General features: G+C 64.7%; 116 protein-coding genes, 2 tRNA genes and 1 riboswitch (1 of these 119 running past the window's edge). Of the genes, 69 read left to right on the plus strand and 49 right to left on the minus strand.

What is annotated here, in order from left to right; translation table 11 throughout:
* From hisS to JQ627_RS11100, 3 genes are all read left to right on the plus strand, one after another.
* Window positions 1-1,371, plus strand: partial view of a histidine--tRNA ligase gene (hisS, locus tag JQ627_RS11090; RefSeq protein ID WP_212484257.1) — the 3' portion only. The gene continues 150 nt to the left of window position 1, outside the view; the window shows 1,371 of its 1,521 coding nt (coding positions 151-1,521); its start codon lies off the left edge, out of view; it ends in the stop codon at window positions 1,369-1,371.
* Between the two features lie 55 nt (window positions 1,372-1,426).
* A complete protein-coding gene (locus JQ627_RS11095) occupies window positions 1,427-1,675 on the plus strand; it encodes a tautomerase family protein (protein ID WP_212484258.1) in 249 nt (82 codons plus the stop codon).
* Between the two features lie 185 nt (window positions 1,676-1,860).
* Window positions 1,861-2,253: a thioesterase family protein gene (locus JQ627_RS11100; RefSeq protein ID WP_063985570.1), complete on the plus strand. Its 393-nt coding sequence runs from the start codon at window positions 1,861-1,863 to the stop codon at window positions 2,251-2,253.
* Between the two features lie 150 nt (window positions 2,254-2,403).
* On the opposite strand, the gene proC is transcribed toward JQ627_RS11100, so the two are convergent.
* Together proC and JQ627_RS11110 are read right to left on the minus strand one after the other, a co-directional pair.
* On the minus strand, window positions 2,404-3,228 hold the full coding sequence (gene proC / locus JQ627_RS11105) for a pyrroline-5-carboxylate reductase (protein WP_212484259.1): 825 nt from the start codon (window positions 3,226-3,228) through the stop codon (window positions 2,404-2,406).
* A 201-nt stretch (window positions 3,229-3,429) separates the two neighbouring features.
* The gene (locus JQ627_RS11110; RefSeq protein WP_028169834.1) at window positions 3,430-3,930 is read right to left on the minus strand and encodes a YbjN domain-containing protein; all 501 of its coding nucleotides are present in this window, start codon (window positions 3,928-3,930) and stop codon (window positions 3,430-3,432) included.
* Window positions 3,931-4,317: 387 nt separating this feature from the next.
* Window positions 4,318-4,476: riboswitch (FMN riboswitch) on the plus strand.
* A 74-nt stretch (window positions 4,477-4,550) separates the two neighbouring features.
* Here JQ627_RS11110 and JQ627_RS11115 point away from each other — a divergent pair.
* The 9 genes from JQ627_RS11115 to JQ627_RS11155 all read left to right on the plus strand — a co-directional run bounded on the left by JQ627_RS11115 (window position 4,551) and on the right by JQ627_RS11155 (window position 13,928).
* Window positions 4,551-5,108 (plus strand): 6,7-dimethyl-8-ribityllumazine synthase, encoded by a 558-nt coding sequence (locus JQ627_RS11115; RefSeq protein WP_014491991.1) that lies wholly within the window; start codon window positions 4,551-4,553, stop codon window positions 5,106-5,108.
* A 100-nt stretch (window positions 5,109-5,208) separates the two neighbouring features.
* Window positions 5,209-6,411, plus strand: coding sequence for an MHYT domain-containing protein (locus JQ627_RS11120; RefSeq protein ID WP_212484471.1), 1,203 nt, complete (start codon window positions 5,209-5,211; stop codon window positions 6,409-6,411).
* 224 nt (window positions 6,412-6,635) lie between these two features.
* Entirely contained in the window at window positions 6,636-7,499 is an 864-nt protein-coding gene (locus JQ627_RS11125; RefSeq protein WP_212484260.1) for a xanthine dehydrogenase family protein subunit M, read from the plus strand.
* A 13-nt stretch (window positions 7,500-7,512) separates the two neighbouring features.
* Window positions 7,513-8,013, plus strand: a complete 501-nt coding sequence (locus JQ627_RS11130) for a (2Fe-2S)-binding protein (RefSeq protein ID WP_212484261.1) — start codon at window positions 7,513-7,515, stop codon at window positions 8,011-8,013.
* Entirely contained in the window at window positions 8,010-10,430 is a 2,421-nt protein-coding gene (locus JQ627_RS11135) for an aerobic carbon-monoxide dehydrogenase large subunit (protein WP_212484262.1), read from the plus strand. The genes JQ627_RS11130 and JQ627_RS11135 overlap by 4 nt, the downstream gene beginning before the upstream one ends.
* A 106-nt stretch (window positions 10,431-10,536) precedes the next feature.
* A complete protein-coding gene (locus tag JQ627_RS11140) occupies window positions 10,537-11,403 on the plus strand; it encodes a MoxR family ATPase (RefSeq protein ID WP_212484263.1) in 867 nt (288 codons plus the stop codon).
* Window positions 11,400-12,608 carry a VWA domain-containing protein gene (locus JQ627_RS11145; protein WP_212484264.1) on the plus strand — a complete coding sequence of 403 codons (1,209 nt, stop codon included), beginning with the start codon at window positions 11,400-11,402 and terminating at the stop codon, window positions 12,606-12,608. The genes JQ627_RS11140 and JQ627_RS11145 overlap by 4 nt, the downstream gene beginning before the upstream one ends.
* An 11-nt stretch (window positions 12,609-12,619) precedes the next feature.
* On the plus strand, window positions 12,620-13,459 hold the full coding sequence (locus JQ627_RS11150) for an XdhC family protein (protein ID WP_212484265.1): 840 nt from the start codon (window positions 12,620-12,622) through the stop codon (window positions 13,457-13,459).
* Between the two features lie 10 nt (window positions 13,460-13,469).
* Window positions 13,470-13,928: a carbon monoxide dehydrogenase subunit G gene (locus JQ627_RS11155; RefSeq protein WP_212484266.1), complete on the plus strand. Its 459-nt coding sequence runs from the start codon at window positions 13,470-13,472 to the stop codon at window positions 13,926-13,928.
* A 105-nt stretch (window positions 13,929-14,033) separates the two neighbouring features.
* On the opposite strand, the gene JQ627_RS11160 is transcribed toward JQ627_RS11155, so the two are convergent.
* The 4 genes from JQ627_RS11160 to JQ627_RS11175 form a co-directional block, all read right to left on the minus strand.
* Window positions 14,034-15,068, minus strand: coding sequence for an ATP-grasp domain-containing protein (locus JQ627_RS11160; protein ID WP_212484267.1), 1,035 nt, complete (start codon window positions 15,066-15,068; stop codon window positions 14,034-14,036).
* Window positions 15,065-16,093, minus strand: coding sequence for a putative zinc-binding metallopeptidase (locus JQ627_RS11165; RefSeq protein ID WP_212484268.1), 1,029 nt, complete (start codon window positions 16,091-16,093; stop codon window positions 15,065-15,067). Before JQ627_RS11165 ends, JQ627_RS11160 begins: the two co-directional genes overlap by 4 nt.
* 216 nt (window positions 16,094-16,309) lie before the next feature.
* Window positions 16,310-17,263 (minus strand): ribose-phosphate pyrophosphokinase, encoded by a 954-nt coding sequence (locus JQ627_RS11170; protein WP_014492003.1) that lies wholly within the window; start codon window positions 17,261-17,263, stop codon window positions 16,310-16,312.
* Between the two features lie 194 nt (window positions 17,264-17,457).
* A complete protein-coding gene (locus JQ627_RS11175) occupies window positions 17,458-18,075 on the minus strand; it encodes a hypothetical protein (RefSeq protein ID WP_212484269.1) in 618 nt (205 codons plus the stop codon).
* Between the two features lie 87 nt (window positions 18,076-18,162).
* Here JQ627_RS11175 and JQ627_RS11180 point away from each other — a divergent pair, with 87 nt between their 5' ends.
* Window positions 18,163-18,735, plus strand: coding sequence for a hypothetical protein (locus tag JQ627_RS11180; protein WP_212484270.1), 573 nt, complete (start codon window positions 18,163-18,165; stop codon window positions 18,733-18,735).
* A 33-nt stretch (window positions 18,736-18,768) separates the two neighbouring features.
* On the opposite strand, the gene pgeF is transcribed toward JQ627_RS11180, so the two are convergent.
* The 4 genes from pgeF to JQ627_RS11200 are packed head-to-tail and all read right to left on the minus strand — an operon-like array spanning window position 18,769 to window position 22,261.
* Entirely contained in the window at window positions 18,769-19,536 is a 768-nt protein-coding gene (gene pgeF, locus JQ627_RS11185; RefSeq protein ID WP_212484271.1) for a peptidoglycan editing factor PgeF, read from the minus strand.
* Window positions 19,533-20,651 (minus strand): SAM-dependent methyltransferase, encoded by a 1,119-nt coding sequence (locus tag JQ627_RS11190; protein WP_212484272.1) that lies wholly within the window; start codon window positions 20,649-20,651, stop codon window positions 19,533-19,535. Before JQ627_RS11190 ends, pgeF begins: the two co-directional genes overlap by 4 nt.
* Window positions 20,652-20,672: 21 nt before the next feature.
* The gene (gene lgt / locus JQ627_RS11195) at window positions 20,673-21,515 is read right to left on the minus strand and encodes a prolipoprotein diacylglyceryl transferase (RefSeq protein WP_212484273.1); all 843 of its coding nucleotides are present in this window, start codon (window positions 21,513-21,515) and stop codon (window positions 20,673-20,675) included.
* Between the two features lie 8 nt (window positions 21,516-21,523).
* Window positions 21,524-22,261 carry a dienelactone hydrolase family protein gene (locus JQ627_RS11200; protein WP_212484274.1) on the minus strand — a complete coding sequence of 246 codons (738 nt, stop codon included), beginning with the start codon at window positions 22,259-22,261 and terminating at the stop codon, window positions 21,524-21,526.
* Window positions 22,262-22,428: 167 nt separating this feature from the next.
* Here JQ627_RS11200 and JQ627_RS11205 point away from each other — a divergent pair, with 167 nt between their 5' ends.
* From JQ627_RS11205 to ychF, 4 genes are all read left to right on the plus strand, one after another.
* Window positions 22,429-22,680 carry an accessory factor UbiK family protein gene (locus JQ627_RS11205; protein WP_212484275.1) on the plus strand — a complete coding sequence of 84 codons (252 nt, stop codon included), beginning with the start codon at window positions 22,429-22,431 and terminating at the stop codon, window positions 22,678-22,680.
* 212 nt (window positions 22,681-22,892) lie between these two features.
* Entirely contained in the window at window positions 22,893-23,609 is a 717-nt protein-coding gene (locus JQ627_RS11210) for a 50S ribosomal protein L25/general stress protein Ctc (protein ID WP_212484276.1), read from the plus strand.
* 58 nt (window positions 23,610-23,667) lie between these two features.
* Window positions 23,668-24,273, plus strand: a complete 606-nt coding sequence (gene pth, locus JQ627_RS11215) for an aminoacyl-tRNA hydrolase (protein WP_212484277.1) — start codon at window positions 23,668-23,670, stop codon at window positions 24,271-24,273.
* Between the two features lie 5 nt (window positions 24,274-24,278).
* Window positions 24,279-25,376, plus strand: coding sequence for a redox-regulated ATPase YchF (gene ychF / locus JQ627_RS11220; protein ID WP_028151572.1), 1,098 nt, complete (start codon window positions 24,279-24,281; stop codon window positions 25,374-25,376).
* Between the two features lie 115 nt (window positions 25,377-25,491).
* Here the strand turns inward: ychF and JQ627_RS11225 are convergent, their stop codons facing one another.
* The gene (locus JQ627_RS11225; RefSeq protein WP_212484278.1) at window positions 25,492-25,788 is read right to left on the minus strand and encodes a DUF4282 domain-containing protein; all 297 of its coding nucleotides are present in this window, start codon (window positions 25,786-25,788) and stop codon (window positions 25,492-25,494) included.
* A gap of 181 nt (window positions 25,789-25,969) precedes the next feature.
* Between JQ627_RS11225 and JQ627_RS11230 the strand changes: the two genes are divergently transcribed.
* The 3 genes from JQ627_RS11230 (at window position 25,970) to JQ627_RS11240 (ending at window position 27,249) form a co-directional block, all read left to right on the plus strand.
* Window positions 25,970-26,422 (plus strand): MaoC family dehydratase, encoded by a 453-nt coding sequence (locus JQ627_RS11230; protein WP_212484279.1) that lies wholly within the window; start codon window positions 25,970-25,972, stop codon window positions 26,420-26,422.
* Window positions 26,422-26,904: a MaoC family dehydratase gene (locus JQ627_RS11235; protein WP_212484280.1), complete on the plus strand. Its 483-nt coding sequence runs from the start codon at window positions 26,422-26,424 to the stop codon at window positions 26,902-26,904. The genes JQ627_RS11230 and JQ627_RS11235 overlap by 1 nt, the downstream gene beginning before the upstream one ends.
* 198 nt (window positions 26,905-27,102) lie before the next feature.
* The gene (locus JQ627_RS11240; protein ID WP_164936510.1) at window positions 27,103-27,249 is read left to right on the plus strand and encodes a hypothetical protein; all 147 of its coding nucleotides are present in this window, start codon (window positions 27,103-27,105) and stop codon (window positions 27,247-27,249) included.
* 42 nt (window positions 27,250-27,291) lie between these two features.
* Here the strand turns inward: JQ627_RS11240 and JQ627_RS11245 are convergent, their stop codons facing one another.
* The 5 genes from JQ627_RS11245 to JQ627_RS11265 all read right to left on the minus strand — a co-directional run bounded on the left by JQ627_RS11245 (window position 27,292) and on the right by JQ627_RS11265 (window position 30,756).
* Window positions 27,292-27,429 carry a hypothetical protein gene (locus tag JQ627_RS11245; RefSeq protein ID WP_212484281.1) on the minus strand — a complete coding sequence of 46 codons (138 nt, stop codon included), beginning with the start codon at window positions 27,427-27,429 and terminating at the stop codon, window positions 27,292-27,294.
* Between the two features lie 354 nt (window positions 27,430-27,783).
* Entirely contained in the window at window positions 27,784-28,206 is a 423-nt protein-coding gene (locus JQ627_RS11250; protein ID WP_212484282.1) for a hypothetical protein, read from the minus strand.
* Between the two features lie 228 nt (window positions 28,207-28,434).
* Window positions 28,435-29,358, minus strand: coding sequence for a hypothetical protein (locus JQ627_RS11255; protein ID WP_212484283.1), 924 nt, complete (start codon window positions 29,356-29,358; stop codon window positions 28,435-28,437).
* A gap of 268 nt (window positions 29,359-29,626) precedes the next feature.
* A complete protein-coding gene (locus JQ627_RS11260; protein WP_212484284.1) occupies window positions 29,627-30,067 on the minus strand; it encodes a nuclear transport factor 2 family protein in 441 nt (146 codons plus the stop codon).
* Window positions 30,068-30,303: 236 nt separating this feature from the next.
* Window positions 30,304-30,756: a nuclear transport factor 2 family protein gene (locus JQ627_RS11265; RefSeq protein ID WP_212484285.1), complete on the minus strand. Its 453-nt coding sequence runs from the start codon at window positions 30,754-30,756 to the stop codon at window positions 30,304-30,306.
* Between the two features lie 490 nt (window positions 30,757-31,246).
* Between JQ627_RS11265 and JQ627_RS11270 the strand changes: the two genes are divergently transcribed.
* Together JQ627_RS11270 and JQ627_RS11275 are read left to right on the plus strand one after the other, a co-directional pair.
* Window positions 31,247-31,633: a hypothetical protein gene (locus JQ627_RS11270; protein WP_212484286.1), complete on the plus strand. Its 387-nt coding sequence runs from the start codon at window positions 31,247-31,249 to the stop codon at window positions 31,631-31,633.
* A 7-nt stretch (window positions 31,634-31,640) separates the two neighbouring features.
* A complete protein-coding gene (locus tag JQ627_RS11275; RefSeq protein WP_212484287.1) occupies window positions 31,641-32,006 on the plus strand; it encodes a hypothetical protein in 366 nt (121 codons plus the stop codon).
* A 103-nt stretch (window positions 32,007-32,109) separates the two neighbouring features.
* Here the strand turns inward: JQ627_RS11275 and uvrB are convergent, their stop codons facing one another.
* The 4 genes from uvrB to JQ627_RS11295 all read right to left on the minus strand — a co-directional run bounded on the left by uvrB (window position 32,110) and on the right by JQ627_RS11295 (window position 36,731).
* A complete protein-coding gene (gene uvrB, locus JQ627_RS11280) occupies window positions 32,110-35,079 on the minus strand; it encodes an excinuclease ABC subunit UvrB (protein ID WP_212484288.1) in 2,970 nt (989 codons plus the stop codon).
* Window positions 35,080-35,184: 105 nt separating this feature from the next.
* Window positions 35,185-35,412, minus strand: coding sequence for a hypothetical protein (locus tag JQ627_RS11285; protein WP_212484289.1), 228 nt, complete (start codon window positions 35,410-35,412; stop codon window positions 35,185-35,187).
* Window positions 35,413-35,464: 52 nt separating this feature from the next.
* A complete protein-coding gene (locus tag JQ627_RS11290; RefSeq protein ID WP_212484290.1) occupies window positions 35,465-35,692 on the minus strand; it encodes a hypothetical protein in 228 nt (75 codons plus the stop codon).
* Window positions 35,693-35,816: 124 nt separating this feature from the next.
* Window positions 35,817-36,731, minus strand: a complete 915-nt coding sequence (locus tag JQ627_RS11295) for a LysR substrate-binding domain-containing protein (protein WP_212484291.1) — start codon at window positions 36,729-36,731, stop codon at window positions 35,817-35,819.
* A gap of 160 nt (window positions 36,732-36,891) precedes the next feature.
* Here JQ627_RS11295 and JQ627_RS11300 point away from each other — a divergent pair, with 160 nt between their 5' ends.
* The 3 genes from JQ627_RS11300 (at window position 36,892) to JQ627_RS11310 (ending at window position 38,725) form a co-directional block, all read left to right on the plus strand.
* Entirely contained in the window at window positions 36,892-37,671 is a 780-nt protein-coding gene (locus JQ627_RS11300) for a sulfite exporter TauE/SafE family protein (RefSeq protein WP_212484292.1), read from the plus strand.
* A complete protein-coding gene (locus JQ627_RS11305; RefSeq protein WP_212484293.1) occupies window positions 37,668-37,898 on the plus strand; it encodes a hypothetical protein in 231 nt (76 codons plus the stop codon). The genes JQ627_RS11300 and JQ627_RS11305 overlap by 4 nt, the downstream gene beginning before the upstream one ends.
* A gap of 128 nt (window positions 37,899-38,026) precedes the next feature.
* The gene (locus tag JQ627_RS11310; protein WP_212484294.1) at window positions 38,027-38,725 is read left to right on the plus strand and encodes a glutathione S-transferase family protein; all 699 of its coding nucleotides are present in this window, start codon (window positions 38,027-38,029) and stop codon (window positions 38,723-38,725) included.
* 72 nt (window positions 38,726-38,797) lie between these two features.
* On the opposite strand, the gene JQ627_RS11315 is transcribed toward JQ627_RS11310, so the two are convergent.
* A complete protein-coding gene (locus JQ627_RS11315) occupies window positions 38,798-39,007 on the minus strand; it encodes a cysteine-rich CWC family protein (protein ID WP_212484295.1) in 210 nt (69 codons plus the stop codon).
* A gap of 114 nt (window positions 39,008-39,121) precedes the next feature.
* Here JQ627_RS11315 and JQ627_RS11320 point away from each other — a divergent pair, with 114 nt between their 5' ends.
* From JQ627_RS11320 to JQ627_RS11330, 3 genes are all read left to right on the plus strand, one after another.
* Window positions 39,122-40,678: a DUF1800 domain-containing protein gene (locus tag JQ627_RS11320; protein WP_212484296.1), complete on the plus strand. Its 1,557-nt coding sequence runs from the start codon at window positions 39,122-39,124 to the stop codon at window positions 40,676-40,678.
* A gap of 2 nt (window positions 40,679-40,680) precedes the next feature.
* Window positions 40,681-41,898 carry a DUF1501 domain-containing protein gene (locus JQ627_RS11325; RefSeq protein WP_212484297.1) on the plus strand — a complete coding sequence of 406 codons (1,218 nt, stop codon included), beginning with the start codon at window positions 40,681-40,683 and terminating at the stop codon, window positions 41,896-41,898.
* A gap of 151 nt (window positions 41,899-42,049) precedes the next feature.
* On the plus strand, window positions 42,050-42,373 hold the full coding sequence (locus JQ627_RS11330; RefSeq protein WP_085399303.1) for an antibiotic biosynthesis monooxygenase: 324 nt from the start codon (window positions 42,050-42,052) through the stop codon (window positions 42,371-42,373).
* Window positions 42,374-42,391: 18 nt separating this feature from the next.
* Here JQ627_RS11330 and JQ627_RS11335 read toward each other — a convergent pair whose 3' ends face one another.
* The 6 genes from JQ627_RS11335 to JQ627_RS11360 form a co-directional block, all read right to left on the minus strand.
* Window positions 42,392-43,333, minus strand: a complete 942-nt coding sequence (locus JQ627_RS11335) for an aldo/keto reductase (RefSeq protein WP_212484298.1) — start codon at window positions 43,331-43,333, stop codon at window positions 42,392-42,394.
* 261 nt (window positions 43,334-43,594) lie between these two features.
* Window positions 43,595-44,050, minus strand: a complete 456-nt coding sequence (locus JQ627_RS11340) for a GNAT family N-acetyltransferase (RefSeq protein ID WP_212484299.1) — start codon at window positions 44,048-44,050, stop codon at window positions 43,595-43,597.
* A 90-nt stretch (window positions 44,051-44,140) separates the two neighbouring features.
* Window positions 44,141-44,953: a PAS-domain containing protein gene (locus JQ627_RS11345; protein WP_212484300.1), complete on the minus strand. Its 813-nt coding sequence runs from the start codon at window positions 44,951-44,953 to the stop codon at window positions 44,141-44,143.
* A gap of 128 nt (window positions 44,954-45,081) precedes the next feature.
* Window positions 45,082-45,240: a hypothetical protein gene (locus JQ627_RS11350; RefSeq protein ID WP_212484301.1), complete on the minus strand. Its 159-nt coding sequence runs from the start codon at window positions 45,238-45,240 to the stop codon at window positions 45,082-45,084.
* Between the two features lie 73 nt (window positions 45,241-45,313).
* Entirely contained in the window at window positions 45,314-45,490 is a 177-nt protein-coding gene (locus tag JQ627_RS11355; RefSeq protein ID WP_212484302.1) for a hypothetical protein, read from the minus strand.
* A gap of 151 nt (window positions 45,491-45,641) precedes the next feature.
* The gene (locus JQ627_RS11360; protein WP_212484303.1) at window positions 45,642-46,292 is read right to left on the minus strand and encodes a glutathione S-transferase family protein; all 651 of its coding nucleotides are present in this window, start codon (window positions 46,290-46,292) and stop codon (window positions 45,642-45,644) included.
* 587 nt (window positions 46,293-46,879) lie between these two features.
* On the opposite strand from JQ627_RS11360, the gene JQ627_RS11365 reads away from it, so the two are divergent.
* From JQ627_RS11365 to JQ627_RS11405, 9 genes are all read left to right on the plus strand, one after another.
* Window positions 46,880-48,082 (plus strand): pyridoxal phosphate-dependent aminotransferase, encoded by a 1,203-nt coding sequence (locus tag JQ627_RS11365; RefSeq protein ID WP_129267775.1) that lies wholly within the window; start codon window positions 46,880-46,882, stop codon window positions 48,080-48,082.
* A gap of 159 nt (window positions 48,083-48,241) precedes the next feature.
* Window positions 48,242-48,724 carry a DUF992 domain-containing protein gene (locus JQ627_RS11370; protein WP_212484304.1) on the plus strand — a complete coding sequence of 161 codons (483 nt, stop codon included), beginning with the start codon at window positions 48,242-48,244 and terminating at the stop codon, window positions 48,722-48,724.
* Window positions 48,725-48,877: 153 nt separating this feature from the next.
* Window positions 48,878-50,926, plus strand: a complete 2,049-nt coding sequence (locus JQ627_RS11375; RefSeq protein WP_212484305.1) for an elongation factor G — start codon at window positions 48,878-48,880, stop codon at window positions 50,924-50,926.
* Window positions 50,927-51,230: 304 nt separating this feature from the next.
* Window positions 51,231-51,503: a helix-turn-helix domain-containing protein gene (locus JQ627_RS11380; protein ID WP_008566993.1), complete on the plus strand. Its 273-nt coding sequence runs from the start codon at window positions 51,231-51,233 to the stop codon at window positions 51,501-51,503.
* A 105-nt stretch (window positions 51,504-51,608) separates the two neighbouring features.
* Window positions 51,609-53,363 (plus strand): SulP family inorganic anion transporter, encoded by a 1,755-nt coding sequence (locus JQ627_RS11385; protein WP_212484306.1) that lies wholly within the window; start codon window positions 51,609-51,611, stop codon window positions 53,361-53,363.
* 66 nt (window positions 53,364-53,429) lie between these two features.
* Entirely contained in the window at window positions 53,430-54,065 is a 636-nt protein-coding gene (locus JQ627_RS11390) for a YoaK family protein (RefSeq protein WP_212484307.1), read from the plus strand.
* A 52-nt stretch (window positions 54,066-54,117) separates the two neighbouring features.
* A complete protein-coding gene (locus JQ627_RS11395) occupies window positions 54,118-54,957 on the plus strand; it encodes a shikimate dehydrogenase (protein ID WP_212484308.1) in 840 nt (279 codons plus the stop codon).
* A 67-nt stretch (window positions 54,958-55,024) separates the two neighbouring features.
* Window positions 55,025-55,651 (plus strand): hypothetical protein, encoded by a 627-nt coding sequence (locus JQ627_RS11400; protein WP_212484309.1) that lies wholly within the window; start codon window positions 55,025-55,027, stop codon window positions 55,649-55,651.
* A 14-nt stretch (window positions 55,652-55,665) separates the two neighbouring features.
* Window positions 55,666-56,286, plus strand: a complete 621-nt coding sequence (locus JQ627_RS11405) for a hypothetical protein (protein WP_212484310.1) — start codon at window positions 55,666-55,668, stop codon at window positions 56,284-56,286.
* A gap of 124 nt (window positions 56,287-56,410) precedes the next feature.
* Here the strand turns inward: JQ627_RS11405 and JQ627_RS11410 are convergent, their stop codons facing one another.
* Entirely contained in the window at window positions 56,411-57,547 is a 1,137-nt protein-coding gene (locus tag JQ627_RS11410; RefSeq protein ID WP_212484311.1) for an alpha-hydroxy acid oxidase, read from the minus strand.
* Window positions 57,548-57,653: 106 nt separating this feature from the next.
* Between JQ627_RS11410 and JQ627_RS11415 the strand changes: the two genes are divergently transcribed.
* The 11 genes from JQ627_RS11415 (at window position 57,654) to JQ627_RS11465 (ending at window position 68,832) form a co-directional block, all read left to right on the plus strand.
* Complete coding sequence (locus tag JQ627_RS11415) at window positions 57,654-57,821, plus strand: hypothetical protein (RefSeq protein WP_212484312.1); 168 nt, start codon at window positions 57,654-57,656, stop codon at window positions 57,819-57,821.
* Between the two features lie 218 nt (window positions 57,822-58,039).
* Window positions 58,040-59,383 carry a phosphoglucosamine mutase gene (gene glmM / locus JQ627_RS11420; protein WP_212484313.1) on the plus strand — a complete coding sequence of 448 codons (1,344 nt, stop codon included), beginning with the start codon at window positions 58,040-58,042 and terminating at the stop codon, window positions 59,381-59,383.
* A gap of 235 nt (window positions 59,384-59,618) precedes the next feature.
* Window positions 59,619-60,869 (plus strand): MFS transporter, encoded by a 1,251-nt coding sequence (locus tag JQ627_RS11425; RefSeq protein ID WP_212484314.1) that lies wholly within the window; start codon window positions 59,619-59,621, stop codon window positions 60,867-60,869.
* A gap of 227 nt (window positions 60,870-61,096) precedes the next feature.
* Window positions 61,097-61,930, plus strand: coding sequence for an outer membrane protein (locus JQ627_RS11430; RefSeq protein ID WP_212484315.1), 834 nt, complete (start codon window positions 61,097-61,099; stop codon window positions 61,928-61,930).
* Between the two features lie 168 nt (window positions 61,931-62,098).
* On the plus strand, window positions 62,099-62,926 hold the full coding sequence (locus JQ627_RS11435; protein WP_212484316.1) for an outer membrane protein: 828 nt from the start codon (window positions 62,099-62,101) through the stop codon (window positions 62,924-62,926).
* 74 nt (window positions 62,927-63,000) lie between these two features.
* Window positions 63,001-63,591: a glutathione S-transferase family protein gene (locus tag JQ627_RS11440; RefSeq protein ID WP_212484317.1), complete on the plus strand. Its 591-nt coding sequence runs from the start codon at window positions 63,001-63,003 to the stop codon at window positions 63,589-63,591.
* 30 nt (window positions 63,592-63,621) lie between these two features.
* Window positions 63,622-64,086 carry a GNAT family N-acetyltransferase gene (locus JQ627_RS11445; protein ID WP_212484318.1) on the plus strand — a complete coding sequence of 155 codons (465 nt, stop codon included), beginning with the start codon at window positions 63,622-63,624 and terminating at the stop codon, window positions 64,084-64,086.
* A 173-nt stretch (window positions 64,087-64,259) separates the two neighbouring features.
* Window positions 64,260-64,451, plus strand: coding sequence for a hypothetical protein (locus tag JQ627_RS11450; protein ID WP_249143034.1), 192 nt, complete (start codon window positions 64,260-64,262; stop codon window positions 64,449-64,451).
* A gap of 79 nt (window positions 64,452-64,530) precedes the next feature.
* Window positions 64,531-65,703: a phosphoserine transaminase gene (locus JQ627_RS11455; protein ID WP_212484319.1), complete on the plus strand. Its 1,173-nt coding sequence runs from the start codon at window positions 64,531-64,533 to the stop codon at window positions 65,701-65,703.
* Window positions 65,704-65,926: 223 nt separating this feature from the next.
* Window positions 65,927-67,516, plus strand: coding sequence for a phosphoglycerate dehydrogenase (gene serA / locus JQ627_RS11460; protein ID WP_212484320.1), 1,590 nt, complete (start codon window positions 65,927-65,929; stop codon window positions 67,514-67,516).
* A 143-nt stretch (window positions 67,517-67,659) separates the two neighbouring features.
* Window positions 67,660-68,832, plus strand: a complete 1,173-nt coding sequence (locus tag JQ627_RS11465; RefSeq protein WP_212484321.1) for an acetyl-CoA C-acyltransferase — start codon at window positions 67,660-67,662, stop codon at window positions 68,830-68,832.
* A gap of 216 nt (window positions 68,833-69,048) precedes the next feature.
* Here the strand turns inward: JQ627_RS11465 and JQ627_RS11470 are convergent, their stop codons facing one another.
* The gene (locus JQ627_RS11470) at window positions 69,049-72,483 is read right to left on the minus strand and encodes a PAS domain S-box protein (protein WP_212484322.1); all 3,435 of its coding nucleotides are present in this window, start codon (window positions 72,481-72,483) and stop codon (window positions 69,049-69,051) included.
* 739 nt (window positions 72,484-73,222) lie between these two features.
* On the opposite strand from JQ627_RS11470, the gene JQ627_RS11475 reads away from it, so the two are divergent.
* The 3 genes from JQ627_RS11475 to JQ627_RS11485 all read left to right on the plus strand — a co-directional run bounded on the left by JQ627_RS11475 (window position 73,223) and on the right by JQ627_RS11485 (window position 74,628).
* Window positions 73,223-73,657 carry a phasin gene (locus JQ627_RS11475; RefSeq protein ID WP_212484323.1) on the plus strand — a complete coding sequence of 145 codons (435 nt, stop codon included), beginning with the start codon at window positions 73,223-73,225 and terminating at the stop codon, window positions 73,655-73,657.
* Between the two features lie 192 nt (window positions 73,658-73,849).
* Window positions 73,850-73,926, plus strand: a tRNA-His gene (locus JQ627_RS11480).
* 246 nt (window positions 73,927-74,172) lie between these two features.
* Window positions 74,173-74,628, plus strand: a complete 456-nt coding sequence (locus JQ627_RS11485; RefSeq protein ID WP_212484324.1) for a hypothetical protein — start codon at window positions 74,173-74,175, stop codon at window positions 74,626-74,628.
* Between the two features lie 290 nt (window positions 74,629-74,918).
* Here the strand turns inward: JQ627_RS11485 and JQ627_RS11490 are convergent, their stop codons facing one another.
* Window positions 74,919-75,806 carry a hypothetical protein gene (locus JQ627_RS11490; RefSeq protein WP_212484325.1) on the minus strand — a complete coding sequence of 296 codons (888 nt, stop codon included), beginning with the start codon at window positions 75,804-75,806 and terminating at the stop codon, window positions 74,919-74,921.
* Window positions 75,807-76,210: 404 nt separating this feature from the next.
* Between JQ627_RS11490 and JQ627_RS11495 the strand changes: the two genes are divergently transcribed.
* The gene (locus JQ627_RS11495) at window positions 76,211-76,798 is read left to right on the plus strand and encodes a DUF4126 domain-containing protein (RefSeq protein WP_212484326.1); all 588 of its coding nucleotides are present in this window, start codon (window positions 76,211-76,213) and stop codon (window positions 76,796-76,798) included.
* 26 nt (window positions 76,799-76,824) lie between these two features.
* Here the strand turns inward: JQ627_RS11495 and JQ627_RS11500 are convergent, their stop codons facing one another.
* Complete coding sequence (locus JQ627_RS11500) at window positions 76,825-77,769, minus strand: AEC family transporter (protein WP_212484327.1); 945 nt, start codon at window positions 77,767-77,769, stop codon at window positions 76,825-76,827.
* A 511-nt stretch (window positions 77,770-78,280) separates the two neighbouring features.
* Between JQ627_RS11500 and JQ627_RS11505 the strand changes: the two genes are divergently transcribed.
* Window positions 78,281-78,601 (plus strand): hypothetical protein, encoded by a 321-nt coding sequence (locus JQ627_RS11505; protein ID WP_212484328.1) that lies wholly within the window; start codon window positions 78,281-78,283, stop codon window positions 78,599-78,601.
* Window positions 78,602-79,035: 434 nt separating this feature from the next.
* Entirely contained in the window at window positions 79,036-79,713 is a 678-nt protein-coding gene (locus tag JQ627_RS11510) for a ParA family protein (protein ID WP_014492079.1), read from the plus strand.
* Window positions 79,714-79,788: 75 nt separating this feature from the next.
* Here JQ627_RS11510 and JQ627_RS11515 read toward each other — a convergent pair whose 3' ends face one another.
* The 6 genes from JQ627_RS11515 to trxB form a co-directional block, all read right to left on the minus strand.
* Entirely contained in the window at window positions 79,789-79,935 is a 147-nt protein-coding gene (locus JQ627_RS11515; RefSeq protein ID WP_212484329.1) for a hypothetical protein, read from the minus strand.
* 134 nt (window positions 79,936-80,069) lie between these two features.
* Window positions 80,070-80,219, minus strand: coding sequence for a hypothetical protein (locus tag JQ627_RS11520; protein WP_212484330.1), 150 nt, complete (start codon window positions 80,217-80,219; stop codon window positions 80,070-80,072).
* A 165-nt stretch (window positions 80,220-80,384) separates the two neighbouring features.
* Window positions 80,385-80,555, minus strand: coding sequence for a hypothetical protein (locus tag JQ627_RS11525; protein ID WP_212484331.1), 171 nt, complete (start codon window positions 80,553-80,555; stop codon window positions 80,385-80,387).
* Between the two features lie 114 nt (window positions 80,556-80,669).
* The gene (locus tag JQ627_RS11530; RefSeq protein ID WP_212484332.1) at window positions 80,670-81,578 is read right to left on the minus strand and encodes a 4-hydroxy-tetrahydrodipicolinate synthase; all 909 of its coding nucleotides are present in this window, start codon (window positions 81,576-81,578) and stop codon (window positions 80,670-80,672) included.
* Window positions 81,579-82,026: 448 nt separating this feature from the next.
* Window positions 82,027-82,950 (minus strand): LysR family transcriptional regulator, encoded by a 924-nt coding sequence (locus JQ627_RS11535; RefSeq protein WP_027534296.1) that lies wholly within the window; start codon window positions 82,948-82,950, stop codon window positions 82,027-82,029.
* 5 nt (window positions 82,951-82,955) lie between these two features.
* Window positions 82,956-83,921 carry a thioredoxin-disulfide reductase gene (gene trxB / locus JQ627_RS11540; protein ID WP_212484333.1) on the minus strand — a complete coding sequence of 322 codons (966 nt, stop codon included), beginning with the start codon at window positions 83,919-83,921 and terminating at the stop codon, window positions 82,956-82,958.
* Between the two features lie 265 nt (window positions 83,922-84,186).
* On the opposite strand from trxB, the gene JQ627_RS11545 reads away from it, so the two are divergent.
* Entirely contained in the window at window positions 84,187-84,666 is a 480-nt protein-coding gene (locus JQ627_RS11545) for an Lrp/AsnC family transcriptional regulator (RefSeq protein ID WP_027547667.1), read from the plus strand.
* Between the two features lie 184 nt (window positions 84,667-84,850).
* Here JQ627_RS11545 and greA read toward each other — a convergent pair whose 3' ends face one another.
* The 3 genes from greA to JQ627_RS11560 all read right to left on the minus strand — a co-directional run bounded on the left by greA (window position 84,851) and on the right by JQ627_RS11560 (window position 90,314).
* Window positions 84,851-85,324: a transcription elongation factor GreA gene (gene greA, locus JQ627_RS11550; protein ID WP_027547666.1), complete on the minus strand. Its 474-nt coding sequence runs from the start codon at window positions 85,322-85,324 to the stop codon at window positions 84,851-84,853.
* Between the two features lie 213 nt (window positions 85,325-85,537).
* Window positions 85,538-89,002: a carbamoyl-phosphate synthase large subunit gene (carB, locus tag JQ627_RS11555; RefSeq protein WP_212484334.1), complete on the minus strand. Its 3,465-nt coding sequence runs from the start codon at window positions 89,000-89,002 to the stop codon at window positions 85,538-85,540.
* A gap of 142 nt (window positions 89,003-89,144) precedes the next feature.
* The gene (locus JQ627_RS11560; protein WP_212484335.1) at window positions 89,145-90,314 is read right to left on the minus strand and encodes an MFS transporter; all 1,170 of its coding nucleotides are present in this window, start codon (window positions 90,312-90,314) and stop codon (window positions 89,145-89,147) included.
* A gap of 115 nt (window positions 90,315-90,429) precedes the next feature.
* Here JQ627_RS11560 and JQ627_RS11565 point away from each other — a divergent pair, with 115 nt between their 5' ends.
* On the plus strand, window positions 90,430-90,801 hold the full coding sequence (locus JQ627_RS11565) for a helix-turn-helix transcriptional regulator (RefSeq protein ID WP_212484473.1): 372 nt from the start codon (window positions 90,430-90,432) through the stop codon (window positions 90,799-90,801).
* Between the two features lie 107 nt (window positions 90,802-90,908).
* On the opposite strand, the gene JQ627_RS11570 is transcribed toward JQ627_RS11565, so the two are convergent.
* Both JQ627_RS11570 and JQ627_RS11575 read right to left on the minus strand, forming a co-directional pair.
* Window positions 90,909-90,984, minus strand: a tRNA-OTHER gene (locus tag JQ627_RS11570).
* A 54-nt stretch (window positions 90,985-91,038) separates the two neighbouring features.
* Window positions 91,039-91,740: a class I SAM-dependent methyltransferase gene (locus JQ627_RS11575; protein ID WP_212484336.1), complete on the minus strand. Its 702-nt coding sequence runs from the start codon at window positions 91,738-91,740 to the stop codon at window positions 91,039-91,041.
* Between the two features lie 114 nt (window positions 91,741-91,854).
* On the opposite strand from JQ627_RS11575, the gene JQ627_RS11580 reads away from it, so the two are divergent.
* On the plus strand, window positions 91,855-92,379 hold the full coding sequence (locus JQ627_RS11580) for a Dps family protein (RefSeq protein ID WP_212484337.1): 525 nt from the start codon (window positions 91,855-91,857) through the stop codon (window positions 92,377-92,379).
* A gap of 117 nt (window positions 92,380-92,496) precedes the next feature.
* Here the strand turns inward: JQ627_RS11580 and JQ627_RS11585 are convergent, their stop codons facing one another.
* Together JQ627_RS11585 and carA are read right to left on the minus strand one after the other, a co-directional pair.
* Window positions 92,497-93,018: a hypothetical protein gene (locus JQ627_RS11585; protein ID WP_212484338.1), complete on the minus strand. Its 522-nt coding sequence runs from the start codon at window positions 93,016-93,018 to the stop codon at window positions 92,497-92,499.
* Between the two features lie 155 nt (window positions 93,019-93,173).
* Window positions 93,174-94,364 (minus strand): glutamine-hydrolyzing carbamoyl-phosphate synthase small subunit, encoded by a 1,191-nt coding sequence (gene carA, locus JQ627_RS11590; RefSeq protein WP_212484339.1) that lies wholly within the window; start codon window positions 94,362-94,364, stop codon window positions 93,174-93,176.
* A 146-nt stretch (window positions 94,365-94,510) separates the two neighbouring features.
* Between carA and JQ627_RS11595 the strand changes: the two genes are divergently transcribed.
* The 7 genes from JQ627_RS11595 to JQ627_RS11625 all read left to right on the plus strand — a co-directional run bounded on the left by JQ627_RS11595 (window position 94,511) and on the right by JQ627_RS11625 (window position 100,247).
* The gene (locus JQ627_RS11595) at window positions 94,511-95,239 is read left to right on the plus strand and encodes an alpha/beta fold hydrolase (protein WP_212484340.1); all 729 of its coding nucleotides are present in this window, start codon (window positions 94,511-94,513) and stop codon (window positions 95,237-95,239) included.
* 33 nt (window positions 95,240-95,272) lie between these two features.
* Window positions 95,273-95,728, plus strand: coding sequence for a GatB/YqeY domain-containing protein (locus JQ627_RS11600; protein WP_212484341.1), 456 nt, complete (start codon window positions 95,273-95,275; stop codon window positions 95,726-95,728).
* A 238-nt stretch (window positions 95,729-95,966) separates the two neighbouring features.
* Window positions 95,967-97,109 carry an epoxide hydrolase family protein gene (locus JQ627_RS11605; RefSeq protein ID WP_212484342.1) on the plus strand — a complete coding sequence of 381 codons (1,143 nt, stop codon included), beginning with the start codon at window positions 95,967-95,969 and terminating at the stop codon, window positions 97,107-97,109.
* 136 nt (window positions 97,110-97,245) lie between these two features.
* A complete protein-coding gene (locus tag JQ627_RS11610) occupies window positions 97,246-98,856 on the plus strand; it encodes an acyl-CoA synthetase (protein ID WP_212484343.1) in 1,611 nt (536 codons plus the stop codon).
* Window positions 98,857-98,883: 27 nt separating this feature from the next.
* Complete coding sequence (locus JQ627_RS11615) at window positions 98,884-99,351, plus strand: MarR family transcriptional regulator (protein ID WP_212484344.1); 468 nt, start codon at window positions 98,884-98,886, stop codon at window positions 99,349-99,351.
* A gap of 81 nt (window positions 99,352-99,432) precedes the next feature.
* Entirely contained in the window at window positions 99,433-99,801 is a 369-nt protein-coding gene (locus tag JQ627_RS11620) for a nuclear transport factor 2 family protein (protein WP_212484345.1), read from the plus strand.
* 2 nt (window positions 99,802-99,803) lie between these two features.
* A complete protein-coding gene (locus JQ627_RS11625) occupies window positions 99,804-100,247 on the plus strand; it encodes a hypothetical protein (protein WP_212484346.1) in 444 nt (147 codons plus the stop codon).
* 24 nt (window positions 100,248-100,271) lie between these two features.
* Here the strand turns inward: JQ627_RS11625 and JQ627_RS11630 are convergent, their stop codons facing one another.
* Window positions 100,272-102,500: an ATP-binding protein gene (locus tag JQ627_RS11630; protein ID WP_212484347.1), complete on the minus strand. Its 2,229-nt coding sequence runs from the start codon at window positions 102,498-102,500 to the stop codon at window positions 100,272-100,274.
* A gap of 298 nt (window positions 102,501-102,798) precedes the next feature.
* Between JQ627_RS11630 and JQ627_RS11635 the strand changes: the two genes are divergently transcribed.
* Window positions 102,799-103,569, plus strand: a complete 771-nt coding sequence (locus JQ627_RS11635; protein WP_212484348.1) for a DUF2189 domain-containing protein — start codon at window positions 102,799-102,801, stop codon at window positions 103,567-103,569.
* 154 nt (window positions 103,570-103,723) lie between these two features.
* Here the strand turns inward: JQ627_RS11635 and JQ627_RS11640 are convergent, their stop codons facing one another.
* From JQ627_RS11640 to JQ627_RS11650, 3 genes are read right to left on the minus strand one after another with little or no spacing between them, the layout of a single operon-like run.
* Window positions 103,724-104,236: an SRPBCC family protein gene (locus tag JQ627_RS11640; RefSeq protein ID WP_212484349.1), complete on the minus strand. Its 513-nt coding sequence runs from the start codon at window positions 104,234-104,236 to the stop codon at window positions 103,724-103,726.
* Window positions 104,233-104,703 carry an SRPBCC family protein gene (locus tag JQ627_RS11645; RefSeq protein WP_212484350.1) on the minus strand — a complete coding sequence of 157 codons (471 nt, stop codon included), beginning with the start codon at window positions 104,701-104,703 and terminating at the stop codon, window positions 104,233-104,235. The genes JQ627_RS11640 and JQ627_RS11645 overlap by 4 nt, the downstream gene beginning before the upstream one ends.
* Window positions 104,696-105,010: a helix-turn-helix transcriptional regulator gene (locus tag JQ627_RS11650; RefSeq protein ID WP_212484351.1), complete on the minus strand. Its 315-nt coding sequence runs from the start codon at window positions 105,008-105,010 to the stop codon at window positions 104,696-104,698. The genes JQ627_RS11645 and JQ627_RS11650 overlap by 8 nt, the downstream gene beginning before the upstream one ends.
* A 116-nt stretch (window positions 105,011-105,126) precedes the next feature.
* Here JQ627_RS11650 and JQ627_RS11655 point away from each other — a divergent pair, with 116 nt between their 5' ends.
* From JQ627_RS11655 to JQ627_RS11670, 4 genes are all read left to right on the plus strand, one after another.
* A complete protein-coding gene (locus JQ627_RS11655; protein WP_212484352.1) occupies window positions 105,127-106,572 on the plus strand; it encodes an LVIVD repeat-containing protein in 1,446 nt (481 codons plus the stop codon).
* A gap of 23 nt (window positions 106,573-106,595) precedes the next feature.
* On the plus strand, window positions 106,596-107,111 hold the full coding sequence (locus JQ627_RS11660) for a hypothetical protein (protein WP_312015756.1): 516 nt from the start codon (window positions 106,596-106,598) through the stop codon (window positions 107,109-107,111).
* Window positions 107,112-107,159: 48 nt separating this feature from the next.
* The gene (locus JQ627_RS11665; RefSeq protein WP_028159437.1) at window positions 107,160-107,777 is read left to right on the plus strand and encodes a LysE family translocator; all 618 of its coding nucleotides are present in this window, start codon (window positions 107,160-107,162) and stop codon (window positions 107,775-107,777) included.
* A gap of 85 nt (window positions 107,778-107,862) precedes the next feature.
* On the plus strand, window positions 107,863-108,846 hold the full coding sequence (locus tag JQ627_RS11670; protein WP_212484354.1) for a DUF3592 domain-containing protein: 984 nt from the start codon (window positions 107,863-107,865) through the stop codon (window positions 108,844-108,846).
* Here JQ627_RS11670 and JQ627_RS11675 read toward each other — a convergent pair.
* Window positions 108,843-109,649, minus strand: coding sequence for an N-formylglutamate amidohydrolase (locus JQ627_RS11675; protein ID WP_212484355.1), 807 nt, complete (start codon window positions 109,647-109,649; stop codon window positions 108,843-108,845). The genes JQ627_RS11670 and JQ627_RS11675 overlap by 4 nt on opposite strands.
* Window positions 109,650-109,820 lie beyond the last annotated feature (171 nt).

The following is a 109,820-nucleotide window of genomic DNA, read 5'->3' on the forward strand; positions in this document are numbered from 1 at the left end:
ACGCCGGCGATGGAATACACCGACGCGCTCGGCAAGTTCCTGCCCGACCAGGATCGCCCGAACGAGGGCGTGTTCTCGTTCCAGGACGACGACGAGCAGTGGATCAGCTTGCGCTACGATCTGACCGCGCCGCTCGCGCGCTATGTCGGCGAGCGCTACGGCACCGACGGTCTGGTCCTGCCCTATCGCAGCTACCGCGTCGGCTACGTCTTCCGCAACGAGAAGCCCGGCCCGGGCCGCTTCCGCCAATTCATGCAGTTCGATGCCGACACGGTAGGCTCGGCGACGCCGGCGGCGGATGCCGAGATCTGCATGATGGCGGCGGACACGATGGAGGCGCTCGGCATCGCGCGCGGCTCCTATGTCGTGAAGGTCAACAACCGCAAGGTGCTCGACGGCGTCCTCGAAGCCATCGGGCTCGGCGGTGACGAGAACGCAGGCCGCAGGCTGACCGTGCTGCGCGCAATCGACAAGCTCGACAAGTTCTCCGCCGACGAAGTGCGCAAGCTGCTCGGTCCCGGACGATGGGATGGCGGCGAAGAAGGCAAGGGCGACTTCACGAAGGGCGCCAACCTGAGCCCGGCGGAGGCTGATGTTGTTCTCGCCATCACCAAACCGCGCGACGATTGGAAAGACGCGATCGCCGCGGCGGAAACTTACCTCGCCAAGAGCGAGATTGGTCAGGCCGGCGTGAGCGAGCTGGAAGAGATCGCCAAGCTGGTGACGGCGTCCGGCTATCGTGCGGACCGCATCAAGATCGATCCGTCCGTCGTGCGCGGCCTCGAATATTATACCGGCCCCGTCTACGAGGTCGAACTCCTGCTCGAGACCAAGGACGAGAAGGGCCGTCCCGTGCGGTTCGGCTCGGTCGGTGGCGGCGGGCGTTACGACGGCCTCGTCTCGCGCTTCCGCGGTGAGCCGGTGCCGGCGACCGGGTTCTCGATCGGTGTGTCGCGCCTGCAGGCTGCGCTGACGCTGCTCGGCAAGCTCGACACCCGGCCCGAGTTCGGGCCCGTCGTCGTCACCGTGTTCGATCGCGACCGCGTCGCCGACTACCAGAAGATGGTCGCATCCCTGCGCACCGCCGGCATCCGCGCCGAGCTCTATCTCGGCAATCCCAAGAACATGGGCAACCAGCTCAAATATGCCGACCGCCGCAACAGCCCCTGCGTGATCATCCAGGGCTCCGATGAGAAGGCGCGCGGCGAGCTGCAGATCAAGGATCTGATCGAAGGCGCCAAGGCCGCCGCCGCGATTGCCTCCAACCAGGAGTGGCGCGAGAGCCGCCCGGCGCAGTTCTCGTGCAGCGAAGCCGACCTCGTCGCAAAGGTGCGCGAAGTCCTGGGCCGCCATGACGTAAAGTGGGGATAGCCATTCCGGAAGGCAGTCACGCCCGGGCTTGTCCCAGGCATCCACGTCTTGTTTGATGGTGACCGTCAACGGCCGGTGTTCGGCTGCAAGGGAGAGAACTATGCCTGAGATTACCGTCAGCATGGCCGAAGGCCGCACCGACGAGCAGAAGGCCGGCATGATGCGCGACATCACCCAGGCCCTGGTGAAGAATCTCGGCGTCGATGCCGATGCGGTCGTCATCCAGATCAACGAAGCCCCGCTTCGCCACAAGATGAAGGGCGGCAAGACCTTTGTGGAGCGCGCGGCGGCGGCGAAGAAATAGCCAGCGCTATATCGGCAGTCTCCACTGTCGTCCCCGCGAAAGCGGGGACCCATAACCACAGGGAGTGGTTATCTGGCGAGCTGGTAACTCCGAGTCTTCGTCAAACTCAATCCTGTGGTTATGGGTCCCGGATCAGCGCTCGCTACGCTCGCTTGTCCGGGACGACAGCGGAGTTTGAGGCTCCCATGGACGCACGCGACTTCATCAAGGTCGGCATGAGTGCCGAGCGCACGCTGGTTGTGCCGGCGGAGCGCACGGTCGGGCATTTCGTGCCCGGCATGCCCATGGTCTACGCGACCCCGATGATGATCCTGGAGATGGAGATGACCTCGGGCGATGCGATCCGCGCCGCGCTGCAGCCGGGCTGGGTCACCGTCGGCACCGAAGTCGATATCCGCCACCTCGCAGCCGCTCTCGTCGGCGCGACGGTGCGGACCACCGCGAAGGTGGTTGCAGTCGAGCGCCGCGTCATCCGCTTCGAGGTCGAGGCGTTCGAGGGCACGCGCAGGCTCGGCGAGGGCCGCCATGCGCGCGGGCTCGTCAATGTCGAGATGTTCAACAAGCGGCTGGGGGCGTAGCGGCGAGCGCGATGCCGTAGGGTGGGCAAAGGCGCGAAGCGCCGTGCCCACCATCTTTTCGGGATCGCGAACGAAGTTGGTGGGCACGCTTCCGCCTTCGCTCGTCGAGCTTCGGCGGACAAGTCGCTTTGCCCACCCTACGGCACCGTCTTACTTCGCCAGTTCCTTCGATCGTTTCGTCGCCGCCGCGATCGCGCGGATCATCAGGTCGCGCAGGCCAGGCTCGCCCATCAGCACGCCGAGTGCTGCGGCGGTGGTGCCGCCCGGCGAGGTGACGTTCTGGCGCAACGTGCTGGAGGGAAGCTCCGACTGATGCAGAAGCTCACCGGAGCCGGCGACGGTTTCGCGTGCAAGCTTCGTCGCCAGCGCTTCGGGCAGTCCGGCCTCGACGCCGGCGCGCGCGAGCTCTTCGGCGAGCAGGAACACATAGGCCGGGCCTGAGCCGGATACCGCGGTGACCGCATCCATCAGGCCTTCATCCTCGACCCATTCGACCGAGCCGGTGGCGCGCAGCAGCGCATCGGCCACCGCGCGCTGCGTGGCGCTGACGTTCTTCGCCGCGACGGCGACCGTGATGCCGCGACCGATCGCGGCCGGCGTGTTCGGCATCGCGCGCACCACGGCGCCACCGCAGACCTCTTCGAGCGATGCGATCGTGGTGCCCGCCATGATCGAGACCACCGAGGTTTTTTCCGAGACGAATGACTTCAGCTTGGGACCGGCCTCGCGGAATATCTGCGGCTTCACCGCGACGACCAGCGTCTCGACGTGGCCAGCCGCCTTCACGTCGGGATTGAGCGCGACGCCCTTGGCGGCCAGCGCCGTAAACTCGGGCGAGATGTGCGGATCGATCACCGCGACACGGTGCGGGTCGAGCCCGCCCGAAAGCCATCCGGTCAGCATCGCGCCGCCCATCTTGCCGGCGCCGGCGAGAAGGATGGTCCCGGTGATATTCTTGAGGGTGCTGTTTGCCATCGCTGTTACCACAAACTCGCTGTCGTCCCTGCGAACGCAGGGACCCATAACCACAGGAGGTTCTAGTGGACGGAAGGCAGAGCAACAAGCGTCGCGCGATACCGAGAAATCACGCGGTAGGGGTCCCGGATCTGCGCGTCGCTTGTCCGGGACGACGCTGAGGAGGGAGCGGCTGCCCCCTCACTCTCTTGGAGAGAGACCTTACGCCTCTCCCACCGTGTCGAACATCGCCGCGTCCATCGCCTGCGCGGTGGTCTTGCCGGCCCACACCACGAACTGGAACGCGGGAAAGTAGCGCTCGCAGGCATGGATGGCGCCGGCGAGCATGGCTTCGCATTGCGCGGTCGAGGCAGTCAGGCCGCCGGGCAGCACCAGCGCCTGGCGGTGCATGATCATGCCGGTGTTGGTCCACAGGTCGAAATGGCCGACCCACAATTGCTCGTTGACCGCAGCGACCAGCCGTTGCACTTCGCTCCGCCGCGCAACCGGGATCTTCATGTCGAAGGCGCAGGCCAGATGCAGCGCCTCGATCTCGCCCATCCAGGTGAAGGAGATCTGATAGTCGGTCCATTGTCCCTTGGAGACAATCGTGAGCTCGTCTTCGCCGGAGCGTTCGAACGGCCAGTTGTTGCTGGCAGCGATGTCCTCGACCACCGCGAGCGGGTGATTTCTGGAATCGATAGTGCCTTCGAGCAGGGACATTCCGTCTCGACCTCTTGCCTTCTTGTTGTCTTTGATACGCACGCGGTCGGCCCGGCGCGCTCCCTCAACGTCGCTGTCGCGATCCCCTCGGATCAGCGCGAGCCTGTCGCGGATCAAGTGATGTGATTTGCGGAATCTGCGCAACTGGCTGCCGAGTCCGTCCACAAGCCAGGACTCGTTCGTCCACAGCTCATCTCCGCCACAATTCTTAACGAATGAGAACAAATCGGAATCGGATTCGCCGATGGCGCGCCAATCGTTAATTCCGCCGGGCGAGGCCACACCCGTCATGGCGGCATGGGACCATGCGGTTTTTGATGCGGAACGCGCTTGCTGCGGCCGCCGGGCGGCGTCATATTTCCGGTCAGGCCGTTCATCCCGGGCGGCCGATGTTCTCAGGGCGGGGTGAAAGTCCCCACCGGCGGTAAGGGTCGCAAGGCCTAAGCCCGCGAGCGCCTTCCCGAAGGATTTTTCTGACGGGAAGGGTCAGCAGATTCGGTGCAACTCCGAAGCCGACGGTTAAAGTCCGGATGAAAGAGAACGGTCGGTGGCAGACGCATCGCAAGGTGCGGCTGTTTGTCGTTCCGTGTGCCCTGATTCTGGTCCTTTGAAGGAAAGCCATGAATCAGATGTTGCAAGACCCCCAAACCGAAACTTCCGAAGTCACCCAACCGCCGGTTCCGCAGGATCCGGCACCCGAGCATCCGCGCTTCGCGAAACCGCAGCGGGTGGCCTTCGTGCAGGCCTGCTGGCACCGCGACGTGGTCGAGGAGGCCCGCATCGCCTTCGTGAAGGAGGCAGCTGCGCGTCACCTCAATCATGTCGACGTGTTCGAGGTGCCGGGCTCGTTCGAGATCCCGCTGCATGCGCAGATCCTCGCCAAGACGCGGCGCTACACCGCGATCGTCGCGGCGGGCCTCGTCGTCGATGGCGGCATCTACCGACACGAGTTCGTCGCCGACACCGTGATCAAGGCGCTGATGGACGTGCAGCTGCGCACTGAGGTGCCGGTGTTCTCCGCGGTGCTGACGCCGCAGCAATTCCACGAGACCGAGGTGCATTACGATTTCTTCCGCAGGCACTTTGCGATCAAGGGCGTCGAGGTTGCGGAAGCGTGCGCCAACACGCTGCTCGGGCTTGAGCGCTTGCGCGGCCAGGTCGCGGCGGGAATTGTGTAGCGCGCCCTTCACACGGCGCTGATTGTCAATCCCGCCGCCGTCCCTATAAAGTCGGCGGCGGGAGGAGGCCGTGCCGTGGAGACGGGCGGCCGTCAAGGTCATGTTCGAAGGACACGATCCCTATCTCGTCGCGCTCTCGGTGGCGATCGCGAGTCTGGGTGGCTACACCGGCTTTGCGCTTGCTGCTCGCATCCGCAACACGCCTGGCGTCAGTAACCGCGTTCTGCTCGCGGGTGCGGCCGCGTTTCTGGCGGTCGGCATCTGGACCATGCATTTCGTCGGCATGCTGGCCGCGCCGCTGCCGCCCGATACGGTCTATCTGGTTCTCCCCACCATCATCTCGTTCCTGATCTGCGCGCTGGTGGTCGGCATCTCGCTGTTCTTCGTCTCGATTGGCGAGCCAACGCTGAAGCGGGTGGCCTCGTCGGCCGTGCTGCTCGGCGTCGGCATCGCCAGCATGCATTATGTGGGGATCCATGGCCTCGCCGGCCATTTCGGTATCGTCCACGACCGGACTATGGTGCTGCTCTCGGTCGTGGTCGCGATCGTCACCGCCTATGGCGGCCTTCGCGCCTTCCTGGCGCAGCAGGAAGGCGTCCGGCTGATCGTCAGCTCGATTGTTTTCGGCATTGCCGTCTCCGGCATGCACTACACCGCGATGCTCGGCATGCATTTCGAGCCGCTGACGGGCGCTGCGCATCACCATGTCGGCGGCGGCCTCGCCGCATCGCAGCAAATTCTGTCGATCATCGTTGCCGTGCTGTGCTTCGTCATCGCGGCCGGCTTCTTGCTGTCGCTCGTCCCCGATCAACGGCGTCAGACTTCGAACTCTGCTGCCGCCGAACCGGTTACTTCGCCGGTCGCGGCGGCCGCCATTGAACTGATTGCTGCGCCGGCTGCAGCTCCGCGTCCTGTGGCCCCGCTCGGCGGTCTCGGTCAGCCGCCGCGCACGCCGGTTCCACGGTTGCCGGTCGAGAGCGCCGACGGGACACATTTCATCGAGACGGCCAACGTCCGCAGCGTTCGGGCGGACGCGCATTACACCCGCGTCCATGACGGCACCCGCGAGCGGATGTGCCCGTGGTCGATCTCCGAAGCCGAGGCGCAGCTCGATCCCTCGCTATTCCTGCGGGTGCACCGCAGCCATATCGTCGCGATCCCGCATGTCGCGCTGGTCCGGAAAGAAGGCGATGGCGCCGTGCTCGAGCTCGACGGCCCGTCGCCGCACCGGGTGCCGGTGAGCCGGGCCAAGATAGCCGAGGTGAAGGCGCGGCTGGGGCTGGCGAACCGGCGGCAGGCGTAGGACTCAGACCACACGGGAAGTGCTCGCCCTTCTCCTACCCTCCAGGGGAGAGTGGGCATCCTGCGCCATAGGTCGTTCTTTCTGTCGCAGTTCGTGCTCTTCCAGCCGCATCTCGTGCGAAAAACCTCGATTTGTGCCCGAATAGTTGCGGCGGCCCCAACGCAAGAGTGAGCCTCCCCCCAACGTCCGCGCCGTCGCGCGCAAAGGACGACGAGGAGGAGATGATGATCCCAGGCTCATTCAGCTATCACCGGCCGGCGAGTGTCGCCGATGCCGTCAAGCTATTGTCAGACCTCGGCGAGGATGCCCGGCCCCTGGCCGGCGGGCACAGCCTAGTGCCGATGATGAAGCTTCGGCTCGCCACCCCCGCCCACCTGATCGATCTTCACGGCATCGCCGCCCTGAAGGGCATCCGCCGCGACGGCCAAAATCTCGTCATCGGCGCGATGACCACCCAGCACGAACTGCTGGCCTCGGACGACGTCGCCAGGTCGATGCCGATCCTGCACGAGGCGGCGCTGCTGATCGCCGACCCGCAGGTGCGCTACCGCGGCACGATCGGCGGCAATGTCGCCAATGGCGATCCCGGCAATGACATGCCGGCGCTGATGATGACCTTGGGGGCAACCTATCGCCTCGAAGGCCCGGGTGGCTCCCGCGACGTCGCGGCGACCGATTTCTACCAGGGCGCCTATTTCACTGCGCTCGAGCCTGGCGAAATTCTCACCTCGGTGTCGGTTCCGGTACCGGCGGCCGGCCACGGCTACGCCTACGAAAAGCTCAAGCGCAAGGTCGGTGATTACGCGACTGCCGCTGCCGCCGTCGTTCTCACCATGGCCGGCGGCAAGGTCGCGACCTGCTCGATCGGGCTGACCAACGTACACGAGACGCCGCTGCTCGCCGCTGACGCCGCCAAGGCCGTGATCGGGACCAGCCTTGATGCAGCCACACTAAAGAAGGTCGCCGCTGCCGCCGAAGCGATCATGGCGCCGGCCGCGGACGCGCGCGGACCGGTCGAATACCGAAAGCATGTCGGCGGCGTCATGGTGACGCGGGCGCTGCAGCGTGCCGCTTCCGTCGCAAAATAAGGGGAGGGGATCGATGGCCAAAACACACGTAACTATGAAGGTGAACGGCGCCGAGGTCGAAGGCCTCGTCGAGCCGCGCACGTTGCTGGTGCATTTCATCCGCGAGAATCTGCAGATGACCGGCACCCATATCGGCTGCGAGACCACGCATTGCGGCGCCTGCACCGTCGATATCGACGGCATGTCGGTGAAGTCCTGCACCATGTTCGCGGTGCAAGCCCAGGGCAGCGACATTACCACGGTCGAAGGCATGGCCAATGCAGACGGCACGCTCTCGGCGCTGCAGGAAGGTTTCCGCATGATGCACGGCCTGCAATGCGGCTTCTGCACGCCCGGCATGATTGTCCGCGCGCATCGGCTCTTGAAGGAGAATCCCTCGCCGAGCGAGCAGGAAATCCGGATGGGCATCTCCGGCAACATCTGCCGCTGCACCGGCTACCAGAACATCGTCAAAGCCATTCAATACGCCGCCGCGAAGATCAACGGCGTGGAATTCCGGGAGGCCGCAGAATGAATGACCTTACTCCCACGCGGGAACAACGCACCGCTGCGCTCGAAGGCATGGGCTGCAAGCGCAAGCGCGTCGAGGACATCCGCTTCACCCAGGGCAAGGGCAATTATGTCGACGACGTCAAGCTGCCCGGCATGCTGCATGGCGATTTCGTCCGCTCGCCGCATCCGCACGCGCGCGTCAAGAAGATCGACGACAGCGCGGCGCTGAAGGTGCCGGGCGTGCTCGCGGTCATCACCGCCGAGACGCTGAAGACCGTCAACCTCGCCTGGATGCCGACGCTCGCCGGCGACGTGCAGATGGTGTTGGCCGACGGCAAGGTGCTGTTCCAGAACCAGGAGGTCGCCTTCGTGGTCGCGACCGACCGCTATGCGGCCGATGACGGCATCAACGCGGTCATCGTCGAGTACGAGCCGCTGCCGCCGCTGGTCGATCCCTTCAAGTCGATGGACAAGGATGCGCCGGTGCTGCGCGAGGACCTCGTTGGCAAGACCACCGGCGCGCATGGTCCGCGCAAGCACGACAACCACATCTTCGAGTGGACCGTCGGCGACAAGGAGCTGACCGACGCCGCCTTCAACAAGGCCGAGGTCAAGATCAAGGAGATGATCTCCTATCACCGCACCCATCCGTCGCCGCTCGAGACCTGCCAGTGCGTCTGTTCGTTCGACAAGATCAAGGGCGAGCTGACGATCTACGGCACGTTCCAGGCCCCGCACGTGATCCGCACGGTGGTTGCGCTGATCGCAAAGCTGCCGGAGCAGAAGATCCACGTGATCGCGCCCGATATCGGCGGCGGCTTCGGCAACAAGGTCGGCGCCTATCCCGGCTATATCTGCGCGGCCGTCGCCTCCATCGTCACCGGCAAGCCGGTGAAATGGGTCGAGGACCGGATCGAGAACCTGACCGCGACTTCGTTTGCGCGCGACTATCACATGACGACCGAGATCGCCGCGACGAAGGATGGCAAGGTGACGGGTCTTCGTGTCCACGTGCTCGCCGATCACGGCGCGTTCGATGCCTGCGCCGACCCGTCGAAATGGCCGGCCGGCTTCTTCAACATCGTTACCGGCTCTTATGACTTCCCGACCGCGCACCTGGCGGTCGACGGCGTCTACACCAACAAGGCGCCCGGCGGCGTCGCCTACCGCTGCTCGTTCCGCGTCACGGAGGCCGCCTACTGCATCGAGCGCGCCATGGATATCCTGGCGCAGAAGCTCAACATGGACCCGGCGGAGTTGCGGCTGAAGAACTTCATCAAGCCGGAGCAGTTCCCGTATCACTCGGCGCTGGGCTGGGAGTACGATTCCGGCGACTACCACACCGCCATGCGCAAGATGATGGAGACGACCGGCTACGCCGCACTCCGGAAGGAGCAGGCGGAGAAGCGCGCCGCGTTCGCGCGCGGCGAGACCCGCGAGATCATGGGTCTCGGCGTCTCCTTCTTCACCGAGATCGTCGGCGCCGGCCCGTCGAAGAATTGCGACATCCTCGGCATCGCGATGTTCGACTCCTGCGAGATCCGCATGCATCCGACCGGTGCAGGCATCGCGCGGATGGGCACCAAGAGCCAGGGCCAGGGCCACGAGACGACCTGGGCCCAGATCATCGCAACCGAGATCGGCATTCCCGCCGACAACATCATGGTCGAGGAGGGCAACACCGACACCGCGCCTTACGGGCTCGGCACCTACGGCTCGCGCTCGACGCCGGTGGCGGGCGCCGCGATCGCGATGGCCGCGCGAAAGATCAAGGCCAAGGCGCAGATGATCGCGGCCTACAAGCTCGAGGTCCACGAGGACGATCTCGAATTCGACATCGACGGCTTCCGAGTGAAAGGTCTGCCGGAAAAATTCATGTCGATGAAGGATATCTGCTGGGCGGCCTACAACTCGGTGCCCCCTGGCATGGAGCCCGGGCTGGAGGCGGTCAGCTATTACGACCCGCCCAACATGACCTATCCGTTCGGCGCCTATCTCTGCGTGATGGACATCGATGTCGATACCGGCGTGTACAAGGTCCGGCGCTTCTACGCGCTCGACGATTGCGGCACCCGCATCAACCCGATGATCATCGAGGGTCAGGTGCATGGCGGCCTCACCGAGGCCTTCGCCATCGCGATGGGCCAGGAGATCCGCTACGACGACGTTGGCAACGTCGTCACCGGCTCGTTCATGGATTTCTTCATGCCGACCGCGGTGGAGACGCCGCATTGGGAGACCGACTTCACCGTCACCCCGTCGCCGCATCACCCGATCGGCGCCAAGGGCGTTGGCGAGAGCCCGAATGTCGGCGGCGTGCCTGCCTTCTCCAATGCCGTCAACGACGCGTTCTCGTTCCTGGGCTCAACGCATATCCAGATGCCGCACGATTTCTGGCGCAACTGGAAAGCGGCGAAGGATCTGGGGGCGGTGGCGTAGTGTTGTCGTCATTGCGAGAAGCGAAGCGACGAAGCAATCCAGACTTTCTTTGCTGTGGCATTCCTGGATTGCTTCGCTTCGCTCGCAATGACGGAGGAATAGGGAGATGAAAAACCGTGACGAAATCGCGCAAGCACTGGCCGCGTCGGGCTATATCGCCGATGCGGATCTTGCGACCGCGATCTCGCTGATGCAATTGTTGCGGCGTCCGCTGCTGCTCGAAGGCGAAGCGGGCGTCGGCAAGACGGAAGTGGCGAAAGCACTTGCAAAAGTGCACGCGACCGAGCTGATCCGCCTGCAATGCTACGAAGGCCTCGATCAGTCCTCCGCTCTCTACGAGTGGAACTACCAGCGGCAGTTGCTGGCGATCCAGGCCCATCGCGGCATGGACAGCATCGAGGATCAGGTCTTCTCGGAAAAATACCTGCTGGAGCGTCCGCTGCTTGCCGCGATCCGCCGCGCACAGGCGCCGGTGCTGCTGATCGATGAGATCGACCGCGCCGACGACGAGTTCGAGGCCTTCCTGCTGGAGCTGCTGTCGGACTTCCAGGTCTCGATCCCCGAGCTCGGCACGATCGCGGCCGTCACGATCCCGCATGTCGTGCTGACCTCGAACGGCACGCGCGAGCTCTCCGACGCGCTGCGCCGGCGCTGCCTCTATCACTATGTCGATTATCCCGACGTGGATCGCGAGACCCGCATCATTCTGGCGCGCGTCGCTGGCGCCAGCCCGTCGCTGTCACTCCAGATCGCGCGCATGGTCGAGAACGTGCGCAAGGAGGAGCTGCGCAAGGTCCCCGGCGTCGCCGAGACGCTGGACTGGGCGGCGGCCCTGGTCGGCCTCGAGATCAGCGATCTCCACGACGCGCCCGAGACCGTGTATGAGACGCTGGTCTGTCTGTTGAAGACCCATGAGGACCGCGCCCGCGTCACGCCCGAGGTGACGCAGCGTCTGTTGGGGAGGGTCGCATGAGCTGTTGCGGCTCCAGCCCCGGATATGACGACCTCAATGAGGTCTCTCGTCTCGTGTCCGCGCGTCTCGCCGCCTTCCTGCGCACGCTTCGCGATGCCGGTTTTCGCGTCGGGCTCGCCGAAGGGCAGGATGCCGCGTCCCTGATGACCGCGGGCTACGCCGCCAGGCCAGGCCTGCTGCGCGCGGCGTTCAAGCATCTGTTCTCGGCACGCAAATCCGACTGGGACAAGTTCGACGGTCTGTTCGACGCGTTCTGGTTGGGCAAGCGCGTGCGCTCGCGCTCCCGCACGATTGGGTCGACGTCCGGCGCCAACAATCCTTCGCTGAAGAGCCTGCGGGACGCGGCGGCAGAGCAGGGCGGCAACCAGACCGTTACCGACCAGCTTTCGTCGTCCGATGATGCGCCGGAAGGCGGCTCCGGCGAGGGCCGCATGGAAGGCGCCTCGCGAGCGGACAATCTTGCGGAAGTCGATTTCAGGAAGCTGAGCGATCCCGATCAGGTCGCGCAGGCCCATGAGGCCGCAGCCCAACTCGCCAGGGCGATGCGCACACGGCTGACGCGGCGCGATCTGGCGCGCCGGCGCGGCTACCGGCTCGATCTCCGCCGCACCATTCATCGCAACATCAGCCATGGTGGTGTGCCGATCAGCCTCGTCAAGCGCCAGCGCAAGGACAAGCCACTGCGGCTAGTCGTGCTGCTCGATGCCTCTGGCTCGATGAACATGTACACCGCGGTGTTCCTGCGCTTCATCCACGGCGTCCTCGACCAGTTCCGTGAGGCCGAGGCGTTCCTGTTCCACACGCGTCTGGCCTATGTCTCCGATGCGATGAAGGAGAAGGACGCCAGCCGCGCGCTCGACCGGCTCTCGATCATGGCGCAAGGCGCGGGTGGCGGCACCAGGATCGGCGAGAGCCTGCAGACCTTCAACCGCTGGCACGCCGCACGCGTGATCCATTCGCGCAGTTGCGTGATGATCGTGTCGGATGGTTACGAGACCGGCGATGCCGCGCTGCTCGGGCGGGAGATGGCCGCACTGTCGCGTCGTTGCCGCCGCATCGTCTGGCTCAATCCGATGATGGCGTGGGAGGGCTATGCGCCCGAGGCCAGAGGCATCAAGGCGGCACTGCCGCATGTCGATCTCTACGCGCCCGCCAATTCGCTGCAAAGCCTGCGCGCGCTCGAACCCTATCTGGCGAAGCTTTGAGGAGGCTTCCGATGACCGCTCATGTCGAAGTGCTTGACGTAGTCGCACAGATGAAGGCCGCCGAGCGTGCCTTCGTGCTCGCGACGGTGGTGCGTACGGTGTCGGTGACCGCGGCGAAGGCTGGCGCCAAGGCGATCATCGCGGCCGACGGCACCATCGTCGCGGGCTGGATCGGCGGGGGCTGCGCCAAGGGCGCGGTGCTGAAGGCGGCGCGCGAGGCGCTCGCCGATGGCGAGCCGCGCATGGTGTCGGTGCAGCCGGAGAACCTGCTGGCCGAGCTCGGCGTCAGCGCGGGCGAGAGCCGCGACGGCATTCGCTTCGCCAGCAACATGTGCCCGAGCAAGGGCACGATGGACATCTTCGTTGAGCCGGTGCTGCCGCATCCCTCGCTCGTCATTCTCGGTGCGAGCCCGGTGGCGCTGTCGCTTGCGGCGCAGGCGCGCGTGCTCGGTTATCACGTCACGCTCGCCGCGCCGGTTGCCGATCGCACGGCGCAGCCGGATGCCGATGCGGTCATCGATGGTTATCACCTCGGCGAGCTCAACGACGCAAAGCGCTTCGTCGTGGTCTCGACGCAAGGCAAGGGCGATGAAGCCGCCTTGCGTGCCGCGGTCGCGACCAAAGCCGACTACCACGCCTTCGTCGGCAGCCGCCGCAAGATGGCTTCGTTGCGCGCCAAGCTCCTCGCAGAAGGCACCAATGCCGCCGCGATCGACGATGTCAAGGCACCGGCCGGGCTCGATCTCGGCGCCATCACCCCGGAGGAGATCGCGATGTCGATCCTCGCCGAGATCACCCGGGACCGAAGGCGCGGGCAGCGCGCCGCCAATCAGGCAGCCAGCAGAGAGTGAGACACCGATTATGCAGATGAACGACAGCCAGCGTATCCCAGCCTCGCGCGAACAGGTGTGGGCGGCGCTGAACGATCCCGCCGTGCTGAAGCAGTGCATCCCCGGCTGCCAGTCGCTCGATGTGACCGCGCCGAACGAGATGACGGCGACCGTGGTCTTCAAGGTCGGCCCGGTGAAGGCGACATTCAGCGGCAAGGTGACGCTGACCGATCTCGATCCGCCCAACTCCTATCGCATCTCGGGCGAAGGCTCCGGCGGCGTCGCCGGCTTCGCCAGGGGTGGCGCGGTGGTGCGGCTGGAATCCGAGAGTACCGACGTGACGGTGTTGCTTTACGAAGTCGATGCGCAGATCGGCGGCAAGCTCGCGCAGCTGGGAGCGCGGCTGATCAATTCGACCGCGACGAAGCTTGCGGGGGAGTTCTTTAAGTCGTTTGCGGAGGTCGTGAGCGCGAAGGCCGAGGCAGGTTAGCTGCCGTAGGGTGGGCAAAGCGAAGCGTGCCCACCGCCTTCATCGCACAGAAAAGGTGGGCACGGCGCGTTGCGCCTTTGCCCACCCTACGATAGCTGCGCAAGCTCACCCCAGCGACACCCCCGCCTTCGCCCGGCTGATCCCCAGCGTCAGGATGCGCTGCAGGAGATCCGGATATTTGAGTCCGGCATGTTGAGCCGCCGTGGCGAACTCCTGGCTCTTGGCGATCTCGGGGTTGGGATTGGCTTCGATGAAATACGGGGTGCCGTCGGCGGCGAGACGAAAATCGATGCGCGCGTAGCCGTCGAGGCCAAGCGCTCGGTAGATGCGCTTCGCGGCGCGCTGGATGCGCGCGGTGACTTCGGGCGCGAGGTCCTTCGCCGGCCCGTCGACGATGCCGACCTTCTCCTGATAGTCGGTGTCGTGCTTGGCTTTCTCCGTGGCGATGTGCCGTGATCTGCGCCCGCCCATGCTACCGAATTTCAGTTCCCAAACCGGCAGGACGCGCAGGCGGTTGTTGCCGAGCACGCCGACATAAAGCTCGCGCCCCTCGATGAACTGCTCGGCGATCGCAGCGGATTCGACCCGCTCGTGGATGAAGGCGACGCGCTCCGCGAGCTTCTCGTCGGTATCGACGATCGAAGCCTGCGAGATGCCGAAGGACCCGTCCATGTTCAGGCTCTTGACGATCAGCGGCAGCGCAAGGCGCGTCGGGCGTTTCACCTTGCGGCGCATCGGGAAGACGGCGAAGGCGGGCGCCGCGATCCGGCGGTGATGCACCAGCGTCTTGGACAAATCCTTGCCGCGCGCCAGGATCAGGCCGCGAGGATTGCACCCGGTATAAGGGACCTTCATCAGCTCGAGGTAGCTGGCGATGTGCTGGTCGTAGGCGACGTTGTTGTGGAATTCCTCCAGCAACGTGAAGACCACGTGCGGCTTGAACTCCTCGATCGCCTCGCGCACCGGCTTGATTTCGTCCTGCGCGCCGAGGGCGCGAACCTCGTGGCCGGCCGCGCGCAAGGTGCTCACCACGTCGTATTCCGTTTTCCACGCGTTGATTTCCTGCGCGGTGTATCCGTCGGTTGAGTCCGGAGGCATGAAGTCCGGATGCATCAGCACCAGAATGCGCGAGCTTCTCATAGCGCGATCCATTTGCGCCGAGACGGGCCAAACAGCGCGTGCATCGTCTTGGCGGTCACGAGGACGGTGAAATCGAGAACGAGCTTCTGTTCGGGGCCGACGGCGCGCAGGTCGAGCTCACGGCAGCGGGAGATCATGTCATCGAGCACGGCATCGAGCGTGAGCTGGTTCTCGCCCGTCCATCGCGCGACCAGCTGCCTGATCTGTGCGCGGTGGCGCCTGATCAGGGCCGAAGCCGGCTTTGAGCGGTGATGCCGTGGATCGGCTGAAAACAGCCTGGAGAGGTCGCGGTCGTAGGTCTTCGGCGGCGTGAAGGCGTAGAACGCCTGCTTCTTCTCGTAGTGGTCTTCGAGCGTCTGGCTGAGCCGGCCCAGCGTATCGACACGCTCTCGCGTCGTGATCAGCGGCCGCTTTCCCGCGATCTCGCTCATCAGCTCGTCGACATATTCGAGCTTCTTCAGTGCGGGCCAGCCGGCATATCGCGTCCGCCAGTTCGAGCGCGGCCGCAGCCACACCGCAAAGGTCTCGGCGAAATCTTCATCCGGATGGCTCTGGGCGTACCACAGCCGGAGATGCTGGACGTAGCGCCTGCTGGCAGGATTGGGCCGGTAGTAGCGCGGGTAGTGTTTCGACGACGGGCCGAACAGCTGCTGCCAGCGCCGGCGGCGCTGCAGCTGATAGCCGTGCTGCATGGCATGGCCGGCCTCGTGACGGAGGATGGCCATGCACTCGCGCCAGGTCCCGCCCTCGACGTCGAACATCATCTTCTTCTCGAGCTTCATCAGGCGCGGATGGGCGAGATAGAACGGAATGGCGATGCCCGGCACATCGCCCGGACTGAACCATTCGCTCGAGATCCATGTGTGCGGTCGCAGCCGGATGCCACGCTCTTCGAGCTCCTCATGGAGCGTGCGGACGCAGTCCTCGAGCCAGGTGCCTTTGACCGTAACCCTCAGGCTGGAGAGCCGCTGCTTGAGCAACTCGTCATCCGACAGCTTCTCCCAGGCAAATTTCCGGTGCGGCATCAGGAATCCAGAGGGCAGGGATGACTCGGTATCCGGATGATGTCATGGGCGGCAGCCGGCAACAACCCGCGGGGTCTGTGAGGCGTGCTGCGGCGCGTCAGCGCTCAACGCCGTAGGGTGGGCAAAGCGAAGCGTGCCCGCCTTCTTCGCGGCAACAAAAAAGGTGGGCACGGCGCTTTGCGCCTTTGCCCACCCTACGGCATCGCGAAACTTAACTTAGTCGAACAGGCTCGACACCGACTCTTCCGCCGCGGTGCGCGCGATGGCGTCCGAGATCAGGCTGGCGATCGGAAGCGTGCGGATGTTCGGCGCCTTGGTCACCGCATCCGTCGGCAGGATCGAATCGGTGATCACGAGCTCTTTCAGCTTCGAGCCCGCGATGCGGGCGGCCGCGCCGCCGGAGAGCACGCCGTGGGTGATGTAGGCGTAGACGTCCTTGGCACCCTTGGCGATCAGTGCGTCGGCCGCGTTCACCAGCGTGCCGCCGGAGTCCACGATGTCGTCGATCAGGATGCAGGTGTAGCCGGCGACGTCGCCGATCACGTTCATGACCTCGGATTCGCCGGCCCTCTCGCGGCGCTTGTCGACGATCGCGAGCGGAGTGTTGATGCGCTTGGCCAGGCCACGTGCGCGCGCCACGCCGCCGACGTCAGGCGAGATCACCATCGTCTTGGAGAGGTCGAACTTGTCCTTGATGTCGCGCACCATCAGCGGCGCCGCGTAGAGATTGTCGGTCGGGATGTCGAAGAAGCCCTGGATCTGGCCGGCATGCAGGTCGAGCGTCATGACGCGGTCGACGCCGGCCTGCGTGATCAGATTGGCGACGAGCTTGGCCGAGATCGGCGTGCGCGAACCTGATTTGCGGTCCTGCCGGGCGTAGCCGAAATAGGGCAGCACCGCAGTGATGCGGCGTGCCGAGGAGCGGCGCAGCGCATCGGTGATGATCAGCAATTCCATCAGATGGTCGTTGGCGGGGAACGAGGTCGACTGGATGACGAAGGCATCCGAGCCGCGGACGTTCTCCTGGATCTCGACGAAGATCTCCATGTCGGCGAAGCGCCGTACCACTGCCTTGGTCAGCGGCAGGTCCAGGCCTTGCGCGATGGCCTGCGCGAGAGCCGGATTTGAGTTGCCGGCGACAAGCTTGATGGAGCCGTTCTTGGCCGACATGGACGCTTCCTCCCGCGCTTTGCTGGATACGACGTGCAACATCAAAGAATACCCACTGGAAGCACGGTTACGACGGGCGAGGAAATATCAGGCCGGGGGCTGCAATGGCAACCCGGGATGCTACGTTTTCCCTGCGAAAATCCTGAGTCGGGCCAACGGTTTGGCCGCAACTTGGGGCCGTGGTTTAGCGGGGGTTATTGCTCGGCGTAACCGAGCGCCGAGGCCGGCATCCCGGCCGCCGGAGCCTCCGGGATCACGCCGGCCACCGCCGGTCCCCGCAAGCCCGGAACAGGGCTCGGCGTGTCCGGCGTCCCGTTGATCATGTTGGAAAGTCCGCTGAATCCGGCCTGGGCGATCTTCCGCAGCACGAGGTCGTCGGCGGCGCCCCAAGGATCGCGGCCGCCCTTGGCGGCGGTCAGTTCCTCGCCGGAGAGGCGCAACGCCCGCTGCTGGTTGGCGTCGTAGACGTCCCAGACCCAGGCGATCACGGTCTTGCCGCGCACGATCTGGGCGGAGAGGTAACTGCGCACGTGGTAGGCGGCGGTCCCCTCGCGGGAGACGACGGACAGGCTGCGGAGCTTGGATTCGCTGTCGAGCACGCCGACCATGCGGTCGAACACCTGCGGGGGTGGCCCGTCGATCGATTCGAAGGCCACCGTCGCCCCGGAGCCGGCGCTCGGCGCCATCGCATAGGAGTTGGCGGCACCGCCGCCGCCGCCGGCGCAGCCCCCAAGCGCGGTCGCCACCGCCAGCAGCATGACCGCCAGCACGCGCGAACCCGCGCGGCCCAGGATGAATGACGCGTCCCTCATTATGGAGGGCAGCGATATCGTTAAAATCGATTAAGGTCTAGGGCAGGAAGGACACATCATTGGGCCGATGGAGCCGGGAAATTACCGATGAAGCGAGTGACTTTGGGCGTGATTGTTGCCTGTCTCATCGCGGGACGGGCTGCGGCCGCAGAAAGTGCGGCCGAAGCAATCCGGGCTTTCGGATTGATCGGTACCTGGTCGGCGGATTGCAAACGGGACCCCTACCAGGCTTGTGAGAACAACCGCTGCGGCGCGCGATTGACGTACATCGTGCCCACTTCTGGAGCGCCCACCATCAGGAATGTGATCGGAACGTTTTCGCCCGGGCAGGTGCGGACATTTGTCAGCACGATCCATTCAGCAACCCGCGTAGCGGGCGACAAACTCAAGATTGTGTCCGTCCAGGATCCTCCGCCTAGCACGACATTGGTGTGGTGGCGTCAGCCCGGCGAGATATGGGAGATCGTCCTGCTCAAGGTCGGCGACAAATATCGGACATTCTCCGCGCATCGCGACGACTGGAAGAAGATCGAAGTCGATGAAGGATTCGAGGTCCGACCTCCGCCACCGCCTCCGCCAGCGCAAGTGTACGTGGATTTGCCAACCAAATGGCTTCGCGGAAAGAATGAAATGCCATTGTTCGAACGATGCAGCGACTAGTGGGCTGCAGCGAGGGTTGGGCGAAATCCGCCTTTACCTCTCCAGCGCGATCGCGTGAATGTGGCGGCCGTAATCCGGCTCCTTGCGATGGACGGAGCGGCGATAGCTGAAGAAGCGCTCGTCGGCATAGGTGTCCAGACCGAGATCGTCGATCATCAGGATGCCGGCGGCTTCGAGCCGCTTCCGGATGAAGCCGGCGAGGTCGAACATCGCGTGTCCGGCGCGCACCGACGGGATGAAGAACATCGCGTTGTCCGCGTCCGCCTCGATGAAGCGCGCCACGAATTCGTTGCCGACCTCGTAGCTGTCCTGCCGGATCAAGGGGCCGATCGCGGCGATGATGCCGCTGCGCGTGGCGCCGAGCTTCTCCATCGCCGAGATCGTTGACTCCAGCACGCCTGATAGCGCGCCTTTCCAGCCGGCATGGGCGCCGCCGATCACGCGCGCGCTGGGATCGACGAACAGCACCGGTCCGCAATCGGCGGTGGAGACGCCGAGCGCAATGCCGGGTGTTTTCGTGACCAGAGCATCGCCCTTCGGCCGCGGTCCGCTCGGCCACGGCGCTTCGGCCACGAGGACATCGGGCGAATGGATCTGGTGCAGGCTGATGAAGCGCTCCGGGGCGACGCCGACATGCTCGGCCATGCGGCGGCGGTTCTCCGCGACATGCGCCGGATCGTCGTTGGAGCCGAGCCCGCCGTTGAGCGCCGAATAAATCCCGCCTGAGACACCGCCCTCGCGGGTGAAGAAGGCATGGCGCAGGCCGGGCACGGCCGACAGCAGCGACGAAGCAAGCGTCATGAGGCGCCTCCGGCCCGTTCGAGATCGCTGAGGCCGGCGATGCCGGTCAGCCGCGGCTCGGAGATGCCGAGCACCTTGAACATTGAGCCCATGCCGCTGCGGCCCGTATCGGTCAGGCGTTTGAGCGCGACCGAAATGTCGGTGGCGACGTCAGGCGCCGCCTTCTGCATCAGCGCGGCCGCACGGGTATCGATGCCGACGCGCTTGAGGAAATCGCCCTGCGTCACCGGGCCGTGCACGCGTGCGCCGACATCCTCGGCTGCACGCGCGAGTGCCTGGAAGTCGACGTGGGCGGTGACGTCGGCCTGGCCCGGCGCCTTCAGGGGATCGGTGAAGGTGTGGCGCGCGATCGCCTGGAAGGTGTCGCCGGCATCGCTGCGCAGATGGCCGTAGTCGATGATCAGCGCCGCGCCGTCCTGGTCGCGCACGCGCGTGGCGAGCTTCATGATCTCGCCGTCGGGCCGCCATTCGAACACGGCGCCGACGGGCGCGGCGCGCACCAGAGGCGGCAGCAGCACGTCGAAGCGCGGCGTCGGGTCGGCGGCGGCGCCGAATTGAAGCTTGCCGTTGGGGTCGATCTCGATCACGCGCTCGTGCCAGCCGTCCTCGCGCTTCACCATCTGGTGGATCGGCAGCACGTCGAAATATTCGTTGGCGAGGATGATGCTCGGGCCCTCGGGCACGTCGTCGATGCTGTCGTGCCAGGCGATGTTGCGCACGCCCGCCAGTGTCGCGCTCTGCCGCTCGCGCAGCACGGGATTGACCTCGACCATGTGGACGTGAAGCGCCTGGTAGAGCGGCGGCAGCACGCGCAGTGCGCGCAGCGCATCCGCCATCATGGTGCCGCGGCCGGGGCCGAGCTCGATCAGCCGCAGGAATTGCGGCGAGCCCATCTGCTTCCATACCGAGGCGGTCCACAGGCCCAAGAGCTCGCCGAACATCTGGCTGACCTCGGGCGCGGTGGTGAAGTCGCCCTCGCGCCCGAGCGGATCGCGCGAGACGTAATAGCCATAGCGCGGATGCATCAGGCACAGTTCCATGTACCGCCAGACCGGCATGGGGCCTGAGGATTTGATCAGCGCCTTGATCTCGTTGAGTAGAGGCTGTTCGGTCACGGTCTGTCTTCTCGAAAGGAATTAACGAACGGCCTCGATGGGCTTCGGCGCACCGCGCCTCACAGCCAATACAATAAGTATGAGGCCGACGATAAGCATCGGGATCGACAACAGCATGCCCATGGTTAATCCGCCCCAGAGATAGCCGAGCTGGACGTCCGGCTCGCGGAAATGTTCGCCGATGATCCGGGTCAGGCCGTAGATCAGGATGAAGCTGCCGAGGATGAGTCCCGGCCGCTTCAAGGCGCCGAGGCGGATCATCACTGCGAGCACGGCGAACAGCAGGAGGCCCTCCATTCCCGCTTCATAGAGCTGGCTCGGATGGCGCGGTACGTTACCGCCGGTCGGAAACACCATGGCCCAGGGCAGGCTCGGGTCGGCGGCGCGGCCCCATAGTTCGCCGTTGATGAAGTTGGTCAGCCGCACCAGGAAAATCCCGATCGGGGCAACGCCGCAGGTGATGTCGCCGAGCGACAGGATCGAGATGCCGTTCTTCCGGGCGAACCACATCACCGCCACGACGCAGCCGAGGAAGCCGCCGTGGAACGACATGCCGCCTTCCCACAATCTGAAGATGGCAGCCGGATGCTCGATGAAGAAGGGCAAATTGTAGAACAGGACGTACCCGGTGCGGCCACCGACGATGATGCCGAGCGTCACCCACAATATGAAATCGTCGATCTGCGGCAGGCTGATCGGCGACGAGCCGGCCCACAGCCTGTCGTTCTTGATCAGGGTGCGCGCGTAGAACCAGCCGAACGTGATTCCGCAGATATAGCCGAGTGCGTACCAGCGGATCGCGAACGGGCCGATCTCGATCGCGATCGGACTGAACGACGGAAAGTCGATGAGCAGATAGGGCATCGCGCCTTCTATTGCTGGACGAGATTGCGGCGATAGAGCGCCAGCAGACGCTCCCAATGCCGTTCGGCGGCGTCGCGGTCGTAGACCGGGCGCTTGGGGAAGGCGAAGCCGTGATGCGTGCCGGGATAGATCTCGACCTCGGCTTTAGCGCCGCTCATGCCCTGCTTGACCTTCTCGATGACCTCGGGGGGCGCGTAGATGTCGGTCTCGGCGCAGGCGAAATAGAGCTCGGCCTTGGTCTTGCCGGCGGCGAGATGCGGGCTGTTGTCTTCGTCGGTCGCCAGATGCGTTCCGTAGATCGAGGCGGCGGCCTTGACGCGGTCGGCAAAGTGCGCCGCCGCGTTGACGGCGTAACGGCCGCTCATGCAATAGCCGACGGTGCCGACGATTTTCGTATTGGCAGCCGCCTGGCCCTCGGCATAGGTGAGCAGGGCCCTGGTGTCCTCCATGATCATGGGAATGTTGAGCGAGGCCATGAGCCGGAACATGCGCTTGCGCTCGGGCGCATTCGGGTCGGCCGGCAGCGCGCCGAGCTCCATCACGCCGGAGCGGTAATAGAGGTTCGGCAGCATCACGTAATAGCCCGAGGTCGCGAGCCGGCGCGCCATGTCGCGCAGCTCCTCGCGGATCGCCGGAGCATCCATGTAGAACAGGATGACCGGAAACGGCCCGCCGCGCTCGGGATGGGTGATGAAGGTTGCGGTGTGGCCGTCCTTGGTGGGAATCGCGATCTGCTGATCGATCATCTCGTGCGCCTTCTGATTCTTGTTATGCAGGGACGTTGAATACGATTGCAAGGAAACCGGGGCATGACAAGGATACCGCCGATCGGCTCTTGAACCGTTCCGCTCGGATTGCCATTGTCTTTCCGACAGTTCGCGCAAAGTTTATCTGAGGCCGCCAGGAGACCGAAATGACCCAGACCAACAGCCGGTTTTTCGACGAGATCGGCCGCCTGATGAACGATGCCGCCGGTGCGGCCCAGGGCGTCAAGCGCGAGTTCGACACCGTGATGCGCACCCAGGCCGAGAAATTCCTGCGCGACATGGACCTCGTCAAGCGCGAGGAGTTCGAGGCGGTCAAGGACATGGCCCGCCTCGCCCGCGAGGAGAACGAGGCCTTGAAGGCGCGGATTACAGCGCTGGAGGCGAAGCTGGGCGGGTAGGGCCGGCGGTAAGGCAGGCGCTCTCTTCCCCTCCCCCTCCAGGGGAGGGTGGGGAACCGCCTTTCGGCGGCCCATTCTCCTTGTCATTTCCGCGTCTTCCGGGTAAAAGCCCGCCACGTCCGCGGCCCCCGCACCCCTGGAGGCTTGCTGCGGCGTACACCATGGGCCGCCTTGCGGCCCATTAACTTTTGCAAAAACAAGGACTTAACGACATGGCGACGACCGTCAAGGAATTGAAGGCGACCGCACGTCCGAAGAGCGGCAAGGGGGCCGCCCGGGCTGAGCGTCGCGCCGGCAGAGTGCCCGGAGTGATCTATGGTAACAACCAGCCCCCGGTGACGATCTCGATCGAAGATCGCGAACTGCGCCAGCGCATCCTCGCCGGCCGGTTCCTGACCACGCTGGTCGACATCGACCTCGAGGGCAAGAAGCACCGCGTGATTCCGCGCGACTACCACCTCGATCCGGTCAAGGACTTCCCGATCCACGTCGATTTCATGCGTCTCGGTGAAGGCGCCACCATCCGCATCAGCGTTCCCTTGCATGTGGTGAAGGCCGAAGGTTCGCCCGGCGTGAAGCGCGGCGGCACGGTCAACATCGTCGCCCACGCAATCGAGCTCGAATGCGGTGTCGAGAGCATCCCGCAATACATCGAAGCCGATGTCGGCGCGCTCGAAATCGGTCACTCGCTGCATCTGTCGGACGTCAAGCTGCCGGCCGGCGTGAAGGCGCTGACCCGCGAGGATGCGACCCTCGTCACCATCGTGCCGCCGTCCGGCTACGCCGAAGAGCAGAAGGCCGCGGCTGCGGCTGCAGCTCCGGGCGCTGCTGCGGCTGCTCCGGCGGCTGGCGCTGCGGCTCCGGCTGCGGGTGCTGCTGCTCCGGCCGCGGCTGCCAAGGCTCCCGCCGGCGGCGACAAGAAGAAGTAATCTCTCAAAGCTGGCGCGCGGTCCCTGATCGCGCGCCGAGCGAGGGGCGCGCCGCGTCATGCGACTCTTTGTTGGGCTCGGCAATCCCGGCGCAAAATACGCACGTAACCGGCACAATATCGGCTTCATGGCCGTCGACGAGATCGCGCGGCGTCATGGCTTTGCGCCATGGCGCCGCAGGTTTCAGGGCGAGACCTCGGAAGGCACGCTCGGCAAAGAGCGCGTGATCCTGATCAAGCCCACGACCTACATGAACGATTCCGGCCGCGCGGTGCAGGAAGCAGCAAGCTTCTTCAAGATCGCGCCGGGCGACGTCACCGTGTTCCATGACGAGCTCGAACTGCCGCCGGGCAAGGTGCGGGTGAAGATCGGCGGCGGCATCGCCGGCCACAACGGCCTGCGCTCGATTTCGGCGCATATCGGCAACGAGTATCGCCGGGTGCGGCTCGGCATCGGTCATCCCGGCGTCAAGGAGCTGGTGCACGGCCACGTGCTGTCGGACTTCGCGAAGGCCGACAACGACTGGGTGGCGACGCTGTGCGAGGCGGTGGCCGAGCATGCGGCGCTGGTTGCCAAGGGCACCGACGCGACATTCGCCAACAGGGTGCACCTCGCCATGCAGGCGAAGGGATTTTTGACCAAGGACGAGAACGGCAAGGAATAACGCTCGTGGGATTCAAATGCGGGATCGTCGGATTGCCCAATGTCGGCAAGTCGACCTTGTTCAATGCGCTGACCGAGACGGCCGCGGCGCAGGCCGCGAACTATCCGTTCTGCACGATCGAGCCGAACGTCGGTGAGGTCGCGGTGCCCGATCCGCGGCTCGACAAGCTGTCGGCGATCGCCAAATCGGCGCAGATCATTCCGACCCGGCTAACCTTCGTCGACATCGCCGGCCTCGTGCGCGGCGCCTCCAAGGGCGAAGGCCTGGGCAACCAGTTCCTTGCCAACATCCGCGAGGTCGACGCCATCGCCCATGTCGTGCGCTGCTTCGAGGATTCCGACATCACGCATGTCGAGGGCAAGATCGCCCCGCTCGCCGACATCGAGACCATCGAGACCGAGCTGATGCTCGCCGACCTCGACAGCCTCGAGAAGCGCGTCGACAACCTCACGAAGAAGGCCAAGGGCAACGACAAGGACGCCAAGGAGCAGCTCGACCTCGTCAACCGCACGCTTGTGCTGCTGCGCGAGGGCAAGCCCGCCCGCCTCGTCGAGCGCAAGGCGGAGGAGGAGCGTGCTTTCGGGATGCTCGGCCTGCTGTCGTCGAAGCCGGTGCTTTACGTCTGCAACGTCGAGGAAGGCTCGGCCGCCACGGGCAATTCGTTCTCCAAGGCGGTGGAGGAGCAGGCGGCCAAGGAAGGCGCCGTCGCCGTCGTCATCTCCGCCAAGATCGAATCCGAGATCGCCACCATTTCACGCGAGGAGCGCGCCGACTTCCTGGAGACGCTGGGTCTCGAAGAAGCCGGCCTCGATCGCCTGATCCGCGCCGGCTACACGCTGCTCGACCTCATCACCTATTTCACGGTCGGCCCGAAGGAAGCGCGCGCCTGGACCATCTATCGCGGCACCAAGGCGCCGGGCGCGGCCGGTGTGATTCATACCGACTTCGAGAAGGGTTTCATCCGCGCCGAGACGATTGCGTATGAGGACTATGTCGCGCTGAACGGCGAAGCCGGCGCCCGCGATGCCGGCAAGCTGCGTCTCGAAGGCAAGGAATACGTCGTCGCCGACGGCGACGTGATGCATTTCCGGTTTAATACGTAAGCTGAAGCTGTCATTCCGGGGCGCGCCTCTTGGCGCGAACCCGGAATCCATTCATCCCCTTGCCCTGACGCCCGATGGATTCCGGGCTCGCGCTTCGCGCGCCCCGGAATGACGGCTACCGCATCCCGCCGCCCTGGTCCCTTATCGCGCCGAGATGCTCGTTGATACGGAAGATGATCAGGATCAGCTCCGCGGCGATGCGCGAGAACACGACGCCGACGACGACGCTCGCGACCGACGACAGCAGCATCAGGAAGCCGCCGAACGGGCTGATCGCCATCGCCGCGAGACCGGAGAAAATTCCGGAAAGGCCGAACAGGCAGATCAGAGCGATCACCAGCCAGTAGAAGGTCTTGATGATTGTGGGAGTTATGAACCGGTCCCACTGAAACAGATCGCTGAATGAAAACATTGCTCTCCCCAAGGCAAATCGAGCCTTCAAATCGGGCCTTGCAAGTGGGGCCTGACCCCCGGTTGATCCGACTCAAGACCAAAGCCGCTGCGCCCTATGTAGCACGAGCCATGCGGGCCGGCGGGTTGAGATTGCCGCAAAGTGCGGCCACAATCTGTCATTCCCTCAAAGCTTTCCCCAGATGACCCTGACCTTCGAAGACTTCCCGACCGGCCGGTACGGAACGTTCGGCCCGCGCCATGTCACCCGCGACGAGATTTTGGCCTTTGCCGCCGAGTTCGATCCGCAGCCCATGCATCTCGACGAGGAGGCTGCCAGCAAGAGCATGCTGCGCGGCCTGTCCGGCTCGGGCTGGCATCTCTGCTCGCTGATGATGCGGATGATGGCCGATGGCTTCATCACGCGCGCCGCTTCGCTCGGCTCGCCCGGCGTCGACGAGGTGCGCTGGTTGTCACCCTTGCGGCCCGGCGACGATCTCATGCTCGACGTCGACGTGTTGGAGGCGCGCACCTCGAAGAGCCGGCCGGAGCTCGGCATCGTCAAGTTCAAATGCACCGTGCGCAACGCGGCGGGGCAGGCGCTGTGCGAGATGACCTCGCCGATCCTGATCAAGCGGCGCGAGGGAGCGGTCTGATGCGGTTCTTTGAGGACATCGCGATCGGACAGCGCCGCGAGATCGGCGCCTATACGTTCACGGCGGAGTCGATCAAGACCTTCGCAGCAAAGTTCGACCCGCAGCGCTTCCACCTCGACGAGGAGGAGGGCAAGAACTCGCTGTTCGGCGGGCTCGCCGCCTCGGGCTGGCATGTCGGCTCGGCCTGCATGAGCCTGCTTGTCGCGGATGGCCAGCGTCTGGCGCGTGAGGCCGCGTCGCGCGGCGAGGAGGTCGCTGTGTGGGGCCCGTCGCCGGGCTTTCGCGACCTGCGCTGGCTCAGGCCTGTGCTCGCCGGTGATACCGTCGCCTACGTCAACGAAGTCATCGACAAGCGCACCTCGGCCTCGCGCCCCGGCTGGGGAATTTTGACCGCCCGCACCACCGGCACCAACCAGCGCGGCGAGGAGGTCTATTCCATCACCGCCAGCGCCTTCGTGCCGACACGCGGGAAGAGCGGTTAGACCCGTTCCAAGATGAATGGCGAAAAGAGCAGCCGAGTGTTGCACCCGCGCTATGGACGCGATTCGGGGCGGCTGCCATAAGCCTGCTCAACATGATGACCCGCGAAGCAGTTGGCGGAACCATCGAGTTGCTAACCAATTATGAACCTGTCGCTGTCTAATTGAAACGAATTGGGCAGAGAACAGGGGACGAGGACCATGGCAGATCGCGGCGCACTCAAGCTGGTCGGATTTATCTTCGCTACCGCGACGCTGGCAGTGATGCTGGTCGCCGGCATGGTGGTGAAGGGCTACGCCGATGGCGCGTACACCCTGGAAGCCTCGGCGGTCGACGCGAGCCGTTAAGGGCTCGTTAACTCCTTGGGGCCGCCACGCGCGCCTCCGTCTTCAGCGGCTATAGACGAACGCCAGCACCGCGATCGCAATCGCCAGCAATCCGACAAAGCGCAGCATGATCGTGCCGAACTGGTTCGGCGCGGGCCGCAGCGGGATAGGGTCCGTATTGTCGGGCCGAATGCTTTCCATCTGACATGTCCCCAGGCCCGGCCCTAGGCGGCACGGGCGCATGGCATTGGTCGGCGCTGGGGCGTGGAGGGTTCAAAAGTGAACCGGGGCGGCCGCATTGACTGTGTGAACGCATGTCTACGGCCACAATCTTTCGCAGCCACACCCTCCGCTGGATGCCCCGGCTTGACCGGGGCATCCAGTACGCTGCGGCGTCTCGGCTCTTGCCTCATTGTCTCTGGAATACTGGATCGCCCGATCAAGTCGGGCGATGACACCTATTGTGGGGAACGTGTGCGCACCCAACTCCCCCCACGAATCAAAACCGCCGCGCCCCTTTCGGAACGCGGCGGCGGAGATGCCTGGAGGCAGTGATCAGCTGTTGCGCAGGCCGTCGGCGGCGCGCTTCCACTGCGCGACGTTGTCGGCAATCATGCGGGTCGACTTCATCGCGGCCTGGCTGAGCTGGGCATAGCCGGAGATCTCGCGCTGGACGCGCTGGCCTTCGGCATGGAGCAGGTCGCGCAGGCTCTCGAGCTCGGAGATCAGGTTCTCGATCTCGCCGAGAGAGGTGCCGGCGACGCGCTGGATCAGCGAGTTGACGTTGGTGACGGTGGCTTCCGCGCTCGGATCGAGCGGCGGCGTGTCGGCGGCCGCCGATGCCGGCCGGCGCAGATAGGCGATGTCGTTGCGCACGAAGTCGCGGATGCCGGCTTCGACTTCCGTCACTGCGGCGAGGTTGGTGTCGACCGTCTCGGTCTCGGTGGATTCGGTCTTTTCCGGACGCATGGCGTTCATCGTTGTTCCCCTGTTCGCGTTGAGCGCAGCGCGAGTGTGTCCCGCACGACGAATTCGGCTATCCGACTAGGGCGTTGGATTTTGACCGCAACTTGGCGGAGATACGGCAAGGGCAGACGATTCGGGGGCTTTGCCGTGGCGTATGGTTAGGAGAGTCTGAACGTCGTTGAGGCAAAGCGAGCGCGCGGCCTGGTCGGTGCTGGACTACCTCTCCCCGCGGGGGGAGGGCTACCAGCTCTTCTTGAAGCCCGCCGTCAGGCTCTTGTTGATCGCGCCTTGCGAGGTCTCGCCGACCGAGCCGGAGACCGTGACGTTGTCGAACAGCTTTTGCTCGGCGCCGACCTTGCGCAGCCATTTGTCGTCGGTGGTCGACAGCGACTGGCCGGCGATGATGCTGGTGCCGGTGTCGGTGATGGTGACCTTGGCGGTCTGGTCGGTCTCGTAATTGCGCGTGACGTGCCCGCCGATGCCGGGCACCGCGGTGGTCCCCTGCTGGTTGACGCTGTAGCCGTTCTGGAGCGTCAGCGACGTGTCGCTCGACAGCGGCACCGACTTCGTCAGCGACGCCCCGATCTTGCTCTGCTCGGCGCCGGGATCGACGCGGGCTTCCACCGCGGTCTTGTCCCAGATCGAGCCGGCGCCGGGTGCGGTCGCCGCGGCCCAGGCGCTGCCGGAGGATTGCGGCAGGCTGCCGCCGTTGGTGGCTTTTTGTGCCAGCAGCTCGGACATCGTCCGCGGCTCGCTCGTCACCGTCATGTCGGCGCCGATGCGGGCGTCCCAGAACGAGGATACCGACTGCTTCACCGTCACGGCCGAGGAGCCATTGGCATTTGCATTCGACGACCAGTTCAGGCCGTCCTTGCCCGCGGCTTGCGCGCGCTTCTTGGCGGCCGCGATCTCGTTGCCGGTGCCGGCGTCGACCGCGAGCTGGCTCCAGTCGAGCTTGTCGACGTCGATGCCTTTGAGCACATCGGGGTCGTTGACGTCGGGGGCTTCGGCGGACTCTGCGGCCTCAGCCTCGTCGTCGGGCGCCGCTGCCGTCGTCGTCGTGGGCGGGATGATCTGCGCCGACACCGTCAGCACCGAGCCCAAAATGAATGCGGCCGCCAGCACCGGCAGCCTGGTCCAGCCAAAACCTGTCGAGAATTCCATCGTCCTGCCCGCGAGCCCAGCGCATGCTTGCCGTCACTATAGTGCGGCCTTCGGTGATGACCATGCGCCATTCCGTCCGCTCAACACATGGTGATCTATCGTTGCGAAATTGTGGCGGCTCGCCTCGAATGGCGAACCAACGGGCCGCGCGAAAGACGCGCGCCCGATGACGAGCTTCTCCACGACGACATCCGGCGGGGCTGGAGGCCAGGACGTCGCGGGCGCATCGTTCATCGGTCCCGAAAAGCGGGGCCCGCTGGCGTCCCCCTCAGCCGACGCGCGTCATCTTCGGCAGATGAATGGCGCGGCCGAGTGCCTGTTCGACCAGATCGAACGTGTCGACCAGCACGCGCATGCTGATCAGTTTGCCCGCCCTGAACTGGGCGAACTGTGCGACCCGCAAGCTCATCGGCTTGTCGGAATCCAGCGCGGTCAGCGAATAGCGCAGCATCGAGGCGGCGGAATCCACGCCGAGCATGATGCTCTCGCGGTCGAAGCGGCGGACACGGAAATTGTCGGCAAGCTGGCGGATGACGTCGAGCACAGCGTCCCGGCCCTGGCGCGCGCCGAGGAACGGAAACATGTCGATCGGGCCGTAGATCGCCCACTCGACGTCTTCGTCGATCAGGGCCTCGATGTCCCTGAAATCCCGGTCGTTCACCGCGCGGTGCAACGCGCGCGAAAAACGCCAGAGGCTGTGCTCTGTCATTTGGGGGCGTCCTGAAGCTGGCTTGCAGAAAAAAACGGAAAACAACCCCATGCACGGCAATGTGCTCCGGGGCCGCTCAACTCATTTGTATACAAATAAAATACGCAATTTCGGTCAAAACGCAATTCACGTTTTCGCAATGCACAATTGATGCGGCTTTGTGAGATTTGCAACAGACCCCCGTAAACTCCCGGTCTACTTACCTCTTCCCGTAAGAACCGGGCGAGGGAGGAGGGTCATTCCCCGTCCGCCCGCGCGCCCACGATCAGCGGCCCGATCTCCCGCTCCAGCACCTGCTGCACCAGATCGTAGGAATCGATGATCTCGCGGATCTGCGCCACCAGTCCGCCCCGGAAGCTGTAGAACACGGCCATGTCGAACTGCACGATGCGATCGTTGCTGCGCTTTTTGAAGTAAGTATGCAGGTAGGTCGCGACCTCGTCGCCCTCGACAAGGATGTGCGGCGCCTTGTAGCGGATTTCGGAATAGCGCGACCAGACCGTCTGCCACAGCTCGCGCAGCTCCTGCTTGCCGTGACGCGGCATCATGTGGGGCAGGATATCGATCGGCGCGTGGGTGAGAAAGTCGACGTCGTCGGTGCAGCACGACAACGCGGCCTCGATATCGCCATGCGCAAAGGCGTCGAGCAGATGCAGCACGCGTTGCCTGTTCAGCGATTCAACCGTCATGCCGCTTCCGCCCTCGTGGGGTGTCGATTGCAAACGCCAATGCGCGCTCTGCGGGTCCACCAATCCGCAAAAACAAAGGTGTCCGGATCATATGACGCGCCGATGCAATGCCGGGTTCACAATCTACAATTGAAAGTTGTGCATGTATCCGCCTGCTCGAATTCGAGCGGGCTTTCGCGCCCCGCGATGCCGCCGCGTGCATACCGGCGGGCGCGTCCCGCCATGCACGGCCTATGCCGGTCATCACGGCGTCCCGGGGCCGCCGCCGGTATGGGTAGCCACGAACTCAGACCTCGCCCGGAGCTACCCCGCTCCCTAACCCTCCCCGCAAGGGGGAGGGGACGTAGCGGAGCGCGTTCCGCGAACGGCGAAGCCGCGAACCCGGAATCCATCCCACTCGTCACTCCGGTACCTGACCGCGTGACCCATCTCACATCACGCCCATCCCGGCGCAGCTATCGTCATCGGCATGTCATCAGGGAGACGTGCCATGGCTGCCATCGCCGCCGCGAGAAAGCCCCGCCTGCACAACGCGCTCGAAGGCCTCGCGCTGACAGCGATTCTCCAGAGCTTCCCGACCTTCGCCGCCGCCGCCTTCCTGCTCAAGCTTGTCGGCAACCACGACCTCTCCGGCGACCCCGGCGTCGCCATCTTCGTCGCCATCGTCTCGCTCGCCCACGCTATGCTCGCGGTGACGCTGGGCCCGAGCTTCCCGGCCGTCTTCAAGACCGTCTACGAGCCGAAATTCTTCGAGGCGCACCTGTCACTTTCCGACAAGATCACCGCATGGCGCACCCAGCCGGTCGCCTCGCTCCAGCTCGTGACCATCGTGCTGCTGCTGTCGGTGATGGCCGTGGTGACGGCGAGCATGGGGTGAGCGCGCCATGCCCTTCATCACCGCGTCGAAATCCGCACCCGTCAACTGGCTCGAAGGCTTTGCGCTCACCACGATCCTTCAGGGCTTTCCGATCTTCGCCGCGGCGTCACTGATGGTGAAGCTGCTGGGAGATCACCGCGGCAGCAGTCCCGTGCTCACCATTGTGTTGGCGTCGGTCTTCTACAGCATCTTCGCCGTCTCGGTCGGGTCGGCATTCCCCAGGCATTTCAAGAACGGCTACGAAGCACAGTTCTTCGACGCAAGCCTGTCCTTCTCCGAAAAGATCGCCCGCTGGCGCGCGAAGCCCGCAACGTCGCTGCAGCTCATGGCCTCGGTGTTGCTGTTGTCGCTGCTGGCGACGATCGTGGGGTGAGACACCTTCGTCATTCCGGGGCGCCGCAAAGCGGCGAGCTATGATGCGCAATTGCGCATCCGAGAATCGATAGCCACGACAAGCGCGGACGATGCTCCGCCGCCTACCTCTTCTTCCACCCACCTCTTCGTCCCGGCTGCCCACCGGTCGACTTCGGCGCCGGCCCGAACTCCGGGCCCGACTGCCGCGAATCCGTCGGCTGGATGATCCGGCTCGTGCTGCCGAACGGCTTTGACGGCAGCGTCTGGTTCTCACGATATGGCAGGGATTCCGGCCCGTGCATCTCGTCGAGATGCGGCTTGTGCACCTTCGAGCCGCTGCCGCCGCCGCTCGCTTTCAGCGCGGAGCTCACGGTTTTCTTCTTCATCGCGCTGACCGGCAGATTGGCGGCGTCGCCGTATTTCTTCGTGCCCGCGTAGGCGCCGGCCTTGCCCTGCACGATGCGCTGTTTTGCGGTGGGGTCATCGACCACCGCGAGCTCGGTGGCGCGCAGGCGCTTGACTTCGTCGCGGAGGCGGGCGGCTTCCTCGAAGTTCAGGTCGGCGGCAGCCTCGCGCATGCGGGTTTCGAGATCGGCGAGCACGGCTTCGAAATTGTGGCCGATCGAGATGACGTCGTCGGTCATGTCGTGGCCGCCGACCTCGACCAGCACGTGGTCGCGCTCGTAGACCGAGTTGAGGATGTCGCCGATCTGCTTCTTCACGCTCTCCGGCGTGATGCCGTTGGCGGTGTTGTACTCGACCTGCTTTTCGCGACGGCGGTTGGTTTCCGCGATGGCGCGCTCCATCGATCCCGTCATCTGGTCGGCGTAGAGGATCACCTTGCCGTCGACGTTGCGCGCGGCGCGGCCGATGGTCTGGATCAGCGAGGTTTCGCTGCGCAGAAAACCTTCCTTGTCGGCATCGAGGATCGCGACCAGGGCGCATTCGGGGATGTCGAGGCCTTCGCGCAACAGGTTGATGCCGACCAGCGCGTCGAATGCGCCGAGGCGGAGATCCCTGATGATCTCGATGCGCTCGATGGTGTCGATATCGCTGTGCATGTAGCGCACGCGAATGCCCTGCTCATGCAGATATTCGGTGAGGTCTTCCGCCATGCGCTTGGTCAGCACGGTGATCAGCGAGCGATAGCCGGCCTGCGCGGTCGCGCGCACCTCGCCGACGAGATCGTCGACCTGGGTGCGGGCGGGGCGGATATTAACGGGAGGATCAATGAGCCCCGTCGGGCGAATGACCTGCTCGACGAACACGCCGCCGCTCTCGTTCAGTTCCCAGCCGCCGGGCGTTGCGGACACTGCAACCGTCTGCGGCCGCATCATGTCCCATTCCTCGAAGCGGAGCGGGCGGTTGTCCATGCAGGAGGGCAGACGAAAACCGTATTCGGCGAGCGTCGCCTTGCGGCGGAAGTCGCCGCGGAACATGCCACCGATCTGCGGCACCGTGACGTGGCTCTCGTCGGCGAACACCAGCGCATTGTCGGGGACGTATTCGAACAGCGTCGGCGGCGGCTCGCCGGGCAGGCGCCCGGTGAGATAGCGCGAATAGTTCTCGATGCCGGCGCAGCTTCCGGTCGCTTCCATCATCTCGAGGTCGAAGGTGGTGCGCTGCTCCAGCCGCTGTGCTTCCAGCAGGCGTCCCTGGTCGTTGAGCTGGTCGAGCCGCTGCTTCAATTCTGATTTGATCGACTTGATCGCCTGCACCAGCGTCGGGCGCGGCGTCACATAGTGCGAGTTGGCGTACATCTTGATGAATTCGAGCTCGTCCTGCTTGTGGCCGGTGAGCGGGTCGAATTCCTCGATGGTCTCGATGGTGTCGCCGAACAAATTCACGCGCCAGGCCCGGTCCTCATAGTGCGCCGGGAAGATGTCGATGACGTCGCCGCGCACGCGAAAGGTGCCGCGGGTAAAATCGGCCTGGGTGCGCTTGTACTGGAGCGCGACGAGATCGGCGATGAGCTGGCGCTGGTCGATGCGCTCGCCCTTCTTCAGCGCGAATGTCATCGCGGTGTAGGTCTCGACCGAGCCGATACCGTAGATGCAGGACACCGACGCCACGATGATGACGTCGTCGCGTTCGAGCAGCGCGCGCGTTGCCGAGTGGCGCATGCGGTCGATCTGCTCGTTGATCGAGGAGTCCTTTTCGATGTAGGTGTCCGTGCGCGGAACGTAGGCTTCCGGCTGGTAGTAGTCGTAATAGCTGACGAAATATTCGACCGCGTTGTCGGGGAAGAAACTCTTGAACTCGCCATAGAGCTGGGCGGCGAGCGTCTTGTTCGGCGCCAGGATGATGGCGGGGCGCTGCGTCGCCTCGATCACCTTGGCCATGGTGTAAGTCTTGCCGGAGCCGGTGACGCCGAGCAGCACCTGCGAGCGGTCGTTACGCTGGACACCCTCGACCAGTTCGGCGATCGCGGTCGGCTGGTCGCCGCGCGGCTGGTAGGGCGATTTGATCTCGAAGCGCACGCCGCCTTCGGACTTTTCCGGACGCGGCGGCCGGTGCGGGGTCCACACCTTGGTGGAGCCGTCGTCCTTGCGGAACTCCGGCCGGCCCTCGCGGATCAGCGATTCCAGCGCATCGGCGGTGGCCTTGACGCCGAGCGCCTCCATCTTGGATCGCGGCGGACGAGCCAGCGCCTCGGCATCGTCCTCCTCGGTAGGGAGGCCGAGCTGCCGCGCCAGTTCCGGATCGAGCGTCGGGATCGTGGCCGCGGTGCCGTAGTTGGCCTGCGGCGCTTCGTCAAAACCTTCGGTCGATGCGCGCGCGCCCGGCGGCTGTGGATTGGGCCGCAGCGGCATCGGCTTGGTGTTGTCCTGTGGAAACTCCTTCGGCGTCGAGGCGCGCGCCCGATGCGCGGCAGCCTCGCCCCCGGCACGGCGGTCGCGCGAATTGTCTGGCGGCGGCTGCAGCCCGGTGCCCGATCCCAGCCCCGCATCGCCGCGATTGATCGCGGGATTGAGCAACTCGGCCAGCGCCGGCCCGATCGGCTGCACGTCGGGCCGATGTGCCTTCGAGTTCGGGGCCTTGTTGGGAGCCTTGGATTTGGGAGATTTCGGGGGAGCAGGTTTCTTCGCCATGCCCCGAATATGGGACGAGTCCGCCCTTCAGAAAAGGGCGAAGGTACGTCAGTGCTCGGGCTGCTGACAGTAGGATGGCAGCAGGCTTGGAGATCAGGCTTTGGCTCACGCCGCCGGCGGCGGGCCGTCGTCGTCGCCAGCCCGATACGGCTCGAGGATGTCGAGATGGATGCCACCGCAATCGGTGCAGCGCATGGTCCAGTACTCGCATCCGGCACGGCCGCCGATCACACGGAGCACCGCGAGATCGCCGTCGCATTCGGGGCATTTCGACAGCACATTGCGGGCATAGATCCTCGGCCGCGGCGCGTCTTCGAATTCGATGACTGACATGACCGGTTCCCCCCTTTGCGCTGCGCTGTCCCCTGGTTGCAGTCCCGCTCGCTTATTCGTCTTCGTTGTCGTCGGCCCGCCGGCGGAAACGGTCGATGTGGTGCTTGGCATCGGCGATTGCCGCGTTCTGATCAGGCCAGGCGAAACCGACTTCCATGGCCGGAAACAGCACCCCGTCGATGGCGAGGGGGCTGAGATCGGCGCGGCGGATGCGGGCATGCCAGAGGCCCTTGCCAGCCTCGAAGGATTCGATGTCAAAACCGTCGTAGAGGGTCGTCATTGCAGTCCCCAAATGTCCGTAAGTGTCATGTTGGAGGGTCAGGGGACCACGTTTGGCGGGTTCAGTATGTGAAGCCATTCACAAGCGGCCGGCTTTTTTGCCCAAGGAGCTCGTTGAACGGGCGTCAGTTCCGTGGCGAGGCGCGGCCGATCCGCCTGGCGGGGCGTGCGGCGGGCTCCGAGGCCGCGCGCATGATCCAGCGCCGGAATGCGGCGAAGTCGCGCTGCTCGGTCTGAAAACTGCGATAGAGCAGGTACCAGCGCATGCCCTTGGGCACCGAGAGATCGAACGGCGCGACCAACCGGCCGGCGGCGAGATCGTCGTCGATGTAGGGCCGGATACCCATGGCGATGCCGAGCCCGTCGGCGGCGGCCTGGAGCGCCTGGCCGTAGAACTGGAACTCCGGCCCGCGCGCGTTGATGCGCGTGAGGTTGGCGGCCCTGAGCCAGATCGGCCAATCCTCCGGCGAATGTTCGACGCGGATCAGGCTTGGCCCTTTGAGGTCGGCCGGACGCTTCAACGAGGTGGCGAGGCGGGGCACGCAGACCGGGGTGAGGTCGCCGGCGAACAGCGGCTCGGCCACGAGCCCCGGCCAGTCGCCGGTGCCGAGCTTGATGCCGCAGCTCCAGTCCTCGCCGAACGGCACCGACGCGCCGCCGGTGGTGAAGCGCACCTCGATGTCGGGCTCCTCGCTGCGAAACTCCGACAGCCGCGGGATCAGCCAGCGCATCGCAAAGGTGTGGCCGACGCCGATGGTGAGCACGCGGACGCTCGAGGCCGTCACCTGCGCGGTGAGGCTCGCCAGCGCATCGAAGATCGGCGTCAGCCCGCTTTGATAGGCGCGGCCGGCCTGCGTCAGCACGAGCTTGTTGGCCTTGCGCTCGAACAGCGCGACGCCGAGACGTTCCTCCAGCAGATGCACCATGCGGCTGACGGCAGCCGCCGACACGCTGAGCTCGAGCCCGGCCGCGGCAAAGCTGCCGGTCCGCGCCGCCGCCTCGAATGCCTTGATGCCGTTGAGAAACAGCAGCCGCCGCAAATCACCGACCCTCAGGAAAGCTGATGCAAGGCCAAGATAACTCAGTTTGCGAAGCCAGCGCAAGCGAGGCACGTTCTTCTTCGCCGCTTCCCGCGTGCGGGGTGAAAGAGTGAAGCAGCGTGCGTCCCCGACTTGACCCGTACCCGCAGGAGATTCCCCGGTGACGCCCATCATGATCGCTGCCCTTGGATTGCTGATGGTCGCCACCGCGTTCCTGTCGGGGCTGTTCGGCATGGCGGGCGGGTTGATCCTGATCGGCGTGCTGCTGGCGCTGATGCCGCTGCCGACCGCGATGGTGCTGCATGCGATCACGCAGATGGCCTCGAACGGCTGGCGCGCGTTCCTCTGGCGGGCGCATATCCGCTGGCGGCCGGTCGCGAACTACATGGTCGGCGCTGCCGTCGCGCTCGCGGCCTGGTCGCTCACCCGCTACGTCCCGGACAAGCCGATGGCGCTGCTGCTGCTCGGCATCACCCCGTTCATGGCGCGGTTGCTGCCGTCGAACATCAAGCCGGATCCCGACCGTCTCTGGCAGGGCACCGTCTATGGCACGATCTGCATGGGCTTGATGCTGATGACCGGCGTATCCGGCCCGCTGCTCGATACCTTCTTCCTCGGCGGCGATTTCGGCCGGCGAGAGAAGGTGGCGACCAAGGCGATGTGCCAGCTCGTGAGCCATTTCACCAAGCTGATCTATTTCGGCGGCGTGATCGACCAGGCCGCGAGCCTCGATCCCGTGCTCGCCGGCGTCGCGATCGCGGCATCGATGCTCGGCACCACGCTGGCGCGGCGCATCCTCGAAGCCATGACCGATCAGCAATTCGTGACCTGGTCGAACAAGTTGATCACCACCATCGCCTGCTACTACATGGCCTATGGCGGCTGGCTCCTGCTCCGGACCCCGGTGCTGGCGGCCTTCGACAAGGGAGGCTTGCAATGAGCTGTAACGCCGATCCGCTGGTGCTGGACTTCGTCGAATGGGTCGCGCGCGAGCCGCGCGCCTACGCCGAGGTGATCGCAACCTGGAAGACCTCGTGCCCGCGCCTCACCATCTGGGAAGATGCGGCGGAGCGCGGCTACGTCGCCCGCGAGACACTGCCCGGGATCGGGCTGATCATCGCGGTGACGGAAGACGGTGAAAGGCTGCTGCGAACGAACGGGCGGTGACACACGCCTCCGCCGCCACATCGTCATTGCGAGCGCAAGCGAAGCAATCCAGAATGCTTCCGCGGCGGCAGTCTGGATTGCTTCGTCGCAAGAGCTCCTCGCAATGACGGAGCATGTGGAGGCAGCTCATGTCGCTCAAACTCTTCGAACTCGTCGGCACCGACGCTGCGCGCCCGTTCAGCCCGTATTGCTGGCGCACGCGGATGGCGCTGGCGCACAAGGGCCTCGCGGCGGAATCGCTGCCCTGGCGCTTCACCGAGAAGAGCGCGATATCGCCGCACGGCTCGGAGAAGGTTCCGGTGCTGCTGCATCATGACAAGCCCGTGATCGATTCCTGGGCGATCGCGACCTATCTCGAAGACAATTTTCCAGACCAGCCGTCGCTGTTCGGCGGTGAGGGCGGCCGCGCCATGGCCCGCATGCTCAATGCCTGGGGCGACATCGCCGTCGTCGGCGGCATCTTTCCGCTCATTGTGGCTGACATCCCGAAGAATCTCGCCGAGGTCGATGCCACCTATTTCCGCCAGTCGCGCGAGGCGCGCTTTGGCGGCAAAACGCTGGAAGACGTGATGGCGAGCCGCGACACCGGCGTCGTCGCATTCCGCAAATCGCTCGAGGTGATGCGGCAAACCCTGAAGAAGCAGCCGTTCATCGGCGGCAGCGCGCCGAACTATGCCGACTACATCGTGTTCGGCGGCTTCCAATGGGCGCGCGCGGTGAGCCCGTTCAAGCTGCTGGAAAGCGATGATCCAATTTATGCCTGGCGCGAGAAGTTGCTCGACGCGTTCGACGGCATGGCGCGGAAGTCGCCCGGGCACGCGGTGTAAGGCAGGCCCCTTCCTCACTGTCGTCCCTGCGTTCGCAGGGACGGCAGCGAGGGTGTCACGACCCTCTCGCGTTCAACGAGCAGCCGCGCTCGCCGCCTCCGCCGCCGCCTTGCGCAGACACTCCCGGCACAAACAATCCTCGCCCTTGACCGGCATCGGCAGCCGCGCGGTCTCCTCCGCGCACCAGCAAGTGCCCGAGAGGTCGCAGCCGAACTCGGTGCCGCAGCGGGAGCAGGCGAGGCGGCGCGGTTCCTGTGCCGGAGATTCTTTCGGATTTGTCATGATTTACGCAAAAGCCTGGCCGTCATTTTCATGCCGGGTTCATCTCCCGCTGCGGTATATTATGCGTCGCGCACGTATCAGGAAAGCGGTTGGCAACGCGCGAAGGACATATCGATGGCCCGCGATTCGCAAGCCGCCCTCGTCGCGCTTAACCGTTTCGGCTTCGGAGGGCGCGGCGGGGCGTCCGGCGATCTCATCAATGCGGCGTCCGATCCGCGCGGCTTCGTGAAGGCGGAACTCGCCCGTCCCAACGGGGTGCTGCTGGAGGCGCCGGGTCTGCAATCGACGCCGCAGCTGGGCCAGGCCGTGTTCGCCTATCAGGATCAGGTCAAGCAGGCCCGCGAGGCTGCGAAGGCCGCTGCGCCCGCTGAAGGGGGGCAGCAGGCACCGGCCGATCAGAAGCCGGGGCTGCGCCGCAATCTCTCGCTCAATGCGACCGCAACCGAGATCGCCGGTCAGATGGCCGAGGCCAAGCCCGCCGACAATGCGGCGAAGCCGGACGCCATGCAGCCCAATGCCGCCGCGCCACCTGCCGCAAAGCCTGCGCCGCAGCCGCTCAACGTCATCCAGAAGACATTTCGCGCCGAGGCGCTGGCGCGGTTGCAGCGCGCGACGCTGGTCGAGTGCGGCTTCACCGAGCGGCTGGTGGTGTTCTGGTCCAACCATTTCTGCATCTCCGCCAGCAAGGGCGAGCTGGCGCGGATCTGGGCCGGCGCGTTCGAGCGCGAGGCGATCCGGCCGCATGTGCTCGGGCGTTTCGCCGACATGCTGAGGGCGGTCGAGCAGCATCCGGCGATGCTGTTCTTCCTCGACAATCAGCAATCGCTCGGGCCGGACTCGCGCGCCGGGCAAAACCGCAAGCGCGGGCTGAACGAAAATCTCGCGCGCGAGATCATGGAGCTGCATACGCTTGGCGTCGGCGGCGGCTACACGCAGGAGGACGTCACCTCGCTCGCGCGCATCATCACCGGCTGGACCTTTGCCGGTCGACAAGGGCAGCTGGGAACGCCCGGCTCCTTCGTGTTCAACACCAATGCGCACCAGCCCGGGCCGCAAACGCTGCTCGGCAAGATCTACGAAGCGAGAGGCCTGGCACAGGGCGAGGCTGCGCTTGCCGACATCGCGCGCCATCCCTCGACCGCCAATTTCATCGTCACCAAGTTCGTCCGCCATTTCGTCGCCGACGATCCGCCGCCGGCTCTGGTCGCGCGATTGCGCGATGTCTTCGTCAAGACCGACGGCGACCTCAGGGTGCTTGCCACGGCGCTGGTCGATTCCGACGAAGCCTGGAAGGCGCCGTTGACCAAGATGCGCTCGCCTTACGACTTCGTGGTCGCGAGCGGCCGGCTGCTGGCGCGCGTACCGGAAGATCCCGGCGGTTATCTCAACAATCTGAACCTGCTCGGCCAGCCGTTGTGGTCGCCCGCCGGTCCGAACGGCTTCCCGGACACCAGCGCCGCATGGGCCGCGCCCGAAGGAATGAAGCTCAGGCTCGACATCGCCGCGCAAATGGGCGCGCGGCTTGGGCCCAACATCGATCCGCTCGACCTGCTGGAATTCGTCGCGGCGGATGCGGCTTCCATCGAAACGCGCAAAACCATCGAGCGCGCGGAGTCGCGGCAGCAGGCGCTGGCACTGCTGTTGATGTCGCCGGAAATGCAGAGGAGATGAAGATGATCGACTGCGTCGAGAACCGCCTCCTCACCTCGCGCCGCGGCCTGCTGCTCGGCGGCGCGTCCTTCGCGGCCTGGGCGTACCTGCCGAAATTTGCGCGCGCGGCCGACGGACGCGACCCGCGATTGGTCGTCGTGATTCTGCGTGGCGCGCTCGACGGGCTCTCGACCGTCGCGCCGGTTGGTGATTCCGACTATGCCGGCCTGCACGGCTCGATCGCGCTTGCCGCCGATGGCGCGCATCCCGCCATCATGCTCGACAGTTTCTTCGCGCTGCATCCGGCGATGCCGGAATTCGCGCGCATGTATCGCGACAAGCATGCCGCGGTGATCCATGCGGTGGCGACGCCCTATCGCGACCGCTCGCATTTCGATGGCCAGGACGTGCTCGAAAGCGGCTATGCCGGGCCGGGCCGCGTGCAGTCCGGCTGGCTTAATCGCGCACTGGAGGCGCTGCCGCGCGGCGAGCGCGTGTCGAGCGGGCTTGCGGTTGGTCCGACCACGCCACTGGTGCTGCGCGGCAATGCGCCGACTGTCGGCTGGGCGCCGGTCGCGCTGCCGCAGGCCGATGACGACACCGCGATGCGGCTGGTCGATCTCTACCGTCATCGCGATCCCGCGCTGGCCTCGGCGCTGTCGCAAGGTCTTCAGCTCGAAAAGGCAGCCAACGGCGACGACATGAAGCGCAAGCCCGGCAATGCCGTCGCGCAGATGCGCCAGGTCGCGCGTGGTGCTGCAAAACTGATGGCAGCCGACGACGGCCCGCGCATCGCCGCGCTCGCCTTCGACGGCTGGGATACGCATGCCAATGAAGGCGGCCCTGTGGGGCGTCTCGCCTTCCTGCTCGGCGGGCTCGACGGCGCGCTCGCCGAATTTGAAGGTGGCCTGGGGGATCGCTGGCGCGACACCGCAATCGTCGTCGCCACTGAGTTCGGCCGCACCGCGCGCATCAACGGCACTGACGGCACCGATCACGGCACGGGAACGATCGCGTTGCTCGCCGGCGGTGTCGTGAAAGGCGGTCGCGTCATCTCGGATTGGCCGGGTCTCAAGCCCGCCAACCTCCACGAGGGGCGCGACCTCAAGCCGACCACCGACCTGCGCTCCGTGATCAAGGGCGTGCTGCAGGGCCAGTTCGGTCTTTCGGATCGCGTGCTTGCCGAGACGGTGTTCCCGGACAGCGCAAGCGCAAGGCCAATGAAGGGATTGGTTGCTTAGTCAACTCTCTGCGTCATTCCGGGGCGCGCGTCAGCGCGAACCCGGAATCCATCCCTCCGCTGGTTCTTGAGCAAAATGGATTCCGGGCCGGCGCCTTGCGGTGCGTCCCGGAATGACGACATGATGAGCCGAGCATCAGGAGATCACCCGCATGTACATCGCCATGAACCGCTTCCGCGTCACCAAGGGTTCTGAAACCGCGTTCGAACAGGTCTGGCTCTCGCGCGACACGTTTCTCGACGGGGTGCCGGGCTTCGTCGAATTCCATCTGCTGCGCGGCCCCGAACTCGAGGACCACACGCTCTATGCCTCGCACACGATCTGGGCGAACCACGCCGCGTTCGAGGCGTGGACCAAGTCGGAGGCGTTTCGCGCGGCGCATCAGCGCGCTGGCGATAACAAGCCGCTTTATCTCGGCCATCCCCAATTCGAGGGCTTTGAGGTGATGCAGACGGTGGGACGCGGCGCGAAGTAACGCGCCGCGCTTCAAACATCAGCCCTGGGTGATCTTGTCGATCTCGGCAAGATCCTCGGCGGTGAGCTTCCACGCGATCGCCTTGACGTTCTGCTCGATCTGCTCGACGCGGGTGGCGCCCGCGATGACGCTCGAGACCTGCGGGCGGCCGGCGAGCCAGGAGAAAGCGAGCTCGAGCATCGAGTGTCCGCGCGCTTGCGCAAAGGCCTGCAGCTTCTCGACGATCGCCTCGTTGCGCGGGGTGACATAGCGGTCGCGCAGTCGCGGAGTTTGGCCGAAGCGGGTGTCGCCGGGCGCGGCCTGACCCTTTTTGTATTTGCCGGTCAGAAGTCCGCTTGCGAGCGGGAAGAACGGCAACAGGCCGAGCTTGTATTCCGTTGCTGCCGGCAACAGGTCCTTCTCGATGTCGCGCACGACCAGGGAATATTCGTCCTGGCAGGAGACGAAGCGGCTGACATTCATCGCGCGCGCGACGTACTCGGCTTCGGCGATCCGCCACGCGGGAAAGTTCGAATTGCCGATGTAGCGGACCTTGCCCTGGCGGACGAGGTCGTCGAGCGCACGCAAGCTCTCCTCGATCGGTGTCAGCGGGTCATAGTCGTGCTGCTGGTAGAGATCGATGTAATCGGTCTTGAGCCGCTTCAGGCTCGCCTCCACGGCGTCCATGATGTAGCGGCGCGAAGCGCCCTGCTTGGTGCCGTCCTCCGCCATCGGCTTGGAATATTTGGTGGCCAGCACGATGTCCTTGCGGCGGTCGCCCAGCACGGCGCCGAGCACGTTTTCCGAGCCGCCCATGTTCGAATAGATGTCGGCGGTGTCGAACAGCGTGATGCCGAGATCGAGCGCGCGATGGATTACCTTGCGCGAGGTCTCCAGGTCCGTGCGCTGGCCGAAATTGTTGCAGCCGAGCCCGACCGCAGACACGCGCAGGCCGGAGGCGCCGAGATTACGAATTTCCATGGGAGGTCCTGTCAGGAGAAAGCAGCGGCTCATTGTGACCGCGGTGCGCCGCAGCAGCAAGGCTCCGCCTGCGTTGCAGCCATGCCGGCAATGAACGCGCAAAAAAATGCGGCCCCTGTCAGACGCGGCGACTGACGGGGACCGCTTTGGGGCGCTTGATCGGTGACGGGGGCCTGATCAGACGCAGGGGCAGCGTAGTCCTGCTATGTTACGCGAGGGTGACAGGCAGAGTTATCCACAGGGACTCCGAGGCTGCCGCGATCAGAAGATCTTGCGATAGACGATGAAGCCGGAGCGTTCGGCGACCTTGTCGTACAGGCTCTGCGCCGTGACGTTGGTCTCGTGCGTCTGCCAGTAGACGCGCGGCGATCCCGCGAGCTTTGCGCGCTCGTAGACGCCGTGGATCAGCGCCGAGGCGACACCCTTGCCGCGCGAGGCCTCCAGCGTGAACAGGTCCTGCAGATAGCAGGACGGCTCGATCGCCGTGGTGCTGCGATGGAAGAGGTAGTGCGTGAGCCCGAGCAGCTTGCCGTCGCTCTCGGCGACCAGCGCATGCACCGGTTCATAGGCGTCGAAGAAGCGCTGCCACGTCATCCGCGTGATCTCGGGGGCCAGCGCGGTCGGGCCGGAGCGGCCGTAGAAGGCGTTGTAGCCGTCCCACAATGGCAGCCATTGATCGTAGTCCTGTTTCGTGACGGAGCGAATGGTGAGTGACATTTGAAAGTCCCGCGATCTCGAAGGAAGCGAACAGCCGTGACGCCTCCTTCATACGAGATGATCGCGTTGCCGATCAATCACGCTCCCGCATCACTCCGCGACGCGCAAGTACCGCATCAGCCTGCGTCCCGCGGGATCGCGCAGCGAGCGGTAGTAGTCGGCGCGCGCGGGCGCGTCGGTGTGGCGCACGAGGTCGGTCACGGGCGTGTAGCTCAGCATGCGTCCGCCATCGGGCAGGGCGGCACAGACGAAGCGCAGCACCTCGCCATTGCGCAAGGCGATGTTGATCGGCGTGGCATCGCCGATCCGCACCATTTCCATCCGTTGCGCGATGAAGGTACCGAGCTCGTCCTCGGGCAGCTCGAACGCGCCGGTGTCGCGGCCGTGATACATCAGCGCGATGAAGGGCGGCTTGCCGTCGGCCACTTCGTCCGGCAGCGCAAAATAGTCGCGAAATGCGCGGTTGATGAATTCGGCACGCGTCTCGGCGTCGAGCAGCACGATGCCGATATCGACCTGGTCGAGCGCGGCCGACAGTCGCGCGGCGGTGGCGTGGCTCTGGCGCTCGGCGGCGAATGTGCCAAGCAGCCGCTCGCGCATCAGACCGGTGATTGCGGCAGTGCAGGCAGTCGTCACGGCCAGGAGGCCGAGCCGGACCAGATCCGCCGCCGCATAGCCTGGCAGGGTCCGATGAGTCAGAAAGAACAATGCCGCGCCGATCACCCCGACGGCGGCGCTGGTCATGGCGGAAGCGAGACCCGACAGCGAGCCGGCCAGCGCCACGATGCAGACGAACAGGGGCGCAGGCGAGGGAACGGGGACATAACGATCGAGCAGGATCGCCAGCAGCGCAATTGCCGCCGTCAGCGCCGGACCGGAGATCGCACGCCATCCGAACCGCATGGGCCAGTCTTGCTCCTCCCGAACGAGGTAAGGCCGCAACACTGGCTGATCGTTGCGCCCGTGCGATGCGATTTCATGCGGCGCGCTTAAGGGGCACTTGCCTGCGAGTGCAAAGCTTTCGGTTGTTTTTAGACTAAATGCGCGTGCCTGAAGCGCTGCTGGAGCGCGGGCGCGTTGAGCGTGGACGTCCCCGGACTCTTTCGCATGCCGGTGAAAATCAGCAGCGACGCCGCGACCAGGATGGCCGCAGTCAGGGTGATTGCAACGATGACCACAGGCGATTTCATCGGTGTCCCGTCGCGATGCCGGTCGGCGCGGGGCCGCGCGGCACCTTGAAGGCTATCCAGGATGAAACGGGGATCAGACCGGCAGGCCCATCGCCATGGTCGCCTTGGTCGACAGCACTGTCAGGGTGACGATCAGGCACAGCGAGAGCGCGGCGACGGCGAGCGAGGCCGCGACCGCGTTGGTCAGCCGGGAAGACGAAACGGTAGCGGTTTGGCCCTGAAAGCCTGCCGTGCCGGACGCCCGAATCATGGTCTAAATCCTTCAACGTGCGAGCGAATCACCCGCGACTCGGACAATTTCCCTGTTTCAACCGGCAATATTGGGGCGGCCACAGCGTCGAAAATGGCGAGAATACGGCACGGGCTGCCCTTATACCCGCTATTCCGGAGCAAGCGCGCCTTCAGGCGCCGGCCGCGATGCTGGCGGGGTCGTCGATGTCGGCCGGCCGCCAGTCCATCGTCACGAAGCCGGGCGCGGCTTCCACACGCCTCAGCCAGTCCCGGATTGCCGGGAAGGTCGAGAGGTCGAAGTCGCAGCGATCGGCGAGGTGGGTATAGCCGTACAGCGCGATGTCGGCGACCGTGAGCTGCCGGGCGGCGAAATAGGCGTTGGTCTTGAGGTGGTTCTCCATCACCTGGAGCGCGCCATAACCGCGCTCCATCCAGTCTTCCAGGGAGTGGGTCTGGAGATCGCGGCCGCCCTTGACCAGCGACAGCCAGAAATAGGCGGCGCCGATGTTCGGCTCGAGCGCATGCTGCTCGAAGAACATCCATTGCAGCGCCTCGGCGCGGTCGATGCGGTTCTCAGGCGCGAGCGGCGTGCCGACCGCGACGTACCAGAGGATGGCGTTGGACTCGGCGAGATAGCGGTCATTGCCGACCTCGAGCAACGGCACCTGGCCCGACGGGTTCTTGGTCAGAAAGTCCGGCGTGCGACTCTCGCCGCGCAGAATGTCCACCTCGACCGCTTCGTAAGGCACGTTCAACAGGGCGAGCGCAAGGCGGACCTTGTAGCTGTTGCCGGAGCGTTGCATCGAATAGAGCTTGTACATTCTGGGAGTTCGTTCCGAGGACGGGAAGGCGCGGTGTTTCATTGCCTCGCACCGCGGCTAAACAATGATGCGGTTGCGAATCCGCCGCAAGGCCCGCGCCATAGAAAAACTCGAAAACCCTACCGCACTGCAATGCCGCGGAAGATCATTTTCGTGCGACGCTGCAAATCAGATCACGCTTGCGTCAGCGCGCGAACGCATCGCGCCGCACGTTCGTGCGGGACGGCTGAACAGTCGTGATCGCCTCGGTGGCTGACGGGCCCAAATCTCTCAAACAAGTCTCTCAAGGCAAGTCGCTCAAAGGTTGTCTCAAGCGTCCTCTCGAGCGTCAGACTGCCGTCAGCTTCATGGCGTTCCGAAGGGCGCAAAATTGCTCCGAGGACAGGCCTTGCCGGATATGAGGGATTCCTGCGGCAAAGTTACGGAAAATTGCGGGAAAACGCGCCTTGAAACGCTCCAGATCCGTAAACTTTTTCGAGATCGGGCCGAAGTTTCTTGCGGCGCAGCGGCGCACGTTTTAGGGTGGCTCATTCCCACAATCGGAGTCGTGAGGCCAAAGGGTTCACGACGCTTGTCAGGAGATGACGATGTCCTTCCTTGCCGCTGCGCTCGACCGTGTGAAGCCGTCCGCGACCATCGCGGTCACGGATAAAGCACGCGCGCTGAAAGCGGCGGGTCGCAACGTCATCGGCCTCGGCGCCGGCGAGCCCGACTTCGACACGCCCGCCAACATCAAGCTGGCGGCGATCCACGCCATCGAAGCCGGCAAGACCAAGTACACCGCCGTCGACGGCATCCCCGAGCTGAAGGAAGCCATCATCGGCAAGTTTCAGCGCGAGAACGGCGTGGTCTACAAGCCGAACCAGATCATCGTCGGCACCGGCGGCAAGCAGGTGCTCTACAACGCTCTGATGGCGACCATCAATCCGGGCGACGAGGTGATCATCCCCGCGCCGTACTGGGTCAGCTATCCCGAGATGGTGGCGCTCGCCGGCGGCGAGCCGGTGCCGGTGGTCTGCACCGCCGCGACCGGCTTCAAGCTCCAGGCCGAAGCGCTCGAGCGCGCAATCACGCCGAAGACCAAATGGGTGATCCTGTGCTCGCCGTCGAACCCGACCGGCGCGGCCTACACCAGGACCGAGCTGAAGGCGCTCACCGACGTGCTGGTCAGGCATCCGCATGTGTGGGTGATGACCGACGACATGTACGAGCACCTCGTCTATGACGACTTCCAGTTCACCACGGTCGCGCAGGTCGAGCCCAAACTCTACGACCGCACGCTCACCGTGAACGGCGTGTCGAAGGCCTATTGCATGACCGGCTGGCGCATCGGCTACGCCGGTGGTCCCGCGCAGCTCATCAAGGCGATGTCGACGATCCAGTCGCAGTCGACCTCGAACCCGTCGTCGATCGCACAATGGGCGGCAGTGGAAGCGCTGAACGGTCCGCAGGACTTCATCCCCGCCAACAACAAGGTGTTCAAGGAGCGGCGCGACCTCGTCGTCTCCATGCTCAACCAGGCCAAGGGCATCGAGTGCCCGCGGCCCGAGGGCGCCTTCTACGTCTATCCGTCCTGCGCCGGCACCATCGGCAAGACCGCGCCGTCGGGCAAGGTGATCGACAATGACGAGACCTTCGTCACCGAGTTGTTGGAGACCGAAGGCGTCGCCGTGGTGCAGGGTTCGGCCTTCGGCCTTGGCCCGGCGTTCCGCATCTCCTATGCGACCAAGACCTCGGACCTCGAAGACGCCTGCAAGCGCATCCAGCGCTTCTGCGGCAATCTCCGCTAGGCTTCTCGCGACAGTGCAAATTGGAAAGGCCCGCGGCGCGCGGGCCTTTTTATTGCCGCGTGCAATCTGGCATGCCCGGGAATGTTGTGGCATAGAACGTCGCGCCTCGCTTGCAGGCGCGCTTCTCTGCTCGCATCACATCCATCGCCGGAGACATTCATGCGCCGTTCGTTCGTCTTGGCCGGCCTCGCCGCCGCCTGCCTCCTTGCCTCCGTCGCAAACAGCGGCGCTCAGCAGCAGCGGATGGCGCGGGTCGGTGTGCTCGAATGCCGCGGCGGCGCCAGCGTCGGCTTCATCGTGGGCTCGGTGACCAATCTCGGCTGCGTGCTGCGCGCCGACGGCTTGCCGGACGATCGCTACGTCGCCACCATCCGCAAAGTCGGTGTCGACATCGGCATCACCCAGGAGACGGCTCTGGCGTGGGGCGTGTTCGCGCCGGTCGACCGGCTCGGCCCCGGCGATCTCTCGGGCAATTACGCGGGCGCGCAGGGCAGTGCATCGGTCGGCGTCGGCCTCGGAGGCAATGTACTGATCGGCGGCTCCAACAATTCGATCGCGCTCCAGCCGCTCAGCGTGCAGGGCCAGGTCGGCCTCAACGTCGCCGCCGGCCTCGAGAGCCTGGAACTCCGTCCGGGCCGTTGACAATTTCGCGTGTGCAGATCGCGTCGGTTCGACGCGAATGCGGCAACGACGCACCGCAGCGATTTTTGATGCTTGCCAAATCTCGGGGACGGGCAGAGCATCTGCGCTTGCCGACCCAATCATGGGCCGAGCTCCACACCAAGGAGGCGGCGAATGGGACAAGACGTCAGAAGTCCCCGAGGTCCACGGTGCATCGCACTGGTGGGCCCATTCCAAAGCGGTAAAACCACACTTCTCGAAGCAATACTGGCGCGAACGGGCGCAATCCCGCGCGCCGGCAGCGTCGACGCCGGAACGTCGGTCGGCGACGCCGCCCCGGAGGCCCGTGATCACAAGATGACCGTCGGGCTGACTGCCGCCACCACGAGTTTCATGGGCGACAGCTACACCTTCCTCGATTGTCCGGGTTCCGTCGAGTTCGCCCACGACATGCGCGCCGCGCTGCCTGCGGTCGATGCCGCAATCGTGGTCTGCGAGGCCGACGAGAAGAAGCTGCCGCAGCTTCAGATCATCCTGCGCGAGCTGGAGGAGCTGAAGATCCCGCGTTTCCTGTTCCTCAACAAGATCGACCGCGCCAACAAGCGCATCCGCGAGACGCTCGCAATACTCCAGCCCGCGTCGCGCGTGCCGCTGGTGCTGCGCCAGATCCCGATCTGGAAGGACGAGCTGATCGAGGGCTTCGTCGATCTCGCGCTGGAACGTGCGTTCATCTACCGCGAGCACAAGGCCTCCGAGGTGGTCGCGCTCGAAGGCGGAAATCTCGATCGCGAGAAGGAGGCCCGCTTCTCGATGCTGGAGAAGCTCGCCGATCACGACGACGCGCTGATGGAGCAACTGCTCGAGGACATCCAGCCGCCGCGCGATGCGGTGTTCGACGATCTCGCGCGCGAATTGCGCGAGGGGCAGATCTGCCCCGTGCTGCTGGGCTCCGCCGCGCGCGAAAACGGCGTGCTGCGCCTGATGAAGGCTCTGCGCCACGAGGCGCCGGGTATCGAGGAGACTGCAAAGCGTCTCGGTGTGCCGGCCAGCAAGGAGGCGCTCGGCTACGTGTTCAAGACGCTGCATTCGCAGCACGGCGGAAAGCTGTCGTTGACGCGATTGCTCGCCGGCCATCTCGACGACGGAGCCACGCTGCAATCCGCCTCCGGCGGAAGCGGCCGTATCTCCGGCATCCTCGCCGTCAACGGCGCCTACGATACCAAGCGTGCCGCGGCCGAAGCCGGCGACACGGTTGCGCTCGCCAAGGTCGAGCCGATCAAGACCGGCGACACGGTCTCGAGCGGCAAGTCCCCGCCGGCTGCGCTGGCCGCCGCAGAGCCGACGCCGCCGGTGCTCGCGATCTCGATTGCCGCCACCGACCGCAAGGACGACGTCAAGCTCGGCCAGGCGCTTGCCCGGCTGCACGAGGAGGATCCTTCGCTCGGCATCGTGATGAACGCCCAGACCCACGACACCGTGCTGTGGGGCCAGGGCGAGATGCATCTGCGCGTCGCGAGCGAGCGGCTGCGCGACCGCTTCGGCGTCAAGATCACCTCGCATCCACCGGCGATCGGCTACCAGGAGACCATCCGCAAGCCGATTGTCCAGCGCGGCCGGCACAAGAAGCAGTCCGGTGGCCACGGGCAGTTCGGCGACGTCGTGCTCGACATCAAGCCGCTGCCGCGCGGCGAGGGCTTCAAGTTCGCCGAAAAGGTCGTGGGCGGCGCGGTGCCGCGCAACTATATCGGAGCGGTGGAAGAGGGCGTCGTCGACGGACTGGCGCGCGGTCCGCTCGGTTTTCCCGTCACCGATGTGCAGGTGACGCTGACCGACGGCTCCTATCACAGCGTCGACTCCTCCGACCTCGCCTTCCGCACGGCGGCGCGGGTCGGGCTCAACGAAGGCCTGCCGCAATGCCAGTCCGTCCTGCTGGAGCCGATCCACGTGGTCGAGATCGTCTGCCCGACCGACGCCACCGCCAAGATCAACGCGATCCTGTCGGCGCGGCGCGGCCAGATCCTCGGCTTCGACACGCGTGACGGCTGGAGCGGCTGGGACTGCGTTCGCGCCATGATGCCGGAAGCGGAGATCGGCGAGCTCATCGTCGAGCTGCGCTCGGCCACCGCAGGCGCCGGCAGCTTCACCCGTCAGTTCGACCATATGGCCGAAGTCACGGGTCGCGCCGCCGACCAGATCATCGCCGCGCATCAGCACGCGGCGTGATGCAAGGAAGCACGGCTCTCTCGCACCCTCTTCCCGTTCTTTACGGGGAGAGGGTGGGGTGAGGGGCCCTTTCCGCGGGTACGGCGTTTCGTTTGGTCGAACCCGCGCCCAACCTCCGTAATTGCGAGCGCAGCGAAGCAATCCAGACTGGCTCTGCGGAGGCGGTCTGGATTGCTTCGTCGCAAGAGCTCCTCGCAATGACGAAGGAGGCAGACGTGCTCTTGCGTCTGCTGTCAAATGATGTATTTTACATCATTGTGAATGCTCCAGATATCACTTATAAACTTTGATACGTGAGGCCAAGGTGATCACGTCGTTCCAGATGCGGGCAGCCCGCGCGCTGCTTGGCATTGACCAGAAAACCCTGGCCGAGCTCGCCGGTGTTTCACTGCCGACCATCCAGCGGATGGAGGCCAGCACCGGCAATGTGCGCGGCGTCGTCGAGACCCTGATCAAGGTGGTCGAGGCGTTCGACCGGGCCGGTGTGGAGCTGATCGGCGAGCAGGCGCGCAGCGACAGCGGCGGGCGGGGCGTTCGCCTGAAGGAGCCGGGGCCGCCGCGCCGCGTGGGAGCATGATCGCGTCGATCGTGCTCGGGATCAGGATGAGCTAGCGCATCGTCGTCGCACGCGCGCGCCGCACGATGCACCGGAGCATTGTGGGCAGCGGAGCACTTTGCGGACATGAGCATCACCGGCGAACACGCAGGCAAGCTTCATCAGCTGCGTCGGCCGACCTTTGCCGAACTCTATCTGCCAAAACTCGTCACCGTCTGGCGCGAAGGCTACGGCGTCGCGGATTTCCGCGCCGATGTGTTCGCGGGCCTCACGGTTGCGATCGTGGCGCTGCCGCTGTCGATGGCGATCGCGATTGCCTCGGGCGTGACGCCGGACCGCGGGCTCTACACTGCCGTCGTCGGCGGCTTCATCGCGTCGCTGCTCGGCGGCAGCAGATTCCAGGTCGGCGGGCCCGCCGGCGCCTTCATCGTGCTGGTCGCGGTCACCGCGGAGCGGCACGGCGTCGACGGAGTCATCCTTGCGACGCTGATGGCGGGCCTGGTCCTGATCGCCGCGGGTCTGTTGCGGATCGGTACCTACATCAAGTTCATTCCCTATCCCGTCACGGTCGGCTTCACCGCGGGCATCGCCGTGATCATCTTCGCCAGCCAGCTCCGCGATCTCGGCGGGATCACGCTGGCTGGCAAAGAGCCGAGCGAGTTCGTGCCAAAGCTTGTCGCGCTGGCCGCAGGCCTGCACACGATCAATCCGTCGGCGGTTGCCGTCGCGCTCGTCAGCATCGCCATCATCGCCAGCTTGCGGATCTGGCGACCGTCGTGGCCCGGCATTTTGATCGCGGTCGTGCTCGCTGCGGTCGCGTGTGCCGTGCTGTCGCTACCGGTCGAAACCATCGGCAGCCGGTTCGGCGGCATTCCGCGCGAATTGCCGTCCCCGGCGCTGCCCGCCTTCTCGCTTGCGAAGGCGAAAGCGGTGCTGCCGGATGCGATCTCATTCGCGCTGCTGGCCGCGATCGAATCGCTGCTGTCGGCGGTGGTCGCCGACGGCATGACCGGACGCCGTCACCGCTCCAATTGCGAGCTGGTGGCGCAAGGCGCGGCCAACATCGGCTCGGCGCTGTTCGGCGGCATCTGCGTCACCGGCCTGATCGCGCGCACCGCCACCAACATCCGCGCCGGCGCGCGCGGGCCGCTGGCGGGCATGCTGCACTCGGTGTTCCTGCTGCTGTTCATGCTGATCGCGGCGCCGCTCGCGAGCTACATCCCGCTGGCCGCGCTCGCCGCGGTGCTCGTCGTCGTCGCCTGGACCATGGCGGAGAAGCACGAATTCGCGACGTTGCTGCGCTCATCCTGGGGCGATGCGGTCGTGCTGCTCGCGACCTTCCTGCTCACCATCTTCCGCGACCTGACCGAAGGCATCCTGGTCGGCTTCGCGCTCGGCGCGGTGCTGTTCATCCACCGCATGGCGGAGATGACGGGGATCGAGGAGCGCTCACCGCTGGTGGCCGCCGATCGTCCCGACGACAGCAATGGCGAGCGCGTTCCTTACGATCCCGCGCTCGCCATCGATCGCGACGTGCTGGTCTATCGCATCACCGGCGCGTTCTTCTTCGGTGCCGCCTCGGCCATCGGAAACGTGCTCGACGGCATCGCCGACCAGCGCAAGGGATTTGTGGTCGATTTCGCCGCGGTGCCGTTCCTGGATTCGACCGCCGCCAATGTGCTCGGCCGCGTCGCCGCCAAGGCGCACCGCCAGGGCATCCGGCTGTTCATCACGGGGGCGTCGCCCGCGGTTCGTCGCGCACTGCTCACCCATGGCGTGACGCCGCCGCGTGCGCGCTATCGCGAGACGATCGCGCGTGCAGTCGCCGACATCAAGGGCGGCGCGACGCAGCCTGTGGCCAATGATGGGGCCGCGACCTGACGGCAGCGCACTTCTCAAGCCGGCCGATTTGATCGACACTGCCGCGTCACGGCAGTGGTGCAGGGAATGCTGGATTCGCGTCGCAATGTTGCGCTGGCCTGTGCGCTCAGCATGCTGGCGGGCTATGTCGATGGCTTCCTGCATCTCGGCGGCCTGTTCGTTTCATTCATGAGCGGCAACTCGACGCGCCTCGGCGTCAGCCTTGCGGAAGCGCAATGGTGGCAGGCCGCTGGCGCGTTCGGCCTGATCGCGCTGTTCGTGGCGGGAGCTGCGGCCGGCAGCCTCGTCGTGCTCGGCGGCGGGGCCGAGCGGCAGCCCTGGCTGCTTCTCATTGAGGCGGGGCTGCTTGCGGGTGCCGGACTTTGCCATGCCTACGGCCTGCCGAACCTCGCGATCGCGGCAATCGTGCTCGCGATGGGCCTGGAGAACGCCGTGTTCCAGATCGACGGCGGCGCGGGCCTCGGCCTCACCTATGTCACGGGGGCACTGGTCAAGGTCGGCCAGCTCCTCGCGGTGAGCCTCACCGGCGGGCCGCGCTGGAGCTGGGCGCCGAACCTGCTGTTGTGGGCGGCGCTCGTTGCGGGCGCGGCGGGCGCGCTCGGCTATGCCTGGATCAACCTCGCCGCGATCTGGTGCGCCGCCGCCGCGGCGCTGGCATTGGCCGCGATCGTGGCTGCGGCGATGCGGCGGCCGCGCGCTTGACAGAGCCGCCGGGACGCGAAATGGATCGCCTCGAACACGACCCGAGGGAAAGATGACCGCGCTCAGGACTCCCGCAGCCTGTTTGATCGGATGGCCGGCCGCGCATTCGCGCTCGCCGCTGATCCATCATTACTGGCTGCGCACGCTCGGGATCGAGGGCGGCTATGTCATCGAGGCGGTCCCGCCCGATGATCTCAGAGACTTCGTGCTGCGGCTGTCGCTGCGCGGCTTCGTCGGCGCCAACGTCACCATCCCGCACAAGGAAGGCGTGCTGGCGCTGTCCACGCCCGATGCGCGGGCCAAGGCCGTCGGCGCCGCCAACACGCTGTGGTTTGCCGGCGGCGAGCTGCGCTCGACCAATACCGACGTCGAAGGCTTCATCGGCAATCTCGATGCCGGAGCGGCCGGTTGGGACAGGGCGGAAGAGGCATTGGTGCTCGGGGCCGGCGGTTCCTCGCGCGCGGTCGTGTTCGGCCTGCTCGAACGCGGCATCAAGCGCATCCATCTCGCCAACCGCACCATCGCGCGCGCCGAGACGCTGGCAAGGCAATTCGGGCCGAACGTGCATCCGATTCCCTGGGACGGCATCAACGACCTGCTGCCGCGCGCAAGACTTCTCGTGAACACGACCTCGCTCGGCATGCACGGCCAGCCTTCACTCGATGTCGACGTGGCGCGCCTGCCGGACGGGGCGGTGGTCGCAGATCTCGTCTACGTCCCCCTGGTGACGCCGCTGCTGGCGGCTGCGAAAGCGCGCGGCCTCAACACCGCCGACGGCCTCGGCATGCTCCTGCACCAGGCGGTGCGCGGTTTCGAGCTGTGGTTCGGCCAAAGGCCTGAGGTCACGGCCGAGCTGCGCGCGCTGGTCGAGGCCGATCTCACAAAGACTTGAAAGAATAACGGCGAATAGCGCCCCATCTCCGGAGTTCTATCCCCGTGGGGACAATCCGGAGACCGTCATGCCTGTTCAACGTGCAATTTTCACGCGTCCGCTCATCGCCGTCGCAATGGTGGCCGCGTCCACCCTCTATGCAGTCGCGCAGAAGGCGCCGGTGCCGACGCGCGTGCGCGGCACGATCGAGAGCGTCAATGGCGACACCATGCAGGTCAAGTCGCGCAGCGGCGAGGACGTCAAGCTGCGCATCTCCCCCGACGTGAGCGTCTCGGGCGTCACGAAAATTTCACTCGCCGACATCAAGGTCGGCTCCTTCGTCGGTGCCACCACCGTGCCGGGATCCGATGGCGGCAACAATGCCGTCGAGGTCCATGTGTTTCCGGAAAACATGCGCGGCACCGGCGAGGGCTCGCGGCCTTATGACCTCAAGCCCAATTCCAGCATGACCAACGCCACGGTCTCGGAGAGCGTGGTCGGCAATGACGGCCACACGCTGCTGGTCAAGTACAAGGACGGCGAGAAGAAGGTGTTCGTGCCCGACAACACGCCGGTGGTGACCTTCGTGCCCGGCGACAAGTCCGATCTGAAGGCCGGCGCAAAGGTCATCGCCTTCATGAAGCAGCTGCCGGACGGCTCGTTCGAAACCAACCGCGTCAGCGTCGGCCGCGACGGCCTGACACCGCCGATGTGATGGAGGATGGCAACATGTCGAAATCAAGCTGGACGCCACGCCTGTTGGTGGCCGCGTTCGCCGTCGCTTCCATGTTCTCCGCCTCGGCGCAGCAGGCGCCGACGGTCCGCATCCGCGGCACCATCGAGAGCGTCGACGGCAATACGCTCGGCATCAAGACGCGCGAAGGCAGCGACGTGAAGGTGCGCATGACCGACAACGTCGCCGTGTTCGCCGTGGTGAAGACCTCGCTGTCGGAGATCAAGGAAGGCTCCTATATCGGCGTCACCGGCATGCCCGAGCCCGACGGCACGCAGAAGGCGATCGCGGTGCACATCTTCCCGGAAAACCAGCGCGGCGCGGCTGAAGGTTTCCGTCCCTGGGATGCGCGCGCCAACTCGACCATGACCAACGCGACCGTGGCCCAGACGGTGGAAGGCACCGACGGCCAGAACATCACGGTCAAGTACAAGGACGGCGAGAAGAAGGTGGTGGTGCCGCCGGACACGCCGATCGTCACCTTCGTCGCCAGCGACAAATCCGAGATCAAGCCCGGCGCCAAGCTGATCATCTTCGGTGCGGCGAAGAAGGAGGACGGCTCGCTGGAGGCGAACCGGGTGAATGTCGGCAGGGATGGGATCACGCCGCCGATGTGAGGGATGGCGCTGAACTCGTAGGGTGGGCAAAGGCGCACTTGCGCCGTGCCCACCACATTCCTGCGTTTCGCGAAAGTCGGTGGGCACGCTTCGCTTTGCCCACGCTACGGCGCTGCCGCTTCAGTCACATCGCGATGATATGATCGTCGATCTCGGCGATCCTGTTGACGCCGCACAGGCCCATGGTGGTGAGCAGCTCTTTCTGGATGATGTCGATCGCCTTGGCGACGCCGGCCTGGCCGCCGGCACCCAGGCCATAGGCGTAGGCGCGGCCGATCATGCAGGATTTCGCGCCGAGCGCGAGCGCGCGCATCACGTCCTGGCCGGAGCGGATACCGCCGTCGAACATGATCTCCATCTTCTCACCGACCGCGTCCACGATCTCCGGCAGCATCTCGATCGAGGACGGCGCGCCGTCGAGCTGCCGGCCGCCATGGTTGGAGACGACCAGGGCCTGCGCGCCGGTTTTCGCGGCGAGCTCGGCGTCCTCGACGTCGAGGATGCCCTTCAGGATCAGCTTGCCGGGCCAGATGCTGCGGATCCACTCGATGTCGTTCCAGTTCAGCGAGGTGTCGAACTGCGAGTTGATCCAGGTCGACAGCGACGTGATGTCGTCGCTGACCTTCAGATGACCGGCGAGATTGCCGAAGGTGCGGCGCTTGCCTTGCAGCACGCCGGAGACCCAGGCGGGCTTGCTGGCGAAATCCAGCAGCTTCGACAGCGACCACTCCGGCGGCACCGTCATGCCGTTCTTGATGTCCTGGTGGCGCTGGCCGATCACCTGGAGGTCGACGGTCAACACCAGCGCGCTGCACTTGGCCGCGATCGCGCGCTGGATCAATTCCTTGATGAAGCCGCGGTCCTTCATCACGTAGAGCTGGAACCAGAACGGCTTCTCGACATTGGCAGCAATGTCCTCGATCGAGCAGATCGACATCGTCGACTGCGTGAAGGGGATGCCGGCCGCCTGCGCGGCGCGGCAGGCATGGATCTCGCCGTCGCCATGCTGCATGCCCAAAAGACCCACGGGCGCAAGCATCAGCGGCATGGTCGAGGGCTCGCCGAGGATCGTGGTCGAGGTGTCGCGCCTGGAAACGTCGACCAGGATGCGCTGGCGGAACTTGATCGCCTGCATGTCGTCGCGGTTGGCGCGCAGCGTTTCCTCGGCATAGGAACCGCGGTCGCAATAGTCGAAGAACGCCTTCGGCACGCGGCGCTGATGCAGCGTGCGAAGATCGTCGATACAGGTGATGTGCTTCATGAACGTTTCCCCGGCCCGTCTCGTCTCGGAAAGTCTTGCATCGGAAGATTGAGGGGTCATCTAGCATGGTTGGATGCACAGCCAAATCGTTTGAGAGGAGAGCTCTATGACCAGGCCGCACAGCCATCCGACGCCGGAAGAGATCAAGGAGAAGCGGGATCTCGACAAAGCGCTGGATGAGGGCTTGGAAGAGACCTTCCCGGGGTCCGATCCCGTCAATGTCACCCAGCCACCGCCGAGCCGCCCAGACGGTCATGTCAAGCGCTCCGGCTAGGGGCGGGTTCCATCCGGTTCCGCCATGTCCGCCGGAAATATAATGTTAACAACAAGTTACCGGGGCGCCTTGGGCCCCGTCCCGTAATGATTAATCACATTTTTTGAAGCCAAGTTAGCCGCGAAGGCTTTATAACGTCTCAGCAAATCAGGGCTGCGGGTCCCTTTCGGGCATCCCGTAGTTGTAGAGGGGTCCCTGATTGTTGCGTGGGGGACGATATGAGCCGCAAATATTTCGGGACGGACGGGATTCGGGGCCGCGCCAACGGACTGATCACGCCGGAGCTCGCGCTCAAGGTCGGCCAGGCGGCAGGCCTTGCGTTTCAGCGCGGTGACCACCGCCACCGGGTCGTGATCGGCAAGGACACGCGCCTGTCCGGCTACATGATCGAATACGCGATGGTCGCGGGTTTCACATCGGTCGGCATGGACGTGCTGCTGGTCGGCCCGATGCCGACGCCGGCGGTCGCGATGCTGACCAAGTCGATGCGCGCCGATCTCGGCGTGATGATCTCGGCCTCGCACAATCTGTTCGAGGACAACGGCATCAAGCTGTTCGGCCCGCAGGGCTTCAAGCTTTCCGACGACGTCGAGAAGCAGATCGAGCAGCTGCTCGACGAATCCCTCGACAAGCGACTCGCACAGAGCGCGAGCCTCGGGCGCGCCCGCCGTATCGACGGCGTGCATGACCGCTACATCGAATTCGCCAAGCGCACGCTGCCGCGCGATCTCTCGCTCGACGGTCTGCGCGTCGTGGTCGATTGCGCCAACGGCGCCGCCTACAAGGTGGTGCCGGAGGCGCTGTGGGAATTGGGCGCCGACGTCGTGCCGATCGGCGTCGAGCCGGACGGTTTCAACATCAACAAGGAATGCGGCTCGACCTCGCCGGAAGCGCTGTCGAAGAAGGTGCGCGAGATGCGCGCCGACATCGGCATCGCGCTCGACGGTGACGCCGATCGCGTCATCCTGGTCGACGAGCGCGGCCACCTCGTCGACGGCGACCAGCTGCTCGCGGTGATCGCGCAGAGCTGGAAGGAAGACGGGCGGCTGTCGCGGCCGGGCATCGTCGCCACCGTGATGTCCAATCTCGGCCTCGAACGCTTCCTCAAGGGGCAGGGCCTCGATCTGGTGCGCACGCCGGTCGGCGACCGCTACGTGCTCGAGCAGATGCTGAACGGCGGCTACAATCTCGGCGGCGAGCAGTCGGGCCACATCATCCTGTCCGACTACGCCACCACCGGCGACGGCTTCGTTGCGGCACTACAGGTGCTGGCGGTGGTGCAGAAGCTGCGCCGGCCGGTGTCGGAGGTCTGCCACCGTTTCGATCCGCTGCCGCAGATCCTCAAGAACGTCCGCTACAAGAGCGGCAAGCCGCTCGAGGATTCCGACGTCAAATCGGCGATCTCCGACGGCGAGAAGCGGCTCAACGGCCACGGGCGCCTCCTGATCCGCTCGTCCGGCACCGAGCCCGTGATCCGCGTCATGGGCGAGGGCGAGGACCGCCTCCTGATCGAGGACGTCGTCGACACCATCGTCTCCGCGCTGGGCCAGGCGGCGGCCTGAGCCTTCCTCGACCGCAGTATCGTAGGGTGGGCAAAGCGAAGCGTGCCCACCACTTCTGCTGCGGTGTTGGATCGATGGTGAGCACGGCGCAAGTGCGCCTTTGCCCACCCTACGATTCCGGACTCGCGGGGAGGGTAAGAACCACGCATTCCAGCCATTTGCGATTGGCGGTGGTTCCACCTTCGCTCGCATCGTAATGAGCGAGTGCGGCGGTTCGCCGCGCCGGGGTGCTCCATTGAACAAGCCTGTCGTCGTCTCCGAGGAAACGCTGACCGAGCCGGTCGTCGTCAGGGACGTGGCGCCCGCCGCCCGGGCTGCCGCAGGGCCGGCCTATGTCGTGCTTGCCGGCATCAGCTTCTCGCACTTCCTCAACGACACCATGCAGTCGCTGATCGCCTCGGTGTATCCGATCCTGAAGGACACCTACGCGCTGGACTTCGCGCAGATCGGCATGATCACGCTGGCCTTCCAGTTCACGGCCTCGCTGCTCCAGCCGGTCGTCGGGCACTACACCGACAAGAAGGCGCAGCCCTATTCGCTCTCGATCGGCATGGCCTCGACCTTCTTCGGCCTGCTGCTGCTCAGCGCCGCACACCAATATCTCGTCATCCTTGTCGCCGCCGCGCTGGTCGGCCTCGGCTCGGCGGTGTTTCATCCGGAGTCGGCGCGCATCGCGCGGCTTGCCTCCGGCGGTCGCTATGGTTTCGCGCAATCGGTGTTCCAGCTCGGCGGCAGCTTCGGCACGTCGATGGGGCCGGTGCTGGCCGCGCTGATCGTGGTGCCGTTCGGGCAGGGCAGCATCGCCTGGTTCTCCTCGATCGCGTTCCTCGCGATTCTCATCCTCTGGCGCATCGGCCGCTGGTACGAGCCGCAGATCAAGGCGAAGAAGGCGGCGACGGCTCAGGTCCATCCCGACGCGCCGAGTTCGCGCCGCGTCGGGGTCGCCCTTGCGGTGCTGGTGGCGCTCTTGTTTTCGAAGCAGCTCTACGTCTCGAGCCTGTCGAGCTACTACATCTTCTATCTGATCGATCGCTTCGGCGTGTCGACGCAGGCGGCGCAGATCTATCTCTTCATCTTCCTTGCCGCGAATGCGGTGGGCGCGTTCTTCGGCGGCCCGCTGGGTGATCGCTTCGGCCGCAAGATCGTGATCTGGATCTCGATCCTCGGCGCGCTGCCCTTCACGCTGGCGTTGCCCTATGCCGGGCTCTATGCGAGCGCGGTGCTCAGCGTCATCATCGGCCTGATCATCTCCTCGACGACGTCGTCGATCATCGTGTTCGCGCAGGAGCTGGTGCCGCACCGCTTCGGCATGATCTCCGGCGTGTTCTTCGGTGTTGCCTTCGGCATCGGCGGCCTGGGTGCCGCCGTGCTGGGCAAGCTCGCCGATCACACCTCGATCGAGTTCGTCTACCAGGTCTGTGCCTGGCTGCCGGCGATCGGCCTGCTTGCGGTGTTCCTGCCCAAGCTGCCGCAGCACCTGCGTTAACAGATCCTGTTTCGCCGCAACGCGGCTTCATACATCGTTAGCAATTGCGGTGCGTAGGCGCCGCATTTTTGCAACGCTCTCGCTGCATCCGCGTGTGCAGTCAGAAAAAATCAACCTTAAAAATTAGGGTTAAGTGGCGCTTAAGCATTTGGTGCCATCGTCCTCCCGTGAGTTTCCAGAACGTGGGGCGTCAGCATTTTGCCTCACCGGCCATAAGGACGAAGCCAATGCGTAGCGTTAAGTCTCTCCTTGCCGCGGGTGCGGCGACCCTGATCTCGTCGATGGCGTTCGCCGCCGACATGCCGATCGCCGCTCCGCCTCCGATGTACGCGCCGCCGGCTCCGCCCGCCGACTTCGGTGGCTGGTATCTCCGCGGCGACATCGGCATGACCAACCAGAGCGCCAAGCGCATCGACAGCGCCACCGCGCAGACGTACCCGACCACGACGACGGGCCTCGGCTTCGACTCCTCGCCGCTGTTCGACCTCGGCGTCGGCTATCGCTTCAACAACTGGTTCCGCGCCGACGTGATCGGTCAGTATCGCGGCAAGGCCAATCTGCACGGTTCGCAGAGCGTGTTGCTCGGGCCGACCGACGTCGAAGCCAACACCTACACCGGCAGCAAGTCCGAGTGGGTCGTCATGGCCAACGCCTATGTCGATCTCGGCACCTGGTGGTGCATCACCCCGTTCATCGGCGCCGGTGTCGGCGGCTCCTACAACAAGCTCTCGGGCTTCCAGGATAACGGCGTCCGCTACACCGCCGGCGCGCTGTCCAACAGCGTCACCTATTTCGGCGACAACGGAAAGTGGAACTTCGCCTGGGCCGCTCACGCCGGTCTCGCCTACAAGGTCAACCCCGGCTTCACGGTCGAACTGGCCTACAGCTACATGGATCTCGGCGACGCCGCGCTCGGCAACTACCGCGCGTTCGACGGCAGCATCTCGGGTCCGTCGACGATCAAGGTCAAGGACATCACCTCGCACGACGTCAAGCTCGGCGTGCGCTGGGATCTCAACAGCCCGCCGGCCTACATGCCGCCGCTCGTCACCAAGGGCTGATCGTCAGCTCCATCGCTTAACGTCTCTTAACGGCGCGGGATCATCCCGCGCCGTTTTGCTTTGCGTATTTTTCATGGCGAGCGGCGATGAAAGCGTCTGGCGCAACCATTGGTTAAGGTTAACGAGCCATGATCACGAGTGAAAGTTCGAGTTCGATGGAGCGTTAGGATGCGTAGGCTTCTGTTGGCGGCGGCGATGTTGGGGACGGTGTCTGCCGCGTACGCGGCCGATATGCCGGAACTGCCTTTCCTGCGCGGCTCGGTTACCGATGGTCTGACCAGCGCGCGGCCGAACTGGCAGGGCGGCTATTTCGGCGCCCAGGCCGGCTACGGCTCCTCCGATGAAAACTTCAGAGGTTCGACCAGCAACATGATGTCGTCGCTGCTGGCCGACACGTTGATCGAGAGCTCGATGGGCGTGTCCCAGTGGAATCTCGGCCTGGGCAAGGCCTCGCAGCGCACCACCGGTTACGGCGCCTTCGTCGGCTACAACGGCCAGTGGGACGACGTCGTGCTGGGTCTCGAAATCAGCTGGCTGCATGGCACGTTCGGCGGATCGGCGTCGGCCACCGAAAGGCGCGTCAGCGCCACAGCGCTGTCTGACGGTAACTTCCATGATGTCACGGCGACCTCCACGTCTTCGATCAGCATCAGCGACATCGGGACCTTCCGCGGTCGCGCCGCCTATGCGTGGGGATGCTTCCTGCCCTACATGTTTGCCGGCTTGGCGCTCGGCAATGCCGACATCGTGCGCACGGCCAATGTGCAGGATCGCGTGAGCACCACCCAGTTGGGGACCTACACGGCGCTGGCGCCGTTGAGCTCTACCGATGCCCAGCACAATCACCTGATCTACGGCTACACCGCCGGTCTCGGCGTTGATGTCAACCTGGTCGGCGGCTTGTTCATGCGGGCGGAGTACGAATATATCCGTTTCTCTTCCGCTGTTGACACCAGCATCAACACCGTTCGCGCGGGCCTCGGCTACAAGTTTTGATACTGCTTCGCTGCCACCGCGGTTGACAGCCCGCGTCCGTCCTGATGCTCTGTCGCTCCAACGGGGCGGCGGCGATGCAAATCTACGGCGACAGCAATTCCGGCAATTGTCTCAAGGTGAAGTGGGTCTGCGACAAGCTCGCGCTGCCTTACCAGTGGATCGAGGTCGACACCCGCAAGGGCGAGACGCGCACGCCGCAATTCCTGAAAATGAACGGCGCCGGCCAGGTGCCGACCGTCGCCTTCGACGACGGCCGCACGCTGGCGCAGTCCAATGCCATCATCCGTTATCTCGCCCGCGACAGCGCGCTCATTCCGCGCGACGCCTTCACGGCGGCCAAGATGGACGAATGGCTGTTCTGGGAGCAGTACAGCCACGAGCCCTATATCGCGGTGTGCCGCTTCCAGCTGGTCTATCTCGGCAAGGACGCCTCCGAGCTCGATCCCGACAAGGTCAAGCGCGGCTATGCGGCGCTCGACCGCATGGAGCAGCATCTGGCGGCAAGCCGCTTCTTCGCCGGCGCGGAGGTTTCGCTCGCCGACGTCTCGCTGCTCGCCTATACCCGCCTCGCGCATGAAGGCGGTTTCGATCTCGGTCGCCATGCGGCCGTCCGCCGCTGGATCGGCGAAGCCGAAAGCTCGCTCGGCCTTCCGCCGGCTCGCTGAGAGTCGCGCTGATTCTTGGAGTTTCCCGACATGAACGAGAAGTCCGTCTCCATCCGTCCCGCGCGCCGTGAGGATGTTGCGGCGATCGTCGCCATGCTTGCCGACGATCATCTCGGGCGCGCCCGCGAGCGCGTGGAGGATCCGCTGCCTGCGTCCTATTACCTGGCATTCGAGCGGGTCGAGCGCGATCAAAATCTCACGCTCGTGGTGGCAGAGAGCGAGGGCAGGGTGGTCGGCTGCCTGCAACTTGCGATCTTGCCGGGTATCAGCACGCAAGGCGGCATCCGCGGTCTGCTCGAAGATGTCCGCGTTGCTTCCGATTGTCGCAGCCGCGGCATCGGCGAGCAGCTGGTGCAATGGGCGGTCGCGGAAGCGAAAGCGCGCGGCTGCAATCTGGTCGAACTGCTGACGCATCAGACGCGAACAGATGCGCAGCGCTTCTACAAGCGGCTCGGCTTCGCTGCGAGTCACGTCGGCATGACTGTCCGCTTTTGACGCAGCTCGTCGCGGCCGTTGCGCGGTCAGCAAATTCGGATCGCGCATTCGTTCATGTTAAGAGCTGATAAACTACCCAGCCGTCGTTCACGTTGAATGAGGAACGAACGGTGCTACGGCAACGTCTGACACCGGGCTCGGTCGGTTCGGGGATTTCGATGACAAGCTATTCCATGATCAAGGTCGGCAACGATTACGTTGTGCAGGCCAATGACAAATGCATTTTGAAGGTCGGCAGCCGCCGCCGCGCGGCGCAATTGATCAGCGATGCCACGGACTTGCTGAACGCGCTCGCCCCGGTGGAATCCCCGGATCTCGCGCCGGAAGCGCCTTCACTCCCCCGTGAGGCTCCTGAACTTTCTTGACTGGTCTTCCCGATTCCCGTATCAGCCGCGGCGGGACACCTCCCCCCAACGGGAGGCTTACTATCTGGAAGGGTAGATCATGACCGTAGCGAAGCCCGCTTCGCGGCCGAACGTGCCGCATTTCTCCTCCGGCCCCTGCGCCAAGCGCCCCGGCTGGAACGCCCAAAATCTCAAGGACGCAGCGCTCGGCCGTTCGCATCGCGCGAAGGTCGGCAAGACCAAGCTCAAGCTCGCGATCGATCTGACGCGCGAAGTGCTTGAAGTGCCCGCCGATTATCGCATCGGCATCGTGCCGGCGTCCGATACCGGCGCGGTCGAGATGGCGCTGTGGTCGCTGCTCGGTGCGCGGCCCGTCACCACGCTCGCCTGGGAATCCTTCGGCGAGGGCTGGGTCAGCGATATCGTCAAGGAATTGAAGCTCAAGGACGTCACCAAGCTCAATGCAGCTTACGGTGAGATCCCCGACCTCTCGAAGGTCGATCCGAAGTCCGACGTCGTCTTCACCTGGAACGGCACCACCTCCGGCGTCCGCGTCCCGAACGCCGACTGGATCAGCGCGACCCGCGAAGGCCTGACCATTTGCGACGCGACCTCGGCCGCATTCGCGCAGCCGCTCGACTGGGCCAAGCTCGATGTCGTCACCTTCTCCTGGCAGAAGGCGCTCGGCGGCGAAGCCGCGCACGGCATGCTGATCCTGTCGCCCCGCGCCGTGGAGCGGCTCGAGACCTACAAGCCGGCCTGGCCGCTGCCTAAAATCTTCCGCATGACCAAGGGCGGCAAGATCAACGAAGGCATCTTCGTCGGCGAGACGATCAACACGCCCTCGATGCTCTGCGTCGAGGATTATCTCGATGCGCTGAACTGGGCCAAGTCGATCGGCGGACTGAAGGCGCTGATCGCGCGTGCCGATGCCAACACCAAGGTGCTGGCCGACTGGAAGGCGAAGACGCCCTGGATCGACTTCCTGGCCAAGGACGCCGCGATCCGCTCCAACACCTCGGTGTGCCTGAAGTTCACCGATCCCGCGCTCACCTCGCTCTCGGACGACGCGCAGGCCGACTTCTCCAAGAAGCTGGTCGCGCTGGTCGAGAAGGAAGGCGCCGGCTACGACTTCGCGTACTACCGCGATGCGCCAGCCGGCCTGCGCATCTGGTGCGGCGCGACCGTCGAGGCCAGCGACGTCGAGCTGCTGACGCAGTGGATCGACTGGGCGTTCGCCGAGACCAAGGCGCAGCTCGCCAAGGCGGCCTGAGTTCTTACCCTCCCCTGGAGGGGGAGGGGCGACGCACCGTGAGCATGATCCGGAAAAGTGGTCTCCGGTTTTCCGACAAGGTCATGCTCAGACAAGAAGGTGGCGCGGGGTGGGGTGATCTCTCCACACGGCGCACCGGCGATTTTCTTTTTGCAGCTTCACCCCACCCCGGCGCTTCGCGCCGACCCCTCCCCTTCAGGGGAGGGTGTGAAGGACAGATCCCATGACCAAACCCAAAGTTCTCATCTCCGACGCGCTCTCTCCCGCCGCCGTTCAGATCTTCAAGGATCGCGGCGTCGAGGTCGACTTCCAGCCCAATCTCGGCAAGGACAAGGACAAGCTTGCGGAGATTATCGGCAATTACGATGGTCTCGCGATCCGCTCCGCGACCAAGGCGACCGCCAAGATCCTGGAGAAGGCGACCAACCTCAAGGTGATCGGCCGCGCCGGCATCGGCGTCGACAATGTCGAGATCCCCGCCGCCACGGCCAAGGGCATCATCGTGATGAACACGCCGTTCGGCAATTCGATCACGACTGCCGAGCACGCCATCACGCTGATGCTGGCCCTGGCCCGCGAGATCCCGCAGGCCGACGCCTCGACCCAGGCCGGCAAGTGGGAGAAGAACCGTTTCATGGGCGTCGAGATCACCGGCAAGGTGCTCGGCGTGGTCGGTTGCGGCAACATCGGCTCGATCGTCGCCGACCGCGCACTCGGCCTGCGCATGAAGGTCGTCGCCTTCGATCCGTTCCTGTCGCCGGAGCGCGCCAAGGACATCGGTGTCGAGAAGGTCGAGCTCGACGACCTCCTGAAGCGCGCCGACTTCATCACGCTGCACACCCCGCTCACTGAGAAGACGAAGAACATCATCGACGCGGCCGCGATCGCCAAGATGAAGAAGGGCGTGCGCCTGATCAACTGCGCCCGCGGCGGTCTCGTTGACGAGCAGGCGGTGGTCGATGCGCTCAACTCCAAGCACATTGCGGGTGCCGCCTTCGACGTCTTCGTCGAGGAGCCGGCGAATGCGAACGTGCTGTTCGGCCATCCCAACGTGATCTGCACGCCGCATCTCGGCGCCTCGACCACGGAAGCGCAGGAGAACGTCGCGCTCCAGGTCGCCGAGCAGATGTCGGACTATCTGCTGTCGGGCGCGATCTCGAATGCGGTCAACTTCCCGTCGATCACGGCGGAAGAAGCGCCGAAACTGAAGCCGTTCATCTCGCTCGCCGAGAAGCTCGGCTCGTTCGCCGGCCAGCTCACCGAGAGCGGCATCCTCAAGGTGCAGATCACCTATGAGGGCCACGTCGCCGAGATGAAGATCAAGGCGATCACCTCGGCCGTGCTGTCGGGCCTGCTGCGGCCGATGCTAGGCGAGGTCAACGTGGTGTCCGCCCCCGTCGTCGCCAAGGAGCGCGGCATGGTCGTGGACGAGATCGTGCGCGCCGCCCAGAGCGACTATGAGAGCCTGATTACCGTCACGGTTGCGACCGAACGCCAGGAGCGCTCGGTCTCCGGCACCGTCTATCACGACGGCAAGCCGCGCCTCGTCGACGTCAAGGGCATCCGCGTCGACGCCGAGTTCGGCAAGTCGATGATCTACGTGACCAACGAGGACAAGCCGGGCTTCATCGGCAAGTTCGCGAGCCTCTTGGGCGACGCCAAGATCAACATCGCGACCTTCCATCTCGGCCGCGTCGCGCCCGGCGCCGATGCCATCGCGCTGATCGAGGTCGACGGCGTCGTGCCGCCCGAACTGCTCGCCAAGGTGCAGGCCCTGCCGCAGGTCAAGCAGGTCAAGGCACTGACGTTCTAAGACGCCGACATATTCCGACCCGCGGAACAACGCCGCCTCCATCACCGGAGGCGGCGTTTTTATTTTTCCCGCGCCCGCCAAACTTTGTGTACCAATGGCGCGAGGACGCTCCGTTCAAAATCGTTCGAAAAGGGAGAAAACAAATGCGTGAAGCCGTCATCGTTTCCTATGCACGCACGGGCCTCGCCAAGTCCGGCCGCGGCGGGTTCAACATCACGCCGCCGATGTCGCTCGCGGCCCACGCCATCCAGCACGCGGTCGACCGCGCCGGTGTCGAGAAGGACTATGTCGAGGACTGCTATCTCGGCAATTGCGCCCATGGCGCGCCGAACATCGGCCGTCAGGCCGCGCTGCTCGCCGGCTTGCCGACGACCACGGCCGGCGTCTCCGTGAACCGCTTCTGCTCCTCGGGCCTGCAGACCATCGCGATGGCCGCCAACTCGATCCGCTCCGACGGCGCCGACTGCATCGTTGCCGGCGGCGTCGAGAGCATCTCGATCCCGGGCGGCGGCTCGCCGAAGGAATCGATCGATCCGGAACTGCTCAAGGTCGCTCCCGATATCTTCATGGCGATGATCGACACCGCCGACATCGTCGCCGAGCGCTACAAGCTCAGCCGCGAATACCAGGACGAGTTCTCGCTGGAATCGCAGCGCCGCATGGCCGCGGCCCAGCAGGCGAACAAGTTCAAGGACGAGATCGTCCCGATGAAGACGAAGATGAAGGTCGTCGACAAGCAGACCAAGGCGGAATCGATCGTCGACTACGTCGTCGATCGTGACGAGTGCAATCGCCCCGAGACCACGCTGGAAGGCCTCGCCAAGCTCGAGCCGGTGAAGGGCCCGGGCAAGTTCGTCACCGCCGGCAATGCCAGCCAGCTCTCGGACGGCGCCGCCGCCGTGGTGCTGATGGAAGCCAAGGATGCCGAGAAGCGCGGCCTCAAGCCGCTCGGCCGCTTCGTCGCCTGGGCAACCGCCGGCTGCGAGCCCGACGAGATGGGCATCGGCCCGGTGTTCGCGATCCCGAAGCTGCTGAAGCGCACCGGCCTGAAGATCGACGACATCGATCTGTGGGAGCTCAACGAGGCCTTCGCCAGCCAGTGCCTCTACTCGCGCGACAAGCTCGGCATCGATCCCGCCAAGTACAACGTCAATGGCGGCTCGATCGCGATCGGTCATCCCTTCGGCATGACCGGCGCGCGTCTCACCGGCCACATCCTGCAGGAAGGTGCGCGCCGCAAGGCCAAGTGGGGCGTGGTGACGATGTGCATCGGCGGCGGCCAGGGCGGCGCCGGCCTGTTCGAGATCTACAGCTGAGGCGGTTGCCTTGCTGAATGCAAAAGGGCACGGCGCACGCCGTGCCCTTTTTGTTTGCGATGCGCCACGCACTCAGCCGTCATCGCCCGGCTTGACCGGGCGATCCAGTACTCCGAGAAAGTCGTTATTGAATCGAGAGGCCGCGGCGTACTGGATGCCCCGGTCAAGCCGGGGCATGACAGTGTAGCCAATCGCGCAGGGCTTCCGCTGTAGCTCTCACGCCCCTACCACCGCCGGTGCGAACACCACTTCGATCAGCGTGCCGGAATTGCCCGCGCTCTTGATGTTGAACCGGGCGCGGTTGGCTTCGACCAGGGCCTTGGTCAATGACAGGCTCAGCGCCGAACTGTCCGCGGCATCGCCGGGCGGTGGCGTGCGGAACGGCTCCATCGCGGCAGCAACCTCGCGCTCGCTCAGGCCGTGGCCGGTGTCGCGGATGCGCAACGCGATCTCGCCGCGGTCGGTGAGCGCTGTGGAGACGATGACCTGGCCGCCGGCACTCGCAAGCCGGATCGAGTTCGAGATCAGATTCATGGTGATCTGCCGCATCGCGCGCGCGTCCACGCTCACCTGCGGCAGCGCATGTCCGAGCGAGGTGCGGATGATGATGCGCTCGCGGTTGGCCTGCGGCTGCATCACCATGACGCAGGCTTCGACGAGATCGTTGAGGTTGAGGTTGGCGAAGGTGAGATCGAGCTTGCCGGTCTCGATCCGCGACAACTCCAGGAGATCGTCGATGATGGTGATCACGCGCTCGCCGGAGGCGCGGATGTCCTTCATGTATTCGCCGTAGCGCTCGTTGCCGAGCGTCCCGAAGCGCTCGGAGATCATCACCTCGGCGAAGCCGATGATGGCGTTGAGCGGCGTGCGGATCTCGTGGCTGATCCGCGCCAGCATGTCGGCCTTGGCATTTGCCGCGCCGTCGGCGAGACGGCGGGCGTTCTTCAGCTCGCTCTCGCCCTTCTTGCTCTGCGAGAGGTCGCGGAACACGGCGAAGAAGTTCGGGCCGTCGGGCCTGGTGCGGCCCATGATCATGGCGAGCGGAATGACGCCGCCCTTCTTCTCGCGTCCCAGCACCTCGCGGCCGTGGTCGAGCAGGCTCGCGATGTCCTGGCTCTTGAGGTTTTCGAGATAGTCGGCGACGATTTGCTGGCTCTCCGGCGCGAACAGCGTCACCAGGTTCCGCTGCATCAGCGTTTCGCCGTCATAGCCGAACAGCGCCTCCGCGCTGCGGTTGCAGGCGTGGATGTTGCCTTCGGCATCGAACATGACGATGCCCTCGGCGGTGGTGTCGAGGATCGCGGCGAGATCTTCCGCGTCGGCATCGCCGACCTCGGGCTCGAGCTCGGGCGCGTAGGGGAAGGATTCCGCGACGACAGGTTCGACGACGATCGGTGGCGCGACAACAGGCGCAGCAACGACAGGTGCCGCTTGCGGCAGCGCGCAGATCAGCGCATGCGCGCTCTCGCCGTCCCAGTCGATCGTGTGCAGATGCGCTTCGGTGGTCGGAAGCGGCTGTTCGCCGTTTGCCACCGTCGCGCTGATCGTCACCGGCGTGCCTCCTTGCGACGTGCTGCTCGCCGACGACACGCCCGGTTCGACATAGAGCGCATCGAGCCCGCCGGCATGCTCCAGCGCGCCCAGGCTGGAATAGCCCATGCGCGCGAGGAAGGCGGGGTTGGCGTAGAGCAGCCGGTCGAGCCGGTAGATCAGGATGCCCGTCGGCAGCAGGTCGAGCAGCGCGCGGTCGCGCGCGCTGTGGCCGTGCGCAGGCGGCGCGGGTTCGGTCAGCCATTCGGCCGGCGCGTGCGGCGCCTCGAGCTCCGCCATCGGAGGTTCGGACGCACTCTCCGCGGCCGGCGGCTCGGACGTGCCGGCGGCGATCGTCTCGTGCTCGCGTTCGAGCCGCTCGGACAATTGCCGGGCGAGCTCGTTGAACGCGCTGTTCTCGACGGGCGTCAGCGTCGGCGATCTCTGATCACTGGGTGATCTGACATCGCCGGGCGGGCGGAACGGCACGACATTGGGAGGCGTTTCCACTGGCGTTTCCGGATCGGTTGGGTGTGAATTCGCGTCGGTTACGGGTTCGGGCAGTTCAGGTTCAGGTGTTGGCTCAGGCTCGCGTGCGGGCGGCTCGCTCGGCGGGAGCGGGGCCTCCGCCACGGGCTCGGGATCGGGCTCGACGACGTCGGCGGAGAGGCCGTGCTGTGCGGGCGGCGCGGCGAACAGCTCAAAGCGCCTGAGCGCATCGAGCCGGTTGAGCCCGTCGAGATCGCGGCAGACGCCAAAACCCTTGAAACCCGCGAAATTGCGCTCGCGGTCGTAGACGGGCAGGCCTGCGAGCTCGACCGGCAGATGCTCGCCGCCATCGGCCGGCCAGTTCACGGTGATCCCGGCCCAGGTGTCGTGGCTCTCAAGCGCCTGCGCGACGCGGCCTTCAGGATCGAGCGCAAATTCGTCGGCGATCTCGCGCCAGGGGCGGCCGAAGCCGGCGGCGGTGTGCGCGCCCATCAGGTGGATGAACTCGCTGGTTGCGAGCACAAAGCGCCCCTCCGCATCCATCTGCCACAGGAAACGCAGCGGATGCTGACGCGGTGCGGGCGGCTCCGCTGATTGCGGTTCGACCATGAGCGAGGTGATCGGCGCGGCCTGCGGCGAGACAATGGCCTCTCGCGGGTTTTCAACTGGAGTTTTGGGCGCGGCTTCGCCGATCGTTTCCTGGGCAGGCTGTTCGGCCGCCTCCGGGATCGTTACGACCATCGCGTCGCTCGCGGGCACGTCCACGATCATCTCTGATGGCGGGACGGCCTCTGTCGCAGCCGGCGTTTCGACCGGCTCGGCGAAGGCGTCGAACAGCGCGATTCCGGATGCAGCCTTGCTCGGCCGCGCAGGCTGCGCGTAATCAGGCGCTGCGGCCGAAGGGACCGGCGGAGCCTCAGGCGCGGGTTGAGCGGCTTGTTCGCCCGCGCTGTTCTCGTCGACATCGGGCGCGGCCTGCCGGGCGGCCGGCTCGATCAGCGCGACCAGGCCGACATCGGCGCCGACGCCGACCCGTTGCAGCACCATCTGGCCGATGCCGATCGAGGTCTCGGCGCGGCCTTTCGCCAGCGCATCGCTGCGGGCCCGGTCGAGGCCGGCATCGCCGAGATCGCGGAAGCCGACCAGGGAACGGGCGGCTTCGCTGGCGCCGACGAACAGGCCGTCGGGCGCGAACGCCGCCATCGGCACCCTGGCGCCCTCGACGAGACGATGCAGGCGTTCGACCAGCGGCATGGTGCGCAGCGTCGGGTCCATCGCGGTGACCAGCACGCCATGATGGCCATCGGCGAAGTCGAGGCGGACGCAGGCGCAGGTCATCAGCATGCCCAGGCGGGCGCCGAAGCCGCGCAGCCGTTCGAGCTTGACGGCGCCGTTCGGCGTCAGCTGGCGCGCGAGCCGGGCGACCTGGCGGCGATGGCTGTCCGCCGGGCCGAAGGTCCTGTCCGCCAGCGCTGTGGCATTGGCCGCGCCGAACAGCTTTGCACCGACCGGATTGGCCCAGAGCACGCGCGTGCCGTCGATCGACCAGAGCCAGGCGGGCAGCGGAGAGGTCGCGTGCACGGCCAGCCGGGGATCGCCCACGCCTCGCAACTGGAAATCCGAACTCGTCATCCGACCGGCTTCAAGTCTCGCTTGTCAGCATCAGGGTGCAAGGCTGCCGGAATGACAGCCTTAAGAAAGGGTTACTATCGCGCGCAGGCGCGGGCAGGTCCACGGCTCCGGTCTACACGGGCCGTCCTAAAGCCGCGATAACCTTAATCTGGCCGACCCCGCAAGCCGCAGCCCAACGGCATCCGCAGGATTCGCGGGCCGCCGCGCGGCGATGGATACGGCCAAGCCGAAGCAGGGAGATCTGGCCGAAAGAGCAGGCTGGCGCGGCATCACAGGTGCCGATCCTCCCCTGGAGGGGGAGGATCGGTTCGCATGCAGCGAAGCGCAATGCGAACCGAGGTGGGGTGACAGTCTCTCCGCCGAAGCGGTGCCCGAGTGGAGAATCACCCCACCCCGCTCGCGCTGCACGCGATCGACCCCCGAACGAGCTCCGCTCGTCTCGCCCCCCTCCAGAGGAGGGTAAGAAAGCAGCCCAGCAGGCACCCAATTACCTCAACCCTGAGTTCCCCGGATCAGGAACCTCATCCTCACCGAGATTAAATTTTCGCGGCGCAGCCCTGATCACGTTTGCGTTGCACAATGTTGACATCTTAGGCAGCAATAGTGATGGGCGCTGGGTGAGCCATCTCATTCGTTCTGCGTTTCCGATCTTCGTTCCCGCTGAATTTGAGGCCTAGGTTGGGGCCGGCGGGCGCGCCGGAAGGCTCACTCCATTTTTTCATTAGCGTGAGGGACAACCATGACAGCTGCGACTGATCCGTTTTCTGCCTCGATCATTCCGTTCGAGGTCCCCGAGCAGATGCGCGCGTTCGCCGAAAAGGGCGTTTCGCAGGCCCGCGAGAGCTACGCCAAGTTCAAGGACGCGGCCGAGACCCACAACGGCACCGTGGAAGCCGTGTTCACCTCCGCCAACAAGGGCGCGAGCGAGTACACCGCCAAGCTGGTGGAGTTCATGAAGGCCAACAGCAGCGCCCAGTTGGACTTCGCCCAGCAGCTGTTCGGCCTCAAGTCGCCGGCGGAAGCGCTGGAGCTCTGGACCGGCCACACCCGCACCCAGCTCGAGACCTTCCAGTCCCAGGCCAAGGAGCTGGTCGAGCTCGCCCAGCGCGTCGCCGCCGAGACCGCCGAGCCGATCAAGGCCTCCGCCTCGAAGTTCTACAAGCCCGCCGCCTGATCAGGCCGGCTGGTTTAAATCAGGAAACCCGGGCCTAGAGCCCGGGTTTTGCTTTGGAAATAACCTCGTCCGAAGCGCGATTCTCGGGTTTTGCGGCCTTGCCAAAAACGCCCGTTGCACCTAGTTTCCGCCCCGTCCAGCCCCCCTCGGTGACCGGCCTGTTAAAGGCGCCCCCGGGCGGCTCGCAAGGATGCAGTTGTAGCTCAGTTGGTTAGAGCGCCTGTCTGTGGAACAGGAGGTCGGTGGTTCGAGCCCACCCAACTGTACCAACACACAGAATTTCCCTGCAATTCCGGTATCTTACTGATAGACCAAACGTTTTCGCGCCCTTTAAAATACAAAAGGCGCTACAAGTGGCATTGCGGATGGTCGCGTTAAGTCGTGCTGATGATGGTTGATGGTTTGCTCGGAAGGGCGTTCCCGAGGATGTCCGCGAGGAGTACCAGCGGCTCTACGGTGTCAGACGTGAGGCACACCTCAAGCTCCCAGCGGACACTCCTCGCCACGAGGCAAAGGTGCGCCTCGGGGAGTGGGAAGCCGAAGTTGAAACTCGCATTGCAACGCTGCGAGCCCAAAGGAATGGCGAAGGTCAGCCCCTTACTCGCGTAAACGCAATCGCGCTCGCTGGCCGATGGTACAGTTGGTATGTCGCGCAATACGAAAATGATCCCGGACCGGCGAAGGTCTGGCGGGAATTGAGCGACCTGTTTGTATGGAACGTGATTGGTGCCGAGGCCCCTGATAGTTACGAGGAGGACCCAAGGTCCGATCCTCACTGGGATTGGGCCAAGGAGCCTGAGGTTCGCGAAGCGGTACGGCCACGGGTCGCTGAGCAGGCGCGTGTCGCTACATTTCTTGCCAGCGAAGGCATCGCCCTGAACGCTACCGCGTACGCGCTCTTTTTGGACGCTGTGAGCGACAACCTCTTGCCTGCGTTCTCGGTGCTGGAGAAGCGCGCCAATGGCGATTAGCCGCGATGGCATCGCTAAAGCCTCGCTATCTCGCGTTCACAAGCAGAGCAGCCGGGCGCGTTGTCTGCTGAAAATCGGCACAGTACGGACACCAGCAATCCCACCATGGAACACAGATTTTTATCCTTCCAACTACTTCTCCTAGATGGGCTGAAGGTTGGTGGAGCGAACAAAAGCGGCATTGGCACGAATTCGCCGATACAGTCCGATCACAAGTCCCCGAGAGCCTTTCGCCTCTCGAGCCTGCCAACAACTAGTTGGATTATGGTGACAGTGCTGTCACCGTAGTTCTAGATTCGTTCAACGGCACCCATCGCAGTTGCCACTTCTCGGACATGGCCTAAGAGCTCTTCAGCAGTCGTTTCATTGAACGTCTCGACGCCATCCCATTCGAGCGGGTGATATAGAAATCCAAGCTTCGGTTGATCGAGATACGCTGCAACGACCGCAGCACCTCTCCAAAAATTCGCTAGGATTTGGTAGGTGTAATAGTTGATCCCGGTTTGTTGTTCGGCCTGCTGTTCCTCGCTCTTAGCTTTGCCGAATTCCATGTCTTGGAGCATCGTCGCCCCTAGTACATGTTGGTAGGTATGCCCGAACGGCGACGCGAGAACCGTGATCATAAAGCCTCCCACACGGCTACTCAAGAAACGTGCTGGCTGCGTCGCAATTTGGTTGATTGCACAAGCGAACCGGTGCTCTTCAGGGGTAATGAATGGGATGATGGTGCTATGCGCGAGAGCTGTGGGGGTATCAGCCTCAATGTTCTCAACTGCGGTAACAATGTCGGGCTGACCTATCCATAGACGGTCATCATTCTCAGTGATCAAGCCGTCTTTCCAGATCTTGAACATAGCGACTCTGCTGCGGTGAGAGGCCACGAGAAACTCTGTCCGAAACTCTTCACCCCTTGCTGCACTCTCAGCGCTGGCGTCTCTCAAGGGCTTGATCACGTCTTCGATGCGACGGCCGCTACGCGCAATTGCGGCCGCTTCCTGGATGGCAGGCAACGCATGTCCCACAGTCCCTGCATAAGCGACCGAGACATCTTCGCATAGGACAATAGCCTTCACTCTCCCAGGAATCAGGTTGCTCTTTGCTGCAGTTTCATCGTGGATCATTGTGTCCGTAGCGATAAGCATGCGATCACCAAATCGACGCGATAATCCAACGGTCATCTTCAGCCTTTCTCTTCACCGCAAAAAGTCGCCGTTTTCGAAGTATCCAGTATGAAATCGCCGGGACGGACCCCCTGCGAGTGCTACCTCACCCCCGCTACGATCACCACCGCCACTGGCAACGTCACCGCCGCCAGCAACGTTCCCAGCGCCACCGCCGGCATCGCCAGCGGCTTGAGCGCGCCCAGCACTGCGACGGGTCCTCGTCTTTGATCTCGAAGCGGAAGAAATGCGCAGAGTGATCGGCTGCGTCAACATTTCTGGCTTGGTTTGCTCATCTTCCGCGATGTAGCCTGATTACGCATTGCGATCTGCGTCGATGGCCGTACTCATCCCAATGACCTCGGCCGCATCGCGTCTAGCCTTCCCGGGGAAATTCGAGCGCAACAATCGTTGGGGATCTCATGTCGAACTCCGATCTCGCGTTGTCGATCGCGCTCGGTGTCGGTCTTGCGGCCGCGACGGGCTTCCGGGTGTTCCTGCCGATGCTGGTTGCCAGCGTGGCCGCTTACTCGGGTTCGCTTCCTCTGGGCGACGGTTTCGCGTGGCTTGGAACACCTGCTGCAATGCTGATGCTTGGTGTGGCCGCGCTCCTGGAGGTTGGTGCGTATTTCGTTCCCGGCGTGGACAATTTGCTCGATGTCATCGCCGCGCCTGTCGCCGTGATCGCCGGAGCCATCGTGTCGGCGGCGACCATGGCAGACCTTCCACCGATGATGAAATGGACGGCCGCCATCGTCGCGGGCGGCGGCGCGGCCGGCATCGTGCATGGCGTCACCGCGGCCCTGCGGGCCAAATCGACGGTCCTGACGGCTGGCCTCGGCAACTCAACCGTTGCGACCGCCGAACTGGGCGGTGCACTCCTCGTATCGCTTCTTGCCCTGGCTGCGCCGGTTGCCGCCTTCGTGATCGTCGTTCTGATGCTCTGGCTGGCGATACGGTTGATCCTGCGCCTGCGCAGGTCAACTCATCGCACTGATGCACCGGGATGATTGCGTGTGCTCCGCGCGCAGTGCTGCTACCTCGCCCCCGCCACGATCACCACCACCACCGGCAACGTCACCGCCGCCAGCAGCGTCCCCAGCGCCACCGCCCCCGACACCGGGTTCACCAGCCGCTGATATTGCGCCGCGAAGATGTAGGCGTTGGCGCCGGTCGGCATCGCCGCGAACAGCACGATCACGCCGGCCGCGACCGGAGGCAGGCCGAGCAGCTTGGCCAGCACGAACGCCGCCGCCGGCATCGCCAGCAGCTTGAGCGCGCTCATCGCGGCGACGCTCAGCATCTCGCCTTTGACCTCGAACCGGAACAGATTGATGCCGAGCGCGATCAGCGCCGCCGGCGAGCCCGCCTGCGCGAGCAGCTCGATCGTCCGGTCGACGACGGGGTTGAGGCCGAGCCCCGTAAAACGCCAGACCACGCCAAAACCGATCGCCAGCATCAGCGGATTGCGCGCGAGATCCGCGAGCACGGGGCGGATGACCGACAGGACCGAGCCTGTCCGCTTGCGGCTGACAAGCTCCATCTGCAGGATGCCGCAGAGCCAGAGCAGCGGCGTGTTCACCGACAGGATCAGCGACATCGGGCCCGCGGCCTCGTTGCCGAGCGCCGAGAGCACGAGCGGAATGCCGAGCATCACGATGTTGCCGTAGACCGAGCCGATCGCGAACACGACGCCGTCCTCGCGGTCTTCGCGCCGTTCGCGCAAGCATGCCGAGATCGCCAGCGCCGCGATCCAGGTGACGGCGAGTGCGCCGTAATAGGCGCCCCACATCCGCCAGGGGCTGACATCGGGGAATTCCGACACGACGATGGTGCGGAACAGCAGGGCAGGGATCGCGATGCTGAAGGCGAATTCGGTGATGCCCTTGTGCGCGGTCTCGGAGACGAAGCGAAACAGCACCGACGCATAGCCGGCCGCGATCAGGGCGAACACCGGCGCGACGATCAACATTGTGGCCATGCGCCCCTCACCTCACGGGGACATCACACGACCACCCCACATCCTCGATCATGCCATCATGCCGCTGTTTTGCCCGACGTGTCAAATCGACTTCGTAAAATCCGCAGAGGTGGATTTTGCGAGGGATATCAAGACCCGGCCTACTGTGCATGGGGTTGTTTTCGCATTTTTTGTTGGAAGGGGCGGTAGGGGGCTCGGGTTGAGGGCCGGTCCGGCCAGTATCGACAAAGGGGAAAGCGGTGTAGCGCGGAGCCCTTCCCCACCCACAACTTGTCATCCCCCGCGAAAGCGGGGGATCCAGTACGCCGCGGCCTCTCGTGGAACGTTTGGCGTCTCTGGAATACTGGGTCGCCCGGTCAAGCCGGGCGACGACACCTGAGAGTGTAGCCGGCAGCCGGGCCCCCCGCCTGTTGCCGAGACCGCACACGTCCGAGCTTTCGCTTCACGCCTCGTTGCCAACGAACGCCCGTTCACCCACTATTCGCTTTGACTCGACACTCTGGGGGGATCGATGCCGGCGTTCCGCTTTCACAAATCCATGGCTGCTGCGATCTCGGGCATTGCTCTCGCCGTCCTGGTCCATCCCGGCGCGGGCTTCGCCTACACGCAGGAGGAGCAGCAGGCCTGCTCGCCGGACGCGATGCGGCTGTGCGGGGAGTTCGTTCCCAACGTCGACGCCATCACCGCCTGCATGATCCAGAAGAAGGCGCAGCTCTCGCCGCAGTGCAAAGTGTTCTTCCGCCAGGGACCCGAACCGGGCGAGGCCCGCGCCAAGAAGAGCACCAAGCCTTCGCAGAAGACGGCCAAGAAGAAGAAATCCAGCGAAAGCTGAGCGCGGGACCCCGCGTTCTTTCTTTGAAGCTCGTCATGCCAGGTCAACAGCGCGAAGCGCCGTCGCGTCGACGTGTCCCGTACGTGCGCTGCCGGCATCAGCTGCGTGCCAGCCTCCGGACTCCTTTTGTTCGCCTCGCCGTGCGGACGCCTGCGACAATTACCAGCGCGTTCGACGGAAAAGAGTCGCGGGAGGGTTTGCGCGGCGAGGTTGCATTCCGCTTTTTCCCGCGTTGCTGCCGAAAAAGCGCGGGATTGCCGGCATGAAGGGCGTTTCGTTGCAGTTTGTATCTTGGTCGTGCGAAGCAGTGTGACTCAAAAGCCAACACGTCTTGTTATTTCGTGACTCCGACGGAACTGCCGATAAATTTTTCTTTCCCGAATCAGCGCGGTGATTCATTTTCGTGGCCTGGGGTCAATCTGGAGGCGAAGGGTATGAACGTTATTGTTTTTGCATCGCGTAAAGGCGGCTCGGGCAAGAGTACCCTCGCCGCACATCTTGCCGCACAGATCAAGGCGAGCAAGCAGGTGATGCTCGTGGACGCGGATCCGCAGGGCTCGCTCACGCTGTGGCACAAGCTGCGCGGCACCAACGAGCCGCCGATCAAGCCTGCCGTGAACTCGGTCAGCGGCATCGTCTCCGCTGCCAAGCGCGACGGTTATGAATGGGTGTTGATCGACACGCCGCCGAACCTCTCGGCCGTCGTCGACGACGCGATCAAGAACGCGACCATGGTGGTCATTCCCGCGCGTCCCGGCGTGTTCGACGTCAACGCGGTGCAGGAAACGATCCAGATGTGCCGCGCGGCGCGCAAGCCGTACGCGGTCGTGCTCAACGGTGCGCCGGCGCGGCGCGACGAGTCCGAAAGCCCGATCGTCACCATCGCCCGCGAGGCGCTGGCGAAATTCCGCGCTCCGGTGTGGGGTGGCCAGATCACCAACCGTTCGGATCTGCTGATGGCGCTCAGCCACGGCGAAGGCGCGCGCGAGTATCAGGCCGAGAGCCGTGCGGCCCAGGAAATCGCAAGGCTGTGGGCGGCGATCGAGCGTTCAGTTAAGGCTATTCGCGGCACGGCGTCGGCATCCGGCGCAATGCACAAGCAGGCGGCATAATTTTCATAAATCATTCCCCGGACGGAAAACGCGCGGATGTCCGCGCGTTTTGCGTTTTGGTCCGGTGGAGACGAGTTACGCCACCATCAGCATGTAGAACACGATGACCGGCGACAGGGTCAGGATCACCGACCAGATGCCGGCGGCCCAGAGAATGTCCTCGGTGGTAAAGCTCTGCTGTCCGGCGTCGTAATGCGACGCCACTTCATTCTGAGTATTCACGAAACGCCCCTGCGATTTCTTCGCTTATGGACGCCAGTGATAGCCGGGATGTTTTAAGATTCCGGGTCGCAATTTCGGGCGCATTCGAACACAGGTGCTACCACGGATTAACCATCCCGGCCGCGGTGCGCGCGTCAGCCGACCAGCCAGACGCGAAACAGCAGCACCGGCATCAGGCCGAGCATCACCGCCCAGAACCCGAATGACGACACCACCAGAAGTCCCTGCAAGAGATCGGCGGGCGCGAATTGGCTCGCGGCCTTAGGCCGGGTGCGTTGTGCCATGGTTTTCCCCCTTCGGAAGACTTTGAATGAAAACGATAGGCGCGATTGCGTAAACGAGCCGTGGATGCGCCATGCGGCGCCTGCGAAGGGCATTCGCGCGAGGTTAACTACGGGGCACGTTCTTACCCTCCCCCTCCAGGGGAGGGTGAAGGACCCGCGCCGCCGCTAAACCCAGTCGCTGTATTTCCTTCTGATCTCGTCGATGTAGTCCGCACGCGATTTCACCTCATCCGCGGTCAACCCGATATCGCGCCGCAGCCAGTCGGATAACTCGCTCGCATATGAAACGCGTTCCCATGCCGCCTTCAGCGCATCGCGCCATTGGCGAATGTCCATAGGTCGATCTCTTTCCGGATTGTGATGTTGTCGAGCGGGCACGACGCTGCCTTCCCTCTCCCGCGCGGGGAGAAGGGGGTGCTAGCGTGAGCGTGAAGAGAGAAAGCGAAAGCGCTAGGCGGCGACTTTCATCCGCCGCTCGATTTCGCGATCGAGCGCGGCGGCGAGTTCGCTGCTCACTTCCACCATCGGCAGGCGCACTTCCGGGCTGTCGATCAGGCCGCACCGCCACAGCCAGTACTTCGCCGGCGCCGGGCTCGGCTCGGTGAACAACAGGCGCGTCAGCTCGGCGACCTCCTGCCAGTGCGCCTGCGCCGCGTCGTGGTTGCCTCGCTTCATCTCGGCATGCACGGAAGCAAACGTCGCGGTCTCGACATGGGCGGACAGCACGATGCCGCCGTCGGCGCCGTCGGTGAGCGCCTCAAGGTAGTTCGCATCCTCGCCGGTGAGCACGCGAAAGCCCTTCGGCCTGTCGCGCAGGAGCGCGATGGATTGCTCGCGGTTCGCGCCGCAATCCTTCAGCCCGACGATGTTCCGATGCTCGGCAAGCCGCAGCAGCGTCTGGTTGGTGATGTTGACTGAGGTGCGATAGGGGATGTTGTAGAGCGCGATCGGCCATGCCGCGTGATCGGCAAGGGCTTCGAAATGAGCCAGCAGCCCGCGCTGCGAGGGCCGCACATAATAGGGGCTCGCGATCAGATAACCGTCGATCGGCCAGTCCGCGGTCTCGTCGAGGCGTTCCTTCAGCCGCGAGGTGTCCGCGCCTGACAGTCCGAGGCAGATCGGCAGCGTGCGGCGCCCCGCCGCCATCTCGTCGCTCACGATGGCGACGAGGCGCTCGAGCTCGGCTGCGCGCAGCGTCATGCCTTCGCCGGAGGTCGCCCCCAGGATGAAGCCGTCGATGGCCTGTCCGCCATAGTGCCGTGTCAGCCGCCGCAGCGACCTCTCGTCGAGAGCGCCGTCGCGAAACGGCGTCACGAGCGGCAGCCAGAGTCCGTGCAAATGTTCTTCAAGTCCGGTCATGTTTCTTCTCCTTCTCGATAAAACCTGAGACGGAGGGCACATGAAAAAACCCCGTCCAGGCGGCGGGGTTTTCGGGATTTGGCTCGCGATGACGAAGTCTAGCTAGCGCGCGCAAAAATCCGAGGCCCCGGGATGGGGGCCTTTTTTCGAGACGATTGCGCACGACTTCGTGATCATTTGTAAATGATGCGGGGTATGCGTGGAACTGTCAATACACGCGGAACGCGATACCCGAATGGGACAGAAAAAAAGCCGGGCTCAAGCGAGCCCGGCTTAAGGTATTGGCCACGTGAGGCCGACACAATCACCTTCCAAGAGGGATTACTGAACTCCCGCGCCACTGGAGGAGGGGGACAAATGCGCAACGCGAAGGCTCAGCGTGCAAGCAGTATGGGCTTGACGAGCGCCATGCAGCAACCGTCCAAGCCGCATGTCAGACATGCGGAAATCAGGACGGCCAGCGCTGCGCCTTGCTCACCACGAAGTCGCGGAACACCTGCACGCGTGCGACCGTCTTCAACTCCTCGGGATAGACGAAATACGTGTCGAGTTGGATCGAATCCGATTCGCCGAACAGCTGCACCAGTCGGCTCTGTTCTTCGATCAGATAGTCCGGCAGCGCCGCGATGCCGAGGCCTTGCTGGCAGGCGCGGACGAGGCCGAGGATGTTGTTCACCCTGAAATAGGCCTCGCGCGGACCAGAGCCGTTGCGGCCGGCTTCGACCAGCCAGTTGCGGTTCTGAAGATGCGGCGCGAAGTTGCCGTCGGAGAGCGTGATGATGCGGTGGGAGTCGAGCTCCTCGAGCGTGCGCGGCGTACCGAAGCGCTTGATGTAATCAGGCGAGCAATAGGCGTGGAAGCCCATCGCGAACAGCTTGCGCTGGATGAGGTCCGGCTGCGTCGGCTTGCGGGTGCGGATCGCGACATCCGCCTCGCGCATCGACAGGTCGAGTTCCTCGTCGGTAACGATCAGCGAGATCCGGATCTCCGGATAGAGCGCAGTGAACTCGCCGAGCCGCGGGATCAGCCAGTTGATGCCGACGCCGGGCGTGGTGGTGATCTTGAGGTCGCCGCTCGGCCGCTCGCGGCTGTCGGTCAGCTTGGCGCGCGCCGCCTGGAGCTGCATGAACACGTCATGCGCAGTGCGGAACAGCAGGTCGCCCTGCTCGGTGAGGATCAGGCCGCGGGCGTGGCGGTGGAACAGCGAAACCGAGAGCTCCTGCTCCAGCGCCGAGACCTGGCGTGACACCGCCGATTGCGACAGGCCGAGCTGCTCGCCCGCATGCGTGAAGCTGCCCGCTTCCGCCGCCGCGTGAAACACCTTCAGCTTGTCCCAATCCATATCCGTAAATCCGTCGCGTGTTCGAGGCATGATCTTTATTCCGCTGCGGCGCGCTCGCTGGCGCGCAGGGCCAGGAAACGTTCGGCTTCGAGGGCTGCCATGCAACCGAGGCCGGCGGCCGTCACGGCCTGACGATAGGTCTCGTCGGCGACGTCGCCGGCGGCGAACAGGCCGGGCACCGAGGTGGCGGTCGAGTTCGGGGCGACCTCGACATAGCCCGACCGTTTCAGCTTGACCTTGTCCTTCACGAGCTCGGTCGCCGGCGCATGGCCAATGGCGATGAACACGCCGTCGGTCTTCACGTCCGTGAGCGCGCCGGTCTTGACGTTCTTCAGGCGCACATGGGTGACCTTGTTCGGGTTCTCGGTGCCGCAGATCTCGTCGACAGCTGAGTCCCAGACCACCTTGATCTTCGGGTGCTTGAACAGACGCTCCTGCAGGATGCGTTCGGCGCGGAAGTGATCGCGACGATGCACGATGGTGACCTGCGAGGCATGGTTGGTGAGGTACAGCGCTTCCTCGACTGCGGTATTGCCGCCGCCGACCACCACGACCTCCTTGTTGCGGTAGAAGAAGCCGTCGCAGGTGGCGCAGGCCGAGACGCCGCCACCCTGGAATTTCGCCTCAGAGGGCAGCCCGAGCCAGCGCGCCTGGGCGCCGGTGGCGAGGATGACGCTGTCGGCGAGATAGACGTCGCCGCTATCGCAGGTGAGGCGGAACGGCCGCTGCGAGGTGTCGAGCTTGATCACGAGGTCGGAGACGATCTTGGTGCCGACATGCACCGCCTGCTTCTCCATCTGCTCCATCAGCCAGGGGCCCTGGATCACGTCGGCGAAGCCGGGATAGTTCTCGACATCGGTGGTGATGGTGAGCTGGCCGCCCGGCTGGATGCCCTGGATCAGGATCGGCTCGAGCATCGCGCGCGCGGCGTAGATCGCCGCGGTATAGCCGGCGGGGCCGGAGCCAATAATGACGACCTTTGCATGAACAGGAGCGGACATTTCGATGGACGCCTTTCACGGGGGATTTGCAGCGCGGGCGCGGAACGTGCCGGGAGGCCTCGCGGAGGCGCTGAAATATCAGAGCTAATCTAAGCCTTCTGGTGAGCTATGCAAGAATTGCATTCCCTGTCGGCGGATTTTTCCAACAGGGAACAAAAGTCGATTGCGCTGCACGCGCAATAAAATTGCTCAATCGCTGCGAACTGGCTATGAGGATTGCGTCAAATCCATCGATACCGCCGCAAAGGCCAGGAGTTCCAATCACGTGTCGCGGAACCTAGACGAGATCGACCTGAAGATTCTCACCGAGATCCAGGCCGACGGTCGAATCACGAATGTCGAGCTGGCCAAGCGCGTCGGCATCTCGCCGCCACCTTGCCTCCGCCGCGTCCGGGCGCTGGAGGAGGAGGGGTATATCCACGGCTATCGAGGCCTGCTCGACGCCCGCAAGCTCGGCTTCGACGTCACCGTGTTCGCCGCCGTGCACCTGTCCAGCCAGGCCGAGGCGGATTTGCGCGCCTTCGAGGAGTTCGTCCGCGCCGAGCCCCTGGTGCGGGAATGCTGGATGCTGTCGGGCGAGGTCGATTTCATCCTGAAATGCGTCGCGCCCGACATGGCCACCTTCCAGGATTTCGTCACCCACCTGACCGCGGCGCCCCATGTCCGCAACGTCCGGACCTCGCTGGTGCTGCATAACTCGAAATACGAGGCTGCGGTGCCGCTGGACGTGAAGGGAAGAAGGTAGGGGGCTCTTCGTCATTGCGAGCGTAGCGAAGCAATCCACTCCGCGGAAAGATTCTGGATTGCTTCGCTGTGCTCGCAATGATGCATGGAGAGAGCGCGAACCCCTCACATTCCGAGCAACACGCCGAAACAAGGAGGCCGCGCAATGCGCGGCCTCTTCAAAACGTCATCGCAGCGGCAAATCCTTACCGCCACTCCACCTTGGTGATCTCATACGCCTTGGCACCGCCGGGGGCGTTGACCTCGACGGTCGAACCCTTCTTCTTGCCGATCAGCGCGCGCGCGAGCGGCGAGGTGATGGAGATGCGGCCCTTCTTGGCGTCGGCCTCGACCTCGCCCACGATCTGCCACACCGTCTTTTTCTCGGTGTCCTCGTCGACCAGCGTCACGGTGGCGCCGAACTTGATGGTGTCGCCGGACAGCTTGGATATATCGATGATGTCGGCGCGCGCGAGCTTGTCTTCGAGCTCGGCGATGCGGCCTTCATTGTGGGACTGCTCTTCCTTCGCGGCATGATATTCCGCGTTCTCCGACAGGTCGCCGTGCGAGCGCGCTTCCGCAATATGCTCGATGATGCGCGGACGGTCCTCGGACTGGCGCTTCTTCAATTCTTCCCCGAGCGCGGCAAATCCGGCCGAAGTCATCGGAACCTTTTCCATCGTCTCTCTCGTCCTTCGATCGTGCGCCCCAGAACGCGGATGGGCGCCGCAACCTTGATTCGTCAGTCTTTTGGAGCCCAACGCATGGGCCGCCGGAAGCCGACAGATATGGGCTTGGCAACGGAACAGAACAACCACAATGGCCGGGCAGTTCCTCCGGCCATTCTGGCTTCATTGCCAATCACTTAGCGGGGGCTTCGCCACCGCTAGCGATCAGGTTCCCGAAAAGTAGCTCTGCAGGGTACGAACCTCAAGGTCCCCGCCCAGATAGGCGCGGATGCCCTGCGCGGCCGCCACGGCCCCGGAAAGAGTGGTGTAATACGGCACTTTATGCAAGAGGGCCGCGCGCCGCAGCGAACGGCTGTCGGCGAGCGCCTGCGGGCCTTCGGTGGTGTTAAGGACGAGCTGGACGTCGCCATTGGTGATGGCATCGACGATGTGCGGCCGTCCCTCCAGCACCTTGTTTACCTTCTCGGTCGGGATGCCCTGGTCGGTCAGGAAGCGCGCCGTGCCCGATGTCGCCAGCACCTTGAAGCCGAGCGAATGCAATTCGCGAACGGCCTCGGCGATGCGCGTCTTGTCGCTCTCGCGAACCGAGACGAACACCGTGCCCTTGCGCGGCACCCGCGTGCCGCCGCCGAGCTGGCTCTTGGCAAATGCCACCGCGAAGGAGCTGTCGATGCCCATGACCTCGCCGGTCGAGCGCATCTCGGGGCCAAGCACCGTGTCGACGCCGGGGAAGCGCGCGAACGGAAACACCGATTCCTTGACGCCGACATGCTTGAAGTCCGCCTTCTTCAGCTTGAAGTCCGCGAGCTTCTCGCCGGCCATGATGCGCGCCGCGATCTTGGCGACCGCCGTGCCGACCACCTTGGCGACGAAGGGCACCGTGCGCGAGGCGCGCGGGTTGACTTCGAGCACGTAGATCTCGCCGTCCTTGATCGCATACTGCACATTCATCAGGCCGACGACGTCGAGGCCGAGCGCCAGCTCACGCGTCTGCCGCTCCAGTTCCTCGATCATCCTGGTATCGAGCGAGTGCGGCGGCAGCGAGCAGGCGCTATCGCCGGAATGGATGCCGGCTTCCTCGATGTGCTCCATGATGCCGACGATGAAGGTGTCCTTGCCGTCGCAGAGGCAGTCGACGTCGATCTCCGTTGCATCGGACAGATAGCGGTCGAACAGCAGCGGGTTCTTGCCGAGCACGGTGTTGATCTGCCCGGTCTTGTCGTTCGGGTAGCGCGCCTTGACGTCGGCCGGCACCAGCTCCGGCAGCGTGCCGAGCAAATAGTCGCTGAGCTGGTTCTCCTCGCGGATGATCTGCATCGCGCGGCCGCCGAGTACGTAGGACGGGCGCACCACCAGCGGCAGGCCGAGATCAGTTGCGACCAGGCGCGCTTGCTCGACCGAATAGGCGATGCCGTTCTTCGGCTGCTTCAGCCGGAGCTTGTCGAGCACGCGCTTGAAGCGGTCGCGGTCTTCGGCAAGGTCGATGGCGTCGGGCGAGGTGCCGAGGATCGGCACCTCGGCAGCTTCCAGCGCACGCGCCAGCTTCAGCGGGGTCTGGCCGCCGAATTGCACGATCACGCCATGCAGCGTGCCGTTGGTGCGCTCCTTCGCGATGATCTCCAGCACGTCTTCGGCGGTGAGCGGCTCGAAATAGAGCCGGTCGGCGGTGTCATAGTCGGTCGACACCGTCTCGGGGTTGCAGTTGACCATGATGGATTCGTAGCCGGCGTCATGCAGTGCGAAGCAAGCGTGACAGCAGCAATAGTCGAACTCGATGCCCTGGCCGATACGATTGGGCCCGCCGCCGAGGATGATGACCTTCTTCTTGTCCGACGGCGTGCTCTCGTCCGCGGGCGCGCCCGCAAACGGCGCCTCATAGGTCGAATACATGTAGGCGGTCGGCGACGCGAACTCGGCCGCGCAGGTGTCGATGCGCTTGTAGACAGGGCGGACACCGAGCGCGTGGCGCTTCGCCGTCACGTCAGCTTCCGTCGTCTCGGCGAGCACAGCGAGCCGGGCATCGGAGAAGCCCATGGCCTTGAGCGTGCGCATGCCGAAGGCGTTGCCCGGCAGGCCGTTCTTCCGGACCTTCTCCTCCATGTCGACGATGCCCCGCATCTCGCTGAGGAACCACGGATCGATCTTGCAGGAGTTGAAGATCTCATCGTTGGTCCAGCCGAGCCGCATCGCCTGCGCGACCTGGAGCAGCCGGTTCGGCGTCGGCGTGCCGAGCGCGGCACGGATCGCGTTCTTGTCGTCGTGCTGGCCCAGCCCCTCGATCTCGATCTCGTCGAGCCCCGTGAGACCGGTCTCCAGCCCGCGCAGTGCCTTCTGCAGGCTCTCCTGGAAGGTACGGCCGATCGCCATCACTTCGCCGACCGACTTCATCGACGTGGTCAGCGTGGTCGATGCGCCCGGAAATTTCTCGAAGGCGAAGCGCGGAATCTTGGTGACGACGTAGTCGATGGTGGGCTCGAACGAGGCCGGCGTGGCGCCGCCGGTGATGTCGTTGGCGATTTCGTCCAGCGTGTAGCCGACCGCGAGCTTGGCGGCGACCTTGGCGATCGGAAAGCCGGTAGCCTTCGAGGCCAGTGCGGACGAACGCGACACGCGCGGATTCATCTCGATCACGACCATGCGGCCGTCTTCGGGATTGACGCCGAACTGCACGTTGGAGCCGCCGGTCTCGACGCCGATCTCGCGCAGCACCGCCAGTGAGGCGTCGCGCATGATCTGATATTCCTTGTCGGTCAGCGTCAGCGCCGGCGCGACCGTGATGGAGTCGCCCGTGTGCACGCCCATCGGATCGAGGTTCTCGATCGAGCAGACGATGATGCAATTGTCTTTCTTGTCGCGCACGACCTCCATCTCGTACTCTTTCCAGCCGAGCACGGATTCTTCGATCAGCACTTCGTTGGTCGGAGACGCGTCGAGACCGCGCTCGATGATGTCGAGGAACTCTTCCTTGTTGTAGGCAATGCCGCCGCCGGTGCCGCCCATCGTGAATGAGGGGCGGATGATTGCGGGCAGGCCGATCTCGGACAGTGCCATCAGCGCCTGGCCGAGCGCGTATTCCTGATAGCGCTTGCGGCGGTCGCTTTCGCCCAGCGTCCACTGCCGCTCGAGTTCTGCAAGCTCCGCACCGGACGCCTTCGCGCGCTCCGCCTGGTACTTGTCGCGGAAGGACTTCTTCAGCTCGGAGGCGTTGGCGAGCCGCGATTTCGGCGTCTGGAGCCCGATCTTCTCCATGGCGTTGCGGAAGAGCTGGCGATCCTCGGCCTTGTCGATCGCATCCGCGGTGGCGCCGATCATCTCGACGTCGAACTTTTCCAGCGTGCCTTGCCGGCGCAGCGACAGCGCGCAGTTCAGCGCGGTCTGCCCGCCCATGGTCGGCAGCAGCGCAAAGCCGCCGGGAATGACGTGACGTTCCTTCTCGATGATCTTGGCGACGATTTCCGGCGTGATCGGCTCGATATAGGTCGCGTCGGCCAATTCCGGGTCGGTCATGATGGTGGCCGGATTGGAATTGACGAGGACGATGCGATAGCCCTCTTCCTTCAACGTCTTCACCGCCTGGGTGCCCGAATAGTCGAACTCGCAGGCCTGGCCGATCACGATGGGACCGGCGCCGATGATCAGGATGGTGGTGATGTCTGTACGTTTGGGCATCAACTCTCGCCGGACTGGATTTTGGGCACAAAAAAAGGGCGCGCTTGCCGCGCGTCCCTGAGCCGAGAGCGCGGGGGTCTCCCTCGCGCGCGGGTGGGTCTTAGACCAGATTCCGGGGCGGCGAAACCCCGAAAAACGCCCATCAACCGGCAATTTTGACGGGTTTTGGCCGTGCGTGCCAGCCACGGGCGAGATGCACCAGAAGCGAGGCCGCAACGCTCGATCCGCCGATCCAGCCGAGGTCGTTTGGCGAGAGGGTGGCCAGCACCGCGCCGCCCAGGGCACCGCCGATGGCAAAGCCGAGATACATTGAAGAGGCGTTGAGCGAGAGTGCGATCATCGAGGCCTGCGGCTCAATCCGGATGATGCTGGCGATCTGGGCTGGATAGAACGCCCAGCCCGAGATGCCCCAGAGGAAGATCGCGCCGAGCACCGCATAATGAGCCTGTCCGGGCATCAACTTCAGGACCAGCGAATGCAGGATCAGGGCGCTCGCCATGCCGGCGAGCCCGAGGCCTGCGGTGGCGAACGTCCCGAGCCGGTCGGCCAGGACACCGCCCAGCATGTTCCCGATCGCGGCGGCGCCGCCGAACACCAGCAGCGCGAGGCTGATCTGCGCGGCGTCGAAGCCGAGGCTGCGCAGCGGGACTGCGAAATAGGTGAACACGGTGAAGCCGCCGAGCCCCCATAAAATCGTGATCAGAAGCGCGATCAAGACATGGCCGTGACGCGCCACCGCCAGCCGCTCGCCGAGCGAGGCGGTGTTGCGGGGCAGGCCGCGGGGCAGGCCAAGCAGCAGGCCGGCAAGTGCAACCGTGCCGATCAGGGCCACCATGGCAAAGGTCGCGCGCCAGCCGAGCAGGCTGCCAACGAGATTGCCGAGGGGAACGCCGATGACGGTCGCAACCGTGAGCCCCGAGGTGACCAGCGCCACCGCGCGGCCGCGCCGTTCGGGCGCGGCGACGGCGACCGACACGGCGAGCGCCGTCGGCATGCACAACCCGGAGCCCAGAGCCATCAACATGCGCGAGGCCAGCAGCAGGGCGTAGTTCGAGGCCACCATGGCAGCGAGGTTTCCCGCGATGAAGGTGGACAGCGCCAGCGCCAGCACGGTGCGGCGGTCGATGTTGTTCAGCGTCACCGCCAGGATCGGCGAGCCCACGGCATAGGTGAGGGCGTAGGCGGTGACCAATTGGCCGGCGGCCGAGACGGAAATCGTGAGATCAGAGGCGATCGACGGCAAAAGTCCTGCAATGACAAAGCCTTCGGTGCCGATCGCGAAGGCCGAGAGGGCCAGCCAGAACACGCTCATTGGACAATATCCCTATGTTCAACGTTTATTGAACTATTGAACGTGCGAGCCAGATGAGTCAATTGGTTCAAGAACTATTGAACATTGCGGCCGCTTTGCTATGATTCCCCGGGTCATGAGCCGCGCACCTCTCCATCCCACCCGCGAGCAGATCGAGCTGCCGATGGTTCTGGATTGCCTCAGCGATCCGATCCGGTTGGCCATCGTCTATCAGCTCGCCCAGCAGGAACGTGTCAGCAGCGAACTCTGCTGCGGCGACTTCAGCGGCCTTTCCGGCAAATCCAACCTCGCCTACCACTTCGCCAAGCTGCGCGAATGCGGCCTGATGCTGACGCGCGTGGCGGGAACCAATCGCTTCATGCGGCTGCGCCGCGAGGATCTGGATGCACGCTTTCCGGGGCTGCTCGATGCTGTACTCAGCTCCGCGGCCAAGGATGCCGACCGGCTTCAGCTCATCGCCGAGTGCGATGTGACTGTTGCGGGTTGAAGCTGAGACGATTGTACGCCACGCCCGACTTCGCCCTTCGGGCTTCGTCGATGCAGCCTTCGCGACGAAAGGGCTCGCCTGGCCGAAGCGGCGTCAGCCGCGAAGGCTGGAGACCCGGCCTGGATTTGAACCAGGATGAAGAGCGTTGCACCGCCCTCGCGTAGACGCTTCCGCCACCGGGCCGCGGCGATCTTTACCGATTGGCGTGTGACAAGCCACCTCGGCCAATCGTTATGCTTAACGAACCAGAGGCGGCCGCGCCATGAAGGTCATGCGCCAGCGATTATGGCCGATATTGGTGTGGGCGCGCTGGACCGCGAAACCGGCTGCGGTCAGCTTGGCGACGATCTCGTCCTCGCTATAGCGCTGAAGCCCGATGCGCGTGCGGAGATGACGGTAATCTGACAGCGCAGTGCTGATCAGCCCGACCAGCGCGTCCTTCAGGAAGCCGTGTCGCAGGCCGAAGCTGAGTAGCGCCATCACATCCCTGAACATGCCCACGTTGGGCTGCAAGATATCTCCGAGCACGAGCTTGCCGGACGGGGTCAGCAATCGCCGGATATTGATCAGCGCGGCATCGAGCTCGTCCGGCGCCATATATTGCGCGACCGAGTTCATCACGACGAGGTCGATGGATTGATCCTGCATCTTGCGGACGTCATCGAGCGAGCGGACCCGGATTTTTGTATTCGGGGCAAAGCGCGCGATCAGCCGGCCGCGCACGCCGGGGGCCGGCTCAGCGAGAATCAGCTTGCCGCAGGCCGCGGCGACCTGGCTCGCCGACAGCGCCTCGCCGCAGGCATAGTCGAGCACCGTCGCCTCGGGCGATGCGATGTAGCCGATGATGTCCCGCGCGATGATCTGGAAGTGCAAATCGCGATGCAGCTTGCTGACATAGATCGTATGCGTGGAGTCGTAGTAATCGATCCAATCGTCCATGGTATTTCGTAGGTCCCGGCCAAACGGTTCCTGTCAAGGAACCGGCGCTGCCCGCCTGCGTTAGGGGTGCGGCGGCGCGCCGTCAATGTCCGCGTCCTAACAGGAAGGTTTCCCGTGAGCAAAGCCCCCACCAAGGTCTCGCCCGATCTCGATACCCCCACCGATCTGTCGCCCGATGGGGTCAAGAAGGTCTCTGAGGCGCTCAACGCGCTTCTGGCCGACGCATTCGCGCTCTATCTGAAGACCAAGAATTTCCACTGGCACATCAGCGGCCGGCATTTCCGCGACTATCATCTGCTGCTCGACGAGCAGTCCGACCAGATCTTCGCCACCACCGACCAGCTCGCCGAGCGCGTCCGTAAGATCGGCGGCGCCACGCTGAAGTCGATCGGCCAGGTCGCAAAGCTCCAGACCATCAAGGACAACAACGAGGACTACGTCCCGCCACGCGAGATGCTGCGGGAGCTGATGCAGGACAACAAGCACGTCGCGGCTGCGATGCGCAAGGCGCACGACGTCTGCGACGACGCCGGCGACGTCGCCAGCGCCAGCATCCTCGAAAACTTCATCGACGAGACCGAGCGCCGGACGTGGTTCCTGTTCGAGGCCACCCGCCAGGAAGGCGGCAACGAGGCGTAGGGGTACCCTGCCGTAGGGTGGGCAAAGGCGCGCAAGCGCCGTGCCCACCATCTATCCTTGCGGCTAATATTGGTGGGCACGCTCCGCTTTGCCCACCCTACAGCGCCGCGCTTGTCGCTACCGCCACAGCCTCATCAAAGCTCCATCCCTGCCCGTCACCGGATCGGCTGGCGGCAGCGCGACCTCGGGAATCGTCTTCAGTGCCCTGGCGTGGTTCGCTGGCGTTGCCCGCGTCACCACCATCTTCGATCCCGGCGGATAGGCGCCGATGATGCAGAAATCGTCGCTCGCCCTGATGCACTGATGTCCAGTGCCGGCCGGCAGGATCGCGACGTCGCCCGCCCTGATCTCCAGCTCCTGGCCATGATCGCCGCCGAAGCGCACGCGAGCACTTCCGCGCGCGACGCCGAGCGCCTCATGCACCGTCGCGTGATAGTGCAGATAGTCGTAGACGCCGTTGCGCCACGTGCCGCCCCAGCCATTCGCTTCGAACAGGTTTTCGATGGTCTCCTCGGGACGCCCGGAATCGAGCTTCACCGCACCCTGATAGACCAGGAAGGGAAGGATGTTGTTCGGCACGAGCCCGTCATCTTCGAACACGATGGCGAGTGGCTCGGCATTGTCGCGGACGGCGGACATGGCAGGGCTCCTGCGTGAGCGTAGCAGGAATCAACGAGGGGCGTGAGACGACGTTCCTCGCGTCCGGGCGAACCGCAGCGGCGAGCCCGGAATGACAAGAGCCCGGGTCAAGGCCCGGGCTCGATGTCGTCGAGGCAGTTGCAGGAGAGCCAGCGTTACGCGCTCTTCTTCTGCCGCATCAGATCGGCGAAGCGCTGAAACAGGTAGTGCGAGTCGCGCGGACCGGGCGAGGCCTCGGGGTGGTACTGCACCGAGAACACCGGCTTGCCGTCGAGCTGGATGCCGCAATTGGAGCCGTCGAACAGCGAGATGTGGGTCTGCGTCGCGCCCTTCGGCAGCGTCGCCTCGTCCACGGCAAAACCGTGGTTCATCGACGTGATCTCGACCTTGCCGGTGGTCTCGTCCTTCACGGGATGATTGGCGCCGTGATGGCCCTGATGCATCTTCTTGGTCTTGGCGCCGACGGCGAGGCCGAGCATCTGGTGGCCGAGGCAAATCCCGAATGTCGGCGTGCCCGACTTGATGACGTCCTTGATGACAGGCACCGCATATTTGCCGGTCGCGGCCGGATCGCCCGGACCGTTGGACAGGAACACGCCATCCGGCTTCATCGCCAGAATGTCTTCGGACGAGGTCGTCGCCGGCACCACCGTGACCTTGCAGCCGACGCCGGCGAGCAGGCGCAGGATGTTGCGCTTGATGCCGTAGTCGATGGCGACGACGTTGAACTCCGGCTTCTCTTGTCGGCCAAAGCCCTTGTCCCACAGCCAGGGCGTCTCGTCCCAGGTGAAGCGCTGGCCGGAGGTGACCATTGGCACGAGGTCCATGCCCTCGAGGCCCGGCCATTCGCGCGCTTCTTCCTTCAGGCCATGCAGGTCGAACTCGCCGGTCTTGGAATGCGCGATCACGGCGTTGGGCATGCCCTTCGAGCGGATCAGCGCGGTCAGCGCGCGGGTATCGATGCCGGAAAGGCCGATGATGCCGCGTGCCTTCAGCCACTGGTCGAGGTGCTTGGTGGCGCGGTAGTTCGAGGGATCGGTGATCGCGGTGCGCAGGATCACGCCGCGCGCGCCGGGCGTCGCGGCCATGTTCACCGTCTCGATGTCCTCGTCGTTGGTACCGACATTGCCGATATGCGGGAAGGTGAAGGTGATGAGCTGGCCGGCATAGGAGGGATCGGTGAGGATCTCCTCATAGCCGGTCATCGCGGTGTTGAAGCAGACCTCACCGACGGCGTGGCCTTCGGCGCCGAGACCGAAGCCTTCCAGCACAGTGCCATCGGCGAGCACGAGGAGCGCGGTCGGTTTGTGGTCCGGCCAAGCGGGATCGTTGTCATGTTGTGTCATGAGCCCGGTTCATAGTCCGGGCCGGCGCCGCCGTCAAAGCGGAGAAGCGCCGATTCACATGCGTTTTTGCATATTTGACAGGTCCCCTCAGGCACTTAAGCTTGGCAGAATAATTTCCGGCATTTTCCGGGGCTTGCGAGGCAATAATGGATCAGACCACCCCGCTTCTGCTGATTCCGGGGCTGGCCTCCTCGGCCCGGATCTACGCCCCGGTCATCCCCGCGCTCTGGCGGTTCGGGCCGGTGATGATTGCCAACCATATCCGCGATGACAGCATGGCGGCGATCGCGGCCCGCGTGCTGAGCGAGGCCCCGCCGCGCTTCGCGCTCGCCGGCCACTCCATGGGGGGCTACATCGCGCTCGAGATCATGCGCCAGGCGCCCGAGCGGGTTTCGAAGCTCGCGCTGATCAACACCCAGGCGCGGCCCGACACGCCTGAGGCCACCGCGCGCCGCCGCGGCCTGATGGAACGCGCAAGGCGCGGCGAGCTGCGCGCGGCACGCGAGGAGATGTTTCCCGAACTGGTACATCCCTCGCGCCGCGACGATGCCGGCATTCGCCAGCTCGTGCATGAGCAGGGCGACGACGTCGGTGTCGAGGGTTATCTCCGCCAGCAGACCGCGATCATTGCACGAGTGGATTCACGGCCGACGCTCGCCACGATCAAATGCCCGACGCTGGTTCTGACGGGCGATCAGGACAACACGATCCCCAACGCGTTCTCAAGGGAGATGGCGGAGGGCATTGCCGGCGCGAAGCTGGTTGTTCTGAAGAATTGCGGACACCTGCCGCAACCGGAGCAGCCCGAGGCGACGACGCGGGCGCTGGTCGAATGGCTGGGAACCCCGGTTGTCTCGGGGCCGCGAACGGCCTAGATCAGGCGTCGGATATTCGAAGGGATCACGATCATGCTGCGCGACGACATCAACAATGCGGTCAAGGAGGCCATGAAGGCCAAGGACGAGCGCAAGCTGTCCACGCTGCGCATGGTCAACTCGACCATCAAGAACGCCGACATCGAGGCCCGCGGCAGTGGCAAGCCGCCGCTGAGCGATTCCGACCTGCTCGGCGTCTTTCAGAAGATGATCAAGCAGCGCCAGGAATCGGTCGAACTCTACGACAAGGGCGGCCGTGCCGAGCTCGCAGCCCAGGAGCGCGAGGAGATCGCAGTGATCTCGGCGTACTTGCCGAAGCAGATGTCGGATGACGAGGTGAAGAAAGCGATTTCGGATGCGATCGCCGAAACGGGCGCCGCCGGCATGAAGGACATGGGCAAGGTGATCGCGGTGTTGCGCGCGAAGTACGCCGGCCAGATGGATTTCGGCAAGGCCAGCGGCCTGGTGAAGGCGGCACTGACGGGCTGAACTCTTACCCTCCCCTGGAGGGCCCTGGAGGGGGAGGCGCGATTGCGCGAAGCGCGAGCGGGGTGGGGTGATCTCTCCACTCGGGCACCGCTTGTGTGGAGAGACTGTCACCCCACCTCGGTTCGCATGTCGCTTTGCTCCATGCAAACCGATCCTCCCCCTCGAGAGGAGGATGGGCACCTTTGTTGCCGCGTTCATTCGGTCTAGTCTTTCGGCACAAACAATCGGAGGGCAACCGATGACCGGCGCCATCAAACCGTTTCGCATCGCCATCAACGACGACATTCTCTCCGACCTCAAATCGCGTCTCGCCCGTACGCGCTGGCCGGAGGCGGAACTCGTCGACGACTGGAGCCAGGGCGCGCCGCTGAAGTGGATCCGGGAGATCTGCGCCTATTGGGCTGATGGCTACGACTGGCGGGCGCGTGAGGCGAAGCTCAACCGCTTCGAGCAGTTCACCACCGAGATCGACGGGCTCGACGTCCACTTCATCCACGCGCGCTCGAAGGAGCCGTCGGCGCTGCCGCTGATCATCACCCATGGCTGGCCCGGCTCCATCGTCGAATTCCAGAAAGTGATCGCGCCGCTGGTCGATCCTGCCGCGCATGGCGGCAATCCTGCGGATGCGTTTCATGTGGTGTGTCCGTCGCTGCCGGGCTTTGGCTTCTCCGCCAAGCCAAAGACCACCGGCTGGGGCGTCGACCGCATCGCCGCGACCTGGGCGAAGCTGATGGATCGGCTCGGTTACGCGCGTTACGGTGCGCAGGGCGGCGACTGGGGTTCTGCGGTGACGACATCGCTGGGCGCGCAGGACGCCGAGCATTGCGCCGGCATCCACATCACGCTCGCCTTCAACGCGGCGCCAAAGGTCGAGGGCGAGCCGACGGCGGAGGAGAAGCGGGCACTCGCCGGCCTCAAGCATTACGTCGATCTCGATTCCGGCTATTCCAAACAGCAGTCGACGCGCCCGCAGACGCTCGGCTATGGCCTGACGGATTCGCCGAGCGGGCAGGCGGCCTGGATTCTGGAAAAATTCTGGGCCTGGACCGATTGCAACGGCCATCCCGAAAACATTTTTGACAAGGACGAGCTGCTCGACAACGTCATGCTCTATTGGGTGACGGAGACGGCGACCTCCTCCGCACGGCTCTACTGGGAGAGTTTCGGCAGGCGCCGAACAACCCCGGTCGTGAAGGTGCCGACCGGCGTCGCCGTGTTCCCCAAGGAGATCATCACGCCGGTCAGGCGCTGGATGGAGCCGAACTTTCCCAACATCATGCACTGGAGCGAGATGGGGAAGGGCGGGCATTTCGCCGCATTCGAGCAGCCGGAGCTGTATGTTGGCGACGTCAGGAAATTCTTCCAGACGGTGCGCCGTTAGGGGATGCCTCCGCATCGTCATGCCCGGGCTTGTTCCGGGCACCCACGCGCTTAAAGTGGTTGCCAAGCAAGAAGAACGTGGATGGTCGGGACGAGCCCGGCTATGACGCTGAGAGTACGGGAAACGATCCAAGCCCATGCTGACCGAAGCCAAGACCTACGACGAGCTCTACCGCAATTTCCGCTGGGACATTCCGGCACGCTTCAACATGGCGGAGGCGTGCTGCGACCGCCATGCCGATGGCACCGGCCGCCTTGCGCTGGTCTATGTCGACGAGAACGGCGCGACCACGCGCACCTCCTTCGACGAGGTCGCGGAGATGTCGCGGCGCTTCGCCAATGTGCTGAAGGCGGACGGGCTCGTGCGCGGCGACTGCGTTGCGGTGTTCCTTTCGCAGTCTCTCGAATTGCCGATCGCGCATATGGCCGCGTTCCGCTCCGGGCTGATCTCGATCCCGCTGTTCGCGCTGTTCGGCGAGGACGCGCTGGAATTTCGGCTGTCGAACTCGCAGGCGAAGGCGATCATCACTGATGAGGCGGGCTGGGAGAAGCTCACGAAGATCCGCGATCGGCTGCCCTATTTGCAGGACATCTATATCACGAGCGGCGCCGTGCACGCCGGCGCAAAACCGTTCTGGTCGGCGATCGAAACCGCGTCCGAGGACTTTGCGACCGTCGACACCGCGGCCGACGATCCCGCCCTGATCATCTACACATCGGGCACGACAGGCAATCCGAAGGGCGCGCTGCATGCGCATCGCGTCGTGCTCGGCCACCTGCCGAATGTCGAGATGTGCCACAACTTCCTGCCGCGCCCCGGCGATCTGATGTGGACGCCGGCGGACTGGGCGTGGATCGGCGGCCTCGTCAACGGCCTGTTCGCATTCTGGTACCACGGCATTCCGCTGGTGGGGCATCGCGCGCGAAAATTCGAGCCGCAGGCGGCGATGGAGATGATGGCCGACCTCGGTGTCCGCAACGTCTTCCTGCCGCCGACGGCGCTGAAGCTGATGCGGCAGGCTGGCGTGAAGCATCCGGGCGTCAAGCTGCGCAGCATTTTCACCGGCGGTGAATCACTCGGCGGCGAGCTGCTGGGCTGGGTGCGCGAGACTTTTGGCATCGATGCGCATGAAGTGTTTGGCCAGACCGAGTGCAACCTCGTGATCGGCAGCAACTCCAACCTGTTTCCGATCCGCCCGGGTTCGATGGGCAAGGCGACGCCGGGCTTCGACGTCCGCATCGTCGACGACAAGGGCGAGGAGCTGCCCACGGGGCAGCGCGGCATCATCGGCGTGCGGCAGCCATGCCCGTGCACGATGATCGAGTACTGGCGCAATCCGGACGCGACGACGAAGAAATATGCCGGCGAGTTCCTGCTGACCGGCGATCTCGGTATTCAGGATGAGGACGGCTATTTCTGGTACGTCAGTCGCGAGGACGACGTTATTACCACCGCTGGCTATCGCGTCGGTCCGTCCGAGATCGAGCACACGCTGATGAAGCATCCCTCGGTTGCGATGGCGGCGGTGGTCGGCATCCCCGATCCGATCCGAACAGAATCGATCAAGGCCTGGATCGTGCTGCGTCCCGGCTTTGCAGCGAGCGACACGCTTGCGCGCGAGATCCAGGAATTCGTGAAGGTGCAACTCGCCGCCCACGAATATCCGCGCTTCGTCGCGTTCGCGGAGACGCTGCCGATGACGGCCACGGGAAAGGTGCTGCGGCGCGAGCTGCGGGCGCGAGGTTAAAGTCTTCCAATTCAGCGTAATCAGCCAATGCCAAAGACGTCTCAAGCCGCGGGGCTTCACCGCGCCTCACTTGCGAAGCTGCACGAACTGGATGCGGCGCTGGAGCTCATGTATTACGGTTGGCGCGGGATGACGCTCGAGGCCGACGAATATCTTGCGAAGCAGGGCCTGTCGCGTCCGCACCATCGTATCCTCTACGTGGTGGCGCGCCGGCCCGATATCGCGATCGGCTCGCTGATCGAGATCCTCGGCATCTCCAAGCAGGCCCTGAACAGGCCGCTCAACCTGCTGCTGGATCGCAAGCTCCTGACGTCGAAGCGAGCACCCGAGCAGCATCGCTCCAAGCTGCTGCGCCTGACGGGCGCTGGGCAACGCATCGAGCAAAAGGCATCGGACCACGAACGCAAGGTCCTACGCGAGGCGTTCGATCGCGCCGGGGCGTCGGGTGCGGCGGCATGGATGGCCGTCATGGGGGCGATCGCCGACAACAACTGACGATCCGTCAAGTCAACATAGTTGACATGAGGGGCGAGCTTTGCCACTTTCCTGACCAACGAGCCAGGGGAGGGTTCCGCCATGAGCGGATGGAGAATGGATCGCGCAGCCGCTGAGCGCTTTGTCGCGGCATGGTGTGCGAGCTGGTGCCGGGTCGACATCGACGCGGTCGTCGCGCATTTTGCCGACAATGCGCAGATGCGCAGTCCTCTGGCGTTGACGCTGACCGGTTCTCCGGTCGTCACCGGCGCCGAGAACATCCGGGCCTATTGGCGCGAGGCCTATGGCCACATCGAAAGCGCCGACCTGAAGATCCAGAGCTGGAGCTGGGACGAGGCGATCGCGCGCCTGACCGTGTGGTGGCAGCTCGGCGACACGCGCGCCAGCGAGTTCATGGATTTCGACGATGCGGGCCGTGTGGCGCGCAGCGAAGCCTTCTACGGAAAATGATCATGCACCTTTCGGATTTCGTCCTGCTCCTCAACACGCTCTGGTTCGGCGGCGCCTTCATCCAGTTCAGCGTCGCCCAGCGCAACACGCTGAAGATACTCCTGCCGCGCGAAGAGCGCAGCAATCCGATCGCGCCGACCCTGGCGGCGAGCGTGGCGTTCCTGGGCGGGATGAATCTGCCGATCGGGCTTTTGTCGTTCTATCTTCTGGCCGCTCGTCCGGCCTTCTTCCAGCCGGTCGAGGCGCAGCTCGCGCTGTTCCTGTTCTTCGCCGCCTGCCACTTCAGCCAGTTCGCCTATAACCTTCCGGTCCTGATGCGCGGAGGACGTGTCGGCGTGGCTTACTGGCCCGTGCTGAAGGGCCCGATGCTGAGGATCTTCGTCATCGACGCGGCTTTGTTCGTGGCCAACCTTGGCGTGGCGCTTCTACTCGCGTCGCGCTCCTGACGGGCAAGATCCTGCGGCGCGAGCTTATCGCGCCGTGCCCGACAGGGCAGACCGCAGCATCGCGGCAAGATCCTGCCGCCGGAACGGCTTGGTCAGAATGCGTGCGTCGTCGACCCCGTCGGGCGTCTTGACGGGATTTTGGGTGTAGCCCGAGGTGAAGAGCACCTTGAGCCCGGGCCGCAGGCCGGTCGCTTGCCTGGCAAGCTCCTGCCCGAACATGCCGCCCGGCATCACGACGTCGGTGAACAGCAGGTCGATGTCGCCGGGGCACCGCAACAATGCGAGAGCCGCGGGGCCGTTCGACGCCGTGATGACACGATAGCCGAGCGTCTTCAGCTCGTTCTCGACATAAGCCCGAACCATGTCGTCGTCCTCGACGACAAGAATGGTCTCGCTTCCGCTGGGAGCGACGATCCGTTCCGCGGGTGACGGATGCTCGTTTGGCGGCGTTGCAAGGCGGGGAAAGAACAGCCTGACGACGCTGCCTTGTCCCGGTTCGGATTGCATCTGCACGACGCCGCCGGATTGCCGTACAAATCCGTAGACCATGCTCAGGCCGAGCCCGGTGCCCTTGCCGACCTCTTTGGTGGTGAAGAACGGCTCGAACGCCCGGCTCGCCACCTCGGCGGTCATTCCGCTGCCGGTGTCAGCCACGGCCACCATGACGTAGTCGCCCGGCCGCGGCTCGCCGTTGACGTCCAGGTCGGATTCACCGAGCGAGGTGTTGCGCGCCTCGATCGTCAGCTTGCCGCCGAGCGGCATGACGTCGCGCGCGTTGAGCACGAGATTGAGCAGCGCAGTTGTCAGCTGGCCGGGATCGACGCTGGTCAGCCACACATCCGGTTCGAGCACGAAGGTGCATTCGATGTGCTCGCCCAGGGGGCGGCGCAACAGCTGCTCCATCTCGCGAATCTTCCCGGCGATGTCGATGTCTCGCGGCCGGAGCGGCTGCTTGCGCGCAAAGGCGAGCAGGCTCCGCGTCAGGTCGGAGCCCCGCTCGGCGGCGGTCGCGATGTCGTTGGCGATCCGGTGCAATTCCTTGTTGCCGGCCAGCCTGTCGGCAAGATGCTCCGAATTGCCGAGAATGACGGTCAGGAGGTTGTTGAAGTCGTGCGCCACGCCGCCGGTGAGCTGGCCCATGGCTTCCATCTTCTGGGATTGGCTGAGCTTGTGGCTGAGGTCGGCGATGGCGGCGCGTTGCTGCTCGAGCGACTCGGCGGTGCCGTTGAGCAGCGTCATCAATCGGCCCAGCTCGCCGCCCGGGTGGGGCGGCGGAATTCGCGCGCTGAGATCTCCGAGCCCAAGTTTCTTCGCCATGGTGGCGAGACGTCCGACCTGGCGCCCGACGCTCACGGTTGCAAGGATCCAGACGGCCGCGAGCAGCAGCAGCGAGGCCACCGCGAGCATCGCCATATCCTCGTAGAGCCGGCGATTTGCCGCCGCGACCAGTCCGTCCTTGGACCGTCCGACCATGATGTAGAGGCCGGCATCGCGGGTCGAAGGCGAGCGGGCTACGGCCCAGACCTGCGTGCGGCCCTCGCGATCGGTCACTTCCTGAAACGTCTTCCGATCAGGATCCGTCGCGAAGCGGAACAGGTCGGATCCCGCAATCGATGCGCCGACGGGCTCCGTCCAGCCTCCTCCCGAGGGAGCGACGAGGACGGTGCCCTTGCCGTCGATGAGCAGGATCTCCTTCTCGGCGAGCAGCCGCTTGTGGTGATGCTCCGCGAATTTGCGCAGGTTGAACGACGCGAGCAGGATCAATTTCAAGGCGCCTGCGTCCGATCGCACCGGGTATGCGATCTGGAGCACCGATATTCCGGTCAGCCGGCCGAATACCGGCTCGAGCGCGATGCCGCGCGACGCCAGGGCCTGCTTGAAATAGGCGCGATCCCGGAGGTCGAGCGTGCGGTTGGTCCGCAGCGAATCGCAGAACAGGCTACCGTCGGGATCGATGGTCAATATCCCGGTGAACTGTGGGTATTCCTCGCGCACTTCCGACAGGAACGCCGAGCACGCCGCCTTGTCGCGCGTGTCGAGATCGCGTGCACGGGCCAGACCATAGTGAAGCTGGGCGGTGCCCTGAATCTTCTCGTCCAGATCGCTTGCAATGTTGTCGGCCGATGCGGCCAGATTGGCCAGGGCCGCGTTGATTTCGCTGCTCCGGTTCTGCACGAAACGCAGCCCGACGAGGATGGCCGGCACCAGCATGGCCGCGATGACGAGTATCAGTAGCCGGGTACGCAAGCTCATCGGTCGGGCGGTCCAATCTGGTCATCGCGCGTGCTGGTTCGAGCATGCAATCTGCGGCACCACCCTCCGCTCAGTCCATAGCCATCGCGCCGAAAAAGCTCCCGCGGGGAAAGATTTCGGCCGCGCACATCATGTTTGAGTCCCGGAAGGTTCGCCCGCGGGGCCCTGTAGGACTGGCGTCGGGGCTCCCGGGATACCGTCATCCCGCAATCAACTCGCGCGTGCGCGCAGGCGGCGAGGGCGCTAATATCGAGGTCGCGCACGACGGAGATCGTGCCGGCGACGAGGAGGAAGCCGAATGTCGATCTCGGGGAAAGTCGATCCAGTGGTGCGGCCGGTGGCGGCGACCGACATCGCCGAGGCGCTGGTCGAGGGTTTGCGTGATTTCCAGGCGCTGCCGCTCTACGGGCTCTGCTTCGGCGCGCTCTACGCAGGCGGTGGCATCGCCATCATGCTGTGCCTCACCGCCTTCGGCATGGTCTATCTCGTCTATCCCCTGGCGGCAGGCTTCGCGTTGATCGGGCCGTTCGTGGCGATCGGCCTTTACGAAATCAGCCGTCGCCGCGAGCGCGGCGAGCCGGTCTCCTTCGCCGCGATCTGGTCGGCGATACGCGCGCGCAGCGAGATCGGCTGGATGGGCTTCGTCACGCTGTTCGTGTTCGTGATCTGGATGTACCAGGTGCGGCTCCTGATCGCGCTGCTGCTCGGCCTGCATGCTTCGTTCTCGAGTCTTCAGGAATTCATGACGGTGGTGCTGACCACGAATGAAGGCCTGTTGTTCCTCGCCATCGGCAACGCGGTCGGCGCCGCGCTCTCGCTGATCCTGTTCTCGCTGACGGTGGTGTCGTTTCCGTTGCTGCTCGACCGCGAGGTCGATTTCGTCACCGCCATGGTGACGAGCGTGCGTGCGGTGGTGACCAGCCCGCTGCCGATGATCTCGTGGGCTGCCGTGATCGTGATGCTGCTGATCGTCTCGGCGCTGCCGTATTTTCTCGGGCTGATCGTGACGCTGCCCGTGCTCGGGCACGCGACATGGCATCTTTATCGGCGGCTGGTGGTGCCGGTGTAAGGTCGTCGCCTCTGTTGCTTTCGCTCTCCCCTTGGGGATGTCGTAGGGTGGGCAAAACGAAGCGTGCCCACCATTCAGAAAGATGGTGGGCACGGCGCAAGTGCGCCTTTGCCCACCCTGCGATTCCGAGTTTGCGGAGACAGACCCGTCTCGCTCACGGCGTCTTGATCCCCATCGCCTTCAGCGCATCCAGCATCCGCTGCGGCGGGCCCATCTTGACGACCAGCGGCTTGCCTGTCTCGAGCACGCTCTTGAGGCTGGAGAGGATCGCAGGCCAGCCCGAGCGTCCGCCTGCAAGAATGTCATCGCTGAGCGGACGATCATGGCCTTCGCTCATGGTGAGCCGGACCGCCTCGCCAGCCGGCTCTATCTCGTAGGTAACGAGGGTCGGTCCGAGCTTCTCGATCAGCTCGGGCCAGTTGACGTTGAAGGTGACCGAGAGCTTTCGCGGCGGATCGTATGCGAGCACCTCGCCGCTGATGTGCAGGGCGCCATCGGGCGTGCGCACGATGAACGCGCCGCCAAGGCGCGGCTCGACCTCGACGGTATTGCCGAAGAAGTACTGCTTGCTGAACTCGGCCGAAGTCAGCGCCTCCCACACCTTCTCCGGCGTCGCAGCGATGTAGATGGTGTAGACCGTCAGCGGCTTGAACTGATCGATGTTCATTTTGCGTCGAATCCCTTGTTGAGCGCGCTGCGGGGAATAGCCAGTACTTTGCCTCTCTCAAGCAGGCTCTTGAGCCCGGACAGGATCGCCGGCCAGCCGTTGGAGACGGCGCCGAGATATTTGCCGCCCTCGACGAAGCCGTCATGCAACACGGTCAAACGCACGAGCGGGCCGAACGGTTCGATGGTGAAGACGACGCGAGATATCGGCTCGCCGCGCAGTTCCTCGTATTTCTGGTGCTTGAAGCTGTAGGACAGGCGGCGCGGCGGATCGGCCTCCAGAATCTCGCCGGAATCGGTGACCTCGCCGTCGAGCGTCAGCGCGAAGGGCGAGCCGACCTTCCAGTCGGATCTGACCTCGGCGCCGAACCAGTATTTCTTGGTGAACTCGCTCGACGTCAGCGCCTGCCACAGCTGCTCCGGCGTGGTCTCGATATAGCTCACATAGACGAATTGGGGCTTACTCATCGCGCTTCTCCAATTGACGTTTCAACTCGCTGAGCGCGGCGAGCTTGCCGCGCTCGAATTTCCTGATCCAGCGTTCGCCGATCTGATGGATCGGCACCGGATTGAGGTAGTGCAGCTTCTCGCGGCCATGCCTGATGGTCGTGACCAGATTGGCCTCCTCGAGAATGACAAGGTGCTTGGTCACGGCCTGGCGCGTCATCGCGAGGCCGTCGCAGAGCTCGTTCAGCGTCTGGCCGTTTTTGGCGTGAAGCCTGTCCAGCAGCGACCGTCGTGACGCATCGGCGAGCGCTTTGAAGACCTCATCCATGACGGCGATAATAGGCAACCAAATGGTTGCATGTCAAGATGGTGTCTTTGGCGCCCGCAAATGGCTGTGCTAGCCTTGAAGCTCAGCCAACGCAGATTGGCTCCGGGAGGACTTTGATGTTCCGTTGCGTCTTGACTGCTGCCGGCCTCGTTCTTTTTGCTTGCAGCACCGCGGCCCATGCGCAGAAGCAGACCATCGGCGCGCCGCCGGAAGCGTCCAACATGAAGCTGGTCGGCACCAACGACCTCCAGGCGCGCAGTGCGTACCAGCCGACCATCCACCATCAGGGCGATCGTTGGATCGCCTATATCGGTCATCACGGTGGCACCGACGACGTGCCCGCGCCCGTCAACCCGATGACGGGGCAGGCCGAACCGAACGGAACGTCTATCGTCGACGTCACCGATCCCGCGCGTCCAAAATATCTGCGGCATTTGCCGGGACAGGAAGGCAAGTACGAATCCGGCGGCGCGCAGATGGTACGGGTTTGCGACGGCAAGTCGCTGCCGAAGGGCGATCCCAATGCGGTCTACATGCTCCGCACCTTCGGCAGCGAGGCGCATGAGATCTGGAACGTCGCCGATCCCGCAAATCCCGTGCTCATCACCCGCATCGGCGGCCTGAAGGACACGCACAAGAGCTGGTGGGAGTGCGACACCGGTGTTGCCTTCCTCGTCTCCGGCGCGCCGGACTGGCGCACGCGGCGCATGACGCAAATCTACGACCTCAGCGATCCCGCGCATCCGCAGAAAATCCGCGACTTTGGCTTGCCCGGCCAGGAGCCCGGCTCGACCGGCGCCGTGCCGACCGAATTGCACGGACCGATCTCGACCGGGCCCAATGGCAATCGCGTGTTCTTCGGCTACGGCACCAACAAGGGCGGAATCTTGCAGATCGTCGACCGCGAGAAGCTCTTGAGCGGACCGAAGGAGCCGACGCCGGACAATCTGCGCTTTCCCGAGATTTCGCGCATGCCGATGTCCGCCTTCAACGGCGCGCACACGACGTTTCCGATGCTCGACATGCCCGTCGCCGAATTCGCCGAGGACAAGGACGGCAAGACCCGCGACATCGTCATGATCGTCGACGAGGCGATTTTGAACGAATGCGGCGAGGCGCGGCAGATGGTGTGGTTCGCCGACGTCACCACCGAGACGCGGCCGATGATGATCTCGAGCTACACCGTGCCGGAGGCGAGCGGACAGTTCTGCCAGCGCGGCGGCCGCTTCGGCTCGCATTCCTCCAACGAGAGCATGGCGCCGGTCTATTACAAGAAGATGGCCTTCATCGCCTTCTTCAATGCCGGTGTGCGCGCGCTCGACATCCGCGACCCCTATCATCCGAAGGAGGTCGGCTATTTCATCCCCGCGATCACGAAGGCCACCGACAAGCGCTGCATTCCCATCGAGGGCGGCGAGCGCTGCAAGGTCGCGATCCAGACCAACAATGTCGAGACGGATGATCGCGGCTACATCTACATCGTCGACCGCGCCAACACCGGCCTGCACATCCTCGAGCTGACCGGACCGGCGCGCGCGGCCGCCGGTCTGCCGAGGACCTGACGATGCGGTGCGGAGCGGCGATCGTGGCTGTCGTGATCGCGCTCGGTGTATCCGGTGTCGGGACCTATCGGCTTGCGCCAGCGGCGGAATCGGCACGCTGGCGCGAAATCGCCTGGCCGTTCCCGCGCGACGGCTGGCCCTCCGGCCGCGCGTTCCGCTGCGACGGTGCCTGCGCGGGCACCGAGCTCTACGTGCGCGCCAAGCGCGGCTTCTGCAATTGCGACCGCGGCGTCGCCGACGACGATGAGGTCGATCGGGTTGCCGACATCGATCTGATCAGCCCGCGCTTTGCCGCCGTCGCTCCAGGTGAGGAGGTGGGTCTTGGCGAGATGCGCGGCCGTGCCAGGCGCTATGATCTCGATCTGTCCGACGGGGCACGTCACGCCGCGATCGGCATCGCCGTCTCGCGCCGCTGCGATCTCTTCGTCGCTGCGGCCCAGGGGCGTGGCGAAGCAAGCGCCGTGCAGCGTGCGGCGCTGGCGTTCCTGGAGACGCCGGAGATGAAGGTATGGGCGACGGCAGCGCTGGACGGAGAGTGAGTGTCATGCATTAATGCGCCAAACCGCACTCAGCGAGTCCTCCCCATGATGTCCATGCAAGCCTATTTCGCCTTCGTCGCCGCCTGCATTGCGCTGGCCTTGCTGCCGGGGCCGATCGTGACCCTCGTCATCGCCAACGGGCTGCGCCACGGCACGCGCGCGGCGCTGACCAACATTCTCGGCGTGCAGATGGGGCTGTTGATCGTGATTGGCATCCTCGCGGTCGGCCTCACCTCGCTCATGGCGACAATGGGCTATTGGTTCGACTGGGTGCGCTTCGCAGGCGCGGCCTATCTGGTCTGGCTCGGCATCAAGCTGATCCGCGCTCCGGTTGAAGGCGTCGACACCGACGCGCCTCCGCCTCCCCCTCGCGGCGGCTTTCTCTTGCAGGGCTTCGTCGTGGCGTTGTCGAACCCGAAGCTGCTGGTGTTCTTCGGCGCGTTCATTCCGCAATTTATGGACATGAGCAAGGATCACCTGTCGCAGGTCCTGGTGCTCGGAATCACCTTCATGGTGCTTGCCGGCCTGACGGACGGAATCTACGCGCTGCTTGCCGGTCAGGTCCGCGGCTTTTTCTCGGCGCGCCGCACCCGCTTGGTGTCGCGCGTCTCCGGCGGCTTCATGATCGGCGGCGGCATCTGGCTGGCGCTCATCCGGGCCAAATAACCCTTTCTCAAGCCGGTTCGCGCTTGAACCCTTCGCAGCGGCGATGCGTCCAATCGGGCATTGCCGCTGACGAAGGAATTTAGCCGTGCCCGATCTACCCTGGTTCGTCTATGCGATGCTGCTCGCACCGCTCGGGCTGTTATTGGTCGCCGCCGTTGTGAAGACCTGGCAGGCGCGCGAGGCGCGAAGCTGGCCACAGGCACCGGTGAAGGTTGTCCGTTCGGTCGCCGAGGTGCGCGAGGTCAGGGTGCCCGACAGCGACCGCAAGGAAGGCTATCGGCTCGAGAGCCGCAATTTTGCGAACGTGACTTACGAATATTCGGTCGGCGGCCGCAAGCTGAGCTGTAACCGCATCTCGATCGGCGAGGACCTCGGCAATTTCGAGGTCGCCGAGAAGCTCGCAAAATATCCCGCCGGCAGCATCGTCACCGTCTATTACAATCCCCGCCATCCCGATCAGGCCGTGCTCGAGCGCGACCTGCCCAAGGGGCTGTGGGGCTGCCTCGGCATCGGTACGGCTATCGTGCTTGGCATCGTGTTCGGCTCGGCGTTCGGGCTCAGCCAGGCTTATGCCTATCTTGCGCACCACATCGGGCGGCCCGATCTTGCAGGCCTCGTCGTCGGCTTCGGCGCGTTCGGCCTCCTCATCGCGCTGATGGGGTATGCGGTGCTGCGGCAGGCGTCGAAGGCGGCGCGCTGGCCGGTGGTGCCGGGCACGATCAGGCTGTCGGGGATCGAGCACTATCTCGAGGCCAGCGAGCCGGGCGAGCGCCGCGGCACCGAGATATTCGGCAAGCGCGTGACCTACACCTATCGCTATCAGAACGTCAGCTACACCAATGAATGTGCGCGCGTCGCGGCCGGGACGCAGTCAGGGTCCGATGAGATGTTGCAGAAGCTGATGTCGCGCTACCAGCACGGCGCGACGGTCGAGGTGCGTGTCAATCCCGACAACCCGGCCGAGGCAACGCTCGATACAAGCGGCCCCGTCCGCATCGCCTGGGTGCTGTGGGGCATCGCCGCGATTTTCGCAGCGCTCGCGCTGTTCGTCGCGACGCGGGGCGGCTAATCGACCAGCTTCTCCCTGCGCAATTCCACCTCGATCTCCGCAAGAATCCTCGCGAGCCGCTCCGCCCATTGCTGCTGGCCGGACTGGTCCGCGATCAGATCCTGGCGGATCTCGATGCCGGTGTTGACGAGGCCGCGGGCTTCGCCGTGGACGGGGATAGTGTAGTCGCTGAGGTCGCTCACGGCATAGGGCTCGTTGTCGCCGACGACGAGATCGCCTTCAGCGCGCAAATGTTTCAGCAGCAGCTGCGGCAGCACGGTGTCGCGGTTATACAGCGCGGCGATGTGCCAGGGCCGGGCGACGCCGGCATAAGCCGGCGTGAAGCTGTGCAGCGAGACCAGCACCGTCGGACGCGTGCCGTGCAGGCGGCGGTCGATCACGGCATCGATGCGGCGGTGATAGGGCTCGAAGATCTCGCGCCGCCGCGCCGCGCGCTCGCCCTCGGAGATGCCCTCGTTGCGCGGGATCGCGGTCGCCTCGGATATCACGGGGATCGAGCTTGCAACGCCGGGTGAGCGGTTGCAGTCGATCACGAGCCGCGAATAGCGCTGCGCGATCAGATGCGCGTCGAGCATTTTTGCGAGCCGCTCGGCGACGCCGGCAATGCCGATGTCCCAGGCGATGTGCCGCGTCAGCTCGCTTTCTGCGACGCCCAGGTCGCCGAGCGCGCGCGGCAAGATCCGTCCGTAGTGATCCGAGGTGAGCAGGAAGGGCGATGTCCCTTCCGCATTGACCTCATGCACCGGCGGAATGTCACCCGCGCCGAGCAGTTGATCGGTCGCGTTGGCCGTGTCCAAGTCCATGCTGATTGCCTATGGAAAAAGCAGTTACAATCTAAATTGGGCAGCAATCGCTTGCAGGTCGGTCCACCCAAAATCATCATGATCGCCAGACGATGCCGTTGCTGGCGATTCATCACAAGACCAAATCTCGCTTGCCCCCGGGCTTCGCCGGAACGAACGAAATGTGCAGCT

The organism is Bradyrhizobium liaoningense (assembly GCF_018130785.1).
GTDB classification, from domain to species: domain Bacteria; phylum Pseudomonadota; class Alphaproteobacteria; order Rhizobiales; family Xanthobacteraceae; genus Bradyrhizobium; species Bradyrhizobium liaoningense_A.

Coding starts and splice junctions, on each gene's coding strand:
- JQ627_RS11490 (WP_212484325.1), bottom strand. CDS start 75,806: ATGACCGTTGGATTATCGCGTCGATTTGGTGATCGCATGCTTATCGCT.
- JQ627_RS11335 (WP_212484298.1), bottom strand. CDS start 43,333: ATGGAAATTCGTAATCTCGGCGCCTCCGGCCTGCGCGTGTCTGCGGTC.
- JQ627_RS11630 (WP_212484347.1), bottom strand. CDS start 102,500: ATGAGCTTGCGTACCCGGCTACTGATACTCGTCATCGCGGCCATGCTG.
- JQ627_RS11510 (WP_014492079.1), top strand. CDS start 79,036: ATGAACGTTATTGTTTTTGCATCGCGTAAAGGCGGCTCGGGCAAGAGT.
- JQ627_RS11250 (WP_212484282.1), bottom strand. CDS start 28,206: ATGAACGCCATGCGTCCGGAAAAGACCGAATCCACCGAGACCGAGACG.
- JQ627_RS11165 (WP_212484268.1), bottom strand. CDS start 16,093: ATGCCGCACCGGAAATTTGCCTGGGAGAAGCTGTCGGATGACGAGTTG.
- JQ627_RS11305 (WP_212484293.1), top strand. CDS start 37,668: ATGAGCTGTAACGCCGATCCGCTGGTGCTGGACTTCGTCGAATGGGTC.
- JQ627_RS11470 (WP_212484322.1), bottom strand. CDS start 72,483: ATGACGAGTTCGGATTTCCAGTTGCGAGGCGTGGGCGATCCCCGGCTG.
- JQ627_RS11150 (WP_212484265.1), top strand. CDS start 12,620: ATGACCGCTCATGTCGAAGTGCTTGACGTAGTCGCACAGATGAAGGCC.
- JQ627_RS11325 (WP_212484297.1), top strand. CDS start 40,681: ATGATCGACTGCGTCGAGAACCGCCTCCTCACCTCGCGCCGCGGCCTG.
- JQ627_RS11315 (WP_212484295.1), bottom strand. CDS start 39,007: ATGACAAATCCGAAAGAATCTCCGGCACAGGAACCGCGCCGCCTCGCC.
- JQ627_RS11605 (WP_212484342.1), top strand. CDS start 95,967: ATGACCGGCGCCATCAAACCGTTTCGCATCGCCATCAACGACGACATT.
- JQ627_RS11145 (WP_212484264.1), top strand. CDS start 11,400: ATGAGCTGTTGCGGCTCCAGCCCCGGATATGACGACCTCAATGAGGTC.
- JQ627_RS11095 (WP_212484258.1), top strand. CDS start 1,427: ATGGTGACCGTCAACGGCCGGTGTTCGGCTGCAAGGGAGAGAACTATG.
- JQ627_RS11600 (WP_212484341.1), top strand. CDS start 95,273: ATGCTGCGCGACGACATCAACAATGCGGTCAAGGAGGCCATGAAGGCC.
- JQ627_RS11645 (WP_212484350.1), bottom strand. CDS start 104,703: ATGAGTAAGCCCCAATTCGTCTATGTGAGCTATATCGAGACCACGCCG.
- JQ627_RS11595 (WP_212484340.1), top strand. CDS start 94,511: ATGGATCAGACCACCCCGCTTCTGCTGATTCCGGGGCTGGCCTCCTCG.
- JQ627_RS11125 (WP_212484260.1), top strand. CDS start 6,636: ATGATCCCAGGCTCATTCAGCTATCACCGGCCGGCGAGTGTCGCCGAT.
- JQ627_RS11140 (WP_212484263.1), top strand. CDS start 10,537: ATGAAAAACCGTGACGAAATCGCGCAAGCACTGGCCGCGTCGGGCTAT.
- JQ627_RS11350 (WP_212484301.1), bottom strand. CDS start 45,240: ATGAAATCGCCTGTGGTCATCGTTGCAATCACCCTGACTGCGGCCATC.
- JQ627_RS11225 (WP_212484278.1), bottom strand. CDS start 25,788: ATGTTTTCATTCAGCGATCTGTTTCAGTGGGACCGGTTCATAACTCCC.
- JQ627_RS11385 (WP_212484306.1), top strand. CDS start 51,609: ATGAGCATCACCGGCGAACACGCAGGCAAGCTTCATCAGCTGCGTCGG.
- JQ627_RS11375 (WP_212484305.1), top strand. CDS start 48,878: ATGGGACAAGACGTCAGAAGTCCCCGAGGTCCACGGTGCATCGCACTG.
- JQ627_RS11525 (WP_212484331.1), bottom strand. CDS start 80,555: ATGGACATTCGCCAATGGCGCGATGCGCTGAAGGCGGCATGGGAACGC.
- JQ627_RS11435 (WP_212484316.1), top strand. CDS start 62,099: ATGCGTAGGCTTCTGTTGGCGGCGGCGATGTTGGGGACGGTGTCTGCC.
- JQ627_RS11260 (WP_212484284.1), bottom strand. CDS start 30,067: ATGACAGAGCACAGCCTCTGGCGTTTTTCGCGCGCGTTGCACCGCGCG.
- JQ627_RS11615 (WP_212484344.1), top strand. CDS start 98,884: ATGCCAAAGACGTCTCAAGCCGCGGGGCTTCACCGCGCCTCACTTGCG.
- JQ627_RS11585 (WP_212484338.1), bottom strand. CDS start 93,018: ATGTCCGCCGTCCGCGACAATGCCGAGCCACTCGCCATCGTGTTCGAA.
- JQ627_RS11475 (WP_212484323.1), top strand. CDS start 73,223: ATGACAGCTGCGACTGATCCGTTTTCTGCCTCGATCATTCCGTTCGAG.
- JQ627_RS11230 (WP_212484279.1), top strand. CDS start 25,970: ATGACCCTGACCTTCGAAGACTTCCCGACCGGCCGGTACGGAACGTTC.
- lgt (WP_212484273.1), bottom strand. CDS start 21,515: ATGCCCTATCTGCTCATCGACTTTCCGTCGTTCAGTCCGATCGCGATC.
- JQ627_RS11520 (WP_212484330.1), bottom strand. CDS start 80,219: ATGGCACAACGCACCCGGCCTAAGGCCGCGAGCCAATTCGCGCCCGCC.
- JQ627_RS11330 (WP_085399303.1), top strand. CDS start 42,050: ATGTACATCGCCATGAACCGCTTCCGCGTCACCAAGGGTTCTGAAACC.
- JQ627_RS11175 (WP_212484269.1), bottom strand. CDS start 18,075: ATGAGGGACGCGTCATTCATCCTGGGCCGCGCGGGTTCGCGCGTGCTG.
- JQ627_RS11255 (WP_212484283.1), bottom strand. CDS start 29,358: ATGGAATTCTCGACAGGTTTTGGCTGGACCAGGCTGCCGGTGCTGGCG.
- JQ627_RS11450 (WP_249143034.1), top strand. CDS start 64,260: ATGATCAAGGTCGGCAACGATTACGTTGTGCAGGCCAATGACAAATGC.
- JQ627_RS11650 (WP_212484351.1), bottom strand. CDS start 105,010: ATGGATGAGGTCTTCAAAGCGCTCGCCGATGCGTCACGACGGTCGCTG.
- JQ627_RS11575 (WP_212484336.1), bottom strand. CDS start 91,740: ATGGACGATTGGATCGATTACTACGACTCCACGCATACGATCTATGTC.
- JQ627_RS11430 (WP_212484315.1), top strand. CDS start 61,097: ATGCGTAGCGTTAAGTCTCTCCTTGCCGCGGGTGCGGCGACCCTGATC.
- JQ627_RS11560 (WP_212484335.1), bottom strand. CDS start 90,314: ATGAGCGTGTTCTGGCTGGCCCTCTCGGCCTTCGCGATCGGCACCGAA.
- trxB (WP_212484333.1), bottom strand. CDS start 83,921: ATGTCCGCTCCTGTTCATGCAAAGGTCGTCATTATTGGCTCCGGCCCC.
- JQ627_RS11355 (WP_212484302.1), bottom strand. CDS start 45,490: ATGATTCGGGCGTCCGGCACGGCAGGCTTTCAGGGCCAAACCGCTACC.
- JQ627_RS11345 (WP_212484300.1), bottom strand. CDS start 44,953: ATGCGGTTCGGATGGCGTGCGATCTCCGGTCCGGCGCTGACGGCGGCA.
- JQ627_RS11440 (WP_212484317.1), top strand. CDS start 63,001: ATGCAAATCTACGGCGACAGCAATTCCGGCAATTGTCTCAAGGTGAAG.
- JQ627_RS11625 (WP_212484346.1), top strand. CDS start 99,804: ATGCACCTTTCGGATTTCGTCCTGCTCCTCAACACGCTCTGGTTCGGC.
- uvrB (WP_212484288.1), bottom strand. CDS start 35,079: ATGGCGAAGAAACCTGCTCCCCCGAAATCTCCCAAATCCAAGGCTCCC.
- JQ627_RS11565 (WP_212484473.1), top strand. CDS start 90,430: ATGAGCCGCGCACCTCTCCATCCCACCCGCGAGCAGATCGAGCTGCCG.
- JQ627_RS11360 (WP_212484303.1), bottom strand. CDS start 46,292: ATGTACAAGCTCTATTCGATGCAACGCTCCGGCAACAGCTACAAGGTC.
- JQ627_RS11170 (WP_014492003.1), bottom strand. CDS start 17,263: ATGTCGGCCAAGAACGGCTCCATCAAGCTTGTCGCCGGCAACTCAAAT.
- JQ627_RS11410 (WP_212484311.1), bottom strand. CDS start 57,547: ATGAAGCACATCACCTGTATCGACGATCTTCGCACGCTGCATCAGCGC.
- JQ627_RS11245 (WP_212484281.1), bottom strand. CDS start 27,429: ATGGAAAGCATTCGGCCCGACAATACGGACCCTATCCCGCTGCGGCCC.
- JQ627_RS11265 (WP_212484285.1), bottom strand. CDS start 30,756: ATGACGGTTGAATCGCTGAACAGGCAACGCGTGCTGCATCTGCTCGAC.
- JQ627_RS11535 (WP_027534296.1), bottom strand. CDS start 82,950: ATGCCTCGAACACGCGACGGATTTACGGATATGGATTGGGACAAGCTG.
- JQ627_RS11285 (WP_212484289.1), bottom strand. CDS start 35,412: ATGTCAGTCATCGAATTCGAAGACGCGCCGCGGCCGAGGATCTATGCC.
- JQ627_RS11620 (WP_212484345.1), top strand. CDS start 99,433: ATGAGCGGATGGAGAATGGATCGCGCAGCCGCTGAGCGCTTTGTCGCG.
- JQ627_RS11665 (WP_028159437.1), top strand. CDS start 107,160: ATGTCCATGCAAGCCTATTTCGCCTTCGTCGCCGCCTGCATTGCGCTG.
- JQ627_RS11205 (WP_212484275.1), top strand. CDS start 22,429: ATGACCCAGACCAACAGCCGGTTTTTCGACGAGATCGGCCGCCTGATG.
- JQ627_RS11115 (WP_014491991.1), top strand. CDS start 4,551: ATGAATCAGATGTTGCAAGACCCCCAAACCGAAACTTCCGAAGTCACC.
- JQ627_RS11640 (WP_212484349.1), bottom strand. CDS start 104,236: ATGAACATCGATCAGTTCAAGCCGCTGACGGTCTACACCATCTACATC.
- JQ627_RS11465 (WP_212484321.1), top strand. CDS start 67,660: ATGCGTGAAGCCGTCATCGTTTCCTATGCACGCACGGGCCTCGCCAAG.
- JQ627_RS11210 (WP_212484276.1), top strand. CDS start 22,893: ATGGCGACGACCGTCAAGGAATTGAAGGCGACCGCACGTCCGAAGAGC.
- JQ627_RS11320 (WP_212484296.1), top strand. CDS start 39,122: ATGGCCCGCGATTCGCAAGCCGCCCTCGTCGCGCTTAACCGTTTCGGC.
- JQ627_RS11400 (WP_212484309.1), top strand. CDS start 55,025: ATGCCTGTTCAACGTGCAATTTTCACGCGTCCGCTCATCGCCGTCGCA.
- JQ627_RS11530 (WP_212484332.1), bottom strand. CDS start 81,578: ATGACCGGACTTGAAGAACATTTGCACGGACTCTGGCTGCCGCTCGTG.
- JQ627_RS11455 (WP_212484319.1), top strand. CDS start 64,531: ATGACCGTAGCGAAGCCCGCTTCGCGGCCGAACGTGCCGCATTTCTCC.
- JQ627_RS11120 (WP_212484471.1), top strand. CDS start 5,209: ATGTTCGAAGGACACGATCCCTATCTCGTCGCGCTCTCGGTGGCGATC.
- JQ627_RS11445 (WP_212484318.1), top strand. CDS start 63,622: ATGAACGAGAAGTCCGTCTCCATCCGTCCCGCGCGCCGTGAGGATGTT.
- JQ627_RS11130 (WP_212484261.1), top strand. CDS start 7,513: ATGGCCAAAACACACGTAACTATGAAGGTGAACGGCGCCGAGGTCGAA.
- JQ627_RS11235 (WP_212484280.1), top strand. CDS start 26,422: ATGCGGTTCTTTGAGGACATCGCGATCGGACAGCGCCGCGAGATCGGC.
- pth (WP_212484277.1), top strand. CDS start 23,668: ATGCGACTCTTTGTTGGGCTCGGCAATCCCGGCGCAAAATACGCACGT.
- JQ627_RS11655 (WP_212484352.1), top strand. CDS start 105,127: ATGTTCCGTTGCGTCTTGACTGCTGCCGGCCTCGTTCTTTTTGCTTGC.
- JQ627_RS11390 (WP_212484307.1), top strand. CDS start 53,430: ATGCTGGATTCGCGTCGCAATGTTGCGCTGGCCTGTGCGCTCAGCATG.
- JQ627_RS11395 (WP_212484308.1), top strand. CDS start 54,118: ATGACCGCGCTCAGGACTCCCGCAGCCTGTTTGATCGGATGGCCGGCC.
- pgeF (WP_212484271.1), bottom strand. CDS start 19,536: ATGACGCTTGCTTCGTCGCTGCTGTCGGCCGTGCCCGGCCTGCGCCAT.
- JQ627_RS11275 (WP_212484287.1), top strand. CDS start 31,641: ATGCCCTTCATCACCGCGTCGAAATCCGCACCCGTCAACTGGCTCGAA.
- carA (WP_212484339.1), bottom strand. CDS start 94,364: ATGACACAACATGACAACGATCCCGCTTGGCCGGACCACAAACCGACC.
- greA (WP_027547666.1), bottom strand. CDS start 85,324: ATGGAAAAGGTTCCGATGACTTCGGCCGGATTTGCCGCGCTCGGGGAA.
- JQ627_RS11610 (WP_212484343.1), top strand. CDS start 97,246: ATGCTGACCGAAGCCAAGACCTACGACGAGCTCTACCGCAATTTCCGC.
- JQ627_RS11200 (WP_212484274.1), bottom strand. CDS start 22,261: ATGATCGATCAGCAGATCGCGATTCCCACCAAGGACGGCCACACCGCA.
- JQ627_RS11405 (WP_212484310.1), top strand. CDS start 55,666: ATGTCGAAATCAAGCTGGACGCCACGCCTGTTGGTGGCCGCGTTCGCC.
- JQ627_RS11675 (WP_212484355.1), bottom strand. CDS start 109,649: ATGGACTTGGACACGGCCAACGCGACCGATCAACTGCTCGGCGCGGGT.
- proC (WP_212484259.1), bottom strand. CDS start 3,228: ATGGCAAACAGCACCCTCAAGAATATCACCGGGACCATCCTTCTCGCC.
- JQ627_RS11500 (WP_212484327.1), bottom strand. CDS start 77,769: ATGGCCACAATGTTGATCGTCGCGCCGGTGTTCGCCCTGATCGCGGCC.
- JQ627_RS11370 (WP_212484304.1), top strand. CDS start 48,242: ATGCGCCGTTCGTTCGTCTTGGCCGGCCTCGCCGCCGCCTGCCTCCTT.
- glmM (WP_212484313.1), top strand. CDS start 58,040: ATGAGCCGCAAATATTTCGGGACGGACGGGATTCGGGGCCGCGCCAAC.
- JQ627_RS11340 (WP_212484299.1), bottom strand. CDS start 44,050: ATGTCACTCACCATTCGCTCCGTCACGAAACAGGACTACGATCAATGG.
- JQ627_RS11415 (WP_212484312.1), top strand. CDS start 57,654: ATGACCAGGCCGCACAGCCATCCGACGCCGGAAGAGATCAAGGAGAAG.
- JQ627_RS11495 (WP_212484326.1), top strand. CDS start 76,211: ATGTCGAACTCCGATCTCGCGTTGTCGATCGCGCTCGGTGTCGGTCTT.
- JQ627_RS11135 (WP_212484262.1), top strand. CDS start 8,010: ATGAATGACCTTACTCCCACGCGGGAACAACGCACCGCTGCGCTCGAA.
- JQ627_RS11310 (WP_212484294.1), top strand. CDS start 38,027: ATGTCGCTCAAACTCTTCGAACTCGTCGGCACCGACGCTGCGCGCCCG.
- JQ627_RS11180 (WP_212484270.1), top strand. CDS start 18,163: ATGAAGCGAGTGACTTTGGGCGTGATTGTTGCCTGTCTCATCGCGGGA.
- JQ627_RS11240 (WP_164936510.1), top strand. CDS start 27,103: ATGGCAGATCGCGGCGCACTCAAGCTGGTCGGATTTATCTTCGCTACC.
- JQ627_RS11505 (WP_212484328.1), top strand. CDS start 78,281: ATGCCGGCGTTCCGCTTTCACAAATCCATGGCTGCTGCGATCTCGGGC.
- JQ627_RS11100 (WP_063985570.1), top strand. CDS start 1,861: ATGGACGCACGCGACTTCATCAAGGTCGGCATGAGTGCCGAGCGCACG.
- carB (WP_212484334.1), bottom strand. CDS start 89,002: ATGCCCAAACGTACAGACATCACCACCATCCTGATCATCGGCGCCGGT.
- JQ627_RS11110 (WP_028169834.1), bottom strand. CDS start 3,930: ATGTCCCTGCTCGAAGGCACTATCGATTCCAGAAATCACCCGCTCGCG.
- JQ627_RS11290 (WP_212484290.1), bottom strand. CDS start 35,692: ATGACGACCCTCTACGACGGTTTTGACATCGAATCCTTCGAGGCTGGC.
- JQ627_RS11155 (WP_212484266.1), top strand. CDS start 13,470: ATGCAGATGAACGACAGCCAGCGTATCCCAGCCTCGCGCGAACAGGTG.
- serA (WP_212484320.1), top strand. CDS start 65,927: ATGACCAAACCCAAAGTTCTCATCTCCGACGCGCTCTCTCCCGCCGCC.
- JQ627_RS11270 (WP_212484286.1), top strand. CDS start 31,247: ATGGCTGCCATCGCCGCCGCGAGAAAGCCCCGCCTGCACAACGCGCTC.
- JQ627_RS11160 (WP_212484267.1), bottom strand. CDS start 15,068: ATGAGAAGCTCGCGCATTCTGGTGCTGATGCATCCGGACTTCATGCCT.
- JQ627_RS11365 (WP_129267775.1), top strand. CDS start 46,880: ATGTCCTTCCTTGCCGCTGCGCTCGACCGTGTGAAGCCGTCCGCGACC.
- JQ627_RS11635 (WP_212484348.1), top strand. CDS start 102,799: ATGTCGATCTCGGGGAAAGTCGATCCAGTGGTGCGGCCGGTGGCGGCG.